85 protein-coding genes, 11 tRNA genes, 1 rRNA gene, 1 pseudogene and 2 riboswitches are annotated in these 103602 nt (G+C 48.6%); of the genes and pseudogenes, 84 read left to right on the forward strand and 14 right to left on the reverse strand.

Going from position 1 to position 103602, the window contains the following annotated elements; all coding sequences use genetic code 11:
• The 20 genes from ACIFO6_RS01710 to yajC all read left to right on the forward strand — a co-directional run.
• Positions 1 to 102, forward strand: a 23S ribosomal RNA gene (locus tag ACIFO6_RS01710); the annotation flags it as partial.
• A 68-nt stretch (positions 103 to 170) separates the two neighbouring features.
• Positions 171 to 246, forward strand: a tRNA-Asn gene (locus tag ACIFO6_RS01715).
• A 3-nt stretch (positions 247 to 249) separates the two neighbouring features.
• Positions 250 to 341: transfer RNA gene (locus tag ACIFO6_RS01720), tRNA-Ser, on the forward strand.
• 18 nt (positions 342 to 359) lie between these two features.
• Positions 360 to 431, forward strand: a tRNA-Glu gene (locus ACIFO6_RS01725).
• A gap of 6 nt (positions 432 to 437) precedes the next feature.
• Positions 438 to 513, forward strand: a tRNA-Val gene (locus tag ACIFO6_RS01730).
• Positions 514 to 544: 31 nt separating this feature from the next.
• Positions 545 to 618: transfer RNA gene (locus ACIFO6_RS01735), tRNA-Met, on the forward strand.
• Between the two features lie 25 nt (positions 619 to 643).
• Positions 644 to 720: transfer RNA gene (locus tag ACIFO6_RS01740), tRNA-Asp, on the forward strand.
• Positions 721 to 748: 28 nt separating this feature from the next.
• Positions 749 to 824: transfer RNA gene (locus ACIFO6_RS01745), tRNA-Lys, on the forward strand.
• A gap of 35 nt (positions 825 to 859) precedes the next feature.
• Positions 860 to 934: transfer RNA gene (locus tag ACIFO6_RS01750), tRNA-Gly, on the forward strand.
• A gap of 5 nt (positions 935 to 939) precedes the next feature.
• Positions 940 to 1016 (forward strand) — tRNA-Arg (locus ACIFO6_RS01755).
• 13 nt (positions 1017 to 1029) lie between these two features.
• Positions 1030 to 1109 (forward strand) — tRNA-Leu (locus ACIFO6_RS01760).
• 7 nt (positions 1110 to 1116) lie between these two features.
• A tRNA-Pro gene (locus tag ACIFO6_RS01765) sits at positions 1117 to 1190 on the forward strand.
• 118 nt (positions 1191 to 1308) lie between these two features.
• Positions 1309 to 2013, forward strand: a complete 705-nt coding sequence (locus ACIFO6_RS01770; protein WP_430037421.1) for a BofC C-terminal domain-containing protein — start codon at positions 1309 to 1311, stop codon at positions 2011 to 2013.
• Between the two features lie 234 nt (positions 2014 to 2247).
• On the forward strand, positions 2248 to 2751 hold the full coding sequence (gene ruvC / locus ACIFO6_RS01775) for a crossover junction endodeoxyribonuclease RuvC (RefSeq protein ID WP_430037424.1): 504 nt from the start codon (positions 2248 to 2250) through the stop codon (positions 2749 to 2751).
• Entirely contained in the window at positions 2748 to 3356 is a 609-nt protein-coding gene (ruvA, locus tag ACIFO6_RS01780) for a Holliday junction branch migration protein RuvA (protein WP_430037428.1), read from the forward strand. Before ruvC ends, ruvA begins: the two co-directional genes overlap by 4 nt.
• Positions 3357 to 3406: 50 nt before the next feature.
• On the forward strand, positions 3407 to 4414 hold the full coding sequence (gene ruvB, locus ACIFO6_RS01785; RefSeq protein WP_025681892.1) for a Holliday junction branch migration DNA helicase RuvB: 1008 nt from the start codon (positions 3407 to 3409) through the stop codon (positions 4412 to 4414).
• Positions 4415 to 4691: 277 nt separating this feature from the next.
• Entirely contained in the window at positions 4692 to 6785 is a 2094-nt protein-coding gene (locus ACIFO6_RS01790) for a SpoIID/LytB domain-containing protein (RefSeq protein WP_430037432.1), read from the forward strand.
• A 7-nt stretch (positions 6786 to 6792) separates the two neighbouring features.
• The gene (queA, locus tag ACIFO6_RS01795) at positions 6793 to 7821 is read left to right on the forward strand and encodes a tRNA preQ1(34) S-adenosylmethionine ribosyltransferase-isomerase QueA (protein ID WP_430037434.1); all 1029 of its coding nucleotides are present in this window, start codon (positions 6793 to 6795) and stop codon (positions 7819 to 7821) included.
• Positions 7822 to 7841: 20 nt separating this feature from the next.
• Positions 7842 to 8981, forward strand: a complete 1140-nt coding sequence (gene tgt, locus ACIFO6_RS01800) for a tRNA guanosine(34) transglycosylase Tgt (protein ID WP_430037436.1) — start codon at positions 7842 to 7844, stop codon at positions 8979 to 8981.
• Between the two features lie 35 nt (positions 8982 to 9016).
• Positions 9017 to 9352 carry a preprotein translocase subunit YajC gene (gene yajC, locus ACIFO6_RS01805; RefSeq protein ID WP_430037439.1) on the forward strand — a complete coding sequence of 112 codons (336 nt, stop codon included), beginning with the start codon at positions 9017 to 9019 and terminating at the stop codon, positions 9350 to 9352.
• Between the two features lie 78 nt (positions 9353 to 9430).
• On the opposite strand, the gene ACIFO6_RS01810 is transcribed toward yajC, so the two are convergent.
• Positions 9431 to 9820, reverse strand: a complete 390-nt coding sequence (locus tag ACIFO6_RS01810; protein ID WP_025681897.1) for a TIGR04086 family membrane protein — start codon at positions 9818 to 9820, stop codon at positions 9431 to 9433.
• A gap of 203 nt (positions 9821 to 10023) precedes the next feature.
• Between ACIFO6_RS01810 and ACIFO6_RS01815 the strand changes: the two genes are divergently transcribed.
• Positions 10024 to 10803, forward strand: coding sequence for a YetF domain-containing protein (locus ACIFO6_RS01815; protein WP_430037603.1), 780 nt, complete (start codon positions 10024 to 10026; stop codon positions 10801 to 10803).
• Positions 10804 to 10808: 5 nt separating this feature from the next.
• Here ACIFO6_RS01815 and spoVB read toward each other — a convergent pair whose 3' ends face one another.
• Positions 10809 to 12380 carry a stage V sporulation protein B gene (gene spoVB, locus ACIFO6_RS01820; protein WP_430037441.1) on the reverse strand — a complete coding sequence of 524 codons (1572 nt, stop codon included), beginning with the start codon at positions 12378 to 12380 and terminating at the stop codon, positions 10809 to 10811.
• 306 nt (positions 12381 to 12686) lie between these two features.
• Here spoVB and ACIFO6_RS01825 point away from each other — a divergent pair, with 306 nt between their 5' ends.
• The 9 genes from ACIFO6_RS01825 to ACIFO6_RS01865 all read left to right on the forward strand — a co-directional run bounded on the left by ACIFO6_RS01825 (position 12687) and on the right by ACIFO6_RS01865 (position 21329).
• Positions 12687 to 12944 carry a post-transcriptional regulator gene (locus ACIFO6_RS01825; protein ID WP_013311570.1) on the forward strand — a complete coding sequence of 86 codons (258 nt, stop codon included), beginning with the start codon at positions 12687 to 12689 and terminating at the stop codon, positions 12942 to 12944.
• 90 nt (positions 12945 to 13034) lie between these two features.
• A complete protein-coding gene (gene secD / locus ACIFO6_RS01830; protein WP_430037444.1) occupies positions 13035 to 14291 on the forward strand; it encodes a protein translocase subunit SecD in 1257 nt (418 codons plus the stop codon).
• Positions 14281 to 15198: a protein translocase subunit SecF gene (secF, locus tag ACIFO6_RS01835; protein WP_430037447.1), complete on the forward strand. Its 918-nt coding sequence runs from the start codon at positions 14281 to 14283 to the stop codon at positions 15196 to 15198. The genes secD and secF overlap by 11 nt, the downstream gene beginning before the upstream one ends.
• 134 nt (positions 15199 to 15332) lie before the next feature.
• Complete coding sequence (locus ACIFO6_RS01840) at positions 15333 to 16289, forward strand: cation diffusion facilitator family transporter (protein ID WP_430037450.1); 957 nt, start codon at positions 15333 to 15335, stop codon at positions 16287 to 16289.
• A 34-nt stretch (positions 16290 to 16323) separates the two neighbouring features.
• A complete protein-coding gene (gene recJ, locus ACIFO6_RS01845) occupies positions 16324 to 18720 on the forward strand; it encodes a single-stranded-DNA-specific exonuclease RecJ (protein WP_430037453.1) in 2397 nt (798 codons plus the stop codon).
• A gap of 69 nt (positions 18721 to 18789) precedes the next feature.
• Positions 18790 to 19302 (forward strand): adenine phosphoribosyltransferase, encoded by a 513-nt coding sequence (locus ACIFO6_RS01850; protein ID WP_283652975.1) that lies wholly within the window; start codon positions 18790 to 18792, stop codon positions 19300 to 19302.
• A 190-nt stretch (positions 19303 to 19492) separates the two neighbouring features.
• Positions 19493 to 20332, forward strand: a complete 840-nt coding sequence (locus ACIFO6_RS01855) for a PDC sensor domain-containing protein (protein WP_430037456.1) — start codon at positions 19493 to 19495, stop codon at positions 20330 to 20332.
• An 18-nt stretch (positions 20333 to 20350) separates the two neighbouring features.
• Positions 20351 to 21166 (forward strand): methyl-accepting chemotaxis protein, encoded by an 816-nt coding sequence (locus tag ACIFO6_RS01860; protein ID WP_430037459.1) that lies wholly within the window; start codon positions 20351 to 20353, stop codon positions 21164 to 21166.
• On the forward strand, positions 21129 to 21329 hold the full coding sequence (locus ACIFO6_RS01865) for a hypothetical protein (RefSeq protein WP_430037462.1): 201 nt from the start codon (positions 21129 to 21131) through the stop codon (positions 21327 to 21329). Before ACIFO6_RS01860 ends, ACIFO6_RS01865 begins: the two co-directional genes overlap by 38 nt.
• A 140-nt stretch (positions 21330 to 21469) precedes the next feature.
• Here the strand turns inward: ACIFO6_RS01865 and uraA are convergent, their stop codons facing one another.
• Positions 21470 to 22780, reverse strand: coding sequence for a uracil permease (gene uraA, locus ACIFO6_RS01870; protein ID WP_430037464.1), 1311 nt, complete (start codon positions 22778 to 22780; stop codon positions 21470 to 21472).
• Between the two features lie 269 nt (positions 22781 to 23049).
• Here uraA and ACIFO6_RS01875 point away from each other — a divergent pair, with 269 nt between their 5' ends.
• The 14 genes and pseudogenes from ACIFO6_RS01875 to crcB (ACIFO6_RS01940) all read left to right on the forward strand — a co-directional run bounded on the left by ACIFO6_RS01875 (position 23050) and on the right by crcB (ACIFO6_RS01940) (position 39703).
• A complete protein-coding gene (locus ACIFO6_RS01875) occupies positions 23050 to 25227 on the forward strand; it encodes a RelA/SpoT family protein (protein WP_430037467.1) in 2178 nt (725 codons plus the stop codon).
• Positions 25228 to 25365: 138 nt separating this feature from the next.
• A complete protein-coding gene (dtd, locus tag ACIFO6_RS01880; RefSeq protein WP_430037470.1) occupies positions 25366 to 25812 on the forward strand; it encodes a D-aminoacyl-tRNA deacylase in 447 nt (148 codons plus the stop codon).
• A 101-nt stretch (positions 25813 to 25913) separates the two neighbouring features.
• Positions 25914 to 26075, forward strand: a complete 162-nt coding sequence (locus ACIFO6_RS01885; protein WP_430037473.1) for a hypothetical protein — start codon at positions 25914 to 25916, stop codon at positions 26073 to 26075.
• Between the two features lie 80 nt (positions 26076 to 26155).
• Positions 26156 to 26251, forward strand: a pseudogene (locus ACIFO6_RS01890) (protease); the annotation flags it as partial.
• A gap of 50 nt (positions 26252 to 26301) precedes the next feature.
• A complete protein-coding gene (locus ACIFO6_RS01895) occupies positions 26302 to 26760 on the forward strand; it encodes a hypothetical protein (protein WP_430037476.1) in 459 nt (152 codons plus the stop codon).
• A 661-nt stretch (positions 26761 to 27421) separates the two neighbouring features.
• Complete coding sequence (gene hisS, locus ACIFO6_RS01900) at positions 27422 to 28666, forward strand: histidine--tRNA ligase (protein ID WP_430037479.1); 1245 nt, start codon at positions 27422 to 27424, stop codon at positions 28664 to 28666.
• A gap of 85 nt (positions 28667 to 28751) precedes the next feature.
• Positions 28752 to 30530 carry an aspartate--tRNA ligase gene (gene aspS / locus ACIFO6_RS01905; RefSeq protein ID WP_430037481.1) on the forward strand — a complete coding sequence of 593 codons (1779 nt, stop codon included), beginning with the start codon at positions 28752 to 28754 and terminating at the stop codon, positions 30528 to 30530.
• Positions 30531 to 30685: 155 nt separating this feature from the next.
• Positions 30686 to 31435 carry a tRNA threonylcarbamoyladenosine dehydratase gene (locus ACIFO6_RS01910; RefSeq protein WP_014282962.1) on the forward strand — a complete coding sequence of 250 codons (750 nt, stop codon included), beginning with the start codon at positions 30686 to 30688 and terminating at the stop codon, positions 31433 to 31435.
• A gap of 49 nt (positions 31436 to 31484) precedes the next feature.
• Positions 31485 to 32783, forward strand: coding sequence for an NCS2 family permease (locus tag ACIFO6_RS01915; RefSeq protein WP_430037485.1), 1299 nt, complete (start codon positions 31485 to 31487; stop codon positions 32781 to 32783).
• A 130-nt stretch (positions 32784 to 32913) separates the two neighbouring features.
• Positions 32914 to 34665: an ABC transporter ATP-binding protein gene (locus tag ACIFO6_RS01920; RefSeq protein ID WP_430037606.1), complete on the forward strand. Its 1752-nt coding sequence runs from the start codon at positions 32914 to 32916 to the stop codon at positions 34663 to 34665.
• Positions 34666 to 35114: 449 nt separating this feature from the next.
• Positions 35115 to 37256, forward strand: coding sequence for a HelD family protein (locus ACIFO6_RS01925; RefSeq protein WP_430037488.1), 2142 nt, complete (start codon positions 35115 to 35117; stop codon positions 37254 to 37256).
• A 279-nt stretch (positions 37257 to 37535) separates the two neighbouring features.
• Positions 37536 to 38846 carry a replication-associated recombination protein A gene (locus tag ACIFO6_RS01930; protein WP_430037491.1) on the forward strand — a complete coding sequence of 437 codons (1311 nt, stop codon included), beginning with the start codon at positions 37536 to 37538 and terminating at the stop codon, positions 38844 to 38846.
• A gap of 101 nt (positions 38847 to 38947) precedes the next feature.
• The gene (gene crcB / locus ACIFO6_RS01935; protein WP_430037493.1) at positions 38948 to 39343 is read left to right on the forward strand and encodes a fluoride efflux transporter CrcB; all 396 of its coding nucleotides are present in this window, start codon (positions 38948 to 38950) and stop codon (positions 39341 to 39343) included.
• A 3-nt stretch (positions 39344 to 39346) separates the two neighbouring features.
• Positions 39347 to 39703 carry a fluoride efflux transporter CrcB gene (crcB, locus tag ACIFO6_RS01940; RefSeq protein WP_430037496.1) on the forward strand — a complete coding sequence of 119 codons (357 nt, stop codon included), beginning with the start codon at positions 39347 to 39349 and terminating at the stop codon, positions 39701 to 39703.
• Positions 39704 to 39815: 112 nt separating this feature from the next.
• On the opposite strand, the gene ACIFO6_RS01945 is transcribed toward crcB (ACIFO6_RS01940), so the two are convergent.
• Positions 39816 to 40646 carry a PPK2 family polyphosphate kinase gene (locus ACIFO6_RS01945; RefSeq protein WP_430037499.1) on the reverse strand — a complete coding sequence of 277 codons (831 nt, stop codon included), beginning with the start codon at positions 40644 to 40646 and terminating at the stop codon, positions 39816 to 39818.
• A 156-nt stretch (positions 40647 to 40802) separates the two neighbouring features.
• Positions 40803 to 41930, reverse strand: a complete 1128-nt coding sequence (mnmA, locus tag ACIFO6_RS01950; protein ID WP_430037501.1) for a tRNA 2-thiouridine(34) synthase MnmA — start codon at positions 41928 to 41930, stop codon at positions 40803 to 40805.
• A 298-nt stretch (positions 41931 to 42228) separates the two neighbouring features.
• On the opposite strand from mnmA, the gene cymR reads away from it, so the two are divergent.
• The 4 genes from cymR to ACIFO6_RS01970 all read left to right on the forward strand — a co-directional run bounded on the left by cymR (position 42229) and on the right by ACIFO6_RS01970 (position 44688).
• On the forward strand, positions 42229 to 42648 hold the full coding sequence (gene cymR / locus ACIFO6_RS01955; RefSeq protein ID WP_014282941.1) for a cysteine metabolism transcriptional regulator CymR: 420 nt from the start codon (positions 42229 to 42231) through the stop codon (positions 42646 to 42648).
• Between the two features lie 11 nt (positions 42649 to 42659).
• Positions 42660 to 43811: a cysteine desulfurase family protein gene (locus ACIFO6_RS01960; RefSeq protein WP_430037504.1), complete on the forward strand. Its 1152-nt coding sequence runs from the start codon at positions 42660 to 42662 to the stop codon at positions 43809 to 43811.
• Between the two features lie 132 nt (positions 43812 to 43943).
• A complete protein-coding gene (locus ACIFO6_RS01965; RefSeq protein WP_430037507.1) occupies positions 43944 to 44465 on the forward strand; it encodes a PRC-barrel domain-containing protein in 522 nt (173 codons plus the stop codon).
• 10 nt (positions 44466 to 44475) lie between these two features.
• Entirely contained in the window at positions 44476 to 44688 is a 213-nt protein-coding gene (locus ACIFO6_RS01970; protein WP_013311529.1) for a hypothetical protein, read from the forward strand.
• A 170-nt stretch (positions 44689 to 44858) separates the two neighbouring features.
• Here the strand turns inward: ACIFO6_RS01970 and ACIFO6_RS01975 are convergent, their stop codons facing one another.
• Positions 44859 to 46832, reverse strand: coding sequence for a methyl-accepting chemotaxis protein (locus ACIFO6_RS01975; RefSeq protein ID WP_430037509.1), 1974 nt, complete (start codon positions 46830 to 46832; stop codon positions 44859 to 44861).
• A 209-nt stretch (positions 46833 to 47041) separates the two neighbouring features.
• Here ACIFO6_RS01975 and ACIFO6_RS01980 point away from each other — a divergent pair, with 209 nt between their 5' ends.
• The 12 genes from ACIFO6_RS01980 (at position 47042) to ACIFO6_RS02035 (ending at position 60864) form a co-directional block, all read left to right on the forward strand.
• The gene (locus tag ACIFO6_RS01980; protein ID WP_430037511.1) at positions 47042 to 48109 is read left to right on the forward strand and encodes an AI-2E family transporter; all 1068 of its coding nucleotides are present in this window, start codon (positions 47042 to 47044) and stop codon (positions 48107 to 48109) included.
• Positions 48110 to 48453: 344 nt separating this feature from the next.
• A complete protein-coding gene (gene alaS, locus ACIFO6_RS01985; RefSeq protein ID WP_430037514.1) occupies positions 48454 to 51087 on the forward strand; it encodes an alanine--tRNA ligase in 2634 nt (877 codons plus the stop codon).
• A 136-nt stretch (positions 51088 to 51223) separates the two neighbouring features.
• The gene (locus tag ACIFO6_RS01990) at positions 51224 to 51484 is read left to right on the forward strand and encodes an IreB family regulatory phosphoprotein (RefSeq protein ID WP_007431624.1); all 261 of its coding nucleotides are present in this window, start codon (positions 51224 to 51226) and stop codon (positions 51482 to 51484) included.
• Between the two features lie 9 nt (positions 51485 to 51493).
• Entirely contained in the window at positions 51494 to 51910 is a 417-nt protein-coding gene (ruvX, locus tag ACIFO6_RS01995) for a Holliday junction resolvase RuvX (protein WP_430037516.1), read from the forward strand.
• Positions 51911 to 51923: 13 nt separating this feature from the next.
• Positions 51924 to 52226 carry a DUF1292 domain-containing protein gene (locus ACIFO6_RS02000; protein ID WP_430037519.1) on the forward strand — a complete coding sequence of 101 codons (303 nt, stop codon included), beginning with the start codon at positions 51924 to 51926 and terminating at the stop codon, positions 52224 to 52226.
• A complete protein-coding gene (locus tag ACIFO6_RS02005; RefSeq protein WP_430037521.1) occupies positions 52223 to 52528 on the forward strand; it encodes a DUF1292 domain-containing protein in 306 nt (101 codons plus the stop codon). The genes ACIFO6_RS02000 and ACIFO6_RS02005 overlap by 4 nt, the downstream gene beginning before the upstream one ends.
• 95 nt (positions 52529 to 52623) lie before the next feature.
• On the forward strand, positions 52624 to 53652 hold the full coding sequence (gene mltG / locus ACIFO6_RS02010) for an endolytic transglycosylase MltG (RefSeq protein ID WP_430037609.1): 1029 nt from the start codon (positions 52624 to 52626) through the stop codon (positions 53650 to 53652).
• Positions 53653 to 53663: 11 nt separating this feature from the next.
• Positions 53664 to 54593 carry a peptidase U32 family protein gene (locus tag ACIFO6_RS02015; protein WP_430037524.1) on the forward strand — a complete coding sequence of 310 codons (930 nt, stop codon included), beginning with the start codon at positions 53664 to 53666 and terminating at the stop codon, positions 54591 to 54593.
• Positions 54594 to 54626: 33 nt separating this feature from the next.
• A complete protein-coding gene (locus ACIFO6_RS02020; RefSeq protein ID WP_430037526.1) occupies positions 54627 to 55958 on the forward strand; it encodes a peptidase U32 family protein in 1332 nt (443 codons plus the stop codon).
• A gap of 223 nt (positions 55959 to 56181) precedes the next feature.
• The gene (locus tag ACIFO6_RS02025) at positions 56182 to 58431 is read left to right on the forward strand and encodes a methyl-accepting chemotaxis protein (protein ID WP_430037528.1); all 2250 of its coding nucleotides are present in this window, start codon (positions 56182 to 56184) and stop codon (positions 58429 to 58431) included.
• A gap of 369 nt (positions 58432 to 58800) precedes the next feature.
• Positions 58801 to 58902 (forward strand): sporulation protein YjcZ, encoded by a 102-nt coding sequence (locus ACIFO6_RS02030; protein WP_137064002.1) that lies wholly within the window; start codon positions 58801 to 58803, stop codon positions 58900 to 58902.
• Positions 58903 to 59055: 153 nt separating this feature from the next.
• The gene (locus tag ACIFO6_RS02035; protein WP_430037531.1) at positions 59056 to 60864 is read left to right on the forward strand and encodes a peptidoglycan D,D-transpeptidase FtsI family protein; all 1809 of its coding nucleotides are present in this window, start codon (positions 59056 to 59058) and stop codon (positions 60862 to 60864) included.
• Here ACIFO6_RS02035 and ACIFO6_RS02040 read toward each other — a convergent pair.
• On the reverse strand, positions 60819 to 61973 hold the full coding sequence (locus ACIFO6_RS02040; RefSeq protein ID WP_430037534.1) for an AI-2E family transporter: 1155 nt from the start codon (positions 61971 to 61973) through the stop codon (positions 60819 to 60821). The two genes, ACIFO6_RS02035 and ACIFO6_RS02040, sit on opposite strands and share 46 nt — an antisense overlap.
• A gap of 202 nt (positions 61974 to 62175) precedes the next feature.
• Between ACIFO6_RS02040 and ACIFO6_RS02045 the strand changes: the two genes are divergently transcribed.
• The gene (locus ACIFO6_RS02045) at positions 62176 to 63573 is read left to right on the forward strand and encodes a polysaccharide deacetylase family protein (protein ID WP_430037536.1); all 1398 of its coding nucleotides are present in this window, start codon (positions 62176 to 62178) and stop codon (positions 63571 to 63573) included.
• Positions 63574 to 63661: 88 nt separating this feature from the next.
• Here the strand turns inward: ACIFO6_RS02045 and ilvD are convergent, their stop codons facing one another.
• The 3 genes from ilvD to ACIFO6_RS02060 all read right to left on the reverse strand — a co-directional run bounded on the left by ilvD (position 63662) and on the right by ACIFO6_RS02060 (position 67046).
• Positions 63662 to 65350, reverse strand: a complete 1689-nt coding sequence (gene ilvD, locus ACIFO6_RS02050) for a dihydroxy-acid dehydratase (RefSeq protein ID WP_044648168.1) — start codon at positions 65348 to 65350, stop codon at positions 63662 to 63664.
• A 237-nt stretch (positions 65351 to 65587) separates the two neighbouring features.
• Complete coding sequence (locus ACIFO6_RS02055; protein ID WP_014282920.1) at positions 65588 to 65836, reverse strand: KGG domain-containing protein; 249 nt, start codon at positions 65834 to 65836, stop codon at positions 65588 to 65590.
• 175 nt (positions 65837 to 66011) lie between these two features.
• The gene (locus ACIFO6_RS02060) at positions 66012 to 67046 is read right to left on the reverse strand and encodes an acyltransferase family protein (RefSeq protein WP_430037539.1); all 1035 of its coding nucleotides are present in this window, start codon (positions 67044 to 67046) and stop codon (positions 66012 to 66014) included.
• A gap of 317 nt (positions 67047 to 67363) precedes the next feature.
• Here ACIFO6_RS02060 and ACIFO6_RS02065 point away from each other — a divergent pair, with 317 nt between their 5' ends.
• The 4 genes from ACIFO6_RS02065 (at position 67364) to mgrA (ending at position 70799) form a co-directional block, all read left to right on the forward strand.
• Positions 67364 to 68170: an alpha/beta fold hydrolase gene (locus tag ACIFO6_RS02065; RefSeq protein ID WP_430037542.1), complete on the forward strand. Its 807-nt coding sequence runs from the start codon at positions 67364 to 67366 to the stop codon at positions 68168 to 68170.
• A 15-nt stretch (positions 68171 to 68185) separates the two neighbouring features.
• A complete protein-coding gene (locus tag ACIFO6_RS02070) occupies positions 68186 to 68965 on the forward strand; it encodes an HAD family hydrolase (protein WP_430037545.1) in 780 nt (259 codons plus the stop codon).
• Complete coding sequence (locus ACIFO6_RS02075) at positions 68953 to 69696, forward strand: NAD-dependent protein deacylase (protein WP_430037547.1); 744 nt, start codon at positions 68953 to 68955, stop codon at positions 69694 to 69696. Before ACIFO6_RS02070 ends, ACIFO6_RS02075 begins: the two co-directional genes overlap by 13 nt.
• 83 nt (positions 69697 to 69779) lie before the next feature.
• Positions 69780 to 70799, forward strand: coding sequence for an L-glyceraldehyde 3-phosphate reductase (gene mgrA, locus ACIFO6_RS02080; RefSeq protein ID WP_430037549.1), 1020 nt, complete (start codon positions 69780 to 69782; stop codon positions 70797 to 70799).
• A gap of 149 nt (positions 70800 to 70948) precedes the next feature.
• Here mgrA and ACIFO6_RS02085 read toward each other — a convergent pair whose 3' ends face one another.
• On the reverse strand, positions 70949 to 71830 hold the full coding sequence (locus tag ACIFO6_RS02085) for a helix-turn-helix domain-containing protein (RefSeq protein ID WP_430037552.1): 882 nt from the start codon (positions 71828 to 71830) through the stop codon (positions 70949 to 70951).
• 218 nt (positions 71831 to 72048) lie between these two features.
• Between ACIFO6_RS02085 and ACIFO6_RS02090 the strand changes: the two genes are divergently transcribed.
• From ACIFO6_RS02090 to ptsP, 10 genes are all read left to right on the forward strand, one after another.
• The gene (locus ACIFO6_RS02090) at positions 72049 to 73227 is read left to right on the forward strand and encodes a galactokinase (protein ID WP_430037554.1); all 1179 of its coding nucleotides are present in this window, start codon (positions 72049 to 72051) and stop codon (positions 73225 to 73227) included.
• Between the two features lies 1 nt (position 73228).
• Positions 73229 to 74218 carry a UDP-glucose 4-epimerase GalE gene (gene galE, locus ACIFO6_RS02095; RefSeq protein WP_137063992.1) on the forward strand — a complete coding sequence of 330 codons (990 nt, stop codon included), beginning with the start codon at positions 73229 to 73231 and terminating at the stop codon, positions 74216 to 74218.
• Positions 74219 to 74236: 18 nt separating this feature from the next.
• Positions 74237 to 75880, forward strand: coding sequence for a UDP-glucose--hexose-1-phosphate uridylyltransferase (locus ACIFO6_RS02100; RefSeq protein WP_430037612.1), 1644 nt, complete (start codon positions 74237 to 74239; stop codon positions 75878 to 75880).
• Positions 75881 to 76067: 187 nt separating this feature from the next.
• Entirely contained in the window at positions 76068 to 77231 is a 1164-nt protein-coding gene (locus ACIFO6_RS02105) for an iron-containing alcohol dehydrogenase (RefSeq protein ID WP_430037556.1), read from the forward strand.
• 182 nt (positions 77232 to 77413) lie between these two features.
• Positions 77414 to 77929 (forward strand): protease, encoded by a 516-nt coding sequence (locus tag ACIFO6_RS02110; RefSeq protein WP_430037558.1) that lies wholly within the window; start codon positions 77414 to 77416, stop codon positions 77927 to 77929.
• Positions 77930 to 77977: 48 nt separating this feature from the next.
• Complete coding sequence (locus ACIFO6_RS02115) at positions 77978 to 79513, forward strand: SPFH domain-containing protein (protein WP_430037615.1); 1536 nt, start codon at positions 77978 to 77980, stop codon at positions 79511 to 79513.
• 193 nt (positions 79514 to 79706) lie between these two features.
• Positions 79707 to 80564, forward strand: coding sequence for a glucose PTS transporter transcription antiterminator GlcT (gene glcT / locus ACIFO6_RS02120; protein ID WP_430037561.1), 858 nt, complete (start codon positions 79707 to 79709; stop codon positions 80562 to 80564).
• A 255-nt stretch (positions 80565 to 80819) separates the two neighbouring features.
• Positions 80820 to 82865 (forward strand): glucose-specific PTS transporter subunit IIBC, encoded by a 2046-nt coding sequence (gene ptsG / locus ACIFO6_RS02125; protein WP_430037563.1) that lies wholly within the window; start codon positions 80820 to 80822, stop codon positions 82863 to 82865.
• A gap of 120 nt (positions 82866 to 82985) precedes the next feature.
• Positions 82986 to 83261: an HPr family phosphocarrier protein gene (locus tag ACIFO6_RS02130; protein WP_430037565.1), complete on the forward strand. Its 276-nt coding sequence runs from the start codon at positions 82986 to 82988 to the stop codon at positions 83259 to 83261.
• Entirely contained in the window at positions 83254 to 84966 is a 1713-nt protein-coding gene (ptsP, locus tag ACIFO6_RS02135; protein WP_430037567.1) for a phosphoenolpyruvate--protein phosphotransferase, read from the forward strand. Before ACIFO6_RS02130 ends, ptsP begins: the two co-directional genes overlap by 8 nt.
• Positions 84967 to 85083: 117 nt before the next feature.
• On the opposite strand, the gene gcvPB is transcribed toward ptsP, so the two are convergent.
• The 3 genes from gcvPB to gcvT form a co-directional block, all read right to left on the reverse strand.
• The gene (gene gcvPB / locus ACIFO6_RS02140; protein WP_430037569.1) at positions 85084 to 86553 is read right to left on the reverse strand and encodes an aminomethyl-transferring glycine dehydrogenase subunit GcvPB; all 1470 of its coding nucleotides are present in this window, start codon (positions 86551 to 86553) and stop codon (positions 85084 to 85086) included.
• On the reverse strand, positions 86550 to 87905 hold the full coding sequence (gcvPA, locus tag ACIFO6_RS02145) for an aminomethyl-transferring glycine dehydrogenase subunit GcvPA (protein ID WP_430037571.1): 1356 nt from the start codon (positions 87903 to 87905) through the stop codon (positions 86550 to 86552). Before gcvPA ends, gcvPB begins: the two co-directional genes overlap by 4 nt.
• Positions 87906 to 88024: 119 nt before the next feature.
• Positions 88025 to 89125: a glycine cleavage system aminomethyltransferase GcvT gene (gene gcvT, locus ACIFO6_RS02150; RefSeq protein ID WP_430037573.1), complete on the reverse strand. Its 1101-nt coding sequence runs from the start codon at positions 89123 to 89125 to the stop codon at positions 88025 to 88027.
• A gap of 80 nt (positions 89126 to 89205) precedes the next feature.
• A riboswitch (glycine riboswitch) is annotated at positions 89206 to 89302 on the reverse strand.
• Positions 89303 to 89490, reverse strand: a riboswitch (glycine riboswitch).
• A gap of 300 nt (positions 89491 to 89790) precedes the next feature.
• Here gcvT and gcvH point away from each other — a divergent pair.
• The 9 genes from gcvH to ACIFO6_RS02195 all read left to right on the forward strand — a co-directional run bounded on the left by gcvH (position 89791) and on the right by ACIFO6_RS02195 (position 103479).
• Positions 89791 to 90186: a glycine cleavage system protein GcvH gene (gene gcvH / locus ACIFO6_RS02155; RefSeq protein WP_430037576.1), complete on the forward strand. Its 396-nt coding sequence runs from the start codon at positions 89791 to 89793 to the stop codon at positions 90184 to 90186.
• Between the two features lie 394 nt (positions 90187 to 90580).
• The gene (locus tag ACIFO6_RS02160; RefSeq protein WP_430037579.1) at positions 90581 to 92059 is read left to right on the forward strand and encodes a PTS mannitol transporter subunit IICB; all 1479 of its coding nucleotides are present in this window, start codon (positions 90581 to 90583) and stop codon (positions 92057 to 92059) included.
• A gap of 82 nt (positions 92060 to 92141) precedes the next feature.
• The gene (locus ACIFO6_RS02165; RefSeq protein WP_430037582.1) at positions 92142 to 94226 is read left to right on the forward strand and encodes a BglG family transcription antiterminator; all 2085 of its coding nucleotides are present in this window, start codon (positions 92142 to 92144) and stop codon (positions 94224 to 94226) included.
• Positions 94223 to 94657 (forward strand): PTS sugar transporter subunit IIA, encoded by a 435-nt coding sequence (locus ACIFO6_RS02170; RefSeq protein WP_430037585.1) that lies wholly within the window; start codon positions 94223 to 94225, stop codon positions 94655 to 94657. The genes ACIFO6_RS02165 and ACIFO6_RS02170 overlap by 4 nt, the downstream gene beginning before the upstream one ends.
• On the forward strand, positions 94654 to 95799 hold the full coding sequence (locus ACIFO6_RS02175; RefSeq protein WP_430037588.1) for a mannitol-1-phosphate 5-dehydrogenase: 1146 nt from the start codon (positions 94654 to 94656) through the stop codon (positions 95797 to 95799). The genes ACIFO6_RS02170 and ACIFO6_RS02175 overlap by 4 nt, the downstream gene beginning before the upstream one ends.
• Positions 95800 to 96016: 217 nt before the next feature.
• Positions 96017 to 98182: a DUF454 family protein gene (locus ACIFO6_RS02180; RefSeq protein ID WP_430037591.1), complete on the forward strand. Its 2166-nt coding sequence runs from the start codon at positions 96017 to 96019 to the stop codon at positions 98180 to 98182.
• Positions 98175 to 99830 (forward strand): amino acid ABC transporter ATP-binding/permease protein, encoded by a 1656-nt coding sequence (locus ACIFO6_RS02185; protein ID WP_430037594.1) that lies wholly within the window; start codon positions 98175 to 98177, stop codon positions 99828 to 99830. Before ACIFO6_RS02180 ends, ACIFO6_RS02185 begins: the two co-directional genes overlap by 8 nt.
• Before the next feature lie 291 nt (positions 99831 to 100121).
• Positions 100122 to 102626, forward strand: coding sequence for a type I pullulanase (pulA, locus tag ACIFO6_RS02190; protein WP_430037597.1), 2505 nt, complete (start codon positions 100122 to 100124; stop codon positions 102624 to 102626).
• Positions 102627 to 102840: 214 nt separating this feature from the next.
• Positions 102841 to 103479, forward strand: a complete 639-nt coding sequence (locus ACIFO6_RS02195; protein ID WP_430037600.1) for a 50S ribosomal protein L25 — start codon at positions 102841 to 102843, stop codon at positions 103477 to 103479.
• Positions 103480 to 103602: the final 123 nt, after the last annotated feature.

Consider the following 103602-nt stretch of genomic DNA (forward strand, 5'->3'; position numbering starts at 1 on the left):
AAATAGTAAGACCCCTTGAAGACGACGAGGTAGATAGGTTGGGGGTGGAAGTGCAGTAATGCATGGAGCTGACCAATACTAATCGGTCGAGGGCTTATCCTAAAGATAGAACGCAATGAAGTTTCGGATCCAGTTTTCAGGGTGTAACCTTGAATGAATGATTATGTTATTCCCTGATAGCTCAGTTGGTAGAGCACTCGACTGTTAATCGAGTTGTCACAGGTTCGAGTCCTGTTCGGGGAGCCATATGGAGAGGTGTCCGAGTTGGCCGAAGGAGCACGATTGGAAATCGTGTAGGCGCCAAAAGCGTCTCGAGGGTTCGAATCCCTCTCTCTCCGCCAGATATTATTTATTGTTAAGGCCCGTTGGTCAAGCGGTTAAGACACCTCCCTTTCACGGAGGTAACAGGGGTTCGATTCCCCTACGGGTCATAATATGGAGGCTTAGCTCAGCTGGGAGAGCATCTGCCTTACAAGCAGAGGGTCGGGGGTTCGAGCCCCTCAGCCTCCACCATTTATCATTATATAGAATTCCCTAATATTATCGCGGGGTGGAGCAGTTCGGTAGCTCGTCGGGCTCATAACCCGAAGGTCACAGGTTCAAATCCTGTCCCCGCAATTCATTTCCCTAAGGAAATCCTTTTGGAACTGTGGTGTAGAGGCCTAACATGCCTGCCTGTCACGCAGGAGATCGCGGGTTCGAATCCCGTCAGTTCCGCCATTTTTACAAATTTATATTACCCTGTTGGGAGCCATTAGCTCAGTTGGTAGAGCACCTGACTTTTAATCAGGGTGTCGAAGGTTCGAGCCCTTCATGGCTCACCATTCATGAATTTATATGTCATGGATATCATTGTATTGCGGACGTGGCTCAGCGGTAGAGCATCGCCTTGCCAAGGCGAGGGTCGCGGGTTCGATTCCCGTCGTCCGCTCCATATTTGCGCCCTTAGCTCAGCTGGATAGAGCGTTTGACTACGAATCAAAAGGCCGGGAGTTCGAATCTCTCAGGGCGCGCCATTTAACTTCATAAGCCGGTGTGGCGGAATTGGCAGACGCGCGCGACTCAAAATCGTGAGGGAAACCGTGGAGGTTCGAGTCCTCTTACCGGCATATATTTCGGGATGTAGCTCAGCTTGGTAGAGCACCTGGTTTGGGACCAGGGGGTCGCATGTTCAAATCGTGTCATCCCGATTCAAAAGGAAAGTCGCTTGAAGAAGCGGCTTTTTTTGTTATATTTTTTGTCTTTTTTTGTATAAATCAGTAATCGTCAGGTCACACTAACACAAAAAGTGGGACGGAAGGGATTACTGTGAAGCGATTAAGCTGGAAAAAACAAATTAAACGACGCTGGAAGCAGTGGAGAAGAACGGTGTGGGCCTGTACTATTTTTGGATCGGCTTGTTTGCTGGCAGGTTTAGGTATCCTGTTTTCACGTTATATGCAGACTATGATGTCACAGTCCCTTGCTACTACCGTTATGGCGGACGTTGATACGGAGGAGCCTTCACACACGAGTCCGGCTGAAGTGCATTCCTCGCAGGTGCAGGTATTGCAAAGTATCCGTGCTTCTGGCATCAGCAGAAAGACTCATTTGTTAACTACCTATGTGTGTGGCACAGAGACACTTTCTTTGGGAACGTTAAGTTCTCAGCAGTTAGAGAGTTTGCTGAAGCAGCATCCCGATTGGAAGGGACGGTTAAATTCCAGGGGCGAGGTGTGGCTGGAGCGTAAAGTGGAGGATTTGTCGGAGTTATGCAAACAGCACGCCTACATGGGTATGAGTATGGATGGACAGCTTACTTTGTTTGAAGGACCGCCTAAAAAAGAAAAAGTAATTCGGACTTTCTTTCAGCTGGATGTGGGATCAATGGAGACGGCTCTGCCCGAGGGAGTGTATGAGCAGCTCCAGCAGGGAATCCGTGTGCAGGATATGAACGAATACAACAGCGTGATCTCCACTTTTGGTGATTTTGCGGTGGAACGAACACAGCGGGTATTGAAGCAGCAATATTGATTACATGCAAGTGGGAGGCGTGTGGCTTTGCCCGGGGGGTGAGGCGTACAACGTCTCTTTTTTTGTGATGAACTTAGAGTTAAACTTTTTACTCTATTAGATGCAAAGTTTTGTTATAATGAAATGAACGACACATATGTTCGCTTTGTTTAGTATTTGGCAATGATTATGGTTTTGATATTGATCGTTGATGGCTAGTTAACGCCGTATTTTGGCGATAGGGGAGAGATTTTTTTGCGTTTTCTAGGAATTGATCCGGGTATTGCAATTGTGGGCTTTGGATTTGTAGACAAGATTGGCAGTAAGGTGGTTCCTGTTCAATACGGTTGCATCCAGACGGAGGCCCATACACCGGAAGAAGAGCGGTTGCTTTATGTGTATGAGGGCATGCTGCAATTGATTGATAAATATAAGCCTGATGCGGTAGCGCTGGAGAAGCTTTTTTTTAATCGTAACGTAACAACCGCAATGTCTGTGAGTCAGGCGCGCGGTGTGCTGGTGCTGGCTGCGAAACAACGTGGTCTGCCTATAGGGGAATATACGCCTATGCAGGTGAAACAGGCTATTGTAGGGTATGGAAAGGCTGAGAAGAAGCAGGTACAGGAAATGGTTAGAATGTTTCTGAAGCTTCAAGTTGTGCCCAAACCGGATGATGTGGCGGATGCTTTGGCAGTGGCTATTTGTCATGCGCATTCATATGGACTAAATTCAAAGTTAAATGAGGTATTGCGAAAATGATAGATTTCTTGCGTGGTTCTGTGGCTCACTTGGAAAATGAATATGTCGTTTTGGATGTGCAGGGTGTCGGGTACCGGGTGTTTTGTCCGAATCCTTATGCCTTTGTTAAAACAGATAAGCCTGTTGTCATTTATATTCACCATCATGTAAGGGAAGATGCTATTTTATTGTTCGGTTTTGCGACCCGTGAGGAGCAGCAGTTGTTCCGTAAGCTCATTGATGTATCTGGAATTGGGCCGCGTGTGGCGCTTGGTATTTTGGGAGGCGGTACACCTACTCATGTGGTAACGGCAATCTATCAGGAGAACATCGCGTTTCTCACCAAGCTGCCGGGTATCGGTAAAAAGACAGCACAGCGCATGATTCTGGATTTGAAGGACAAGCTGGACGGCATCGGCTCAGTCAGCATTGCGACCGGATTGTTTGCGGAGCCTGTCGTGGAAGAGGGTTCCTATTGGAGCGAGGCACGAGAAGCGCTCAAGGCGTTGGGCTACACAGATGCGGAGCTGGATATGGTATGGAGCAGAATGAAGAAAGACGCGAAACCTGATGAATCTGCCGATATTTTGATGAAACGGGCTTTGCAACTGTTGTTTGCCGGATAGGACGATGATGTCCGTTAAAGAAGTCTGATGAAAAGGAGGAGCGATGGAATATGGATGACCGGATTATTTCCGCCAATTTGATGATGGAAGACCAGACGGCGGAGCTAAGCCTTCGCCCCCGTTATCTGAATGAATATATCGGGCAAAATCAGGTGAAAGAAAATTTGAAAATATATATTGAAGCGGCCAAAATGCGTAAAGAGGCGCTGGATCATGTGCTGCTGTACGGCCCGCCTGGACTGGGCAAAACGACGCTCGCCAATATTATCGCCAACGAGCTTGGTGTTAATTTACGCACGACCTCAGGCCCGGCAATTGAAAGACCTGGGGACCTGGCGGCGTTGCTGACTAATCTTCAAGAGGGCGATGTTTTGTTCATTGACGAGATACATCGCCTGCACCGTACGGTGGAAGAAGTCATGTATCCGGCAATGGAGGATTTTGCTCTGGACATTATGATTGGTAAAGGCCCGAGTGCGCGTTCGGTTCGTCTGGATTTGCCGCCCTTTACGCTTATAGGGGCTACTACGCGCGCTGGGCTGCTTTCTGCGCCGTTGCGTGACCGATTTGGTGTCATTAGTCGGTTGGAGTTCTATACGACAGACGAGCTGGCCTACATCGTATCAAGGAACGCAGATATTATGGAGATTGAGATTGTCGGGGATGCGGCCGAGGAAATTGCATTGCGTTCACGGGGGACACCACGGATTGCGAATCGGCTGTTAAAAAGGGTACGTGATTTTGCCCAAGTTGCAGGAGACGGTATTATTCATTCGGAGCTGGCCGCAGAGGCGTTGAAGAGATTGCAAATTGATCCGCGCGGACTGGATGAAATTGACCATAAAATGCTTAAGGCGATGATTCATTCATTCCGTGGCGGACCTGTGGGATTGGATACAATTGCAGCGACCATTGGTGAAGAAAGTCAGACGATCGAGGATGTGTATGAGCCATATTTATTGCAAATCGGCCTTCTGCAAAGAACGCCGCGGGGACGGATGGTGACTCCGGCGGCCTATGCTCACCTCGGAATTCCCATGCCAACGGATTCACGGTGAGCAGGGAATGTGTACTTTTATCACATGGAACAGGCAGTATCGCCTCATACACAGAAAAATGTAGCTGAAATTAGTTCTTAACGTGATTACACGGCTATGTACTCGTATGATATTGTGAGACGAATGGTATGGAAAAGAGAGTGCGTTTAATTAAGATTTGAGCGGGTTCAAGTTTAGGCGTATTTCGCCGATGTATTAAAAGGGACAGGTATGAGTTAAGTCCCCGCCAAATCATGCAGTATGCGTGCTATGACAGCCAGAAATGGGGGAGCCAGAAATGAGTGAAAAGGCGTTAAATCAAAACACAATTTTCGGCACATGGGCGTGTCGGGCCAAACGGGCAACAGCGGCTATCGTATTAGCTGTAGTTTGCTTGCCTTGGTCTTCGACTGTTCACGCCGCTGCCACCCAAGAGGATATTCGTGTAGTGATCTTTGCGGATCTGGGCAGCAAATATAAAGCGACTACACCCGCTGTTACCTTGAAATCATCAGGGGCTTTGAGTGTCGGACAAAACAGTGGGGGCAGCTTTCAGGCCTGGACGGGACTTCCGGACAGCACAGCACGCTTTAGTGTAGACAGCTATCGGGTGAAGGTACTGGAAGGAAATGAAGCGGCTGCCATAAAAGCGGCTCAAGTGTTGCAGAAGACCAATGATAAACCGACGGTTTTTATTGGCTCGAAAAACGGTAGCTCTGTCTATCAGGTGTATGCGGGAATATATGCGAGTGAACAGGCGGCACAGGCCGCTGTACAGCGCATTTCTACTGCAACCGGAGCACAGGTGGAAGTTACGGGGAACAAGCATTGGTCTACAGGGAACTATGGTAGTGAGCAAGAGGCCAATCTCGTCCGAACGACGATTGCTGCCGCAGGTTTTGATGCTTTTACCGTAGTTCAATCGAGAGGTCAATATGCTGTGTGGATCGGTGAAGAGAGTAATGACAGCAAGTTGTCCGCTTTGAAAACAGAACTGGAAAGCAAGCAACCGCGACTCACCCTCTCTAAAGTCAACGCTACTCAAACTGGACTGATTGTGAGACAGGAAGCAGGAGTAACGACAGGCTCTCAGGTGATGACTCATTACGTGCTGAGTGGTTCTGATAATAGCAAGGTTATTGTCAACGGAGACAACGATGGAATTCAAGTGGTTGAGAGATCACAGCGTACATATCGTGGAGACATGGAGATTGGCATGACGTCAGGACAGCTAGCGCTAGTAAACGAAGTGCCGTTGGAGCAGTATTTGTATTCCGTGGTAGGAGCTGAGGTCTATTCCTCATGGCCGGGTGAAGCACTCAAGGCACAAGCGGTAGCGGCTCGCAGCTATGCGCTTGCCCAAGGCAATCGTTTTCAGATCGGGAACGTGGTGGATGGAACGTTAAGCCAGGCTTATAACGGCAAAGGCTCAGAGCATGCGAATGTTAGCGAGGCTGTAGATGCAACTGCTGGTGAAGTGATTAAAAGTGGTGGCAAGGTGGTCGAAGCTGTATTTTCATCCAATGCGGGTGGCGTTACAGCGGATGCTTCCGAGGTGTGGAATAGTGGCGGCGAAGCGTTTGCCAGCGTAGATAGCTCTGGAGATACTTCGGCGCAAAAAGGAGCACAAGAGTGGTATCATGTGCTTCTCTCGAGTGGAAAGACAGGCTATATCCGAGCAGATAACGTTAAGGAGTTGGAGGGAGTCACAGAGGCGGGGCTAGACAAGGTCACCGTGACTGCTGAAAATACCAATGTACGTCCCATTCCTCAAATTCAATCAAACGTGTCAGCAGTAGCCAAGGTACAACCGGGCGAAGAAATGATTGTATTGGAAAAGGTGCCTCAATCTGGAGACTACGCATGGGTGCGGGGACCCTTTACGGCTGCTCAGCTTGTAAAATCCTTGCAAGGGAAAGTAACGGGCACAGTACCGTCCTCTATTGACCATCTCGATGTCACCAAACGCGGTCCGAGTGGACGAGTGCTGGAGGTTGAAGCGAACGGATCGCCTTTAAAGGTGAAGTATCCTGATATGTTTCGTTCAGCGATGGGAGGATTGCCGAGCACGCTGTTTGATATTGCGAGTACTGGCAGTTATACTGTATTAGGCGCTGATGGGGCTACTACTCATGTAAATGGTGCACAGGGAACTTCAATCCTGTCGGCATCAGGGAGCAGCACTTCCAATGGTAATGGGGTGATTGTCATGAATGAAGATCGTCATGCGCGAGTCATCGACAAAACGCAAAGCTTTATTTTTACAGGCAAAGGGAATGGTCACGGTTTGGGCTTGTCACAATGGGGAGCCAACGGTTTGGCTGATCAGGGGTATGATTACAAGAAAATTTTGCAACACTATTACAAAAATGTGGATATAGTTAAGGACTGACCAATATATGAACGTAAACGATTATGATTTTGAATTACCTGAAACATTAATTGCACAGACGCCTTTGCTTGAACGTAGTGCTTCCAGACTGCTGACGTTGAATAAGGGTAGCGGTGAAGTGGGTCATCATACATTTTCAGATATTGTGCAGTATCTCCAACCGGGCGATACGCTGGTGCTAAATGATACGCGAGTGATTCCTGCACGCTTGTTTGGTATCAAGGAAGACACGGGAGCTAAGGCCGAGGTGTTACTGCTCAAGCCACTGGAGGGTGACCGATGGGAAGCATTGGTCAAACCCGGCAAGAAGTTGAAAAAGGGCGCGGTCATCGTTTTCGGTGATGAGTTGAAGGCGGTCATTGAGGAAGAAGGCGATATGGGCGGAAGAGTGCTCTCATTCTCATATGAAGGTATTTTTCAGGAGATATTGGATCGTCTTGGGAAAATGCCGCTTCCACCGTATATCAAGGAGCAACTGGATGACCGTGAGCGTTATCAGACGGTTTATGCCCGGCACGAAGGCTCAGCCGCGGCTCCAACCGCAGGTTTACATTTTACAGAGGAATTGCTGGACCGAATTAGAGAAAAGGGTGTTTCCATTGCTTTTGTCACCCTTCACGTCGGTTTAGGAACGTTCAGACCCATGTCTGTGGATACGATTGAAGAGCATGTGATGCATGAAGAATATTATTCATTGTCACAGGAAACGGCAGATGTGCTGAATGAAACCAAAGCGCGTGGCGGAAGAGTCGTAGCGGTGGGGACAACCAGTTGTCGGACGCTGGAGACGGTGGGCAATACATTCGGTGACGAACTATTACAGGCCAGCAGCGGCTGGACGCAGATTTTTATTTATCCAGGTTATGAATTCCGTGTGGTAGATGCGATGATTACGAATTTTCATTTGCCTAAATCCACATTGGTTATGCTGGTCAGCGCACTGGCGGGCAGGGAGAATATTATGCATGCTTACCAGGAGGCGATTGACCAGGAATATCGGTTTTTCAGCTTTGGGGACGCAATGTTCATTTATTAATTAAGGATGGTAGAGAAAATATGGCACCAGCAATAAGATACGAACATATTAAAACCTGCAAACAATCGGGTGCTCGTCTCGGTCGTGTGCATACACCTCACGGGGTTATTGAGACACCAACCTTTATGCCTGTAGGGACACAAGCTACAGTTAAAACGATGAGTCCTGAGGAACTGAAAGAAATGGATGCTCATATTATTTTGAGTAATACGTATCATCTGTTTCTTCGACCTGGTCACGATATTATTCGTGAAGCAGGCGGGCTGCACAAGTTTATGAACTGGGATCGTCCTATTTTAACGGACAGCGGCGGGTTTCAAGTGTTTTCATTGAGTGAAATGCGTAAAATTACGGAGGAGGGCGTTCATTTTCGCTCCCACTTGAATGGAGATAAGAAGTTTCTTTCGCCAGAAGTGGCCATGGAAATTCAAAACTCGCTCGGCTCGGATATTATGATGGCCTTTGATGAATGTCCTCCTTTTCCGGCTGAATATGAGTATGTGAAAAAGTCGTTGGAACGCACCAGCCGTTGGGCTGAGCGCTGTTTGGAGGCGCATGCGCGTCCTCTTGATCAAGGGTTGTTTGCCATTGTTCAGGGAGGGATGCATGAAGATCTGCGAAAGCAGAGCGCGGCGGATTTGACTTCCATGGATTTCCCGGGGTATGCTATTGGTGGACTGAGCGTAGGTGAACCGAAGCATTTGATGTATGAAGTGCTGGATTATACGCTTCCTCTGCTTCCCACTAACAAGCCACGCTACTTGATGGGCGTAGGTTCTCCGGATGCCTTAATTGAAGGCGCTATCCGTGGTGTGGATATGTTTGATTGCGTACTTCCAACACGAATTGCTCGCAACGGGACGACGATGACCAGCCAAGGCCGTCTTGTCGTTCGCAATGCCCAATATGCAAGAGATTTCGGTCCGCTTGATCCGGCTTGTGATTGCTATACCTGTCGTAATTATTCACGTGCTTACTTACGACACTTGATTAAAGCGGATGAAACCTTCGGGCTCCGACTGACAACGTATCATAATTTGCATTTCTTAATTCAATTGATGCGCAATGTCAGACAAGCGATTATGGATGACAGACTGCTTGATTTCCGCGATGAATTTTTTGAGCAGTATGGTCTTCATGATAATGATAAAGGTTTTTAAGTTTTAGGGGAGAGTATACGAAAGGGGGATTTAATATGTTTCAATTTGCTACAGCTGCAGCTGCACCTGGTGGAGCTGGGGGGCTTTTTCAAATGATTTGGCCACTGGCTCTGATGTTTGTAATCTTCTATTTCTTGCTGATTCGTCCGAATCAGAAAAAACAGAAGCAGCGTCAAACGATGCTTCAAGCCTTGAAAAAGGGTGATAAAGTGATTACAATCGGAGGTCTTCACGGTACAATTTTGGAGATTACGGATGATGTGGTCGTTTTGCGTGTCAATGATGTTACGAAGCTAACCTTTGATCGCAGCGCAATCAGCAATGCGATTGCAAAAGATTCTGCTTCCGAGGAAGTTGTTTCCAAATCATAGAATATTAGCATAACATGCAAAAACCGAGCCTTGGAGTAGGGCTCGGTTTTTTGTGTTGTTTCGCCACATACATTTTGATTATTTGCTCAGGTTAATCCCAAACATACCGCCCCCGGCTCCAATGATAAAGGCAATTCCCAGGTGCAAAAGATCCTTGGCGTTCATGCCTGCATCCAGTGCCAGAAAACCGACCAGCAGCACGATTAGCCCATACAGGATGCCTGTAATACCGCCTTGATACCAGCCTTTGTTCGTAGATCTTTTACCGGCGACGAAGCCGCCAGATACCATGGCGAATGCATGAACGATGTACGTATACAACGATAAATCCTGTTCCTGCATCTGTGTCAGCCACAAGAGTAGCGAAAGGATAAATGCGCCCAGAAGCATCCATGCAAAAGCATAAAACAAGCCGGATAAAATGGGATGGGCCAGACGAAACGAACACCAGCGGCGAATGAGCTCCATTGATAATTCCTCCTGTACCAAGGTTTGAACTATTATAATTCTATGGCCAAGCCTCCCGGCTTAGTACCAAGTCGTAAGCAGTCTTTGTCTTTATTTGAATAATTTAACCTTTTGATTTTTGTATGGTTGATATGAGAAACGGTCAGAATACGTGTACAATGAACGGCGAATGTCTTGTCGCAAGTACAGGAGGAGGCGACATGTTGGGGCACGATATTTTTGCACATGTATTTCGAACGTTGCTCATGTATTTTATTGTATTTCTGGTTATGCGCTTAATGGGTAAACGGGAGATCGGAAAATTATCTGTTTTTGACCTCGTGATATCCATTATGATTGCGGAAATCGCTGTATTTAGTTTGGAAGATGTAAAACGTCCGTTGTATGAAGGTCTGATTCCTTTGGGCGTGCTTCTGATTTTGCAGATCGGCATTTCGTATTTCAGTCTTAAAAGTCGGCGTCTACGGCTGCTGTTTGATGGTAAGCCCAGTGTATTGTTCTCCAATGGACAAATAAACAGAGGAGAAATGCTGAAGCAACGCTACAATTTAGATGATCTGCTGTTACAACTTCGGGAACAAAATATCGAAGGCTTGGACGATGTAGAATATGTTATTTTGGAAACGACAGGCAAGCTCACGGTCATACGTAAAGATGATGAAGTTGGAAATAGTGAATCTGAAAAGCAGACACCAAATTTAGAACAAACGAATTTGATAAACAATGATCAACAGGAGAATAAAGTCCATCCTTCGCCTCAAATCGGCGGGAAGTTTAGATATGAGGGTCTTCCCATTCCGTTGATTATGGATGGCAAGGTGCTGGATCGAAATTTGGAGCGCATGGATATGAACCGTTTTTGGCTTAAAAATCAGATTCAAGCTCAAGGACATAAGGATTTTAAGGATGTTTTCTTGTGCTCGGTTAACCATAAAGGCGATGTATATATTACGCCGCCTGCCTTTGGGGAATCCTCTAATTAAGCCTGCTATGCTTTAAACCATCTTCTCAGGACGGGGATACGGTTGAGGTTGCCCCAGTCAATCATTTTGGTCAGAGTCATCAGAAAAAGGTACAGAATAATGCCCAAGCCTGCGGCGAAAAGAAATTGCAGCCACATTTGACTGAAAAACGCTAGATGTCTGTAAGTATATAAGACGGCAGCCGCCATGATAATCATGCCGACTCCGGTTTTCCAGAAATCAAGCAGCCGCACTCTAAACCGAAGTAGTCTGCTTACACTGAAGCCATGCAAAAGAGTGACTATGGAACTGTTGATACAAATGGCAATGACAGCTCCATAAATACCGTATTGAGGCTGGGAAGCAAGCCAGACGATAAGCACGATTTTGAAAACGGCTCCGACAAAGGTATTGAATAAGGCGCTTCCGGGACGATCCAGAGCCTGAAGTGCTGCCTGAAGCGGGGCCTGAATGTACATAAAAAGAGCAAAAGGAGCCATGAGCTTAAGCATGCCCGCAATGTCGCCATTGTTGTAGAGGAGTAGGCACAGAGGCTCTGCCAATACGTACATAATGACAGCAAAAGGGGCTCCTGCAACTAAAGCAAGCCGAAGGGATTGATGCAATCGCTTATGAATGGCTGTCAATTGTCCCTTGGCAGCAGCTTCGGATAAAGAAGGTACAAGGGAAACAGCCAGTGAACTGGTGAGGACACCAGGCAGTAATAACACTGGAATGATCATACCCTGCATGGCTCCGTATTGGGCGGTTGCCACTCCGGTGGCAATACCTGCTACGGCCAGGCTACGCATACATAGAATAGATTCGAGCAAATAGGACAACGATCCTACAAGTCTTCCGGCTGTTACGGGAACCGATATAGACAGAAGCCGTGACAACACAGACGGTTGTTCGGAATGAGCACCTGAAGATGGAGAAACTTCTGGTTGGGGTATATGAACTTTTTGCTGGTTCCACTTGTATTGCCACAGAAGAACAATCATGCCAATGAGTTCACCCGCCAGCGCACCGAGCATCGCGCCCGCAGCAGCATAGGCCATGCCATACGGAAGGAGCAGATAAGCAAACCAGATGACGCAAAAAATGCGCATGACAGTCTCCGCAATGGAGGAGCTTGCGGACGGAATCATATTTTGTTTTCCCTGAAAATAGCCTCTGTAGGCAGAGGAAACAGCAACAATAACAATCATCGGACTCATGCTGACAAATGTATAATAAACACGGCTGTCTGTCAGCAGGTGGCTTGTAATCCAGGGGGCAAAGAGAAGACAGAGCACCATGGCCAGCAGGCTAAGTGTAACGGTGAAACGCAGACTTGTGTGCAAAATACGCCGTGATATTTCAGGCTGACCAGCCGTTTCAGATTCGGCTACAAGCTTGGCTACGGCAAGTGGTATCCCTCCGGTAATAAGGGTTACCAACACGATAAAAAAGGGATACCCCTGTTGGTACAAGCCGACTCCTTCGGGACCGATAATACGCGGGAGCGCGATTCGCGGAATAAAACCCAGCAGCCGATTGATAATTCCAGCCGCTAATAAAATAATTGCTCCATGGATGAATGTCTGCTTTTTCAATCGCAACTCCCTCTTCCCCAAAATGAATTCCGCGTCTATGTGTTACTTTAAAAGATATGCCAGACCTGTCCATGTTCATGACAAGCTTTTCCGAATGAAAGCAGAGGGATCAGGATAACCAGAGGGGGAGTGGTGAATTCTGCTATTGACGATCGAAATGAATGCATATATTGTTGGTTTACGGCTATTTTCGACGAAAAAGAAGGGTTTTCCAGGATCAGGGCAGAAATGTTCTATAAAGCAGTCAATAACCCCGCTAATTGCTGATCTGCGGAACCGGAGTCGCTGGGAGGAGGAACGGCCATCGTGGGTATGGAAGAGCTGGATGAGCAGGATTGGGATGACGCAATTGAGATGCTGTGTCAAAGCAAGGCGGACGAGTTGATTCTCGTAGGCTATGAGCATGTCACAAGCAAGGACGTGTGGAATTGCGTAAGCCATAAATATGAAAAGGAGGGTATTCCTCCGCTGCACAAGCTCGTTAACGATATACTTTCCCTTAAAGCGACGAGCTTTATGAACTATTTGACAATGTCCGCATTACGGGGCTCCACTTTCGAATAGAAGGGGGTCTTTTTTTGCGTTCAAATTGACTGCTTTTTGAGGGGTAGCTATAATAGGAATATTGAGAATGAAAGGGGAACATGGGACGGAATGAAGAGAATTCTAAGTTTCATCGTGGTCGTGCTCATAACCACTGGTGTTATGGTTGGGACAAGCCCGGGCCTGCTGAACAGTTTAAAACTAGGCCTCGATTTAAAGGGAGGCTTTGAAATTTTATATGAAGCCCAGCCTTTGGAAGCCGGGCAGAGTGTAACCAGACAGTCTCTCATACAAACAGCTCAAAGTCTGGAGAGACGGATTAATGCGCTCGGTACGACTGAGCCGGAAGTAACAACAGAGGGCACCAACCGTATTCGTGTGCGGCTTGCTGGTGTCTCCAATGAGGCAGAAGTCCGCTCCATGCTGAAAAAGCCTGCCGAGCTAACGTTCCGCAGTGCGACGGCAGCGGATGCTAAAAAGCCGGGCCAATACAGCAAAGTTGAGCTTCGTGGTAATGATTTTGTGGAGAATGGCGCTGTTGTTGGCTTTGACCAGCTGAACCAACCTGAAATTAGTATCAAAGTGAAAGACAAAGCCAAGTTTGCAGAGATCACAAAGCGACTTCTTAACAAAGAGTTGGCTATTTTTCTGGATCAGGAATTACTTTCTGCACCTACGGTACGTGGAGAACTGACGGATGGCAGTGCGTCGATCACAGGTAACTATACTCGTGATGAAGCGAACAAGCTGGCCGATACGATTAACCTGGGAGCACTTCCGCTCAAACTGACGGAAAAATATTCCCAGAGTGTAGGCGCTACACTGGGCCAATTGTCACTGGATCAGACGATCCGTGCCGGTTTGATTGGTTCGATCATTATTCTGGTATTCATGATTTTGATGTTCCGTGTACCGGGACTGGTTGCCAGCTTCTGTCTCATCGTTCATACCTGGCTGGTGCTTGCCATCTTCTACTTGGGCGGGTTTGTACTCACGCTTCCGGGTATTGCAGCGTTCGTGCTGGGGATCGGGATGGCAGTCGATGCCAATATCATTACGTATGAGCGGATTAAAGAAGAAATCAAGACAGGTAAGACGATTCGTTCTTCTGTCATCGCAGGCGGTAAAGCCTCATTCCGTACCGTTATGGACGCCAATATTACAACCATTATAGCGGCTGCTGTTATGTTCGGTCTGGGAACAGGCTCGGTTAGAGGTTTCGCTCTGGTGCTCATCGTTGATATTGTCACCAGTATTTTGACGAATATCTTCTTCTCCCGTTTCTTGCTCAATCTGCTGGTTAAAGCGGATGTTGTGAAGAAGCCCAAGTATTTTGGTGTGAAGGAGAGTGATATCAGTGCGCTTTAATTGGGACTATAAATATGTCAAGATGAGCAAATGGTTTTACACATTCTCAATTATTCTTACGCTGCTAGGCATTTTGAGTTTGTCCATATTTGGTTTGAATTACGGTGTTGACTTTCGTTCCGGTTCCAACGTGGATGTCAATTTGACTAAAGCAGTTACACAAGAACAGATTCAAACTTTGCTGGACAAGAAGGGTATCGGCAAAGAGGTGGATTATACGCCGGGTAAAGAACGCTTTGGTATTCGCTTTTCGCAGGTACTGACGGATCAGCAAGTGAATGATTTTAAAACATCTTTTAATAAAGAGCTTGATCCAAAGGCTTCCTTTGAGGTTAATACGGTGGATACGGAAATGGCGCAAGAGCTGGAGCGAAATGCAATATGGGCAATTTTGCTGGCCTGTGTAGCCATCGCTGCCTATATCTCGATCCGGTTTGAATGGCGGTTCGCCATTGCAGCCATCGTTTCGCTATTGCATGATGCGTTTCTCGTTATCAGTATTTTCTCCATCTTCCGACTTGAGGTGAATTTGACCTTTATTACGGCAATTCTGACGATTGTCGGCTTCTCCATTAATGACACCGTCGTTATTTTTGACCGTATTCGGGAAAATTTACGATTTGCCAAGAAGAAGTCCAGGGACGACTTGGAACAGGTGGTCGATCACAGTATTGCACAGACAATGACTCGTTCACTTGCAACGGTGTTTACTGTGTTTATTGCCTCCGTGTGCTTGTTCATTTTTGGCGGAGAGTCAATTCGGATGTTCTCGCTTGCGATGGTTATTGGTTTGTTGTTCGGTGCTTATTCTTCCATCTTCATTGCCAGCCCGTTGTGGGTAGCTTTGAAAGGAAAACAGAAGCCTTCGGCAACTGGCGGCAGTGTGGCCAAGATTGAAAAGTCTTAAATTACGCTTAATTTCACAACAGTATGAATGAAAGAGAAAGCCGCGTCTGCATGGGCGCGGTTTTCTAAGGTTTGGAGAATTTGACATAGAGCATTACCGGGGAATTGTCAGTTCAGGATTGAGGAGGAGACGTTGTGAATAGCGAACGCAGCCGATCATTGGAAACTGCGGCGTGGAGCGGGATTGTGGGTAATCTTGCACTGGCTGTTCTAAAGGGAACCGTTGGTTATACGGCAAACAGCAAGGCGTTGATGGGGGATGCGCTGCACACGGCTGCGGATAGTGCTTCCCGTTTGAAGGAGCTTTTGTTTTCCAAAGGTGCAGCAGAGCATGGTATACTGGCATGGTTGCGAAACGGTGAAAAAGTCCGGACTGTCATATCGGTGGTACTGGCTATATTGGTTCTAATGAGTGGTCTTCAGTTGGGCATATCGGCTGTTCGTTCTTTAAGCAGTCCAGACCCGCAGGCTCCAGGTCTGTATGCACTAATTGCTGCTTTCACTGCTTTGGTACTGAGAGAGTCACTGTTTCAGTTTCAATACCGCTACTCCATTAAACATGGTCATAAGACTGAAGCAGATTTGTACGCTAATCATGAACGGTATTCGCTGTATGCGTCGCTGATTGCTTTGATCGGCATGATTGGGGCAATGACAGGCGAAGCGATGGAATGGCCAGCATTATTATATCTTGACCCGACCGCTGCGTTGCTGGTAGCTTGTCTAGTGTTGCGTAAAGGATATCTGATGGTACTGAATACCGCCTATCCGGCTCCTGCACAACCTCTGCGTGAGGAAGACTCACAACGCTTTATGGAGACGATACAGCGGGTGCATGGTATCGTAACAGTTGAGCATCTGCATGCACAGGAAGCAGGTCATTTTATAACTGTGGATGTAACCATTAGCGTGAATCCCCGGATTACCGTGCAAGAAGCGCAGGAAATTGCTGATCGGGCAAAAAATCTGCTACTGGCACGTTTTCCGCAGGTGACCCATGTACAGATGCAGTTCGTTTCTTATCAAGCCGGGTATCCTTACAAGTCTAATCATGAGCTACCGGATAATGATGTGTCGTCCTTGCTGCAATAATAGCAGGGCGACTATGAAAGAAAGGTGAATAGGATTGCTTCATTCGCAGTACCGATGGAAGACCCCAGAGGTTAACCTGGAAGCGGCTCAGTCGTTGACGGAAGAGCTGGGGATTTCACCATTGTTGTCTCGGCTGCTAGTGAATCGGGGTGTCACTACGGCCGGGGAAGCAAACCGCTTTTTGTACGGAAGTGTAGACGACATACACGACCCTTTTCTGCTACTGGGCATGCAAGAGGCAGTGCCAAGGATCAGTAGGGCGTTAGAACGTGGCGAACACATATTAATTTATGGTGATTATGATGCGGACGGGGTATCCAGTACGTCATTGATGATTCAGCTTATGCGCTTCCTGAAAGCTTCGTATGATATTTATATTCCGCACCGCTCCAATGAGGGATATGGACTGCACAATCATGCCCTTGATTGGGCTAACCAGCAGGGGATTACGCTCGTCATTACAGTGGATACGGGAATTAGTGCAGTAGAGCAAATCGCTTATGCGGCAACCTTGGGTATGGATGTTATTGTTACAGACCATCACGAGCCTCCTGCTGTACTTCCTGAAGCGTATGCTCTGATCAATCCTAAGCTACCCGGATGTCCCTATCCATTCAAGGGTCTTGCTGGTGTAGGTGTCGCTCTAAAGCTGGCACAGGCGCTGCTGGGTGAAGTACCCGAGGAATGGTTTGAAATTGCTGCTATCGGTACGGTAGCTGATCTGATGCCGTTACATGGTGAGAACCGAACGATGGTACGCAGAGGGATTCAGTCGATGAGAAGCTCTGCGTTTCCGGGTATTCGGGCGTTGCTTGGTGTAGCGGGAGTGGATATGTCTACAGTGACCTCTGTCAACATTGCATTTGCCTTGGCTCCCCGGATTAATGCCAGTGGACGTCTGGATCATGCAGGACGGGCGGTCTCCCTTTTGACGACAGAGCAGGAGGGAGAAGCGGATCAGCTCGCGCATGCGCTGGATCTGCTCAATCGGGAGCGTCAGCAAGTGGTTGAACGTATTGTAGAGCAAGCCGAGCAGCAGCTGGCAGCCAAGCTGAATGGAAGCACGCTGCCGTCTGTCATCGTATTGGCAGGTGAAGGCTGGAACGTGGGTGTCGTGGGGATTGTGGCATCCAAGTTGCTGGATCGCTATTATCGTCCAACCATTATTCTGGGCATAGATACAGAGACAGGAATGTGCAAAGGGTCTGCCCGTTCTATTCCGGCCTTGGATATTTATAGTGCTCTGACAGACAGTCATGACCTGATGGAGCACTTTGGCGGTCATCCTTCGGCTGCGGGTATGACGCTGTCTCGCGACAATCTGGCATTATTTGAGGAACGGTTAAATCGCTATGCCGCTTCCATTTTGACGCTAGACAATCTCGTTCCTGTAGCCGAGGCAGACATGGTCTGTCGTTTGGACGAGGTATCTTTACAGGTGGTTGAAGAACTGGAGTTACTACAGCCCTTTGGTATGGGGAATCCTTCTCCACGTTTCGTGTTACAGGGTCTTCAATTGCGTGAGGCCCGTAAAATGGGGCGTGAGAAAAATCATGTCAAGCTGTTGCTGGAGCAGAACGGATTATCGCTGGATGCGGTTGCCTTTCGACGTGGTGATCTGGCCGATTTTTTGCAGCAGCAAACTGAGCTTGATCTGATGGGCGAGCTTTCTATTAATGAGTGGAACGGCAAACGCTCCCTCCAGCTGATGATGCAGGATATCCGTGTACAGGCTCCGCAAATTTTTGATTATCGGGGAGTATCGGACCCTTTTGCCGAGCTGGAGCGGGGGCTTAAGATTTTTCATCCTCGTATAGAAGCACGAAAAAATGACGTTGCTGTTGTGATGCATCCATCGTCCAGGCTCCGTCCGTCTCGTCCAGTGAACGTCGAATCCATATGGGTATATGATAAGGAGGGCGGCGTTACTCCCAGTCATGATCGAAGGGATACGCAGCACTCTGTAAAGTCACTGTTCGTGCTGGAGCCACCAGATACGCCAGAGCAGTTGCAGGCATTGTGGTCTACGTTTGAAGATGTGGAGAATGTGTTTCTTCTTCATTCGGTCAGTGAACGAGGCGGTCGGCTCGTCAGCCCGGACAGGGAGCTGTTTAAGCGTATTTACGTTGTGCTTTCCCAAGTAGGGACGCAGCCTGTGGACGAAAAAGCCATGCTGCCTGCTCTTAGCCGCCAATGCTCCTGTTCAGTACGAATGCTATCTAAAGTGCTGGACATTTTCGAGGAGCTTGAGTTTATAACGCGTACAAAAGGGCGATTCTGTTTTGTTTCCAATCCACCCAAGCGAGATTTAACGGCTTCTCCACGTTATCAGGAATTGCATGATATGGCTGAAATGGAGCGTTATTTACTGGATGCGGATACAACCCAGATGACAAGCTGGATTATGTCGCTTATGAAGGGCGCGTCTTGAGGCATACCCTCAAAGTCAATGATGTAGGCTGGACATACTAATTAGAAGTTTACAGTAGGAGGAACTAAGTTGGACTACAAAGAATATATTCGGGTGATTCCCGATTTTCCACAACCAGGGATTAGTTTTAAGGATATTACGACCCTGATGAAAAATGGAGAACTGTACCGCAAGGCAATCAATGATATGAAGGAACTGGTATCGGATTTGAAAATTGATCTGATTGCAGGTCCCGAAGCACGTGGATTCGTTGTAGGTGCGCCTCTGGCTTATGCGCTTGGAGTTGGTTTTATTCCCATCCGTAAAAGTGGCAAGCTGCCTGGTGATACTATCGAGGAAGCATACGGCTTGGAATACGGCAAGGACATGCTGGCTATGCATAAGGATGCAATTGAGCCGGGACAAAATGTTTTGATTGCGGATGATCTGCTTGCTACAGGCGGAACCATCGCTACATCAGTGAATTTGGTACGTCAGCTTGGTGGAAATGTGGTAGGGACTGCTTTTCTTATTGAGCTGTCTGATCTGAATGGACGAGCGAAATTGCCTGACGTAGATGTATTTACGTTGATTACGTACTAAGCGCTTTAAAGCCTGGGGGTTTCCCGGGAAATATTTGAGCATGAATAACCTAAATAGCTCGATGGAACCTCTCTTTTCTTAAAGAGTTGCTCCATCGGGCTATTTTTGTTTAGAATTCATTCACGAAAATCGTTATAAAAAAAATGAACGAATTGTCGATAAACAATAAAAAGGGGCAGGGGTGGTCATATTGCGTACATTTCAATTTAAAAGCTTACAAGCACGAACATTCTCTACCTTGGTTCCCCTTGTGCTTCTGACTCTGATTTTAATCAGTTTTTTGTCTTACTTTTTCGCTAAGCAAAAGTTGGACGCGGAAATTAGCCAGAATGCTACCCATTCTCTGTCGGGAGTTAAAGCAGATATTGCAGCTAATGTGGATCGGCATGCTTTACTTGTCTCCATGCTGGCCAAGAGTGCAGAACAGCTGGGGACAGGAACGAAAATTGAAAATTATGGTCATTTGTATGAACAAGAGTTGGCATTGAATGATATGACCTATGGTCTGGGTGTTTTTTTCGCCAAGGATGCGTATGAGCCTGATACGACATATCGATCCAATTATGTGTATAGAGATGGTAAACAAATGAAGCAAACGACTGAATATGATGATCCCCAATATAACTATTTAACAAAGTTGTGGTATACAGGGGCTGTTGAGCGAGGTAAAGAAATAAACTTTACGGAGCCCTTTTACGATTCCAAAATGAAAGTAAATATGATTACTGCCGGAAAAGCATTTTATGACCGAACAGGTAAGCTGATGGGTGTCATTACGGGTGACTTAAGTATGGCGAGTATTCAAGCCTATATCGAACGGATGAAATTCGGTGCCCAAGGAAGCGCGGTTTTGATGGACAAGAATGGAGCGATCCTGTCATCGGGACTCCAATCCATAAAAGCAGGTGAACCACTGGCGAAAGTGTTGGGTATGGAGGAGGCAGAAGCTATCCAAAATGGTGCTTCCGGGCAGTTGTCCGCGTCCATCGGGAATGAGGATTATCAGATATTGTATGATACAATACCGTAAACCGGTTGGAAAATTGGGGTGCTGCTGCCGGATTCGGAGCTGAATCGTCCTGCGAACGAAATGCTTAAACTGCTCCTTATCGTTAGTGCTATCGGAATCCTGCTGATCATGGGGGCCTTGCTGGTTAGCAATTTGGGGATGGTCAGAGAGATTAAAAAAATAATGCAGATGACGAATCGCATGGCCGTTGGAGATTATACAGTTGAAGTATCTCATCATCGTAAAGATGAGTTTGGTCAAATGGCAGAGGGAATTAATGAGGTGATTGCTGCTACAAGAGGGATGGCAAGTCGCTTGAGCGAAGAATCCAGCGTGATTACGACGGTATCCTTAACTATTTCCCAGGATATTTCTGGCGCATCTAAGGATGCGAAGCACAATGCTGACGAGCTGGCTCAGGTCAAAAAAGGCGCAGAACTACAGTTGGCTGCTGCGGCAGAGAGTGCGACTGCGATGGAGGAAATGGCTGTTGGCGTTCAACGTATTGCCGAATCCATACAGCAGGTATCTGAAGCTACCACAGGCATTGAACATAAGGCTCATCAAGGAAATGAACGTTTGACTGAGGTCACCCGAGGAATGCACAAAGCGAAGGTATCTATGGATGAAGCAGGTAAGGTAGTAGGTTCGTTGAATGAACGGTCGGCCCAGATCGGCAGTATTATCGGGATCATTCAGGAAATTAGCGGGCAGACCAAGCTGCTGTCGCTGAATGCTTCCATTGAGGCCGCACGTGCGGGGGAGCATGGCCGAGGGTTCGCTGTTGTGGCTTCAGAGATCGGCAAGCTTGCCGTAAATGTCAGCAGGCTCAGAGGAAGTTGCGGCATCTATTAGTTACCTTGCCGATATTGCAAAAGCTTCTGCTGAACATGCTGGGCAAGCCTCCGAACGATCTGAACGGCAACTGAAAGCGTTGGAAAGTCTGGATAGCTCAGCGAAGTCGCTTACAGGTGTTTCTGACACGCTCAATCAGGTGGTATCCCATTTTCGTGTGTGATGTTATTTGAAAATACAGGCGCTGCAATAAAAAAATCGCCGTTCTCCATGGGCTGTGGCTCAACACGCCTTGCCGTTTTGGCAGGTGGTGTTCATTCGCAGCACATGGAGTCGGCGATTTTTAATGTGATGGGACAGGCATCAATCCGGTGTTTTTTCTATCAAGGGTTCCTGAGTTTTATCATTGGACCAGCCGAGTACGTCAATCAGCTTGAAGAACAAGCTAAGGATAATCCCGATGATTGTAGCCAATGCCATACCTTTGAGGGTAACAGCGCCCCAAGTGAGTGTAGCACCACTGATTCCGACGACCAGTACGACCGTAGCAAGCAGCATGTTAGTCGGCTTGGCGAAATCAACTTTTTGCTCCACGAAGATTCTTAGACCGGAAGCAGCGATGACACCGAACAACAGCAAGGATACACCACCCATGACCGGAGCCGGGATATTGGAAACAATCGCCGAGAAGGTGCCTGAGAAGGACAATAGGATGGCAATAACAGCGGCCCCACCAATGACCCATACAGAGTACACTTTCGTTAATGCCATGACACCGATATTTTCACCATAGGTTGTATTGGGCGTCGAGCCAACAAAACCAGAAAAGATAGTGGAGATACCGTTACCCAGCAGCGAACGATGAAGGCCGGGATCTTTCGACAGCTCGCGTCCGACAATATTGCTAGTCACAAGCAAATGCCCGATATGCTCCACGATAACGACCAGGGCGACTGGAAGAATCGTCAGCATAGCCGAGGTGTTAAATACTGGAGTGGTAATTGCAGGATGTCCGAAAAAAGGTGCATCCGCAATTGCTTGCGTGTTTACCATACCCATAAAATAAGCGAGCATGTACCCCACCACGATACCAATCAGAATATGAATGATTTTGGCAAACCCGCGAAACAGCACGGCTCCCAGAACAGTGACACCGAGTGTAATAAGGGAAAGGGTAATGGTTTTGGGATCCGGGGTCCAGGCTTTGGTTGGATCGGCATTGATAATGCCTGCCATGCCTGCTGCAACCGGAACCAGCTCCAGACCAATCAGAGCTACAATGGAGCCCATGACAGCTGGTGGGAATACAACGTCCAGCCACCGGGTTCCGGCATATTTGATTACCAGCGCAACAAGGCAGAAAATAATACCTGTAACAATGAAAGCGCCGAGGGCCATGGCATAACCATTGCCACCAGGGTTGTTTTTAAGCACGAGACTAACTGGAGCGATAAAAGCGAAGCTGGAGCCGAGATAGGCGGGAATTTTGCCACGGCAGATCCAGATGTACAGTAATGTGCCAATTCCATTCATTAGCAAAATCATGCCGGGATCGACACCGAAGATATTCGGTACCAGCACGGTACTGCCAAACATGGCAAACAAATGCTGTACGCTGAGCAGGAACCCGGGTCCTGCCGGAAGCTTTTCATTAACTTGAATTTCGCGTTGCAACGCAGTTCACTCCTTAGTTCTTTCAATTATTCTTATATACATTAATTACTTTTCGTATTTTTTTCAATATAATTCGTTTCATTTCGCCAACAATCCTGATTTCATTGACCTATATGTGTCGGAATGACATGACAATGCCAAACCTGTAACAGTTGACGTGTGACGTGGTAACCGTCATAATTGTAGGAAATCACTTTTAAAAGGGAACCTTTGTGCGACATTGATCGGCGGGTTCCATTTTGCATAGAAAGGACACGGAATAGAGCAGAATGGGGATAGAGCAATTACTTAAAAAGGCCGGGGCCTATACCAGAGAAGCAGATCTTATCCGCATCAGGGAAGCCTACGATTTTGCCGAGCAGGCCCATTCAGGCCAGACTCGCAAGTCCGGTGAACCTTATATTCTGCATCCGCTTGCGGTTGCTGATATCGTCGTTAATATGCAGATGGATACCATCTCCATTATTGCCGCTCTTTTACATGACGTTGTGGAGGATACGACGGTGTCTTTGGCGCAGATTCGCGAGCATTTTGGCGATACATGTGCGATGCTTGTCGATGGTCTGACGAAGCTGGAGCGTATCCAGTTCCGTTCCAAGGAAGAACAACAGAACGAAAATTATCGAAAAATGTTTATTGCCATGGCACAGGACATTCGCGTCATTGTCATCAAGTTGGCGGATCGTCTGCATAACATGCGCACCTTGAAATACCAGTCCGAGGAAAGCCAGCGCCGGATCGCTTATGAAACGTTGGAAATTTTCTGTCCGGTTGCGAACCGACTGGGTATTTCAGCAATTAAATGGGAAATGGAAGATATTGCTCTGCGCTATCTGAATCCTCAGCAATATTATCGTATCGCCAATTTGATGCATAAGAAGCGGGCAGAGCGGGAGCAGTTTATTGATAACGTTATAGAACGCATTGCTGAGAAGCTGGAAGAGATGGGCATTCAGGCCGATTTATCCGGGCGTCCCAAGCATATTTACAGTGTGTTTAAAAAAATGACCACGAAAAACAAGCAATTCAATGAAATATATGATTTGCTGGCGATTCGGATCATTGTGGATAATATTAAGGACTGCTATGCCACACTGGGCATTATCCATACATTGTGGAAGCCGATGCCGGGGCGGTTTAAAGATTATATCGCTATGCCTAAGGCCAACATGTATCAGTCCCTTCATACGACAGTAGTCGGTCCGAATGGCGAACCAACCGAGGTACAGATTCGCACGGTGGATATGCACCGTACTGCTGAGTTCGGGATCGCAGCTCACTGGGCCTACAAAGAAGGAAATGGATCGAATAACACCAATTTTGAGGATAAAATTACCTTTTTTCGCGAAATTCTGGAGCTGCAAAATGAGGCGAAGGACGCGTCGGAATTTGTGGAATCGCTCAAAATGGACTTTTTCTCCGACCTTGTTTTTGTATTTACGCCAAAAGGAGAGGTTATTGAGCTGCCAGCCGGATCGGTTCCGCTGGATTTTGCTTTCCGGATCCATACCGAAGTCGGGAACCGCACAATTGGCTCCAAGGTAAATGGAAGAATTGTGCCGCTGGACTATCGGCTTAAAACCGGCGATATCGTCGAAATTATGACGTCCAAGCATTCTTATGGACCTAGTCAGGACTGGCTCAAAATTGCTCAGTCCTCTCACGCGCGCAGTAAAATCAAGCAGTGGTTCAAGAAGGAAAAGCGTGAGGAGAATGTCGAAAAAGGCCGTGAGAACCTGGAACGCGAGCTGAGAAAACGCGATATAGAGCCTTCGGTGTGGATGAGCGACGACAAGCTTCTGGAGGTTGCACAGAAGTTTTCTTTTAACGATATCGAGGATATGCTGTCTGCCATCGGCTTCGGTGGAATTACAGCAGCGCAGGTCTGTACACGTTTGACAGAGAAGCTGCGACGAGAGCAAGAAGAGGCACGTCTGATTGAGCTGACGACCGAGGTCAAGGAATATAAGCCGCAGGGCGAACGGAAAAAAACACCGACCAATGGTGTCAGCGTCAGAGGCGTAGACAATTTGCTCGTTCGTTTTGCACGATGCTGTAACCCTGTGCCGGGAGACGACATTATCGGTTATGTAACACGTGGACGCGGGGTATCTGTTCACCGCACGGATTGTCCTAATATCCCTTCGGGTACGGGCGAAGATCAGGCGCGTGTGATCGAGGTTGAGTGGGAAGAAGCTGCAGAAGTGAATTACAGCGTCGATATTGAGATTACAGGACATGATCGTAACGGCTTGTTGAACGAGGTGCTTCAGGCTATTTCAGAAAATAAAACCAGCTTCTCAGCTGTTACAGGCCGTACGGACAAAAATAAAATGGCGATGATTCACATTACGATTCTCATCCGCAATACGGATCATTTGCACTCTGTTGTTGAGCGAATCAAACGGGTGAAAGATGTGTACACTGTTCACCGGATTATGCAATAGCCCTTGTGGGTGTGTAAATAGGTTTACAGCCTTTGTAACGCAATTTGGTATAAGAGACACGTTATGTTGCTAAAAGAGACGTGGCTTGCCTGTAGGAGGCTCTTAAAGGGCAGGGATAAAGGAGACAGCGGACAGGCGATGAAGATTATTATTCAACGCTGTAAAGACGCTCAGGTAGCGGTTAATCAAAAGGTGGTTGGCAAGATCGGAACCGGATTGATGCTGCTGGTTGGTATTGGTCAGGGAGATACGGCGGCCGATGCCGTTTATTTGGCGGACAAAACAGCGGGATTACGTATATTTGAGGATACTGAAGGCAAAATGAACAACAGTGTGCTGGATGTTGGCGGAGCTATTTTGTCCGTCTCTCAGTTTACGCTCTATGGTGACTGCCGCAAGGGTAGAAGACCGAATTTCATGGGCGCTGCCAAGCCGGAGGAAGCAGAGAAGCTGTACGATTTTTTCAACAGTCAGCTTCGTGCGAAGGGCTTGGAGGTCGAGACAGGAATTTTCGGGGCCATGATGGATGTGTCATTGACCAACTGGGGTCCGGTAACGCTGATTCTGGATAGCGAACGTTCGTAACGTAGAGCAGTATAAAATGACCGTTCAAGGGGACGATAATGTCATCTCCGCTGGTGTTTAGCCAGATGGATAGCCTTAAGGGTGACAGGAGAGACGAAGCCATGCGTCAAACCCCGAAAATGGACGGTTATCGAACTGCTGCACTTCTTTTTCCCGGTAGCATTCAGGAGGCAACCAGCCTCACTCGTGAGAGTGATACGTTATTGCAGCATGTTGCAGCAGCTACGGACAAGCCGAGGCGTGATGCTTTGCCGCGCAGGTAGGAAAGGGGCCGAGAGGCTCCTTTTTCTTTTTAACTGCTTCAAATTGTTATAAAAATAGATTAAGCGGGTAATAACAAAGCGAGGATCGCGAGGCGGTTGTGGACAGAAACTTTATTACGTCTCGTACATCTAAAGATAAGCCCGCTTATGTGCGTGAGCTGTTGAAGGTACTGTAAATTCCACTGGAATTCATGCTTGTACAATCCCATCCTGAGGAGGATTTGATATGGCAAAGCAAATTCAGGCGTATTTTCGCACGGAGGATGAAGCTGAGGGCGCCAGATCTTCGCTGCAAGCCTATAGCACGGAGCATTTGGAGGTAGGTACGCTGGATGATGCGCTCGGCAGGGACACGCGGGTATTAATCCCAATGTTACCCTATAACAACACTGGCACTGCTGGCGCGGCGATACCTGTCGCGGGGGCTTATAGTGAGAACATTATTCCAGAGGAGGAGAATAGCGAGGCTGACCGTGGCACTGCACGCAGGGATTTGAACGAAGACCGCAGCGGAACGACGGATCACGACACAAGCCTACTTCATGCGACAGACGTCTATATTAACGGTGATCAGGATGAATTACGGTATGTGTTATCTGCGAAGGTGAACGATGCTGACTACGATGAGGTTGTTTATAAGCTTCGTTCCAATCGCGGTTATGTAGCACATTTGGATTTAAGCTGAAAAAACTGTCACCGGTTTGTCGATAAATTGAGGAATTCAGATGTTATAGAAATGGCTGTAATACAAATGTAATATTCGAAACATCATTCCTTAATATTCGTTGTTTATAATAACAGCATGACCCCCTTTTGATATATCTTTTGAACCTGCGGACCGTTTCCGCAGGTTATTTTCTTTTTATAGGACTTATTTGTCTTATTGTGAAGGGAATGTCTTGACTTTGTCGAAGCGGTTCATTAAAATCATAAAATAATGAAAAATGATTTGATGACGGGACCAAGTACTCCGAACCCACAAGCGCAGAGAGGAATTTCCAGGCTGTAAAAATTCCCTTGATGAGCGGACGAATGACTTCCCCGAGAACAGACGGCGAACAATTGAGGAATATACGCTTAGAGTACATGGTAATTGTACCAAATAGCCGATATCCTGCATAATAGCCGTACTGCGCGTTACGGGCGTTATACGTATGAGCGGAGTCAGCGCAATGCTGACGGGCACTGAGCGTTTTTTACGCTGGTTGTCCGGCTAAACTCCGGAATGTGGGTGGTACCACGGGTGATTCGTAAACGACAATCTCTCGTCCCTGTTAATTTAACAGGGACGAGAGATTTTTTGTTTTATATTGAAACAAGAAATACACAGACGGGGGGATATGTTAATGGCCTTTCAAAAACCGACGGGAACGCAGGATTTGCTGCCGGGCAATGTAGAAAGATGGCAAGTGGTCGAGGAAAAAGCCCGCGAAATTAGCCGCCGCTTTAATTATCGTGAAATCCGTACACCAATGTTCGAGCAAACGAATTTGTTCGTTCGGGGTGTGGGTGAAACAACGGATGTGGTGGAAAAGGAAATGTACACCTTTGAGGATAAGGGAAAACGCAGTATGACACTGCGTCCGGAAGGGACAGCAGGCGTGGTCCGCTCCTACGTGGAGAACAAGCTGTACGGGGAGCCGGATGTAACGAAGCTGTATTATATCGGTCCAATGTTCCGCTATGAGCGTCCACAGGCTGGACGTCAGCGCCAGTTCCACCAGTTCGGTATTGAAGCCTTAGGTGCAGTAGATCCTGCACTGGACGCAGAGGTTATCGCTTTCGGGTATCAGTTCTGCCGTGAGCTGGGCTTGAAAGGGGTAAAGGTAGAGATTAACTCAGTCGGCAATGCTGCCAGTCGTGCAGCTTACCGTCAGCATCTGGTGGATTTCCTGTTGCCGATCAAGGATACGTTGACCAAGGAGAGCCAGTCGCGCATTGAGCGTAACCCGTTGCGAGTGCTGGATAGCAAGGATGACCAGGACAAATTTGGCGGTGCGCCTTCCATTTTGGATAGCTTGGACGAGGAATCCAGCACGCATTTTGAGAAGGTAAAGCAAAGTTTGGATGCCATGGGTGTGGAATATACAGTCAACCCGCGCTTGGTACGGGGGCTGGATTACTATACGCTGACCGCGTTCGAATTCAAAGCCGAAGGAATTGGAGCCATTGACACCATCGGTGGAGGCGGACGCTACAACGGATTGGTTGGCGATCTAGGCGGACCGGATCAGCCGGGTATAGGCTTCGGCATCGGACTGGAGCGGATTCAGCTAATCTTGGAGCATCAGGGTGTCGAACTGAATGAAGCCCAGCCGCTGGATGTCTATATGGTGGCGTTGGGTGAAGCGGCAGAAACGGAAGTAACCAGACAACTGTTCAAGCTGCGCCAAGCCGGATTTTCCGCAGAGCGAGATTATCTGGGTCGCAAAATGAAGGCACAGATGAAATCAGCAGATCGTTTTAAAGCACGGTATACTGCGATTTTGGGCGAGGATGAGCTGGTACGCGGTGAAATCGCACTGAAAAACATGGAGACTGGCGAGCAGCGTACCGTCAAGCTGGATCAACTGGTGGAAGAGCTAGGTTAATCCAGAGTAACATTCAGTCGGGTGGAACTTCCTTCGGCTGGTCAGAAAGCATCAACCCCTAAAACAATAAACAGGAGTGTGTATTATGAAAAGGAGTCATCAATGCGGCGCATTAACCCATGCGCACATCGGAGAAACAGTTACATTGAACGGTTGGGTACAAACCCGTCGTGACCTGGGAGGCGTACTTTTTATCGACCTGCGTGACCGCAGCGGGATTGTACAAATCGTGTTTAACCCGGCATATTCCGGTGACGCGCTGCAAATCGCGGACCGAGTTCGTAGTGAATACGTGCTGGAGGTTACGGGTACAGTGGTCAAGCGTGATGCAGAAACCATTAACGCGAACCTGCCTACTGGTGAAATTGAAGTGCGTATTACAGAAATTGAAGTATTGAATGCAGCCAAAACACCTCCATTCTTTATTGAGGATGGCGTGGAAGTAGACGAGTCGTTGCGTTTGAAATACCGTTATCTGGACCTGCGTCGTCCGGAAATGCACCAAACGTTGAAACTGCGTTCCAAAGCAGCAAAAGTATTCCGTGACTTCCTGGACGGTGAAGATTTCATCGAGGTGGAAACACCGATTTTGACGAAAAGCTCGCCGGAGGGTGCACGTGACTATTTGGTGCCAAGCCGTGTACATGAGGGTGAGTTTTTCGCCTTGCCGCAATCGCCACAACTTTACAAGCAATTGTTGATGGTGGGTGGCGTAGAGCGCTACTACCAAATTGCACGTTGCTTCCGCGATGAAGACCTGCGTGCCGACCGCCAGCCTGAATTTACACAGGTCGACATTGAGACCTCCTTTATGCAACAGGATGACTTGCTGCCCATGATGGAGCAACTGATGGTGAAGCTGTTTAGAGAGACGGTTGGTGTTGAACTGGAAACGCCGTTCCAACGGATTACACATGCCGATGCAATGGACAAGTACGGCTCTGACAAGCCAGATCTGCGTTTTGGTCTTGAACTGATTCATGTCAATGATATCGTGTCAAGCAGCGGCGTGAAGGTATTTGCTTCTGTAATTGAAAAAGGCGGCGAGGTTAAAGTTCTCAATGCTAAGGGCTGTGGCACATGGAGCCGCAAGGAAATTGACGATCTGGGTCCTTATGCTGCACGTTACGGTGCCAAGGGTCTGGCTTGGATTCAAGTAAAAGAAGGCGAATTCAAGGGGCCTATCGTTAAATTCTTTACACCGGAAGAAATCGAAGCTCTGAGAGAGCGTACGGGAGCCGAAGAAGGCGACTTGCTGCTCTTCTCTGCGGATAACAAAAAAGTAGTCGCTGATGTATTGGGCGCGCTTCGTCTGAAAATTGGCCGTCAACTAGGTCTGATCGACGACAACGTATACAAATTTGCATGGGTTGTAGACTTCCCGTTGCTCGGCTACGATGAAGAACAAAAACGTTATGTAGCAGAGCACCATCCGTTCACACGTCCGAAGGACGAAGACCTTGCCCTCTTGGACACAGACCCAGGTCAAGTTCGTGCCCAAGCCTACGATATCGTGCTGAATGGCTACGAAGTGGGCGGCGGCTCGATGCGGATTTACAAACGCGATGTTCAGGAGAAAATGTTCAATGCTCTCGGCCTGTCGCCAGAAGTAGCTAAAGAAAAATTTGGCTACCTGTTGGATGCGTTCGAATATGGTACGCCTCCACATGGTGGTATTGCCTTCGGCTTTGACCGTCTGGTGATGTTGCTTGCGGGTCGTACAAACCTGCGTGAAACCATTGCATTCCCGAAAACAGCCAATGCAACGGATTTGCTGATGGACGCACCGTCCGAAGTGGATCAAGGTCAATTGGAGCAGCTTCATATCCGTCTTGCTCCAAAGCCAGTTGCTCCTAAAGCTTAAGGCATACATTTGATTCTATAAGTGCCTTACTTGGGCCTGTGAATAGCGAAAAAAATGTCATGAACCCGTTACCCTCTTATGGATAATGGGTTCGTGGTTTGTATGCATGAAATTCAAGCATAGTGTCTAAATCAGTGAGGGAGGATATATACCATATGCTGCATCAATTTTCACGAACAGAGCTGGCCATCGGAACTGAGGGGCTGGAGGTTATGAAGAATAGCACGGTAGCCGTGTTAGGTATCGGTGGTGTCGGCTCCATTGCAGTGGAAGCGCTGGCGCGTACGGGTGTTGGACGCATCATTTTGATTGATAAGGACGTCGTGGATATTACTAATATTAACCGCCAAATTCATGCGCTGACGACAACGGTAGGCCAAAAAAAGGCTGATCTGATGGTAGAGCGCGTGAAGCTGATTAATCCTGAATGTGAAGCGATTGCACTGAACATGTTTTATACGGAAGAAACGTATGAGGAGCTGTTCAAGTACGATCTGGATTATGTGCTGGATGCCTCGGATACGATTATTTACAAAATCCATTTGATCAAGGAATGTCTGAAACGGGGGATTCCGATGATCTCCAGTATGGGCGCGGCCAATAAAATGGACCCTAGCCGTTTTCAGGTGGCGGATATCTCCCAAACGAAAATGGACCCGATTGCCCGTGTAATCCGCACCAAGCTGCGTAAGGAAGGCATTACAAAAGGCGTCAAGGTCGTATTTTCGGATGAGGAGCCGATGAAGCCGCGTGAAGAGATTACGAAAAAAATCGTACCTGCGAACGCACCCGAAATCCGGAAGGCGAAGCAGCCGCCTGCGAGTAATGCTTTTGTACCTCCCGTGGCAGGATTGATCATGGTCAGTGTGGCAGTCAAGGATTTGTTAAACAACGCTGGCGTGTAAGTCTGAAAATAGTAACTACAGATCGAACAACTTGCTGGAGGGTTTTGGTATGAAGGGTGGACTATGGTCCAGAAGTCTTGGTTACAAACCCGAGCATCATTGGAAAAAGGAAGTGGCCGCTGGTGCCATTTCCTATTTTTCCGTTGTATATATTGTCATGGTCAATGCGACCATTTTGGCAGATGCCGGGATTCCGTTACAAGGAGCTATGCTGGGTACGCTGCTCACGTCGATTATTGGCTGCTTGCTTATGGCCTTTGGCGGAAAGTCCCCAATGGTTGTGGTACCAGGTATGGGGATTAATGCCTTTTTCACTTATACGCTCGTACACTCTATGAAGCTGAGCTGGCAGGAAGCATTGATGGTGGTCACCATTACAGGCATTTTATTCGCCATTGTTGCATTTACGTCCTTGTACAAGCTGATTAGTCAGGCGATTCCCCATAATTTGCAGCACGGAATTACGGTAGGAATTGGTTTGTTTTTGACCTTTATCGGATTGCAAAAAAGTGGCATCGTGATTGCTCACCAAACGACTTTTGTCGCTATCGGCCATTTTAATGATCCAAAGGTAATCACGGCTTGTGTAACCTTGCTGCTCGCTATTGTGCTGTTTGTGCGCAACGTGCAGGGAGGACTGCTGATTAGTATTTTGGCAGGAACGGGGCTTGCTTACGTGCTGGGAGCTGTAGAACCGACAAGCGAGGTGCGAACCTCTGAAACAGTGCGGCAGTATGGGCAATTGTTTGGTGAGCTATCCTTTTCAGGCATCGTTTCGGTAGCCTTCTGGATTGCTGTTTTTTTGTTGCTGCTTATTGTTCTGTTCGAAAACATTGGGATGATTGCAGCCCAGACCAACATGATCGGAAGACCGGACACGTTCAAGAACAGCCTGCGAGTGTTAGCGGTAACCAATATTTTTGCCGGAATTTTAGGGAGCAGTCCGGCGGTAGCGGCGGCGGAATCCACGGCGGGTATTGCAGCAGGAGGCCGCTCAGGGGCTACGCCGCTGGTCACTGCCATTTTATTCGGGGCAACCTTCTTTTTCATTCCGTTACTTGCTTACATTCCGGATAGTGCCATTGCGCCCGTGCTCATCATCATTGGCGGTCTGATGGTACAAAATGTCCGTGAGATGGATTTTAGTGATTTTACCGAGGCGTTTCCTGCATTTCTGGTCATGGTGATGATGCCCTTTACTTATAGCATTGTAGACGGAATGGCATTTGGCTTTATTGCATATCCCGTAGCCAAGCTTGCAGCAGGGCGCGGCAAGGAAGTGCCTGTCGCATTGTATATTATTTCCGTGCTATTTGTGGCTAACTTTGTGCTTCATTCTCTGGTGTAGTAAACTCAAATTTAGGCTGTACTATTCATACCCGCGCACAGCGCGGGTGTTGTTGTTTGGAGAAGAATGGTCAGACAAGAAGCGAGGTACATGGTTTATGGAAAAGGAACATCATCTACAGCAGAATCGAATGAAGGAAAAGCCGGATAAAAAACCCGATAAGGCTGGCATGGGTCGATTTGTCAAATTGATTGCAAGCGCACATCCTCCCAAGGCCATTCTCGTGATCGCCCTGATTCTGACCTTGATTCAGACGACTGCCGGCTTAATTGTACCGCTGATGACCAAGGGACTGATCGACGGTTTAACCTTTTCTTCACTGAACCGTATGGTCATTTTTGGCCTGCTGGGGGCCTTTGTGCTTCAGGCTGTAGCTTCAGCGGTTTCCATTTATATGCTGAACTATGCCGGACATAAAATTGTAGCTAATTTACGCAAACGCTTATGGCATAAGATTTTGTCTCTTCCCATTCCGTATTTTGATCGGAATCGCTCCGGGGATACGATGAGTCGTGTCACCAATGATACAAGCCTGATTATGAACCTGATTACGGAGTATCTTGTGAATCTGATTTCTAACGTAATTGCCATTATTGGTGGTATTGCCTTGTTGTTTTATCTGGATTGGGTCATGACGCTCATCATTATGGCTATCGTTCCATTAACAGCGCTGATTTTATTTCCCGTGGGCAGGAAAATGTACCGTATATCCAAAAAACAGCAGGATGAGATGGCTGATCTGACCTCGGTACTGAGTCAGGTTATCGGAGAAATCAGGCTGGTAAAGGCGTACGGAACCGAAAGCAGGGAAGCACAGGCTGGAGAGGATCGGATTTACCGGATGTTCCGTTTTGGCTTGCAGGAATCCCGTATTTTGGCGTTGGTAGGTCCCATTTCTACGTTCTTGCTGACCGCCGTCCTGGTCATTATTTTGGGTGTTGGTGGTGTTCGCGTCGCATCAGGCGTGCTGACTGCCGGGGATTTGGTAGCTTTTATTTTGCTACTGTTTCAGGTCATTACACCAATGGCCCAGTTCACGACCTTATATTCACGTCTGCAAAAGGTGGTAGGTGCCACGGAACGAATTCAGACGATTTTGGATCATGAAGAGGAGCCGCTGGAATTGAAGCAGGAAGCAACAAAAGAAAGCAGGGATATCGTGCTGCGTGATGTTGCCTTTTCCTATTCTGAGGGTGAAGAGGTTCTTCATCATGCCAGCTTGGTCATTCCGGCTAACCGAACAACGGCATTTGTTGGACCGAGTGGAAGCGGCAAGTCCACGTTATTTTCGTTGCTGGAGCGTTTTTATGTACCGGATACGGGAGAGATTCGTTATGGAGATGAACCGATATCGTTGTATACATTATCCTCCTGGCGCTCCAAAATTGGCTATGTGTCCCAGGAAAGCTCGATGATGACCGGAACGGTCAGAGATAATATAACGTACGGCTTGGGACGGGAAGCTGATCTGGAGGAAGTGAGACAGGCAGCCACGATGGCGTACGCGGATGCGTTTATTATGGATTTACCGCAAGACTATGAGACTGAGGTGGGTGAGCGGGGGATGAAGCTCTCCGGTGGGCAACGTCAACGGATTGCCATTGCGCGTGCGCTTCTGCGTAGCCCGGATATTCTTATGCTGGACGAGGCTACATCCAGTCTGGACAGCTCTTCCGAGCATGAGGTGCAGAAAGCGCTGGCGAATCTGATGGAAGGTCGTACGACCATTGTTATCGCTCACCGTTTGTCTACTGTGGTTCATTCCGATCAGATTATTGTGTTAGACAAGGGGAAGGTGACCGGTGCAGGAACTCATGCGGAGCTGATTGAGTCCCATGAAGTGTACCGAGAGCTGGCTCAGAAGCAGTTTGTGGAAGTATGAGGGAGAGGAGCATGGAGCGTTAGAGGCCGCTTCGCGGGTGCCGCAAGGGTCCATACTTTATGTGAAGGGCAGGGGAAGTTCAAGGGCTAAGAACAAGAGCATAAGAGCAAGAGCATAAGAACAGATGTATGAGTGGAAGAAGTGGTTTGAAGTGAATTTTGTGGATTTGGTTAGAAGCGGTGTGGTTATATTACTGGGCGTGTTCGTATGTGAAAATGGAGGGGCTGTCTTGAAATGAGAGCAGGACGGTTTTTTTGAATGATATAAAGTGTGTTTTGGCTTCTTTGAAGGATACAAGGAGGTCTTTTTTGTACATGGAAATGGGTGTGTTAGGAAATAAGGTTGGATTTTTTGGGGTTAATGTGTTACGCTTACTTTCCTTTTTTTGTGTCGGAGCAAGTGAATGGGATGCAGAAATCGAGACTTGATATTCTTAGGAGGTAACTGAAATGGAGAACGGGTTTCAAAGTGCCTATCAAGAAGAACAGCACAGGCTGTCGCTTGCTATGGAGGAAATTGATCGCAGATTGGAACGGCTTCGCAATACGCCGGTGTACACGGGGCATGATTTTACGGAGCAGGTGCTGGAATCCGGGCGGGAGGAAAAACGTCAGGCTTTGGCAAAAAGTGTGCAGGAGCCTTATTTTGGACGCATGGATTTTGACGAACGTGGCAGAGGACAGCGTAAGCCCCTCTACATCGGCAAAATCGGAGTGGAGCGCGAGGAAGCGTCTGCGTATCCGCTTGTGATTGATTGGCGCGCGCCGATTGCCAGCTTGTTTTATTCTTTTACAGGCGGTGAAGAAACCGTGTCCTACGAGGCTCCCGAGGGAACGATTGAGGGCTTGGTGTATCTAAAGCGCAACGTTGTCATTCGTAAAAGAATACTGGAACGGGTAGCCGATACGTATAATCGTGAAAGCGACGAGCCTGCGGTTTCCGATGAATTTCTTGTCTATCGCCTGGGAGAGAACAAGGATAACCGATTGCGGGATATCGTATCTACGATTCAGGCCGAGCAGGATCAAATCATTCGTGCCGCTAAAAATACAGCCCTCGTCATTCAAGGGGTAGCGGGTAGTGGCAAGACGACGGTAGCGCTGCATCGTCTCGCATTTTTACTGTATCAATACAAGGAGCAGGTATCGGCGGACAAGATGGTTATTTTTGCACCGAATCATATGTTTCTCGATTATATTTCAGATGTACTTCCAGAGCTGGGGGTCGGAAATATTCAGCAAAGTACATTTGCGGACTGGGCGCTTAACCTGTTGGGTCTGGATTTACCTATAGCTGATCCTGCTGAAACGTTAGCTTATTGGTTTGAGAGCGGTAGCCTGAGAACGGAATCAATGGATGAGGCGCCAGGACGATTCAAAGGTTCGATTCACTTCATGAAGCTGCTTCAAGCTTTTGTGGATCGGCTGGAGCCTGTTTCGGTGCCGGAGGGTGATTTTTCACCATGGGATGGGGCGGTGCTTTCGCGAGCGGAGATTTTGAACTGGTTCAATGAGGAATACAAGCCCTATCCGCTCGCGAAGCGAAAAGAACGTGTGCTTGCAAGAGTCCATCGCTGGATTGAAATGGAGCTGAAAAAGTCGCCCTCGGCGGCTGCACTCAAGGAACGTAAGAAAAAAGCGGGACCCCGGGAAAAGGCATATGCTAAAAAATGGCCCCAATATGACGCACTGACGCTTTACAAGCAGCTTTTTCAGGCAGCAAAAGGATTACCCGCAGACACGGCTGCGGAGTTGAAGGCTTCTTTGCCTGCTGCTATTTTTAAGACCACACAGTCGGACCTGCGTAAACAGGTTATCCGCGAAGAGGATCTTACTGCCTTGGTATATCTTCATGTGCTGATTCATGAGGTAGAATCGTCTCAACGTTTTGACCATGTAGTCATTGATGAAGCGCAGGATTTCTCACCTTTTCATATCGCACTATTGGATTTGTTCGTTAAAGGGCATTCCTTCACGATATTGGGTGATCTGTCGCAGGGTATTCACGAATACCGTGGCGTACATGCCTGGGAAGAAATGAGTTCTCTTTTTGCGCCGGAACATACGGGGTATTTTGCACTTACCCGAAGCTACAGATCTACGCTGGAGATTATTGAGTTTGCAAATACGATTTTGGAGCAGGGGGTTCGCGGCGGCATTACGGCCGTTCCGGTATTCCGTAGCGGCGATCCGGTGCGTACACTGCCATACGGTACATCAGGGCGTGAACAGAGTTTGCTGACCGCTCTGCAAGAGCTTTCTTCCAAGGAATATCGCACTGTATCTGTGCTGACACGTACCTTGAAGGAGGCAGTGGAGCTGCATGAGGCTTTTACAAATGCAGGATTAGATGTGAATCTGATCGACGGTGGTAAAAAGCAATACGAAGGTGGATTGTCCATTCTACCTGTGTACCTGTCCAAAGGGCTGGAGTTCGACGCAGTCATTGTAGCGGATGCCGACCGAGAACATTATGGAGAGCTGGCATGGGATGCCAAGCTGCTGTATGTGGGCTGTACCCGTGCGCTGCATGAGCTGTGGCTGTTACATGAGGGTGCACTTCCGAATTATGTACAGGAGCAGGCGAAATAAGGGAAATCTACCAGCATAAGAACAGCCACGAAATTTATCTTTCGTTCGGCTGTTATTTTTTTGCTTGCTAGGTTGCAGGTATGTAAATATATAGTTATGCCATGACCATGCTATCTGCAACTTGTCTGTGGGTATGGTAGAATAAAAGGCGGTTCAACCCGTTTTTAGGATCATAGATCGCTTGAAATTTCAAGGTTTCAACCGCATGAGCGAACGCCATGTATATGGACCCCGCAGGGGTAGAGTGTTCCCTCATATCACCATAAGGAAGTGAATGAAATGGACTTATTTTCATATTCCCAGGAGTCGACGCCAAGCAATCGGTTGCTTGCTGACCGGCTGCGTCCGACTTCGCTGGATGAATATATTGGACAGGAGCATGTCGTCGGTCCGGGCAAGCTGCTGCGAAGAGCTATAGAGGCAGATCAGGTTTCTTCCATCCTCCTGTATGGGCCGCCGGGATGTGGCAAGACGACGCTGGCGCATATCATTTCACAACACACGCAAGGCGAATTTGTCCGCCTGAATGCAGTGGAAGCGTCAGTGAAGGACGTGAGGGAAGTCATTGACCGCGCACAAACGAATAAATCGATGTACGGCAAAAAAACGATCCTGTTTCTCGATGAGGTACATCGTTTCAACAGCTCGCGTCAGGATGCACTGCTGCCTGCGGTGGAAAAGGGTACAATCGTATTTATCGGCGCCACCACCGAAAACCCCTTTCACTACGTAAACGGCGCCTTGCTGAGCCGTTCTACATTGTTTCAGCTCGAATCGCTAACGCGGGAGCATTCGCTGGCAGCCATGCGCCGCGCCTTGGGCGATGCGGACAAGGGGCTTGGCTATATGCAGCTTCAGGTGGACGAAGCTGCGCTGGATCACATCGCGTCCATGGCGAACGGCGATATCCGCCGCGCCTTGAACGCGATGGAATTGGCGGCGCTCACGACGCCTCCGCTGGCAGACGGCACGATTCACGTGACGTTAGAGGTCGCGGAGGAATCCATTCGCCGCCCGATTGTCAAGGCAGACGAGTCCACGCAGTATGACGTGCTGTCCGCCTTTCACAAAAGCATTCGCGGCTCCAGCGACGCGGCGCTGTTCTGGTTTCTCTACGCCGTAGAGAAGCTCGGCATGGACCCGATGACCTTTCTCCGCCGCCTCATCGCAGCGAGCAGTGAGGACATTGGTCTGGCGAACCCGCAGGCGATGGTGCAGGCAGTGAGTGCGCTTGAAGCCTATCGCAATAACGGCTGGCCCGAGGCCAAGCTGAACATCGCGCAGGCTATTTTGTTCGCCGTAGAGAGTCCAAAATCCAATGCCGTATATACGGCGATTTCACGGGCCATGTCGTCTATGGACGATATCAAATCCGCTGAGGTTCCGCTGCATTTGCGTGATGCGCATTACAAAGGCTCGGAGAAGCTGGGGCATGTCGGCTATCAGTATCCGCACAATTATCCGAACCATTATGTGAAACAGCAATATTTGCCTGATTCGATAGCAGACCGGACCTTTTACCAGGCTACAGAGCAGGGGAATGAGTCGAAAATCAGACAAAATCAACAGTGGCGGGATTCACAGTCGTAAAATAAATGTAGCAAATGGGTATACGTAGTGTGTAAGATCAGGTTTAGCCACTGTTATGGTTACACCATGAATACTGCAAGAGTGAAGAAGGGGACGTAAAGATGAAAGACGTGCTATTTGTCGGGGCAGGTGGAGCGCTCGGAACCTCTGCCCGTTATGGCGTACAAACATTGCTGCCTGCGTCAGGGGCCGATTTTCCACTTGGCGTACTGTTAATCAATTGGATCGGCTGTCTGTTTCTCGGCTGGTTCTTTACAGTAACTTTGCGGTCGTGGCGGATTAAGCCTCGCTGGCGACTTGCCATCGGAACAGGCTTTACTGGGGCCTTTACAACCTTTTCCACCTTTGCAATGGATGCTGTACGTCTGACGGTTCATGATCATGCGCTTGCGGCTGTGTTGTATCTGCTACTGAGTGTATGTGGAGGTCTGTTTTTGACTTGGACTGGTATTCGTATGGGCACGAAAATGACGCAAGCTGCTTCCCAGGAGGTATAGCTTATGATCTGGTGGGCGGCGGCAGGTGGAATGGTCGGTACATTGGCGAGATACGGGCTTGGCATGTGGGTTGGAAAAAGGTTTGGCACCGCATTTCCGTGGGGAACGTGGATCATTAACATCAGTGGTTCATTGCTGCTCGGTTGGCTGTACGGCGAATTTACGCAGCACAATCTGTCTCCTGCACTCTGGATGCTGCTGGGAACAGGCTTTTGTGGTGGCTATACCACCTTTTCAACATTCGGGTATGAATCTGTCCAACTGATGGAGCGTAGAGAATATCGGCGTACGGCTGTGTATGTGCTTTCTTCGGTGGTGGTAGGAGTTGTAGCTGCGGCTGTTGGGTATGGGGTTAGTTGACGCAATAAAGCCTCCAAAATCTCTACCCTGGCATTTTCAGCCTTGAGTAAGGTTTCGGAAGCTTTTTTTGATGTGTTAACGAACATAGGATAGAGTACTTGCGCCTGCGCAGCTATTTTTTATCCCGTTCTTTATACAGCTCAGGCAAAAGGGATTCCAGTTCCGGTCTTGGTTCAGGATCGGACAGCTTCATATCCTCCAGCGTTTGGACGGCAATGCGCAGCACGGTATAATCCCTGTACCAACGGTTATCCGAAGGAACGACATACCACGGAGCTTGTTTGGTTGCGCTTAGCTCCAGCACGTCCTCATAATATTGGGTATATTGCTTCCAAAATTTACGTTCCTGCAAATCACTCGGATCAAGCTTCCAGTTTTTATGCGGCTTTTCAATACGGTCGATCAGCTTCTCCAACTGGAATTGCTTTGAAATATGTAAAAAGATTTTGACGACCTTAACATTGCTATCCAGCAGCAATTGTTCAAAATGTTTGATGTGTTTAATATTTCGTTTGGCCTGCTTGTCGGATACCTGACTGTGAACACGTGTAATCAGTACATCCTCATAATAAGAGCGGTTGAATGCCGCGATATATCCACGTCCCGGGGCTACGCTGTGGGCACGCCACAGGAAATCGTGACTTAATTCTTCGGCTGTAGGCGATTTAAAGCTGTGGACTGTCACTCCCGCCGGGTTGAGATTGGAAAATACCTGCTTGATGACGCCATCTTTTCCGCTGCAATCCATACCTTGAAATACAAACAAAACGGCTTGTTTTTTCTCCGTAAATAATTTGCTTTGTAATTCCGCGAAGCGTTCCTTCAATTGATCTGTTTCCTGCTGAATTTCTTCTTTATTTTTGATATCCTGAGTATCCTTGGGGTTCCACTCTTTTAAAGAAACTTTTTTACCCGGTGTCAGCATTCCTAATGAATCAGACATAAAAGGCACGCTCCCTTTCAATTGAAGTAAGATATCTTGTCTACATCATATACCCAAATGGAGAAAAGAGCATCTTTTCATAAAAAAAGCGTCCCTCCATAGATAGAAGGGACACCACCTGTTTAAACATTTATGCCAACATCAACGGGGATTATTTTAAACCGTTTCAGGCTGGAGCTTTTCAACCTTGTCGATGGTTCCGCCGCCCAGACACCGTTCACCATCGTAAAATACGACGGCTTGTCCAGGGGTAATGGCTTTTTGATGTACGTCGAATGCGACGTGTACGGTTCCATCCTCAAGCCATTGCAAAGTCACTTGCTGATCAGGCTGGCGATAACGGAACTTGGCTGCACAACGGAATTCGCCGGACGGACGCGTATCCGCGCCTTCAATCCAGTTCACGTCGGTTGCAATTAGACTGGTGGAATACAAGCTGTGGTGACGATCGCCCTGTACCACATACAAAATGTTCTTTTCCAAATCCTTGTCGGCTACGAACCACGGTTCGCCTGAACCGGAGCCGCCTATGCCCAAGCCTTGCCGTTGGCCGAGTGTATAGTACATCAGGCCATCATGGCGTCCTTTGACTTCACCTGTAGCGATATCCACCATGTCTCCGCCTTTAGCAGGCAGATACCCGCTCAAAAACTCCTTGAAATTACGCTCGCCGATGAAGCATACGCCAGTGCTGTCCTTCTTCTTGGCCGTATACAATCCTGCGGCTTCCGCAATTTTGCGGACTTCCGGTTTCGGCAAATGACCGATAGGGAACATAGTCCGAGACAACTGCTTTTGGCTCAATGCATTCAGGAAGTAGGTCTGATCCTTGTTGCTGTCCACGCCCCGCAGCAAGGTAAAACGGCCGTTTTCTTCCACAACCCGGGCGTAATGTCCTGTAGCAACATAATCCGCGCCCAAATCCAGCGCTTTATTGAGAAATTCGCCAAATTTAATTTCACGGTTGCACATGACATCCGGGTTTGGAGTACGTCCAGCCTTATATTCATCAAGAAAATACGAGAATACTTTATCGAAGTATTCTTTTTCAAAATTGACGGTATAGTAAGGAATGTCGATCTGCTCACAGACACGGCGTACATCCTCCGCATCCTCCTCAGCCGTACAACGGCCAAATTCATCCGTGTCATCCCAGTTTTTCATGAAGATGCCGATTACGTCATAGCCCTGCTCCTTTAGCAGCAGCGCGGTAACGGATGAGTCGACGCCCCCGGACATGCCGACGACGACACGGGTTTCATGATTGGCTTTAGCCATGGTCATCACCCAATTCTCTTAATATTGTTGTAGAACCCTCCTACTATAACATAAACGATAATAAGTTACGATGGCTGTGCGATCCAACGACACGGAGAACGATGGGGGAAAGTTCTATAAAATGGGCCAAAGCCGTTCCAAATGGTCCGAAAACAACTTTTTTTAAGATTGTTACCGTAATATTTCCCTTTACCTGCCCTAATATGTTAACATAAGCTGAGGGTTAAGATCGGAATAGAGAGGTTTATAACACCAGTTATTCCGCGTGTTTAACGGAATTGTTACTATAAGTGAGGTGGCACAATTGAAAATATCAACAAAAGGCCGCTACGGTCTGACGATTATGATGGAACTTGCAGCCAGGTTTGGCGAAGGTCCGACGTCTTTGAAAAGTATAGCCGAGAAGAATCAGCTCTCCGAGCATTATCTGGAGCAGCTTATTGCGCCTTTGCGCAATGCAGGTTTGGTAAAAAGTATCCGTGGTGCTTACGGCGGTTATATTCTGGCGGGTGAACCGGCAGGGGTAACGGCAGGAGACATTATTCGTGTATTGGAGGGTCCGATTTCTCCGGTAGATTTCACTGAAGAGGACGATCCGGCGAAGCGCCAGCTATGGCTACGGATTCGTGACAGTATTGCAGAAGTACTGGATTCCACTACGCTCAAGGACTTGATCACATACCAGGAACATGATGAATTGGATAACTATATGTTCTACATTTGAGGTGGATTAACATGAACAGAATTTATCTGGATCATGCCGCATCGACTCCTATGCATCCTGAGGTTGCGCAGACTATAATGGACATCATGACCGGCCAATTCGGTAACGCTTCAAGCGTTCATGCCTTCGGCCGGGATGCCAAGCGCACCGTCAGCGCAGCGCGGGATGCCGTTGCGGCCTCTTTGGGCTGCAAGCCCGAAGAGATCATATTTACAAGCGGAGGGACAGAAAGCGATAATCTGGCCCTGTTCGGGATGGCTACGGCAGATGGCCGCACTTCCGGCCATATCATTACGACAACCATTGAGCATCATGCGGTGCTTCATGCTTGCGCTGAACTCGAAAAAGCGGGTTATGAAGTGACCTATGTGCCAGTCAACAGCTTTGGGCGCGTCAATCCAGCCGACATAGAGGCTGCGATCCGGCCGGACACTTTTTTGATCAGCATGATGCATGCCAACAATGAGGTAGGCGTAATTCAGCCGATCCAAGAAGTGGGACAGATTGCGGGAGAACATGCTATTGTATTCCATGTAGATGCGGTTCAAGCTTACGGTCATATACAGATAGACCTCCATATTCTTTCGGTTGATTTACTTAGTGTATCCGGTCATAAAATTAACGGCCCGCAAGGCGTTGGAGCTTTGTATATCCGTCAGGGTACACGTATCCAGCCTTTGATGCACGGGGGACTTCAGGAGAAAAAACGTCGTGCTGGTACAGAAAACGTTGCCGGGATTGCAGGCTTAGCTAAAGCAGCAACTCTGGCTAACACCTCTATAGAGGAACGTTGGGCGTACGATATGACTCTTCGTCAAACTCTGCTGAAAGCACTGGAAAACACTTTGGGGAAAGACGCTTTTGTAATCAACGGCGACCCTAAGCATTTTTTACCGAATGTGCTAAATCTTAGCTTTCCGGATATCGGTACGGAGACGATGCTGATGAATCTGGATATGGAAGGAATTGCAGCGGCCAGCGGTTCAGCTTGTACTTCCGGGTCTTTGGAATTGTCGCATGTGTTGCAGGCGATGGATCTTCCTAAAGATGTTTTGAATTCAGCGATTCGCTTTAGCTTCGGTTTGGGTAATACTATGGAGGAAATGGAATACACGGCCAAGAAAATTGAAACCATATGGAAGCGGCTACGTACTAGGTACTAGGGATTTCTCCGCACTTTAATAAGAAGGGAGGGCGGTTTTCCATTTCATGGCATGAACGGAACCAAGGTCTGACACGCATGAAGGAAAGGACCGCACCTCCGTTCGAATTGCAGAATGAGGAGGTACCCTATTATGAAGCTTCAGGATATGATCGGACTTGCCGTTTTCGATGTAGAGGACGGGAAGCAGATTGGTAAAATACACGATTTTATGGTGACGGCTGATTGGAAAATTACAGGGATCGAGTTGGAGGGCAAAGGCCTTTTTTCATCTCAAGTGAAAATGGTGGCTTGGGATGACATCGTTGCTTATGGCGAAGATGCGATTATGATTCGCAATCAGCAAGCTGTCCGTAAAACGGAGGCCAATGATATACAACATACGTATTTGCTTGGACCCGGTAAATTGAAGGATTTATCCGTGCTTACAGAGGAAGGACTTATGCTCGGACACATTTCGGATGTTTATTTTGACCAGGGAATGGGCAATAACATAATAGGCTTGGAAATCAGCGATGGTTTTGTATCGGATATTATTGAAGGGCGGAAATGGCTGCCCTGCACCGAAGAAATGTCCATCGGGGAGAATGCCGTTATGGTGCCCCCGTTAAGCGAGCAGCGTTTGGAAAAAGCCATATATTCTGTTAATGGATAGGGTGAGTTTATTGAGATGTCCGAATTGTAATTCCAAAGATATCGGCAAAATCGGCTCCCATCAATTTTATTGCTGGGGATGCTTCATCGAACTTCAGGTGAATGGTGAAAAAATGTCCGTCTACCAAGTGGAAGAGGACGGTACGCTCAGTTCGCTGGACGACCTGTTCTTTGGAGATGAAATGGCACAACAGGACCTGCCGCAGATCCACGCTTCTTCCTAAATTAAGCGGGGACAGGCTGTCCATCTATATGAGGTGTGACTATATCGTTCAACATAGGGACAGATCATAGATTGGACCATGCTTGATGAATAACGAAGAGGGTGATTCCCGTTGGCTGCAATAGCCTGGGAGTCACCCTCTTTTTCATGTAGATTCCTGTCTGGATGGATTTACAGCTTAAAGCGTTTAACCTCTTCCAGTAGCAGGTCTGCGTGCGAGTCAAGCTTGGCGGAAAGCTGGGCAATATTGCTCATGGAATGCCCTTGCTCCTGCACGGAGGAAGCCACTTCCTCCGTGGAAGCTGCGCTTTGCTCAGAAACGGCGACCACGCTGGAAATGACATCGGAAATATGTCCGGCGTTTGTACGGAGATGGTCAGCCGCAGCGGATACGTCCTCAATCTGGGTAAGCATATGCTGAGAAGCTCCCCGTATGGACTCGAACGCCAGTCTCGTAGCGGTAGCCGCATGCTCCTGTTCTACTGTTACAGCGAGAGCCTTCTTCATTTCCTCTGCGCTCCGTAGTCCCGCAACCTTGATTTCCTCCAGCTTGTGCATAATGCTGTCACTGGAGCTTCCTGCTTGTTCAGCCAGCTTGCGTACTTCCCCGGCAACGACGGCAAAGCCGCGTCCGTGTTCCCCGGCACGGGCTGCTTCAATGGAAGCATTCAGCGCCAGTAGATTGGTTTGGGCTGCGATATCATGAATGGCCCCGGCCAGCCGTTCAATATCCTGTGTTTTCAACGTGAGCGAGTCTACAGCTTCACCTACAGCGGTTGTTGTTTGTCTGGACTCGGCTGCAAGCTTCGCTTGACGCTCGGCTGTTTCATACCCGGCTAGCACGGCAGCGTCTGTTTCCAGCACGGCGGTTTGGGTTCGCTTGACGCTTTGGCCAATTTGGTCGATGGAGCCCGTCATATGCGATAGCTTTTCAGAGCCAGAATATACAGCCTCGGCCTGATCACTTGCTCCTTGGGCAAGCTCCTGAACGGCACTGGAGATTTGTGATGCGATGGTCCCGGTATCCTTGGCGTGCTGGTGCATGTCATGAGAAGCAGAGCTGACCTCGCCAGCCGTATCAGCCACTTTGCGCAGTAAGTGAGAAAGATGTTCCGACATGATATTAAAATCCGTACCCAAGCTGGCAATTTCATCTTTGCCCTTAATATCCACACGTGCTGTCATATCCCCTTCAGCAATCCGCTTGACGTTCGCTTGAAGCCTCCGAATCGGCTTGATAAAGCTGTTCGCCGCCCAGACCGCCAAAAGCATGGCAACAACAAAAATAATAGCTACAGTAATCAACAGTTGGTTACGAGTAGAGTAGTACTCCTGAAAAGCAATTTCTTTTGAGATAGACAAGCCTACGATCCAGCCTGTGCTGGGCATTTTCTTAAAATAAAGCTGGCGATCACTGCCATTGTAGTTGTAGTCGGCTTTTCCCGAAGGGGCGCTGAGCAGGGCCGCCGTTGATGAACCCAACTCGGGCGTATCCTTGAGATTTTTACCAGCCAGCTTGCTGTCTGGATGCGCGACGACGACTCCATTCTGGTCAATCAGAAATGCGTAGCCTAATCCGTTCAGGTTTATGTTTTTAATGATTTTTGTCATGTCGTTTAACATAATATCTTCACTGATCACCCCAGTGATAGAGCCATTGGAGTCCTTGAGAGGCTTTGCAATGGAAATGGTGAAGTCCTGGCTTCCTGCATCAATGTACGGTGAGGAATAATACAATTCCCCCTTGGTTTTGGCATCCTTGTACCACGGACGTGTGCGAGGATCGTAGCCCGCATCAGACCAGCCGGAGCCATCCCAGTAGGTTCCATCCTCAAATCCTGCATAAATGTTAGCGATACTTTGATTCTTATAGTTTTGAAAGGCGGCCATCAGGGAAGCTACTTTTGCATCCGAAGGGATATCACCGGATTGTAATCCCGCAGCCAGTGTTTCAATAATTTTGGCGTTTCCGCGTGTCCATCCGTCGAGTTGGTTGACGGTCTCGGAGGCTTTGCTGTTCATAAGCTCTTGGATATCACGGTTGGCCTGATTTTTAATGCTTGTCATGCTAATGACGGACAAAGGCCCAGCTGCAACGATAACAATACAGGTGAAAAAGAGAATAAGTTTCATTTTTAAGTTCATGTAACGACCCCCGATGATTCAGAAATGTGAAAGCTCAAATAGTTCTTTGTACTTATATCGTCAGATAGAATGACTTTGTTAATCAATTTCAATTGTTTTCATTCTTTCTTCATAAACATTATTTAAGGCGCCTCCACAGTTAGGTGAAGGATTAAAGTAAAGGTACAGGCATATACTTAAAAGAGGCTAGTCCGGTAAGGGGGCACGGTATGGAGCAATTAACGAAAAGCAGGCTGTTCCGATACGGAATATGGACGCTGCTGGGACTTGTCATTCTATATTTTATCTGGCTGCTGCGGCCTTTGTTTTTGCATCTGTATGATTTTCTAAAAACGATTATTGCGCCATTTGCGGTGGCGATGATTATTTCCTATGTGCTTAATCCTGTGGTCAATATGCTGGGCGGACGCAAGGTACCTCGAAGCATAGCCGTCCTGCTCATTTATGCTGTATTTTTGGGCAGCCTTGTCGTTATTCTGATGCACCTGATTCCGATGTTTATGGATCAACTGGATGAACTGAATGAGCATCTGCCAGAGCTGACCATGCATGCCCAGGGACTAATGACGAATATGGACGGAAGTATTTTACCCCAAGGGGTACGCTCGGGTATGAATCAGTGGTTTTTTCAACTCGAAAATCGGATGGCTACAGGCATTGCTGCTTTTATGGACAACATCGGCGGGATGATCAATATGTTGTTCAATGTGTTCATTGTGCCGTTTCTCATTTTTTATATTTTAAAGGATTTCGATGTGTTCGAACGGGCTATTGTGTCTTATCTGCCTCGATCCCGCCGCAAGGCTATTGTAACGGTGCTCAAGGAAATTGATCAGGCGCTCGGTAACTATGTGCGCGGACAACTGTTGGTGTGCGTCATTATCGGGGTGATGGCCTATATCGGATATATGCTGATTGGGATGCCTTATGCGCTGCTGCTGGCAGGAGTGGTGGCTGTATTCAATATTGTGCCGTATTTAGGCCCGTTTTTGGGGGCAGCTCCAGCGGTCGTTATGGCTTCTACAGTTTCCTTTAAAATGGTACTGCTGGTCATAGTCGTCAACACCTGTATTCAAGTGCTGGAAAGTAACGTCATTTCTCCCCAGGTAGTTGGACGAACCTTGCATTTGCATCCGATTGCTATCATTTTCGCACTGCTGGTGGGCGGGGAAATAGCGGGAATAACCGGGTTAATTTTGGCGGTTCCGGTGATGGCGGTTTTGAAGGTGGCGCTTCAGCATTTTTTTGCTTATTATGTGAAGCGTAAAACGATCTGATTTCGTCCATATCCCCGTCTGAAATCGCGTTGACACGGCTAAATGACACGGATATACTGAATTGAGTATGTTTAAATGTGTTTATCCAGTAGGGAAAGCTCATTTCGGAGTGCGGGCTGAACCCGCCGGGATGCTCCCGTTACCAGTGAAAACAAGGCGATCGCTCGTCCGTTAAGCAGATGTTGGGTGTGCAGCTTGCACATGTAGCATTTCGTACAGAGGGGGCGGCGATAACCAGGGTGGTACCGCGATACAATCGTCCCTGATCCGTTCAGGGGCGTTTTTCTGTTTTTTTATGGCCTGTGCCAAGTACAAGTGACACCATAATTAGGAGGCTACTTAATATGAAAGCTAGTGAAATCCGCTCCAAATGGCTGGAGTTTTTTGAAAGCAAGGGACATGTGATTGAACCAAGCGCACCGCTTGTTCCGCATAAAGATCCTTCCCTGCTGTGGATTAATGCGGGGATGGCACCGCTTAAGCCTTATTTTGACGGACGTGTGAAGCCTGAGAATCCGCGTATCGCTAATTCGCAAAAATGTATTCGCACCAATGACATTGAAAATGTCGGCAAAACGCGCCGTCACCACACTTTTTTCGAAATGCTCGGTAATTTTTCGATTGGCGACTATTTTAAGGAAGAAGTCATTGTGTGGGCATGGGAGTTTCTGACTGATACGAAGTGGATCGGCTTTGACCCGGAGCGTCTGGCTGTAACCGTATATCCTGAGGATGAAGAGGCGTACAAGCTGTGGAACGAAAAGGTAGGGCTTCCTGCTGAACGTATTATCAAACTGGAAGATAACTTCTGGGATATCGGTGAAGGCCCTTGTGGACCTTGTACGGAAATTTTTTATGATCGCGGCGAAGCTTACGGCAGCGACATGACGGACCCTGAAATGTATCCGGGCGGGGAAAACGAGCGTTATCTGGAAGTATGGAACCTCGTATTTTCACAATTCAACCATAACAAGGATGGCAGCTACACGCCGCTTCCGAACAAAAATATTGATACAGGCGCCGGATTGGAGCGTTTTGCATCCATTTTGCAAAATGTGGATTCCAACTTCGATACGGATATTTTCCAACCTATTATTCAGAAAACAGCCGCTATGGCAGGAGTCAAATATAACGAAAATGTGGACAGCGATGTGGCTCTAAAAGTGATTGCTGACCATGTCCGCACCGTAGCTTTTGCGATTGGTGACGGTGTGCTGCCTTCCAACGAAGGCCGTGGTTATGTTATCCGTCGTTTGCTGCGCCGTGCTGTGCGTTACGGAAAAATGCTGGGTATGAACCGTCCATTTATGTTTGAACTGGTGGAAACGGTGGGGGATGTCATGGGCGTGTACTACCCTGAGGTGGTGGACAAGCGTGATTTCATCATCAAGGTGATCAAAACAGAAGAGGAACGCTTCCACGAGACATTGACAGACGGATTGGCTATTTTGGCTGATATCAGTGCTCAGGCGAAAGCGAAAGGTCGCAATGTCATCAGTGGAGCAGACGCATTCAAACTGTATGATACGTATGGTTTCCCATTCGATCTCACCGAGGATTATGCGGACGAGCAAGGCTTAAAAGTAGACCGTGAAGGCTTTGATGAAGCGATGCAGGAGCAACGGCAACGTGCGCGTGACGCTCATCAGGACAATGCCAGCATGAAGATTCAGGGTGGAGCCTTGTCTGACCTGGCGGTTAAAAGCGATTTTGTTGGATATAATGACCTCGTAACCGAATCCAAAATTGTGGCTATTGTATATGAAGATGTGTTGGTGGACAGTGTTAGTGAGGGACAGACTTGTCAGGTTGTGCTGGACGTGACTCCTTTTTATGCTGAAAGCGGCGGACAGGTCAGTGACCATGGCTTGCTGCGTGGAGGTACAGTAACGGCGAAGGTCGAAGGGCTGTTCAAGGCACCTCAAGGCCAGCATGTGCATCAGGTTGTCGTGGAAGCCGGTGAGCTGAACGTTGGCGATACGGTGAAAGCAGAAGTGGATCAGGCATCCCGTGGTGAAATCGAAAAAAATCATACGGCTACGCATTTGCTTCACAAAGCGCTTAAAGAAGTGCTGGGCGACCATGTGAATCAGGCAGGTTCCCTGGTGGAGCCTGGGCGTCTGCGTTTTGACTTTTCCCATTTTGGCAGCATTACGTCGGAAGAGCTGGCGGACATTGAGTTACGGGTAAATCGCGCCATTTGGAGCCAGCTGGATGTAAATGTTGAACTGAAACCGATTGATGAAGCCAAGGCACTCGGAGCGATGGCTCTGTTCGGTGAAAAATATGGAGATATCGTACGGGTTGTCAAGGTAGGCGATTATAGCATTGAGCTGTGCGGCGGCTGTCATGTGAGCAACACCTCACAAATCGGACTGTTCAAGCTTGTCAGCGAGAGCGGCATCGGATCGGGAGTTCGCCGGATTGAAGCGGTGACCGGACGCTTTGGCTTTGAATATATGGAAGGCCAGTTGGAGCTGCTAAAAGTATCGGCAGGTCTGGTAAAATCCAAGCTGTCCGAGGTGCCAAAACGCATCGAATCCTTGCAACAGCAAATTAAGGACCTCAGTCGTGAAAATGAATCGCTGCAAAGCAAGCTGAGCGTTATTGAAGCGGGTCAGTTGACCGATCAGGTCGTGCAAGCTGGCGGAGTACAGCTGTTGGCTGCACGTGTACAGGCTTCCAGTATGGATGCACTGCGTGCAATTGCCGATGAGCTGAAAGGCAAGCTTCCAGCTGCTGTGCTGGTACTGGGGGCTGCAATGGATGACAAAGTTAATTTTGTCGTAGCTGTACCGGCAGAGCACACCAAGGCCGGGCTTCATGCAGGCAAGCTTGTGAAGGAAATTGCTGCGGTATGCGGCGGCGGTGGTGGTGGCCGTCCGGATATGGCGCAAGCCGGAGGCAAGGATGCCAGCAAGCTGGACGAAGCGCTCGTATGTGCCCGTGAATTGGTAGTGGCGGCTACTCAAGGATAAAGTTCGATAATTTTTGCGGGATTTTGGAAAAAACCGAACTTAGACATTTCCTTGAAGGGCTCTGCTTATGGTATGATGTATAAGAATAAGCTGGCATAAACATGTACACATGTTTTGTGGAAGCGAGGTGTCAACAGTGGATTCCATGGACAAAACGGTCAAATTTAATGTCAAGGCGGATGAGAAGGAAGCTTCTGCTCAGGAGATTTTGTTGACCGTATATGATGCTTTGGTGGAAAAAGAATACAATCCGATCAATCAGATTGTCGGGTATTTGTTGTCAGGTGATCCGGCTTATGTGCCACGGCATAATAATGCCAGAAGCCTGGTACGCAAAAAAGAACGCGATGAATTGATTGAAGAGTTGGTTCGTTTTTATCTGGCCAAGCACCGTTAGGAGACAGGCATGAAAGTAATGGGATTGGATTACGGGGACCGCCGAATCGGGGTCGCTGTAAGTGATGCCTTCGGCTGGACCGCCCAAGGATTGGAAGTCATAGAACGACGCGGTAACGACAGCGAGTTTGGTAAGATTGCAAATCTGGTCCGTGACAATGAGGTCGGCGAGGTTGTAGTAGGCTTGCCGAAAAACATGAACGGTACCGTGGGTCCACGCGGTGAAATTTGCATTGAGTTTGCGAACCGACTCAAGGAGTTACTGGGTTTACCCGTTCACCTTTGGGATGAACGGCTGACGACGCGTTCGGCAGAGCGTACGCTCCTGGAGGCCGACGTCAGCCGAAAAAAACGCAAGCAGGTGGTAGACAAACTGGCCGCAAGCCTGATCTTGCAAAACTATTTGGACGCACACAGTACAAGGTGAGGGGGATTTCGTAATGGCTGAAAATCAAGTGGGTATGGAAGAAGAGCCGGAAATTATTTACATTACCGATGACGAGGGCAACGAGGAAGAGTTCGAGGTCATTATGAAGTTTGAGGTAGACGGTTCCGAAGCGAAGTACATGATGGTTGCGCCAGTGGACCCTGAAGCCGACGAGTCCGATGTGTACGCCTTCCGTTACGAGGAAGAGGGCGATGATATTAAATTGTTTGTGATCCAAGACGATGCCGAATGGGAAATCGTTGAAGAGACCTTTAATACATTTGTGGAAGAAGAGGACGAGGAAGACGGGAAATGACGAACTATTCACGTGAAGACCTGAGCTGGACCTCTGATTTGAAGGAAGCGTTCGGCGGCGATGTAGAGCTACAGGATGAACAGGGCCGTGCAGTACGCATGGAACTGGAAGCAGAGTTCAAGGTAGGAGAGCAACGGTACGCCGTATTGCGCAAGCCCGGAACTGCTGAAGGCGAGCATGAGCTGTATCATGTGAGCCCATCCCCGGAAGGCGATATTTCCATCACCACGATTGAGGATGACGATGAGTGGGAAGATATTTCCGAGCTGTATGATGAATGCACGCTGCCGGAAGAGCTGTAAGGTCTGGATAACGAGGAGATCAAACCTGAAAGGGCGGACCAGTCCGCCCTTTTTGGCTGTGAAGGAGTTGGGTGGAAGTGAAGCGAAGGATGACGTTGGTTACGTTGCTTCTGATGATTGTGATCATAGCAGGCGGAGCAACTCTCTATATTTGGAATGCCATGCAGCCTGTTCAGGCGAAAACGCAGCCGGTTGTATTTACAGTAGTGAAGGGAACGGGCACGTCCGCTATAGCAGATACACTGGAGCAAAAGGGACTCATACGTAATGCGCTCGTGTTTAAGGCTTACCTTAAATTCAAACAGCAAGGCAGCGCGTTTATGGCTGGAAAATATGAGGCTCAGCCCGGTGCTACCTTCGATCAGTTGATTGCCAAGCTCTCAGCAGGGGACGTTGTGAAAGAGGAAATGATCCGTTTTACGATACCGGAAGGATTTACGATCAGACAGATGGCTGATAAGCTGCAAAAGGAAGGACTGGCGGACCAGAAGCAATTTTTGCAGCTGGCCAACGATCCGTCCGCTTTTGACGTCGCGCTGGTGCGGGACATTCCAAAGCAGGCGGGGCTTCGCTATGCGCTGGAAGGCTATCTTTTCCCGGAAACCTATGAGCTGAAAAAGGGCAGTACGACCAAAGATATTATACAGGCGATGCTGGAACAGATGCAAAAACGTCTGGAGACCGTTCCCGATATGGACGCCATGCTGAAACAGCGGGGGGAAACGCTACATCAACTGCTGACGGTTGCTTCTCTGGTGGAGCGTGAGGTCGTTGTGGATGAGGAACGGCCTGTCGTAGCTAGTGTCATTTATAACCGGCTCAAGCAGGATAAGAAGCTGGAAATTGATGCTACCGTTCAATATATGCTGGACAAGCAAAAGGAACGGCTGTACTACAAGGATTTGGCTGTAGAAAGCCCATATAATACGTATTTGCATCAGGGACTTCCACCGGGGCCGATTGCAAGCCCCAGCCTGAAATCAGTGGTGGCAGCTTTGCAGCCAGATGCTACGGATTATTTATTTTATGTGACCAAAAAAGACGGAACGCAAGGACATTTGTTTGCCAAGACATATAAAGAACATTTGCATAATATTCAGGTAAGCAACCGTAAGACAAATTAGGAGGTGAGCCTATGGCTTACAAACCCGAACTATTGGTAACTGCCAGCTCTCCGGAGGATGCCCGTCAAATGCTGGAGGCTGGAGCGAGTGCATTGCTTATTGGAGATGACCGCTTTGGGATGCGATTACCGGGACATTTTTCACCGGACCAAATCCGTGAGGTTGTGGAAGAAGCTCGAAAGCATACGGCCCAGGTATATGTATCCATGACCAACTTGATGACGAACGAGCTATTGCCATTCCTTCCCGAATACGTGCAGTCGCTTGCCGGATGCGGTGTAGATGCCATTGAGTTTAATGATCCGGCCGTATTGATGGCGGTAAAGGAATATGCTCCTCATGTGAAGTTGTTCTGGAACGGTGAAATGATTTCCACCAACTTCGCAACCGCCAACTATTGGGGAGAGAAGGGCGCTTCGCGCGTCATTTTGGCCCGTGAGCTGAGTATGGACGAAATTACGGAAATGGTGCCAAGGCTGAACATGGAGGCGCAGGTTCAGGTGCATGGCATGACTAATATTTATCATTCCAAGCGCAAGCTTGTACAAAGCTATATGCTGCATCAGGGACGCCCGGTGGAAGGTGATCTGGGCAGAGAGCGCGGCTTGTTTTTGATTGAAGCAGAGCGGCAGGAAGAGAAGTTTCCGATTTATGAGGATATCAACGGAACGCATATTATGAGTTCGGATGATTTTTGCATTATGGAGGACCTGCATATTTTGATGGAGGCAGGTGTGCATAGCTTTAAGATTGAGGGCATGTTGAAGCCTACGGCTTATAACGCGGCGGTCGTTCGTGCTTATCGCATAGCGTTGGATACCTTTACAGCCGATCCTGACGCTTATGTTTATGATGAAAGCTGGCTGGATGAGGTTCGCCGTCTTCAAGATCCTGAACGGGAACTGTCCTTCGGATTTTTCTATAAAGAACAGGTTTATTAATTCTAAAAATGAGTACACAGAGGGGGGAACGTCATGGGAACGATGACCACTACGAGAAAATATACGGGTAAGCGGAATCGTCTGGATAAGCCGGAGCTGCTGGCTCCTGCCGGAAATCTGGAAAAGCTGAAGTTTGCTATTCACTATGGTGCGGATGCCGTGTATATTGGTGGACAGAAATACGGTCTGCGCTCCAATGCCGATAATTTCAGCTTTGAGGAAATGCGGGAAGGCGTAGAGTTTGCGAAAAAATATGGCGCCAAAGTTATTGTTGCTACCAATATTTATGCGCACAATGAGGATATTGCAGGGATTGAAGAATACCTGCGTAATTTGCACAAGGCGGGTATTCATGCTGTCATCGTTGCTGATCCTGCGATTGTATCTGTGGCATTGCGTACGGTGCCGGAGCTGGAAGTGCATTTGAGCACCCAGCAATCGACGCTGAACTGGCAGGCGGTAAAGTTCTGGAAGAATGAAGGTTTACCGCGTGTGGTACTGGGCCGTGAGACCAGCTTGGAGGAAATTGAAGAAATTAAAAAGCATGTGGACATCGAAATCGAAGCCTTTGTTCATGGTGCGATGTGCTCTTCATTTTCCGGTCGCTGCGTGCTGTCTAATCACTTTACGGACCGGGATTCCAATCGTGGGGGCTGCTGTCAGTCCTGCCGCTGGAAATACGATTTGTTTGAGGATGCCCGTCAAGACGAGGTGTGGATATCAGAGGAAGAGGCGCAGGATAGCAATGTGCTGAAGCAATTCCAGCTTGGTGTTAATCAGCTTCCACTGTTTGAGGAAAATGATAATGCTTTTTCTATGGGCTCTAAGGATCTGTGCATGATTGAAAATGTCCCTGATCTGATTGATGTCGGTGTGGATAGCTTCAAGGTAGAGGGACGTATGAAGTCCATTCACTATGTGGCTACGGTTGTAAATGTCTACCGTCAAGCGATTGACTCGTATATGGCTGATCCTGAAAATTATGTGCTCAAGCCGGAATGGATTGATGAAATAAACAAGGCGGCTAATCGTCCGCTGAACACTGGCTTTTTCTACGATACACCGGATCACGAAGATCATATTTATGAGCCGGAAGAAAAGGCTGCACCTTATGATTTTGCCGGACTGGTTATGGACTATGATGCGGCGAATGGTATAGCTACCATTCAACAGCGTAACCATTTTAAACCGGGATATGAAATTGAATTTTTTGGTCCGAACGGAACGTTCTTTAAACAAACGGTTGGAACAATCTGGGATGAAGAAGGCAACGAACTGGATGCTGCCCGTCACCCGCTGCAACGGATCAAAATGAAGGTAGATCAGCCTGTATCTTATTTTGACATGATGCGTAAAAAGAAGTAATTAAGTCTTAAGTCTCGGATAAAAAGATTCAAAAGCCTCTCCTATCGGTTGGAGGGGCTTTTTTTTGAATACTTTTCTAGGAAAAAAGTTTCACAAAATTTAGTGGTTGTTGAAAGGAAAGCTACATTCCTTGTCGAATAGTTCCGATAGATATGATATAGATAATAGATACATAACGGATACGTGGATCAGGAAACTAATTATAGGGTGGTAGGTGAGAGAAATGGTTTTTTGGAAAAAAGAGGGGAATACAACGAAGAAGCAGCCAAAAAAAACGTCTCTAATTAAAGGATTGAAGGGCAGCAAGGCGACAACGGCTAAAGGAGACAAAACAGTGGGGGGGTCTTCGAAGGTCGCTCCCTGGTTGTCTAAGGCTACTCGTGTAGGCGCATACAATTTAAAGCGCTTACTCAAGCCGGAAAAATACAGTAAGGATTTTATGCATTTGGTTAAAAATTATAATCCGGTCCGTTCCGTTGGCATGAAGCTGTTTTTGATCTTTTTTGCAGCGATTATGCTGTTTGTGATCAGTCTGGGAATGATTTCATACTTTAAAGCAAAAAATACAATTGAGCAAAATGCCGCTACGGCTTATCAGCAAACGGTTCAACAAACCGCAGAGAAGCTGGATCTCATTTTGGAACGCTTTCAGGATACGTCGACACAGGTATTCTTCGATACTGAATTAAGTGATCAGCTACAAAAGGCGGCAAAGCAGGAGAAAAATTCGTTTGATTCCTTTGTTGCTATGGGGGAAGTAAACAAGAAGTTAACGAACATTGCATTTACAAATAAGGAAATTGATTCTCTTTATCTGTATCCGGAACAAACAAATCTGGCTGCTATGGGCACAGGAACACAAAAAGATGTGCGGCAGGAAGCATGGTTCAAGGATATTTTGAAAAATAAAGGGATTGTCTGGTTGCCTACACAGGTAAATGAAAACGGCAGTAAGACGTTTCGTCTGGCTCGTTCCATGAACAGCATGTCGGGCTTGGGCGGGACTTACGTCTTGGTCATGGATTTGAAGTCCAGTGCTGTGGATGATCAGTTGAAAAGTATTGATTTGGGCGCGGGCAGCATGATTAGCCTGATTACACAGGATGGCGTTTTTATAGGCTCCAACATTGATGCTCTGGCAGGAGGGAAACAAAAGCTGGATTACGTTTCACAGCTCCAGGGTGTTGAAGGAAATCAAATTTTGGAGCAGTCCGCAAACGGGAAAGTCCAAAATGTGCTGGCGGTGCATAATACACTGGGCACCTCGAAGTGGATTCTCCTGGGTGTCGTACCTGTATCCGTGCTTGTTAAAGATGCCGAAGGGATTTTAACGGCGACCTGGATTTTTGCTGCGGTGGCGGCACTGATCGCGTTGTTCATCGGTTTGTGGATAGTGCGCCTTGTAGCTCTCCCTTTAACGCATTTAAAGGATCTGATGCTGGAAGGAGCCAAAGGCAATCTGCAGGTTCGTACCAACTACAACGCGCAGGATGAAATCGGACAGTTGTCTGTAAGCTTTGATACGATGATGGAGCAGATTACTTTGCTGGTAGAGCAGACGAATGTTTCAGCTCAAGAAGTGCTGGATACAGCGACGGAACTCAGCAATGCCTCGAAGAAAACAGCTATCTCAGCTAAGGAAATTGCAGCGGCTACTGAGGAGATTGCTCACGGATCTGCCAGTTTGGCGACAGAGGCTGAACGTGGCAGCGGACTGACTGGAAACATATCACAGCAAATGGATACGGTCGTAGCTTCCAACCAAGAAATGAGCAAGGTTGCACACGAAGTCGAGCAATCCAGTGAACGAGGAACGGTCCAGTTGAAAAACCTTCTGGGTAAGACCAAGGTTACGGAGGAAACAACACATGCGCTTGTGGGCAAAGTAGACAAGTTGAAGGAGACGACTTCCGATGTCTTCAAGGTGTTGGGCGTGCTACAAGATATTGCGAAGCAAACGAATATTTTATCATTGAATGCTACGATTGAAGCGGCAAGGGCCGGAACGGCAGGACGTGGATTTATGGTGGTGGCCAATGAGGTTCGGCAACTGGCTGAACAATCACGTCAAGCCATTCGCACGGCGACGGGAATTATTAATAACATCGTCGGTGAGATGAATGAGACGGTTCAGGCGTTATCGGAGGTGTACCCACTGTTCCGACAGCAGATGGGAGCGGTACAGGAGACGACGGACATTTTCCAATCGGTACAGCAGCAAATGGGAGAATTTGCACTTCGCTTGGGTACGGTTACCTCATCCATTCAGGAGCTGAGTGAATCACAGGCGATCTTGTCGGAGGCGATGACCAATGTGAGTGCGGTAGCCGAGCAGTCCTCCGCCACTTCGCAGGAAGTCGCTTCTCTCAGCACCGAGCAGGCGAATATCGGGAATCAACTGGTAGGATTGTCTGATAAGCTGGAAGGGGTATCGGTCAATTTGAAGGAGCAGCTTTCACGGTTTACAGTGTAAGGGTGTAAGTATCCTTAAATTGTTGAGCTTGCTGGTGTTTGAGAATTATTGTGTTATATGAATTTATTGTTTACCCAGAAGCCCTTTCCTTAGCCAATGCTTTGCATAGCCTATACAGTACGCTAAAAACAAAGGAGGCGTTCTTATGGGAGAAATGGAAAGAGGCTTCGGAGGAGTGTGGACATCAATAGCCGCTATCCTGACACTGTTTATTTTGCTAGTGATCATCTTGAAAACATTTCTCTTATAACATTGTGGGCTCTACTGCATCGTACTGGTAGAGCCTTATTTGTTTGCCTGAATGCCCTGCCCTTGATTAATCTCCTACATATGCTGAAGTGTACTACACATCAAAGGAGGGATCGAGCCATGGGGGGATTTGAAGGTGGTTGCGGCGTGTGGACTTCTACGGGTGCAATTTTGGTACTCTTTATTCTGTTGGTTATCATCACTAAAGCCTGTTGGGTTTAATTTGTAAATAATCGTGAAGGCAATGTTCAATAACTAACCACTCGGCTTCTCAAGCTGGGTGGTTTTGCTTTTCAATAAAACGATATGCCATATAGCATACAGATTGGAAAAAACATTTACAGGACATACTACTGGAAAAAAGATGAAAGGAGGATGCATGTGCCGAGGCGTGGCAGCAGTTTTATTCGAAAATGTCGCATTGCATATATGGCTGTGGGCATTACGGCTTTGCTACTCATTTTGCTGTTGCGGCTGGCCTGGATACAGGGGACGGCGGGTATCCACATGTCCGCTTACGGAGGTCATTCGCTCAAGGAAATGTCTGTACGCCAGCGGCAGGAGGGCATTGCAATCGACTCGGGGCGGGGGCAATTTACGGATCGGTACGGACGTTCGTTAACTGGGGGCGTGGTATGGGCGCCAGTGCTTTTTCCTGATGTAGACGGTAAAACAGCCCTGCACGGAGAACAGCTTTCCAAGCTGCTGCGGACAGACAAGAAAAAGCTGCTGTCTCAATGGAAGGGGCTGCAATCCCCGCTGTTATGGCGAGATGGTCGTGGAGAACCCCTGCAAATCAAGCCGGATGAAGCGGACCAGCTGCTTAGCCTTGCACCTTCTCTGGTAGAGCTTGTACCGTATTCGAAACGCTACAACAAAGTACCCAATGGCAAGCAATGGCTCGGATTTCTGTACGAACGACCAGATCGACCGGGGCAATTACCAATCGGGGCAGCCGGGCTGGAAAGAACGCTGGAGCCACTCCTGAGTGGTGTGGGTGAAACCTTCGTTTCTCGATTTGTCGATGCGCAGCGCCGTCCGCTGACTCATGTGCCGTTACGTGTAAGTGCCCCATCCAATGGCCACTATCCTCTACAGGTCCAGACGACCATTGATCTCCCCTTACAGCAGCAGCTTGAAAAGCTGACGGAAACGAATCATCTGGCAGAAGGGGCGGTGGTTGTGCTGGATGCGGGGAACGCCGATGTGCTGGCGATGGTGTCTCGTCCTTTTTATAACCCTGGTCGCGTCGATCCACACCAGACCACAGGTTGGGCTAACCGTGCGCTCAAGGCAGTGACACCCGGTTCAATTTTTAAGCTGGTTACGGCGGCGGCTGCGCTTGAATCAGGGGCAGTCCAACCGAAGGAGCAATTCCATTGTCATGGGACCTATGGGAAGTATGGTTTGGCTTGCTGGAAAAAAGAAGGACACGGTAGCCTGAACCTGGAGGAGGGGCTCGCCGTATCCTGTAATATCGTGTTCGCTCATCTGGGTGAACGGCTGAGCCCTGCCCAAATTCAGGCGACAGCCTCTGCGCTCGGCTTGAGCCGGACCGTCGGCTGGCAGGAGCGGAATCTTGCGGGCATAGCCCAGTTCAGTCCGTTGGATCACGAAGAAAAGGGAGCCGTATTCGGCTCCCATACAGATGCGATTGATCCGGGTGTGCGTGTCCAGACAGCTATCGGTCAGCGAGACGTACGGGTCACGCCCCTCCAAGCCGCCAATCTTATCGTGACATTGCTGCATGATGGTCAGGTGCATGCTCCACGGCTGGTGAAGCACATCGGCTACGCAGACGGAGGCACATTGCTGGATCTGCCAGCTCACGCTTCTCCATCCCCCGAAGGAAGCCGTCCGATTCACGCTTCCACGGCCCGCACGCTTCGCGAAGCGATGGAGAAGGTTGTAGCCCACGGCACAGGTGCATCCTTGCGTGGCAAGTCTTGGAATCTGGCTGGAAAATCGGGCACAGCCCAAGCTCTAAAGGACGGGCAACCCGTGAATCACCAATGGTTTATCGGTTATGGACCGGTGGAGCATCCTCGTTATGCCGTTGCTGTCTTGGTACAAAATGCGCCCCAGCATTCTGCAAATCAGGCAACAGCACTGTTCAGTCAAGTAATGGATCTGTTGGCTCAATTTTCCTCGGTTCCACTAGGAGCTACACGATCTTCCTCCTGAATTTTGACAATAAAGGGAGGCTCCTCGAATTCTTCTGTCGGAAATCGGATCCATTGCTGCAAATAGCCTTGCTGCCATAATTCCTTCAGTAAAATGATCAGGATTGGAGACAGGATCAAACCTGCCAATCCGAAGATCGACAGTGAGATGATGGCAAAGGAAAGCATCAGATAAGCGGATGAAACACCGATGGAATTACCAGTGATTTTAGGCTCTGCCAGCTGGCGGACAATTACCGTAACAGCCATGACAATAAGCAGTCCTACAGCCAGGCTGGAGTTGCCTGTGATGAACAAATAGACGGCCCACGGAATAAAAATAACAGGTACACCCAGTAAGGGCAAAATATCGAACAAAGCCGCCACAAGAGCCAACGACAGAGCATTATCCACTTGCAAAATGAGTAAACCTATAAATACGAGAACAAAGGTAATGCTTACCAGCATAGCTTGTGCCTTTAAAAAGGCCGAAATGGCTTTGAGTACATGATTTTTCAGAAAAAGATAAGCGGTTTTAAGCGTTTTGGGTGTTTTACTACGGGCAATGCCTTTCCAAAGATTGATCTCCATACTTAAAAAGAAAGCTAAAATAATGGCAACTGCAAAGTTGCCCATAAAGACAGTGAAGGAGCTGAGAAGCTGTATAAAAAAGGATAGCCCCAGTTGCGCCCATTTGGTGGCAATAGCAGTCGCAGTTTCAAAATAATCGTTAACACGTTCAGTAATCCCCGGCGGCAAAGCGGCAATTTTATCTTGGGAAAGATGAAGATACCGTGTGAATTCCGTTTGGATAATCTGGGTATACTGTGGGAGATTTTGCGCCACTTTCGTAAATTGCGTAACCAGAATCAGACCTAATCCAAAAAAAATAGCGAGTAAAAGGATGATAAACAGCAAAACAGAGAGTGCGGAAGCGAAGGGCTTCTTCATACCTTTACGGTGGAAATAACGGGCCACAGGTTCAATGCACCAAAACACAACGAACGACAGGAATACAGGGGCCGCGAGCTGATACAGCTTACTGGATACGAACATAATTAAATACACAGTTAATACAATCAGGCCGATATCAAAAACGGTCCGCCAATATTTTTTGTACAATGGAAGCATATGTATACAACGACTCCTTTAAGTTTTTCACCTATTGTACACTAAATTCGATCTCGATGCTGCTTACACAGTGCTAAAATACAGAATCAAAACCAGCAGCAAAATCTCGGTACGCTTACGTCTTTGTGATAACATATAAGTAAGTGAGTTTTCCTCAGAAAGCCTGCTTGGTAGTCCAGAAATAGAAAAGTGGGGATAAAACGTGCAGACTTTACTGTTATGGATGTTTTACATTTCAACTTTTTATGCTTTTATTCCGGCACTGTTCAGTCGAATGTTTGGATTTCGGGTGTTTAGGCGTGGCAAAAGTGAGCAAGAGTATGCGCTCACCTTCGATGATGGTCCTGATCCAGTGTATACGCCGCAATTGCTTGATTTGCTGAAGCGTTTTGAGGCCAAGGCTACTTTTTTTGTCGTAGGCATACATGCGGAAAAACACCCGGAGCTTTTGAAACGCATGCATGACGAAGGTCACTTGATCGGTATTCATAATTATGTGCACAAATCGAATTGGCTTATGCGGCCCGTCACGGTCAGAAGACAAATTGCCCGGACAGAGGCTGTTATTCGCCGGGTAACCGGGGAAGGAACGACCTTTTATCGCCCACCATGGGGCATTGTAAATTTCTTTGATATTTCCAACTCGAATGGTCGCCGAATCGTATTATGGTCCTCCATGTTTGGGGATTGGAAGGCAAGCATCGGAGCAAAACAGTTGTCTGAGCGGATGCTCAAAAAGCTGAGGGGTGGCGAGGTGATGCTGCTCCATGACTGCGGTACAACGCTGGGGGCAGACGCAGGCGCTCCGCAAAACATGCTGATTGCGCTGGAGAAGCTGTTGGTGGTTGCCCAAGAACGGAAGCTGCGCAGCATACGTGTCGATACCTTATTTTGTCGTGAGTCCCCCAGCAGACCTACTACTACCGAAACATCCAATACGAGTTGGTTTAAAAGAACATTAGTATTCGGATGGTTGCTGTATGAGCAGCTATTTCACGTTCTGTTCCGTCTACGTCCAGTGCGTGAGGAGGACACGATCTTTTATTACAAGCGTAGTACCTATCACGGGCCAAATGTGAACATGGAAAACGGCAGGTGGCTGGAAAAAGGGGACGCCGTGGTTGAGCTGCATTTTGATAATAAAATGCTGTTTCAGTTAGGCACAACCGCCAAGTCTATGGTGCATTTGGCCATTCAACTGATTCGGATTGTAAAACGACAGCTTCCTGATCTCGCCTATCGAATTGCGGATGACCCCAAAATGAACGGCATTAAGGCCATCTATGCAGTGAGTATGATTAATCGGGGACCGGAGAAGCTGGGTTTTCAGATACGAGAGCTTCCCAAGGGACTGTTTAGGATAGCATCAACCTTATATTTAAAGCTGTTATTTAGTGTTATCCATCCTTCCGGCCCAGAGCGGTTGAATGAAAAAAGGGACGAGATGGTGCCGAAGATGATTGTGATGCCGATTGATACTCTGTTTGACCGCTTCTGGCTGGGGGATTCATACCCTACAGATCAAGGTCAAAGCAAAACAGATCCTATTCAGGAAACAGTTAGAGCCTCGCAAGCAGCAGATACAAGATCAAGTAGTTGAATTTACGCTAAAAAAGCCTCCCAACCCCTGTGATCAGGGTGTTCGGGAGGCTTTTGTTTATTCATTTTTAAACACATCATGATAGGGATTAGATTTTCATAATACCGCCGTTGCTTGCATTGGTCACCAGCTTGGAGTAACGTGCCAGGTAACCTGTTTTAACCTTCGGCTCGAAGCCTTTCCAGTTTGCGCGACGACGTTCAAATTCTTCATCACTAATTTGCAGTTCAATCGTACGATTGTTCAGATCCAGCTCGATAATATCGCCGTCCTCAACAAAAGCGATAGGGCCGCCTTCTGCTGCTTCGGGGGAAATGTGACCGATGGAGATACCACGGGATGCGCCTGAGAAGCGTCCGTCTGTAATCAGGCCGACCTTGGCACCAAGTCCCATACCGACGATTTGCGAAGTTGGAGCGAGCATTTCAGGCATACCCGGTCCACCCTTAGGACCTTCATAACGGATAACAACAACGTGGCCTTCTGCGATTTTACCATTGGCAATACCAGCCAGCGCATCTTCCTGTGAATCAAAGCAGATGGCAGGGCCTTTGTGATAACCACCAACAGACGGATCAACTGCACCGACTTTAATGATGGAGCCTTGCGGTGCCAGATTACCGAATAATACAGCCAAACCGCCGCGTTCGGAATAAGGGTTGTCCAGCTTATGGATAACGTTGGTATCCAGAATTTCCTGACCCTCTACGTTTTCACGGATCGTTTTTCCGGTTACGGTAATACAATCACCATGCAGTGCGCCCGGCTTCTTCAACAATTCATTCAGCACTGCGCTTACGCCGCCTGCATTATGAACATCCTCGATATGATAGTCGGAAGCAGGTGCCAATTTGGACAAATGAGGTACGCGGTTCGCCACTTCATTGATCCGTTCGATAGGGTAGTCTACTTCAGCTTCATGAGCCAGTGCCAATGTGTGCAATACCGTATTGGTGGAACCACCCATGGCCATATCCAGCGCAAATGCGTTATCAATAGCTTCTTTAGTCACGATATCACGTGGTTTCAGGTCCAGCTTGATCAATTCCATCAATTGACGTGCAGATTGTTTGACAAATTCTTTACGTTCTTCCGCTACTGCGAGAATGGTGCCGTTACCAGGCATAGCCAGACCCATTGCTTCAGCGAGACAGTTCATGGAGTTCGCTGTGAACATACCTGAGCAAGAGCCACAAGTGGGACAGCCGTATTGTTCTAATTCCAGCAGGCTTTGATCATCGATTTTACCAGCCTGATATGCACCTACGCCTTCGAAGACGGAGGTCAGGGAGATGGAGCGCCCGTTCTTGTCTTTACCAGCTTTCATGGGGCCACCGCTGACGAAAATAGTCGGGATGTTCACGCGCAATGCGCCCATCATCATGCCGGGTGTGATTTTATCACAGTTTGGAATGCAGACCATGCCGTCAAACCAGTGAGCGGAAACGACAGTTTCCAGGGAGTCGGCAATAATTTCGCGACTTGGCAGAGAATAACGCATACCAATGTGTCCCATGGCAATGCCGTCGTCTACACCAATGGTGTTAAACTCAAAAGGTACGCCGCCTGCCTCACGAATGGCTTGCTTGACAATTTTGCCGAATTCCTGCAAATGGACGTGGCCCGGTACGATGTCGATATACGAGTTACACACCGCAATAAATGGTTTGTCAAAATCTTCTTCTTTAACGCCCGCTGCGCGCAGCAAGCTGCGGTGAGGAGCGCGGTCAAAGCCTTTTTTAATCATATCGGAACGCATTTTCGTCTTAGCTGTCATGATGCTGGTTTCCCCCCAAAGTAAAAAAATAGTATGGCGTTCGAATGACGCCGAATTAGCGCAGATGTTTTCTAAAGAGTCTATCATACCTGTGCGCATATTTCTACATATATAGAAAGTAATCGTTTGGATTTTTGTGATGTTGGTAAAATATGAAAAAGCCCACTCCGCAATAAAGCGGGATGGGCTTGAGCTTGCTTTTATAGTTACGAAGGGTGTTTTATGTGGTACTGCACATTAATTTCTGCCGCCTTTGCGTCCAATGTCCCTGTAGAAATCTTTGTCATGGGACTCAGCCGTAGCATCGCCGCCACGTTTACCAATTTCCTGATAAAATTCTTTATCGTGGGAGTTAGCGGTAGCTTGCCCGCCTTTTTTACCAATCTCCTGATAAAATTCCTTGTTGTGCTTCTTGGATGTAGCTTCTCCACCCATACGACCTGCCTCTTCGCGACTCATTTTGCCTTGATCCTGATTACGTGCCATTACAAATCACTCCTTTATGAAAAGTTGTTTTTTGTTGCGCGCATCCATTACTTACCACATCACTCCTTGATGAAACAGGCCCCTTGCTAAGTAAAGAGGGTCAGGGTCCGCCTGATTTTTCTTCTGATAGCGGATTGTCGCGTGCAGATACTTGAATCAGAATGGACATAAAAAGTTATGCTGATCGTTTAAAAAGATACGGAGACGGTTTAAGCATCCAGTCAACCCGTGGCTCGATGAAAGGATGTGTTGCATTCCGCACCCAAGGCAGAGTCAGCAGACAGCACAGACCCGCAGCACACGCTACAATCAGCATCACTTCCACCGGAGTGTCTATATAATTGTAAATCCCCTTGGCAGCAGCGGTACGGACAATCAGACCATGGAGCAAAAAGACGTATAATGTCCGCCGCCCCATTTCAGTTATACGTCCAGTGACGGCTGGAACAAAGCTCAGAAACGCGGTAGCCGCTATGAACTGCACTCCGTAAATGCCAATGCGGTAAATCCCCGCATACCATTCGGTATGGCCCAGCTCACCATAAGTTAGGCTGCCATACAGCCAGCCCGCAGGAATGCCGTAATACGACGTTCCCGCCAGTACCATAAGCAGAAGGGACACTACGCCTGCGATCACACGAACTGGAGTCGTGAAGAAGCGGCGAACATCTGCATAATGCAAATGATACCCTGCTATAAAAAAGGGCAAATAAACAAAGGTTCTGCTTATGCTGAGCCAGACGCCATCCACCGGGAGATACCCCACAAGGATACCCAGCAGCACGGAGATACCTAGTTGGACAACTGGCGGCATTCCCTGGAAAGCAAGCATCAGCAGTCTCCAGCAGATATGGCTGGCGAGGAACCAGAGCAGCAGATAAGGTGCAAAAAAAGAATGATGAATATGGGAAACATGGAAGAGTGCAGCATCCAATATCGAATAGAGGGTCTGGAAAATAAGATATTGCATACCGATCTGAAGCAAGACTTTCCGGCCCGCGTACCCAGCTAACGATGTTTTGGCAAAGTACCCTGTAACGAGCACGAACAACGGCATATGAAACATGAATATCCAGCTAAACCATTGTTGGGCGATGTGAAGCGAGCCGACCAAGGGCTCCAGAGCATTGCCTGCAAATACGCATATGATCAACATAAAGCGTAAATTGAGAAAGAAGCTTTCTCCTTGTATGTCATGGCTTGTCGTCATGTAATTCCCTCCGAACGGCACTTAGCCGAGTAAACTCTGTATAAAATAATCCTTACAAGGAACAAGGTACGATACTCTGAGCTTTACCATTGTGATTTTATTCACAATGGTAAGCGCTATCATGTCCTTATAATGTGGCGGAAGCTTGAACAGGGGGAAAAGACCGGGCTAATGTCTGGAAATGTCTTCTTATTTGACCCTGTGTGCGCAACGATGGTACCCTAACTAGGCTATAGATAAGCTGATTTGCGCAGCAAAAAGATTTCATACACCAATCATGAATCATGAGGTACGAATTACGAAAGGAACCTTTAATAATGAGAAGAAGAACGAGAAGATCATACAGCTCATATGGAACACGCGGTCCCTGGAAAATATGGAAAATCCTTTTGGGAATCCTGATCGTCATTGTGCTTATCGCAGGCTGGGGAGCATGGAAGGTATTTACGCCCTATCAGCCTGACAGCACAGCTACTGCCGCATTAACAGAAGTAGCCGATGCTGTGAAGGTGAACGAACAACAGCATTGGGTTGGTTTTGAGCCTGTAAAAAGAAATGGTATCGGAGTTATTTTGTACCCGGGTGCGTTGGTGAAGCCCGAAAGCTACGCTCCTTTGGCCCGCCGTCTGGCGGAAAAGGGTCATCATGTGATCATTGCAAAAATGCCGCTGAACCTTGCATTGACTTCCCCGGATTTGGCGGGTGAGGTGTTGAAGGCATATCCGAAAGAAACTTTTGTGATTGGAGGCCATTCGTTAGGTGGTGTTATAGCTGCCCGCTATGCGGCTGCACATCCCGATCAGGTCAAGGGCGTATTTTTCCTTGCTTCCTACCCGGACAGTAAGGGGAATTTGAAGGATAAAAATCTGCCGGTCATTTCCCTGCTTGGAAGTGATGATGGAGTTATTAAAATGGATAGTGTTCAAAGTGGAAGGGCTTATCTACCAGCCAATACGCTGTATTTTACAGTTGAGGGCGGCAATCATGCCCAATTTGGCAGCTACGGAGCCCAAAAGGGAGATAACCCTGCTAAAATTAGCCCGGCCGAGCAATGGAATCAAACGGTTTCAGCTTTGCAGGACTGGATGAAAGAGAGTGTAGATTCAGCTCCAAAAAACCAGTAAAAGGAGGCGGGCTGCATGTCTGAGTTAGTCGTGCAGGGACAGCGGTTTCCATGCCGTGGCATTTTATTGGACAAGGATGGCACACTGCTGGATTTTATTCAGTTGTGGGGTCCCTGGGCCCGTTCTATACTGGATATGCTGGAACAGCATCTTGCCGTGGCAGGTACAGATTTTACGGTGGAAAAAGGCAGCATTCTGGGTACCATCCACGACCCTGAGGGGCGCGTGATCGGCTATGATCCTTCCGGCCCGCTGGCGATGGGGACAGTGGATGAAAGTACGGGCGTACTGGCTTGGCAGCTTTATACTGCCGGTGTACCATGGAATGAAGCAGTGAGGCTGGTTCGGGATTTTAACAAAACGGCGATGGCTGATGTGCGGCGACATCGGGCCGCGAAGGTGTTTCCGGGCTTACGGACGCTACTGGAGCAAAGCCGCCGTGCCGGATTGAAGCTGGCGGTCGTGACCTCTGACAGTACAGAGGCTGCGCAGGAGCATCTGGAGTGGATGGGGCTGACGTCCTATTTTGACGAGGTCATCGGACACGACAGAGTTACATACGGCAAGCCGGACCCGGAAATGGCTGAAAAAGCCTGCGATTTGCTAGGACTGTCGCCAGCGGATGTAGCTGTCATCGGAGACAGCAACGGGGATATGCAGATGGGCAAGCGTGCCGGGGTGCGGCTGGCCATCGGATTTGCGCCAGAGCCGGAACGTTCCGGTCATTTGCTGGATGCGGACATCATCGTCCGCGGATATGAAGAGCTGGAGGTGCGTGAAACATGGACAAAGTAAAAACGTTGGCTGAATGGATACAGCAATCACAAAATATTGTTTTTTTCGGCGGGGCGGGTACGTCGACGGAGAGCGGTATCCCGGATTTTCGTTCGGCGGCTGGTCTGTATCAGAGTGAGGAAAAATTGCCTTATCCTCCGGAGGTTATGCTTAGCCGTTCTTTTTTTGTAAAGCATCCTGAAGTGTTTTTTGGCTTCTATCGCAGCAAAATGCTGCATCCGGATGCGGAGCCGAATGGCTGCCATCGTTTCCTTGCAGCACTGGAACAGCAAGGGCGACTCAAAGCGGTCGTGACGCAAAACATTGACAGCCTGCATCAGGCCGCAGGCAGTGTGAATGTGCTTGAGCTTCACGGCTCGGTGCATCGCAACCATTGTATGGAATGCGGGCGCTTTTACAGTCTGAACGAAGTGATAGACAGCACCGAGGTGGTGCCCAAATGTCCAGTAGACGGGGGAATTATCAAACCGGATGTCGTTTTATACGAGGAAGAGCTGGATCAGGATACGCTTGTCCGATCCATTCAGGCTATCTCGCAGGCCGATCTGCTATTAATTGGAGGAACCTCACTGACGGTGCATCCTGCGGCGGGGCTGATTACTTATTTTCATGGTAAACATACGGTACTGCTTAATACAGACCCCACTTCATATGATCACAAGGCGGATCTCCTGATTACCAATCCCATCGGCAGGGTTATGGGAGAACTCGGCAGCCAATTGAGTTTGTAATCGTTTTCTTGTCAACGGCTGGATAAAAGCGCTATGATGTTGTTGAATGGACATAACAATGTTTCGAGAGAGGCTGGGATAGCATGGTTTATTTGGCTAGCGATGATCGTTATGAAAATATGAAATACAACCGCACAGGGAGATCAGGCCTTAAGCTTCCTGCCATTTCACTGGGCTTGTGGCACAATTTTGGCGGGATCAATAATGCGGAGAACGGCCGTAACATGGTTACTCGTTCCTTTGATCTGGGGATTACGCATTTTGATCTAGCTAATAACTATGGTCCTCCAGCGGGTTCAGCAGAGGAATTTTTCGGACAAGTGTTGGCTAGTGATTTGAAGCCATACCGGGATGAGATGGTCATTTCGACCAAGGCGGGCTACTATATGTGGCCAGGACCTTATGGTGATTGGGGCTCACGCAAGTATCTGATATCCAGTCTGGATCAGAGCTTGAAGCGGTTGGGACTGGATTACGTCGACATATTTTACTCCCACCGTTTTGATCCTGATACGCCGCTGGAAGAAACAATGCAGGCTCTGGATCATATCGTACGTTCCGGCAAAGCGTTATATGTGGGCGTGTCTAATTATAGTGCGGAGCAAACGGTAGAAGCCGCTCGTATTTTGAAGGAGCTGGGAACACCGCTGCTGATTCATCAGCCCAAATATTCTCTGCTCGACCGCTGGATTGAAAACGGGTTGCAGGATGTACTGGACGAAAACGGGATCGGCAGCATTGCCTTTTGCCCCTTGGCTCAGGGACTGTTGACCAACAAATATTTGAACGGAATTCCCGAGGATTCACGTGCGGCGAGTGCATCTGTCTTCTTGAATGAGAACAATGTGACACCTGAAACACTTCGTAAGGTGCGTGCTCTGAATCAGATGGCGGCTGCACGTGGACAAAGCTTGGCTCAATTCTCGTTGGCTTGGGCTCTGCGTGGTGAACGTCTGACCTCCGTCTTGATTGGCGCCAGCCGTGTGAGCCAAATTGAAGAAAACGTTGCTGCCTTGTCCAATCTGGACTTTTCACAGGAAGAGCTGGATCGGATTGATTCGATTCTGAATGCCGGGAACTTACAGGACGGTGGTACAGCCTAAAGCCCAAAAGCTATTCCATCATCATCGGTATAACGTGCAATTTCTCATACCCAGTATACACGCGACAGCCCGCATCGTTGAAGGATGCGGGTTGTTTGCCGTTTTCCAAACTATACCAGATTGGTCGCTGCTCATGCTGGAACTGAGGATCAATCATCAGACGAAACAGGATGCGGATATTGCTGAATCTTGCTTCGATACTGGGTTGGCGACTGACCGCAGAAGCGCTTGAATTGACGCGAGAAATACAAAGCGTCTGTCAATCCCACCGAAGCGGCCACCTGCTCCACCGAAAGCTCGGGACGCTCGCGTAGCAGTTGACGAGACTTGTCAATTCGCAGCTTGAGCAGATAGGTAACAGGAGAGACGCCCGTTTCCTTCTTGAATATACGTGACAAATACGCACGGTTATAACCAAGTCCTTCGGACATTTGTTCAATAGAAACGGGATGCGCATATTGAGTGGACATATATTGGACCATCTGCTTGACCGTCCGCCGAATTTGCGAATCCGCCCCGGTCGGGTCAGACCAGTCGCTTAAATGATTACCCGCTTCCCCCATGATCAGATACAGGTAGCCGAGGGCTGCAAGATGAGAGCTGGATTTTCGGCTGTAAAAGGCCAACTGCATCTGCTCCAAATAGCCGGGGATCAGGCTTTCACTGGAAGCGTGGAAAACAGGCTGGTGCACGCGCAGTCCTGCTTCCTGCACCATGGTTTCGGTATGCTGTCCTGTAAACGCTGACCAGCGATACCGCCACGGCTCCTCCTCATCGGAGGTATAGCTTACGAGCTGACCGGGATGGATCAGGAAAAAATCGTTTTTTTCAAGCTGATATGAGTGCTGCTCTGTTCGGAAGATACCTTTTCCAGATTCTACAAAATGAAGTAGATAGTAATCATAGAGCTTCGGCCCGACGGCATGACCGGATTTGGTTTGGCTCTCGCCGGCAAAAAGCACGTGCAGCGGGCTATTTTCATAAAACACCGGATTGGAGGTCACAGCATAGCTATATGAATGCGTTTGCAAACAGGGTCATCCTTCCTAGATTTGTGAATGGTTTATTAGATACGATATACTTACATTGTACATATCCAAGTCACATTTATCCATAGCTTTAACACATGGATGCATTACATTATTTAACGCTTTCATTTATACTGAGATCATAAGAAGCGCCAGCCTGATTAAGTTTGTAACAGGGAAGTCAGGGGGCCTTAACTAACGGTGATGAGGTGGATGTGGATATGAACACTACTGAAATAAAGAAACGTTTTATCGACAAATATGGTGAAAGCAGCCATGAACTGCGAATATTTCATGCTCCTGGGCGTGTTAACCTGATTGGGGAGCATATCGACTACAACGGTGGTTATGTACTCCCGGCTGCACTGGAATTCGGTACGACGCTGATTCTTCGTGCGCGTAATGATGATGAAATTCATTTTGCTTCGACAAACCTTTCGTATGAAGTATCTATCCCACGCGGAGAAATAGGTAAAAGTAAAACGGATGAGTGGGTGGACTATCCAGTCGGTGTGCTGGTGGAGCTGGCTGAAAAGGGAGTTTATCCGTCTAGCGGATACGACCTGCTCTATCATGGAGAAATACCGAACGGTGCCGGATTATCCTCCTCTGCCTCGATTGAGGTTGTAACGGGATACGCGTTCCTCACTACCGAAAAACAGGAAACGAATACAGTCGAAATTGCTTTATTGTCCCAGCGGGCAGAAAACAATTACGTTGGTGTCAATTGCGGTATTATGGATCAGTTCGCTGTAGCGAACGGTGCGGCTGATCATGCCATTCTGCTGATGTGTGATACGCTGGAATACCGTAAGGTGTCATTCCGTACCGGTGCCTATAAGCTGGTGATCGGCAACACGAATAAGCGCCGCGGGCTGGTGGATTCAGCCTATAACGAGCGCCGTAGCCAATGTGCCGAAGCACTGTCCATTTTGCAGCAGCAGGAGCCGACGCTGGAATACCTCGCTCAGCTGGATGAGGCCCGTTTCGGTGAGCTCCAGCATTATATTGCGGATGAAACGGTACGTAGCCGGGCACAGCATGTGGTAGAGGAAAACGCTCGTGTGCTGGCCTCTGTCGATGCTCTTGCTGCGAATGATCTCGAAGCTTTTGGGCAATTGATGAACGCTTCGCATGATTCATTGCGTGATTTGTATGAGGTTAGCTGCACGGAGCTGGATGTGATGGTCGAGGAAGCACGGCGCATTCCTGGCACGCTGGGTGCGCGTATGACGGGAGCCGGATTTGGGGGCTGTACGGTTTCACTTGTCCATGAGGACGATGTGGAACGGTTTGTGAAGGAAGTCGGCGAAGCTTATCAGACCCGGACAGGGCTGGAAGCCAGCTTTTATGTATGTAAGGCGGGAGACGGAGTTAAAGAACAGAAGGAGGACGAATAACATGGCTATTTTAGTAACAGGCGGAGCTGGATATATTGGTTCACATACGGTAGCAGAGCTGTTGGATCGGGGAGAAGAAGTTGTGGTGCTGGACAATTTGCAGACCGGGCACAAGGCAGCACTGCTCGGAGGCAAGCTGTATGAAGGTGATCTGAGGGATAAAGAACTGCTGTCCAGACTGTTTTCCGAAAACAGTATCGACGCAGTTATCCATTTTGCAGCCAACTCGCTGGTCGGGGAAAGTATGCAAAATCCGGGTAAATATTATGACAACAACGTATTCGGCACGCTGAGCTTACTGGAGGCCATGAAGGATGCCGGTGTACGCAGGATCGTATTTTCCTCCACTGCGGCTACCTATGGTGAACCGGAAAAGGTGCCGATTGAAGAGGGCGACCGTACGGAGCCAACAAATGTGTATGGTGAAACAAAGCTGATGATGGAGCGTATGATGTCGTGGTTTGATAAAGTATTGGGCATCAAATATGTGTCCCTGCGGTACTTTAATGCGGCCGGTGCGCATGAGAGCGGTAAAATCGGTGAGGATCATCGTCCGGAAAGCCATCTGATTCCGCTGGTACTCCAGACTGCACTGAAACAGCGCCCGCACATTGCGGTGTTTGGTGAGGACTACGCTACACCTGACGGAACGTGCATCCGGGATTACATTCATGTGAGCGATCTGGCAGATGCTCATGTGCGTGCAGTGAATTATTTGCGCGAAGGCCATGATAGCAACGTGTTTAATCTGGGCAACGGACAGGGCTTCTCGGTGAAGGAAGTGATCGAGACGGCACGCAAGGTCACTGGACTCGACATTCCGGTCGTTACAGAGCCGCGGCGCTCGGGTGATCCGGCAGTATTGGTTGCCTCTTCTGAAAAGGCACGTTCGGTGCTGGGCTGGAGTCCGGCGCGTACCCAACTGGAGGACATTATTAGCGGAGCTTGGGGCTGGCATCAGTCGCACCCTCAGGGCTACGGCGACGAATAGACGGGAGACGATGACATGATGAGTAAGAGTCAATCCGCAGATAGAGGTCAAGGCCGGGAGCATTCCGGGGATGAGTCCCATGACATCAATGAAACTGTACAGCAAGCCGCTCTGTATGCGATTGAGCAGCTGGTTGCATTCGCACAAAACCGGGGATTGATCGGTCTGCAAGATACAGATTACAGCCGTAATCTGCTGCTGGAGCAGTTCGGGTTTTCGGAGCCTTATTCCGGGGAGGAGGCAGGGGGCATCACAGCCCCCGAGATTCTCCAGCCTGTGCTTAATGTATTGATTGATTATGGGTATGCGATTGGACTTATATCGGAAAACACAGATACGTACCGTGATTTGCTGGATTCCAAAATCATGGGCCTGCTAATGGCAAGACCGTCTGAAGTCATCCGTGACTTTCGCCAAACAGAGGCCGAACAAGGCATTGAGGCAGCGACAGATGCTTTTTATCAACTGTCCATCGACTCGAATTACATCCGAATGGACCGCATTGCCAGCAATGTGTACTGGAATCAACCGACACCTTACGGAGATATGGAAATCACAATTAATCTGTCCAAGCCTGAGAAAAGTCCGAAGGAAATCGCAATGGCGAAGCTTCTTCCGCCGCCAGTTTATCCCAAATGTCAATTATGCCGTGAAAACGTTGGATATGCCGGAAGGGTGAATCATCCGTCTCGCCAAAACCTGCGCATCATTCCGTTGGAATTGAACGGGGAACCATGGTTTTTTCAATATTCGCCCTATGTGTACTACAACGAGCATTGTATTGTGTTCCATCACGATCATGTGCCAATGAAGCTTACCAAGGATACGCTGCGGCGGCTGCTGGCATTTACGAAAGCATTCCCGCACTATTTTATCGGTTCCAATGCTGATCTGCCGATTGTCGGAGGATCTATTCTGACTCACGATCATTTTCAAGGTGGACGTCATACGTTCCCGATTGAAAAAGCGGGTGTGGACTTCTTGTACCGCAATGAAGTCTTTCCGCAGGTCACAGCAGGGATTGTGGACTGGCCAATGTCGGTGATTCGCTTTACATCAACGGATGCCGAAGCGTTGCTGGAGGCGGGGAATGCCGTTTTTGAAGCCTGGAAGGCTTACAGCGATCCCGCAGCCGATGTTCTCTCTCATACGGAGCAGGACGGAGAAGCAGTGCCGCATAATACGGTGACACCGATTGTTCGCCGGGATGCGGAAGGAAGGTACCAGATGGATCTGGTGCTGCGCAACAACCGGACGAGTGATGAGTTCCCGGAAGGTATTTTTCATCCTCATCGCGAGATGCATCATATCAAGAAGGAAAATATCGGTCTGATCGAGGTTATGGGACTTGCGATTTTGCCGGGGCGGCTTAAGGATGAACTGGATGGTATTGCAGATATTTTATGCGGTAACGACGAGTTGGCTGTAGCTATGCAGCAGGAAGGGCATCCGCTATACAAGCATGCGAGCTGGATTTACCAGTTGAACACCCGATTCGGTCGCCTGTCTGACAAGGAGATGGCTGTTCGCACGGTACAAAATGAAGTTGGACTGAAGTTCAGTGAAATTTTGGAGCATGCAGGAGTGTACAAGCGTGATTCGGAAGGTCAGCAAGCGTTTGGACGTTTTATAAAGCAACTGGGTTATACAACAGGGGAATAAAATAAATGTAGACAGCGCATAATACTATGCGAGAACCCTCCCAAGATATGACATGGAACCATGCTCTTTAAGGAGCGTGGTTTTTTTTCTGAAAAGAAGCAAATTTGTTTCCTGTAACTGAGAAGGTTATAATAGAGTAGTTTCTTAACCATAAATTTTAAAAAAATATTGGAGGCGAACGTTTGCGATGAAAGCATTTGAATTTTATAATCCTACTCAATTGATCTTCGGTAAAGGGCAATTAGAGGCTCTCAAGCGTGAAGTTCCTAAATACGGTAAACGTGTACTGCTTGTATATGGAGGCGGCAGTATTAAGCGCAGCGGCTTGTATGATAATGTAATCAGTCTGCTTCAAGAGATTGGAGCAGAGGTAACGGAACTGGCTGGTGTAGAACCCAATCCTCGCTTGTCCACCGTACATAAGGGCGTGGAATTGTGTAAAACACATCAAATCGACCTCGTACTGGCTGTTGGCGGCGGTAGTGTGCTGGATTGCTCCAAAGCGATTGCTGTCGGGGCGAAATATGATGGCGACATGTGGGATTTTGCAGAGCGTAAAGCGGCTCCACAGGGAGCATTGCCTTTAGGTACAGTTCTGACAATGGCAGCTACCGGTTCGGAAATGAACGCAGGTTCTGTCATTACGAACGAAGAAACACAGGAAAAACTGGGCTGGGGCAGCGTATTTGCGTTCCCTGCGTTTTCCATTCTTGATCCGGTGAACACGTATTCTCTGCCACAAAATCAAACGGTGTACGGAATCGTGGATATGATGTCACATACGCTGGAGCATTACTTCCATCTGGAATCTAACACTCCGGTTCAGCTTGGCTGGTGTGAAACGATTTTGCGTACAGTTATGGATGCGGCTCCGGGCCTGGTCAACGATCTGGAAAACTACGAGCTGCGTGAAACGATGATGTACTGTGGTACGATGGCGCTGAACGGCTTCCTGAACATGGGGCTGACAGGTGACTGGGCAACTCATAATATTGAGCACGCGGTGTCTGCTGTTTATGATATTCCACATGGCGGAGGACTGGCGATTTTGTTCCCGAACTGGATGAAGCATAATCTGCATGTGAAGCCTGAACGCTTCAAGCAGCTGGCTGTGAATGTGTTCCATGTAAACCCGGAAGGCAAGAGTGATGAAGAAGTAGCGCTGGAAGGTATTCAGGCGTTGCGTGATTTCTGGAACTCGATTGGTGCGCCAAGCCGTCTGGCTGATTACGACATTGATGATTCCAAAATCGACGTTATGGCAGATAAAGCTGTGAAATTCGGTTCTTTTGGTGGCTTTAACAAGCTGAATCGCGAAGATGTATTGGAAATTTACAAAGTATCTCTGTAATCCAGTCATGTAGTCCTTGGATAATTGCAAGCACGTTTGTGCGTCATTAGACGTATGGACGTGCTTTTTTGGGCTTGATTTGGAATTTTAGAGGAAAATTTTGAAACTTTTTAAGGTTGAATACGTAAACATAGTTATAGGCTGGAAACCAGACTGAACAGGGACATGGAAGGAGGAGCCGCATGGAAACTATATTTTGGTGGTTATTGGCAGGGGGAGCTATCTTTACCGTGGTCAGTGTGTTGATCGGGGATGTACTCGGGGGTTGGCTGGATGGATTGGAGATGCCTAGCCTTGATTGGTTCAGACCCGTCGTTTTACTTGGAGCGATGACCGCTTTTGGCGGGGCGGGTGTGTTGCTGACGAAATATACCGGGTTGAGCATGAGCCGGGTTGTTCTGCTTGCCCTTGCGATTGCGTTTGTGGTTGGAGTGCTCGTGTTTTTCGCGTTTATCAAGCCAGTAGCGAACTCTGAGGTATCCAGCGGCTTCTCGATGCGTGAGCTGACTGGCAAAATCGGTGAGGTCACCGTTCCGGTACCTGAGGTTGGTTACGGGGAGGTTATGATCCGCTTGGGTGCAGGCAACACCATACATACAGCATCGAGCTTTGATCACAAACCGCTGGCTGCGGGAACCCGTATCGTCGTGGTTGAGGTCGCAGAGGGCGTCGTCCACGTAGCGTATCTGGACACATAGACGACGCATTCGCTAAACTTGAAGGGAGCGTGAACGGGAGTGTCAAGTTTGCAGGATATTGTGTTGGTTCCGGGGATTGTCGTCATCGTTATCGTCATATTAGGGATCGCTTTTTGGGCCCGTTACAAAACGGTAGGACCGGATGAAGGGATGATCGTGACGGGTTCATTTTTGGGAAATAAAAATATTTCCGAGGATGATTCCGGTCGCAAAATCAAAATTGTGCGCGGCGGTGGCGCCTTTATATGGCCTATTTTTCAGCAGTCCGAATTTATTTCTTTATTGTCCCACAAGCTGGATGTAACAACACCGGAAGTGTATACGGAGCAAGGAGTTCCCGTGATAGCGGACGGTGTGGCAATCATCAAGGTAGGCAGCTCCATTGAGGATATAGCAACAGCAGCGGAGCAGTTCATCGGGAAGCCGCTGGAGGCCCTTAGGGGAGAGGCTCAGGAAGTGCTGGAGGGCCATTTGCGTGCGATCCTCGGCTCGATGACGGTGGAGGAAGTATACCGTAATCGGGATCGGTTTGCACAGGAAGTACAGGGCGTGGCGGCTCGCGATCTGAAAAAGATGGGGCTGCAAATTGTCTCGTTCACGATTAAAGATGTGCGTGATAAGCACGGATATCTGGATGCGCTCGGTAAGCCGAGAATTGCCGCTGTGAAACGGGATGCAGAAATTGCCGAAGCTGAGGCGGTAAGGGATGCCCGGATTCAAAAGGCGCGTGCGGAACAGGAGGGACAGAAGGCTGAACTTTTGCGTGATACAAACATTGCCGAGGCAGCCAAGGAGAAGGAACTGAAAGTGGCTTCGTTTAAAAAGGAGCAGGATACAGCCAAGGCGGAAGCCGATCAGGCTTATCACATTCAGGAGGCTCGTGCCAAGCAGACTGCTGTCGAAGAGCAGATGAAGGTCGAACTGGTGCGCAAGGAGCGGGAAATTGATCTTCAAACCAAGGAAATTCAGGTGCGTGAAAAGCAATATGATGCGGAAGTAAAGAAGAAGGCAGAAGCGGATCGGTATGCGGTAGAGCAAGCCGCGGAGGCGGATAAATCGCGTAAAATGCGTGAGGCAGAATCACTGCAATACTCGATTGAGACACAGGCTAAAGCGTCAGCTGAACAAAAACGGCTGAATGGGCAAGCGGAAGCGGATGCGGAACGCGCAAAAGGTACGGCGGATGCTGATGTCATCCGTTTACGTGGTCTGGCGGAGGCCGAGGCCAAGGAAAAGCTGGCGGAGGCGTTCCAGAAATTTGGCGAGGCAGCCGTACTCGATATTATCGTGAAAATGCTGCCTGAGCTGGCCGGAAGGATAGCCGAGCCGATTGCGTCCATTGATAAATTAACGGTTGTGGATACAGGCAAGGGAGAAGGAGCAGCGCGTGTCAGTAATTATGTCACAGAGCTAATGGCTACGGCTCCAGAGATGCTCAAGAGTGTGTCCGGTATTGATGTGGAGCAGTTAATTAAGGGGCTGACCACGGGGAAAAAGGGCCTTCATTCCGTACCGTCCTCCGGTGAAACGGATAGGCTGCACATTCATGCCCCGGTTGAGGCTGCGCCGCGGGATAAAGAATAGCCGCAGGGCTTTCAGGAGCAGATACCCCTTAACAGAAAGAACGCTTTTCATCACAGCTTTTCCCGTCTATTGTGATGAAAAGCGTTTTCTTTTTATTGACCTTTAGCGGAATATTTGGTACTTTAACGTGGATTCCTCTGAGCTTCATGCTCTAATTCTTAGGATCAAGGTTCAGATAAAAAGAGGTGCGGATGTGAGCAGCCTACAAGTGGCGAAAGCGCTGAATAACAATGTGATTATCGGGATGCATCCCGAGCATGACGAGGTTGTTGTGATTGGAAAAGGAATCGGTTTCAATCGCAAAAACGGCGATCTTATACCGTTGGATTCAGTTGAAAAATTATTTATATTAAAAAGCCATGAGGAGCAGGAGCAGTACAAGCGATTGCTTCCCGAGCTGGATGAAAAGCTTATTGAGGTCATTGGTGAGGTGCTTCACCATGTTCAGCTTCAAGCGAAGAAGCCTCTGAATGAGCACATATTGATTGCTTTAACCGATCACATCGCCTTTTCCATTAATCGTCATAAACAGGGCATTACGATCCATAATCCGTTTTTGTATGAAACGAGAGAAATTTACCCTCAGGAATACAAGATGGCTGAACAGGCAGTCTCTTTGATCAAGGACAAGATGGGTGTGGATCTGGGAGAAGATGAAATCGGATTCGTAGCTTTGCATATTTACAGTGCGATGACGAATCAGCATATTTCCGAGGTCAGGAAGGATTCCCGATTGATTGCTGATATGGTACAGGTCGTAGAGACTACGCTGGATTATCGCATTCCTCTCCAATCCCTGGATTACTCACGTTTGCTGACTCATCTGAGGTTTGCGATTGAACGTGTACGTCGGGGGGAAATTGTGCAGGAGATTTACCGATTGGACAAGCTTTTGAATGAAGAGTATCCGGAAATGTATATGTTAGCCTGGAAGCTCACGAAGATTATGGAGAAAAGGCTTCGCAAATCCGTATATCCGGCTGAGGTTAGCTATTTGACGATGCATTTACAGCGGTTGTCCCAACGTAAAGAGCAGGGAGAGCAACGTTAGAACAGCTAGAATCGAAAAAAGTATTGCCTCACTTTTGGCAGAATGCTATAATAAATTTCGTAATGAGCAAGACAACAATTGAATATCTAACGTGTTACTGATTCGATCAGGCATGAGTTGTTTTAAGTTATGATTGTTTACAGCCTACCGGGGTAAGCTATATCCCAAGGTTGTATTCAAACATACTTATTCGGCTCATGCCTTTTTTGTTGTTTTGCCTCTGTATTCTAATTTTCAGAGAAGGAAGTGGAACGTATGTTTAAAAAGCTTTTCGGCGTTTTACAGCGTGTCGGCAAAGCTTTAATGCTTCCTGTAGCCATTTTGCCGGCTGCGGGACTATTATTGGGAATCGGCAACATGCTAGTCAATCCCGATTTTCTCCAGTACATTCCGGCATTGAATGCGGGCTGGGTTCAATCGGTAGCGACGATCATGATGAATGCCGGACAAATTGTTTTCGATAATCTGGCACTGTTGTTTGCAGTCGGCGTAGCCGTCGGTCTGGCAGGCGGTGAAGGCGTAGCGGGTTTGGCTGCTATCATCGGTTATCTCGTTATGAATATAACTTTGGGTACAGCTGTAGGTGTTACACCGGGTCTGATTGCTCAAAAAATACCGGGCTATGCGAACGTGTTGGGAATTCCAACGCTGCAAACCGGGGTGTTCGGTGGGATTATCATCGGTATACTGGCCGCAGCCATGTACAATCGATTTTTCAAAATCGAGCTTCCTTCGTATCTGGGCTTTTTCGCGGGTAAGCGCTTCGTTCCGATTGTAACAGCAGTATCTTCGTTGTTGATTGGACTATTGCTGGTTATTGTATGGCCTCCCGTACAATCTGGATTGAACGTCGTGTCTCACTTCATGGTTGATTCCAATCCGACACTGGCCGCTTTCATTTTTGGAGTCATTGAACGCTCACTTATTCCTTTCGGCTTGCATCACATTTGGTATTCACCGTTCTGGTTTGAGTTCGGCGAGTATGTGAACAAGGCAGGTCAAACGATTCATGGTGACCAGCAAATCTTCTTTAACCAGCTTCGTGATGGAGTTACATTGACAGCAAGTACATTCCAAGTGGGTAAATTCCCGTTCATGATGTTCGGTTTGCCAGCCGCAGCGCTCGCAATGTATCATGAAGCAAGACCGGAACACAAAAAATATGTAGCAGGTATTATGGGTTCAGCAGCTTTGACCTCGTTCTTGACAGGGATCACGGAGCCACTGGAATTTTCCTTCCTGTTCGTAGCTCCACTGCTGTTCGCGGTGCATGCTGTGTTTGCAGGGCTGTCGTTTATGACCATGCAAATTTTGAATGTTAAAATAGGTATGACCTTCTCCGGTGGATTTATCGACTTCCTGATCTTCGGGATTATTCCGAATCGTACGTCTTGGTGGTACGTCATCATCGTCGGTCTGATTTTGGCGGTTATTTACTACTTCGGATTCCGATTCATCATACGGAAGTTTAACCTGAAAACACCAGGGCGTGAAGAAGCCACAGAAAATGTTGAAGGAGCCGCAGTCGGTACCACAGACGAGCTTCCAGGCAATATTTTGGCAGCTTTCGGCGGGGCGTCCAATATCAAGCATTTGGATGCTTGTATCACACGTCTTCGTATTGAAGTTAACGAGAAGTCCAACGTTGACAAGGCTCGCCTCAAACAGCTTGGCGCAGCGGGTGTACTCGAAGTCGGCAACAACGTACAAGCCATTTTCGGTACACGTTCCGACACGATTAAAACGCAAATGGCTGATATTATGGCGGGACGCACACTTGTTCCGGACCCGGCTCAACCTGCTCCGCAAGAAGAGAAGGAAGCTGGTGAAGAAAAACAGACCATCATTGTTGAAGATATCGTGATGCCTGTTAACGGAGAATTGGTTGATATTTCGACTGTTCCCGATCAGGTATTTGCAGAACGTATGACAGGAGACGGCTTTGCTGTCGTGCCAAATGATGGAACGATTGTGTCACCTGTATATGGTAAAGTATTCAATGTATTCCCAAGCAAGCATGCCATTGGTATCCAATCTGATGGCGGTAAGGAAGTGCTTGTTCATATCGGGGTAAACACAGTAAAGCTTAAAGGTCAAGGATTTGACGTTTTGGTGAACGAAGGCGATCTTGTGTCAGCCGGTCAGCCTATTATGAAAGTAGACCTGGAATACGTGAAGCTTAATGCAAAATCCATCATCTCACCCGTCATTTTTACCAACCTCCCAGAAGGCTCTTCGGTAACTTTAAACAAAACTGGAGTATTGAAGGCTGGCGAAGATGGTATAATTACGATAAAATAAACTCTATGTGTTTCGGAATCGTGATGAGGCGGCTCAGGTCGCCTCACATCGACCCGGTTTCACTACACGTATACTGCGTGTAAATAAATATTATCCATTAGGAAAGTGGGAGGAACAATTATGCAAACAACTTTTAGAATTACAGATGAAGACGGTATCCATGCACGTCCTGCAACTGCGCTGGTAAATACAGCTAACAAATTCAGCGGTGCTGAATCTTTTGCCGAAGCTAACGGTAAAAAAGTAACTCTGAAATCCATTCTGGGTGTATTGTCTCTTGGTCTGGAACAAGGTGATACCCTCAACATTATCTGTGAAGGCGCTGAAGCTGCTGACGCACTGAAAGCTCTTGAAAATGTAATCGTTAACGAAGGGCTGGGCGAAGTTCATGCTTAAAATTTCCGGGATTGCCGCTTCGGCAGGCATCGCTATTGCCCGGGCGTTTATCTTGGAGCATCCGAATTACGCTGTAGAGAGACGCGCGGTTGGTGATGCTGAAGCTGAAATTGCAAGATTGAATGCGGCTTTAGTAGAATCTCAAAGCGAATTGGAAGCGATTAAGGAAAAAACTTTACAGGAACTGGGCGAGAAAAAAGCAGAAATTTTTGCTTCTCACCTGTTGATTCTGAATGATCCTGAACTGATCGATCCAGTTAAAGCCAAGATCAGAGACGAGCAGCTTAATGCTGACTATGCTCTGAACGAAGTAGCTTCACAGTTTATTTCCATGTTCGAAAACATGAAAAGTGCTTATTTACAAGAACGCGCATCGGACATGCGGGATGTAACCAAGCGGATCCTGAATCACCTGCTTGGTGTTCATTTTGTCAGTCCTGCAGAAATTGCCGAAGAAACGATTGTACTTGCAGAGGATTTGACACCTTCCGACACGGCTCAGCTGAATCGCGAATTTGTTAAAGGCTTTGCAACCAACATCGGCGGACGTACTTCGCACTCGGCTATTATGGCTCGTTCACTTGAAATTCCTGCGGTTGTAGGAACGAAAAATATATTGTCCCAAGCTAAAAGCGGCGATTTGATTATCGTCGACGGTCTGGACGGTCACGTATTTGTGAACCCTTCCGAAGAGATCGTTGCGGAATACCAAGCAAAACAGGTGGCATACGACAAGCAACGCGAAGAGTGGCGCAAGCTGCGCGGCGAAGCTACGGTTTCCGTCGATGGTGTGCACGTCGAGCTGGCAGCTAATATCGGTACGCCTAACGATGTAGCTGGTGTACTGGATAATGGTGGCGAAGGAGTCGGCTTGTATCGTACTGAATTCTTGTACATGGGACGCGATAAGCTTCCATCCGAAGAAGTACAGTACACAGCATACAAAACCGTTCTGGAAAGAATGGAAGGCAAACCGGTTGTAGTCCGCACGTTGGACATCGGTGGCGACAAAGAGCTTCCTTATCTGGATCTGCCGAAAGAAATGAATCCGTTCCTCGGATTCCGTGCTATTCGTCTGTGTCTGGATCGTCAGGATATTTTCCGTACTCAATTGCGTGCTTTGCTGCGGGCAAGTGTACATGGTAACCTGCGGATCATGTTCCCGATGATTGCTACGCTGAATGAATTCCGTGAATCCAAAGCTGTGTTGCTGGAGGAAAAGGAAAAGCTGGTAGCCGAGGGTGTAGCCGTATCTGAAGAAATTCAGTTGGGCATCATGGTAGAAATTCCTTCTACAGCGGTATTGGCTGACCAATTCGCAAAAGAAGTTGATTTCTTCAGTATCGGTACGAACGATCTGATTCAGTACACGATGGCAGCGGATCGCATGAACGAACGGGTATCTTATTTGTATCAACCATATAACCCATCCATTCTGCGTCTAGTGAAAATGGTTATTGATGCCGCTCACCGTGAAGGACGCTGGGTTGGTATGTGCGGTGAAATGGCAGGGGATACAACAGCAATTCCATTGCTGTTGGGTCTGGGACTCGATGAGTTCAGCATGAGTGCCACTTCCATTCTGCCAGCACGCAGTCAAATTTCGAAATTGTCCCGCGCGGACATGGAGAAACTGGCTGCAAAAGCTTTGGACATGCAAACAGCCGAGCAGGTTGTTGAATTGGTTCAAAGCATTGAAGGCTAAGGAAGGGTATCACCTTTTCAAGGTATATCTTTTTCCAACAAAAATGGCTGTCTACATACAGCGGCCGGTATCTAACAGATACCGGCTTTTTTGTATGCCCAAAATTGGAGTTTGCTTTTAGCTGCATGAGCAATTCAATATTGGCTTGCGAGCTGCAGTTGCTTCGTCCAGTCGCGTGACTGGAGTGGTATATGGAGCATTCAGCACCAATTCAGGCGTTTCCTCCGCTTCCCGCGCAATTTGGATCATGGTGTCAATGAAGGCATCAAGCGTCTCCTTGCTTTCCGTTTCTGTCGGCTCGATCATGATACATTCCTCTACATTCAGCGGGAAATAAATCGTAGGCGGATGGTAGCCGAAATCGAGCAATCGCTTGGCAACATCAAGTGTACGCACTCCGAATTTCTTTAAGGCGCGCCCGGACATCACAAATTCGTGCTTGCAATATCCCGGATAAGGGATGTCAAAATACGGAGCCAGCCGATGCATCATATAATTGGCATTAAGTACGGCACATTCGGATACCCGCTTCAAGCCGTCAGGACCATAGCTGCGGATATAGGCATAGGCACGGACGAGAATGCCGAAATTGCCGTAAAAGGCTTTGACCCGTCCGATAGAATCTCCCTGTTCTAGGTCCCAATGGTACATTCCCTGTGGATCACGCACAACAAGCGGCTTGGGCAAATACGGAATGAGCCGCTGCTTTACCCCGACAGGTCCCGCGCCAGGCCCGCCTCCGCCATGTGGGGTACTCATCGTTTTGTGCAAATTGAGATGCACCACGTCAAAGCCCATATCCCCGGGGCGGGTGATCCCCATAATGGCGTTGGAGTTCGCGCCGTCATAGTAGAGCAGGCCACCCGCTTCATGCACAATCGCGGCAATGTCAGCGATTTGCTTCTCGAACAGCCCGAGCGTGTTCGGGTTGGTCAGCATAAGCGCAGCGGTGTCGTTGCCTACGGCTTGACGCAGCGCGTCCAGATCCACCAGCCCCTGCGGTGTGGAGGGGAGGGTGACCGTTTCGAAGCCTGCCACAGTGGCGCTGGCGGGGTTCGTTCCGTGCGAGGAATCCGGCACGAGCACCTTGGTACGCCGCTCACCACGCGCTTCGTGGTAGGAGCGGATCATCATTAGCCCGGTCCATTCGCCATGGGCGCCCGCGGCGGGCTGAAGGGTGACGGCATCCATGCCGGTTAACGCGGCCAGATCGTTTTGAAGCGTATGGAGCAGCGCCATGGCGCCCTGGATGCTGTCCTCCGGCTGGTACGGATGGATTTTGGCGAAGCCTGCATAACGGGCGACATCCTCGTTCACCTTGGGGTTGTATTTCATCGTACAGGAGCCGAGGGGATAAAATCCGTTGTCCACGCCAAAATTACGCCGTGACAGTGCTGTATAATGTCGAATAACGTCTACTTCGTATACCTCGGGCAATGCCGCAGGCTCGCTGCGCTGCGCATAATCCGGCAAAAGCTCTGCCACCGGACGCCGGGGAACATCGCATTCAGGCAGTGAATAGGCGATACGGCCGGGTCTGCTCAATTCCAAAATGAGCGCCTGATCTTGTCCTGTAGTATGCGTCATAGCAATCCCCCCAAGATGTGTACGAATTGATCGATCTCTTCCTTTGTTCGTTGCTCTGTCACGGCAATCAGGATGTGACCCGCATATTCCTCATAATTCTGGCCCAAATCGTAGCCGCCGATAAATCCGGCGGCAAGCAATTCGGCTTGCAGTTTATTTATATCCGTACTCTCAGGTAACCGCAGGGCAAACTCGTTAAAGGTGGGTGCGGTAAAGGAGGCGGTTATGCCCTTCAATCCAAGTAATTGCTCCAATGCGTAGCGGCTTTTGTGCAGGTTTAGCGCGGCTACTTCCGCGATGCCCTGTCTACCCATGACGGACAAATACACTGAGGCAGATAAAGCGAGCAGTGCCTGATTGGAGCATATATTAGAGGTGGCCTTTTCCCGGCGGATATGCTGTTCCCGTGCCTGCAAGGTCAGCACGAAGCCACGTTTGCCGTTACGGTCTGTGGTCTGGCCCACAATACGGCCGGGGATACGGCGCATATGAGCCTGAGAAACGGCAAAGTAGCCGCAGGTCGGGCCGCCGAGGGAGGAGGAGATGCCAAGCGGCTGCGCGTCTCCTACGACAATATCCGCACCCTGCTTGTCGGGTGCTTCCAGCAGGCCTAACGCCAGCGGATTGGCGCTGACGACCATAAGACCCTTGTGCGCATGGATCAGGTCAGCCATCGGCTTCAGATTTTCTACGGCCCCGAAAAAATTAGGGCTTTGGACCAAAACAGCCGCCGTCTGTTCCGATATGGCTGTCGCTAATGCTTTCATGTCGGTTACACCATCTGCACAGCCGATTTCCACGATATCCAAATCCAGCCCGCGCGCATAGGCGGCTAGCACCTGGCGTGCCTCTGGATGGACGGTCCGCGATACGATGAGCTGCTTGCGGCGGGTGGCAGCGGCGGCCAATGAGCCTGCTTCTGCCAGCGCAGTCGCTCCATCATACATACTGGCATTGGCTACAGCCATGCCTGTTAATTCGCATATATACGATTGGAATTCGAAGATGGCTTGCAGCTCGCCCTGGCTTACCTCCGGTTGATAGGGAGTGTAGGCCGTATAAAATTCCGAGCGTGAAGTGATATGCTGGATAACGGATGGAATATGATGATCGTAAATCCCTGCGCCGAGAAAGCTGGCGTGCGTGTCTGTATTGGCATTTTGCCCGGCCAGTCCTGATAAGTGGCGGGTTAAGGCTCTTTCGTCTAACCGAGAAGACAGGGGCAGCTCCCCCTTATACCGGATCGCCTCAGGAATATCGCTGAATAAATCGTCGATAGACGATGCGCCGACCGCGCGTAGCATTTCGGCTTGATCCTGTTCAGTCATGGGAAGATAGCGATGCTGTTTCATTGGGTCTGGCTCCTTTCAACCAACAAAATCGTAAAAACGTAGAACGATTAACAAATGATTAATAAACGATTGCGAACGGGGCAGCGTTAGTAATGGATCACGATAGTTATAGTATTAAATCAGCGTGGACGTTTATAAAAGGGCGCTGCTACCACCTCGGCGCGCAGGCGCTTGCCACGAATCTCGACCTCCAACGGTGTGGATAGGGAACTGAAACGACTGTCCACTAGAGCCAAACCCAGATTACGCTTTAAGGTGGGCGACTGGGTTCCCGTTGTGACCTCGCCAATGTGCTGTCCTTCCGCAAAAACGGGATAATGGGCACGTGGGATGCCGCGGTCGAGCATTTCCAGTCCGATCAGCTTGCGTGGAATACCTTGTTCTTTCTGACGTTGCAGGGCCTCTCTCCCGATAAAATCCCCCTTATTCAGCTTGACGAAGAAGCCTAAACCAGCTTCCAGTGGGGAAATGGTAGCGGACAACTCCTGTCCGTACAGCGGCAGCCGTGCCTCGAAGCGCAGCGTATCCCTGGCCCCAAGTCCGGCGGGAACCAGACCATGCGGCTCACCGATGCGAAGCAATCCGTCCCACACTGCCGGTGCATCCACAGCGGGCACATAAAATTCAAAACCGTCTTCACCCGTGTACCCGGTGCGGGAGACGAGCGCTTTTGCCCCGAACAATTGCACATCCTCACGGAATCGGAAGGATGCCAGATTCGTAATGTCCACGTCTGTCACGGCTGCGGTAATACGAGCAGCTTCAGGTCCTTGCAACGCCAGCAGTGCTAACGCATCTGATACGTTTTCCAGATGAACGGATGCAGGAGCATGGCGAAGCAGCCAATCCCAATCCTTGTCGATATTGGAGGCATTCACAACGAGCATGTAACGCTCCGACCCTTTACAGTAAACAAGCAGGTCGTCTACTACACCTCCATCCGGGTAACACAGGAGAGAGTATTGGGCCTGACCTGGCTCCAACTGACTGACATCGTTCGTCGTCACCTGTTGCAGAAATGCTTCGGCTTCCTGGCCTTCGACCAAGAATTCACCCATATGCGATACATCGAACATTCCCGCACGTTGTCGGACGGCCTCATGCTCCTTTTGAATGCCACTGAACTGTACAGGCAGCTCCCAGCCGCCAAAATCAATGCAACGAACCCCCGGCAGCGTGCCGTAGGAGGAATACAGCGGCGTTTTTCGCAAGTTAGTCATTTTTTCACTCCTATCCAGTGTGATCAGCTAAACAAAAAAGACAGGCCGAAAAAAACGTATGGACCGCAGTCCACACACTTTTTTTCAGCTCTGTCCTTGATACCTGAGAGTTACCCCGGTGCGTACCAGGTTTCCCCTTGGGTGATCCGCCTGTATGGCGAATGCTCTCCAGAGATGCGTCCGGCAGAGGTCCTTTTGCCTGAGAGATTCACCTGCGGTGCAGGTTTACTCCTTCGGCGCTGCCCTTGGATCAGCTAAACGTCATCCGGCCCTGCCGGTAACAGCTTGATTCCACTCGCTGGCTACCTTGTTTTCACAGGCGGCAACAGCTAGCGAGTTTTGGCAGTCTCTCCCTCCACGTTCATCCGCGTTTACAGTTATCGGGTATTTCCAAAAGCACTTGTTATAACCCATTAATACGCAAATTTATTCGAAATGTCAACAAAAATGTCATGAAAAACATTATTAAAAACATTTTATTCATAAATAAGGTTATGTAAGCGTTTGTTATATCCTGTCGTATTTTTAGTTAGAACGATATATGGAGAAATGTGAAATATTTTTGTTAGTATTATTGACATGAGAGTTCTTGTTGTCATAATCTTAACCTGTCACAGACGGGTAGGCGAAACGATGTAATCCATATGGAAGCGAGGCGGAGCAGGATGAGTGAAGTGAAGCAGCAATTGTGGTACACAGAGGAACACGAGTGGGTTCAGCGCACAGAGGATGGAACGGTACGAATCGGTATTACGGACTTTGCACAGCATCAACTGGGGGATATCGTTTTTGTGGAGCTGCCTGGGGAGGGAGCAACGATTGAGCAGGGGGCAGAGATTGGTACTATTGAATCGGTAAAGACAGTATCCGACCTGTTCGCTCCGGTGACGGGAACGGTGTTGAAGGTGAATGAAGCGCTGGAAAGCACGCCTGAGCTGGTGAACGAGTCTCCCTATGAAAAAGGCTGGATGATCGAAGTGGAGCTTGGAGAAGATGTAGAGAAAGCACTAAGCAAGCTGCTGTCTGCGGATCAGTACGAGCAATTGACTGCCAATGAGTAATAATGGGGCAAATTAGGTTGGATAACTGAATAAGAGTGGCGTTTGTCCGCTCTGTTTTGTATAAAAATAGTCGCGATGATTGGGCATAGCGGCTATTTTTTGCTGTCTTTTTTGGAAAGCGTAATTACGTTCTTTTATCTTTTTTAGAGGATAGATCTCATACATAAATTGTACTGATGACAGGATGGTTTTTCGACTAAACACTCATGTTACAGGCCATATTAAGAGGAATTATGCAGAAGGATTTCGCGCCTGTTTACCTTAAATTTAAATGTTGTCATCAATGTTCATGACGAAAGTACGTTTTCATTTCGTTGATGAAGATAGCGTTGTCATTTAGTATGAATTTTAAGAAAAGGTAGTGATGCTTTTTACCTATAAGGAGGATATGAATATGAGCACAGTGGACGCAAAGTCCAATTCAAACGGAGGCGCGCGCGTTGCCGTACAGCGTTTTGGCCGTTTTCTCAGTGGTATGGTTATGCCCAATATGGGGGCCTTTATCGCGTGGGGATTGATCACGGCACTCTTTATTCCGACCGGATGGTTTCCGAATGAGGGTTTTGCACAACTGGTTGATCCGATGAAAAATTATTTGCTGCCACTGCTGATCGGTTATACGGGTGGCACCATGATTCACGGACAGCGCGGAGGTGTGATCGGGGCCATTATGACGATGGGTGTCATTGTCGGGGCGGACATTCCGATGTTCCTCGGCGCGATGGTAGCGGGTCCGCTGGCTGCATGGATATTGAAGAAATTCGACAAAGCGATTGACGGCAAAGTTAAATCAGGGTTTGAAATGCTGGTCAATAACTTCTCAGCAGGGATTATCGGGGCGATTTTAGCGTTGCTTGCCCATGTGGCAATCGGACCGTTTGTACAAATTATCAGTCAAGTGTTGTCAGCAGGGGTACAGTTCCTCGTGAACGCAGGGCTTTTGCCGCTCGTCAACCTCATTATTGAGCCCGGAAAAGTGTTATTTCTAAACAACGCACTGAACCACGGAGTATTGAGTCCGATTGCGCTGGAGGAGGCTTCAAGAACAGGCAAATCCGTTTTGTTCATGCTTGAATCCAACCCTGGACCGGGGCTCGGTATTTTGCTGGCCTATTGCCTGTTTGGTAAAGGTTCTGCGAAGTCGTCGGCTCCCGGCGCGGTCATCATTCACTTTTTCGGCGGGATTCATGAAATTTATTTCCCTTATATTTTGATGAAGCCGATTCTGATTCTTGCTGCTATAGCAGGGGGCATGGTGGGAACGTTCTGTTTCATGCTGACAGGTGCCGGACTGGTTGCAGCTCCTTCACCGGGTAGTATCATCGCTTATTTCCTGATGACGCCAAAAGGCGGATATTTGCCAATGCTGAGCGGTGTGATTGCTGCTGCGGTCGTATCGTTTGCTGTGGCTGCGGTATTACTCAAGACAGGTAAGCAAAAAGGAGAGGGGCTTGAGGAAGCGGCATCCCGTATGAAGGATATGAAGACTCAAAGCAAAGGTGCAAGCGAAAACGCCGCTGTAACGGAAGATAACCGCGAAGCTGATCTTGCTGCCAAGATTGCCGAAGTTCAAACGGTCAAGGATAAATCAGATGTCAACAAGATCGTCTTTTCCTGTGATGCAGGTATGGGCTCAAGCGCTATGGGCGCCTCGATTTTACGCAAAAAAATGAAGCAGGCGGGTGTGGATGTTACGGTAACAAACACGGCAATCAGTGAGATTCCGCAGGATACGGATATTGTCATTACGCAAAAAACGTTGACAGACCGGGCTAAAACGGTAGCTCCCAATGCTGAGCACATTTCTATTGACAATTTCCTGAAAAGTCCTGAATACGAAGCGCTGGTGGAACGTCTGAAATCCGATTCTTAATCCCCTGTAGTAGTCAGGCCGCCTGTGTGCAGTAGGTATGTTCTGCGGAAGGGATGAGCTTGGGAAGGAACGGTATGCGTTTATGAATATTACGAAACGACAACGTGACATCGTGGAATATCTTCTGGAGCAGTCCCAAGAGGTAACAGCCGGGGAAATTGCCACGAAGATTAATGTCAGCACAAGGACGGTTCACCGGGAGCTCAGTGCAGTCGAGCATTGGTTAGCGGCTCATGCGGTAAAGCTGGAGAAAAAATCAGGGATTGGTATCTATGTGGATGCCGACCCGGCTCAGCTTGTATGTCTGCGGGAGCAATTGATGCATACGAAGTCGGACGAATATTCGGCTGAGGAAAGAAAGATCGTGGTTCTCTGTATGCTGCTGGATACACAGGAGCCGATCAAGCTGCTGGCGCTGGCTGCTGATTTGAAGGTCGCAGTAACTACGGTCAGTCATGATCTGGACGAATTGCAAGGCTGGATCGTGGAACGGGGACTCGTGCTTGTGCGCAGACGCGGGTACGGCGTCGAGATTACAGGCCGGGAGACGGACAAAAGACGGGCGATTTCCGAGCTGGCTCTAGAGTATTTGGATGAATCGGATCTGTTTTCCAGCCGGGAGGAGCTTCGTCCTGTGACACGTGTCGCTGACAAGTTGCTGGAGATGATTGGCAGAGAGAACCTGCTGACCGTGGAAAATTCCCTCTGGCAGCCCCATGAGAAATGGCTGAAAAACAGGGTGGAAAGCAAATATATGGAGCTGTTGATTCAAATTTGCGTTTCGCTGGCACGTCTGCGGCTCGGATACGTTGTGGATCATCGTCTCTCGTATTCCAAAACAGATTCGGATGAGAATATCATGCTGCGCACAGCTATGGTGGAACGCATATGCACGGAATTGTCAGAGGCGCTGGATATTGATTTTCCAGAGCCGGAACGATCTTATTTCAGACTGCTGTTCCGTGATGCCGAGGATCATTCTACCCGGCTGCTGCCGCTGGATGATCTCGTACTGCTGGAGTCGGTTCATGAGTTGATTCGTCGTGTAGAGGAAGAGACAGACACGCCATTGGCAGAGGATCGTGTTCTGCGTGAAGGACTGATTGCCCATATGGCTCCGGTACTCAAACGTTTGAAGGAAGGCAGATCCATCCGTAATCCCCTGCTCCAGCAAATCCGCAAGGATTACGGCAGCTTGTTCGACTCGGTGAAGAAGGCTGCGGCGGACATGACAGAAATGGAAGTGCCGGATGAAGAGATCGGATTTCTCGTCATGCATTTCGGCGCTTCGCTGGAGCGGCTGCGACAATTGCGGCGGGAGGTGCGGGCCATCGTCGTCTGCACGAGCGGCATTGGATCATCCAGGCTGCTGGCAACAAGGCTCGCCAAGGAGCTGCCACAGATCAAAATCGTGGATAGGGCCTCATGGTACGAGGCGGCGCGGATTCCTAAAGAGGATTATGATCTGATCATTTCGACGGTGGAGCTACCGCTGGAACCAGATCGCTATCTCAAGATCAGCCCGCTGCTGACGCAGGAGGAGAGTGACCGTCTGCGACATTTTATCCAGCATATTACACTCAAGGATCCCAATGATCAGCAGCAGGAGCAGGCCGTCCAGCCCGGTCAGGGCATGGAGTGGCTCACCGGGCTGCGAAAAAGTCTCGAGGAAATTGTACACATTGTACAGCAATTTCAAGTGTATACGCTGGAAAATCAGGGGATGGATATGCAGGCTACCGTACAGGCTATCTGCATGCTGGAGGCGGGACAGGGGAACGTTACAGAGCCTTCTGCCATTGCTGCACAGCTCATGGAAAGAGAACGCCAGGGGAGTCAGGTTATTCCTGATACCTCCATTGCTTTGTTTCATACGCGTAGCCACTATATTCGCCAGCCTTCGCCTTCGCTTACGCTGTATAAGCTGGCAGAGCCGCTGCTGGCGGATGCAGGCGAACAGGTAGATTGCGTGCTGCTTATGTTGGGACCTCGCGAGCTGCTGAGAGAAAGCTTGGAGGTATTGAGCGAGATTAGTGCATTACTACTTCGGGAAGACATGGTTACGCTACTGAAACACGGTAGCCGTGAGCATATCGCCAATTATATATCGAGTGAACTGGCTGAATTTTTTCACAGTAAATTAGGGACAGGGAGGAACCTACCGTGAGCATTATGACGATAGACAAAGTAAAAATGAACACAACCGCCAAAGACAAATACGAGGCGATTCGCATGGCCGGACAAATCCTGCTGGATGCCGGACATATTACAGGTGAGTACATTGACAAGATGCTGGAACGCGAGGAGATCGTGTCTACCTATATCGGGAACGGGTTGGCTATTCCACACGGCACGAAGGAATCCAAGACGTTCATTCAATCGACTGGCATCTCGATCATTCAGTTCCCGCAAGGTGTGGATTTTGGGGAAGAAAAAGCATACATGGTGATCGGCATCGCAGCACAAGGCGGCGATCATATGGAGATTTTGACGAGTATCGCTGTGGTGTGTGCCGAGGAAGAAAACATGGATAAACTTCGCAACGCGGTGACCCCTCAGGAAATTATCGATTTGTTTGAAAGTGAGATGGAGCTATGAGAGCCGTCCACTTTGGAGCAGGAAATATCGGTCGTGGCTTTATCGGATTGATTCTGTCGCGGGCAGGTTATGAGGTTGTCTTTTCGGATGTTAACGACACTCTTGTATCCGAGTTACGCCGGCGCAAGCAATACACTGTAGAGTTGGCGAATGATACCAAGGATATGGAGATGGTCACGAATGTAACCGCGATTGACGGCAAAGATGCAGGGGCTGTAGCGGATGCGGTAGACCAAGCTGATTTGGTAACGACCGCAGTGGGTGTCAGCATCCTCAAGCATATTGCAGCAGGCATTGCCGAGGGAATTAAGCGGCGGGTAGAACGCGGGGCAGCGCCGCTACATGTGATTGCCTGCGAAAATGCAATTGGAGGCAGCGCCCAACTGAAAGAGCATGTTTTTGCGCTATTGGATGAGGCGACTCGTGCCAAGGCGGAGGCTTCGGTTTATTTTCCGAATGCTGCGGTAGACCGGATTGTGCCGATCCAGCATCATGAGGACCCGTTGCATGTGCAGGTAGAGCCTTTTTACGAGTGGGTGGTGGATCGTTCGCAAATGGCTTCTGACCATAAAGAGATCGAAGGCATCCTTTACGTGCAGGAGCTGGAGCCTTACATTGAACGCAAGCTGTTCACGGTGAATACGGGGCATTGTGTGGCGGCCTATATTGGTTATAACGCGGGTTATGCTACCATTCAGGAAGCCATGAAGGATCACAAGGTGGTGGATTCGATACAAGGGGCACTGGAGGAAACAGGGGCAGTGCTTGTGAAGCGCTTCGGTTTGGATCAGGGGGAGCATAAGAAGTACATCTCCAAAATTTTGGATCGCTTCCGCAACCCTAATCTGACAGACGAGGTCACTCGGGTCGGACGTTCACCGTTGCGGAAGCTGTCTCCCAATGACCGTCTTGTACGTCCGGCACTGCAAGCGGAGGAGTATGGCATCTTAACGGATCATCTGGCGCTAGGAATGGCTGCTGCCTGTAAATTTGATATTGCGGAGGACCCTGAGGCAGTCGAGCTTCAGCAGGTGATCCGCAGCGAAGGACTGGGTGTGGCGCTGACACGCTATACATCCATACCCGCACACCACCCGCTACATCGGCAGGTATTGGAGCAATATGATATTATAAATTCATAAAACAACGTAATATCGCGCATTATTTTCCATAATCCTCTTGAAGCCAATACATCTACACCAACACCCACAAAAGCGTGTTCTGTAGAGATGTGCTTCAAGAGGATTTTGTCATGCGTGATTTACATCACATAACAACCTGTCTAAATTGTTTATATTGATAATGATTATCATTATCCATCAAATGGGTCATCATCATATCTTTTTAGGGAGGATTACAGTGAAACCGATCTATATTACCTTAGGGTTTCTATTTTTGGCGCTTGGAGTCATTGGCGTGGTGGTACCGTTGCTGCCGACTACGCCGTTTTTGCTGTTAGCAGCCTTTTTCTTTATGCGGGGGTCTGAACGGATTCACCAATGGTTTTCGAATACCCCTTTGTACCATAAGCATCTGGAAAGCTTTGTCCAAACGAGATCGTTGAAGCTGTCCACGAAAATCACGACTCTGGGATTGGCGTCAGCCATGCTCATTACCGGCTTTATTTTAACCCCACCTGTGTGGGCCAAGGTGATTATCGGGTTAGTCATCCTCTTCAAATATTATTACTTTATATTCAGGATCGGAACGGTGAGAGGCACTACAGCGGAAACTCCATCCCCAACTCCATCTGTAGCTGCACTTGCTGATACCACGAAGAAAAGGTCTAAAATGGTCGACAGCCGTCTGCTTGGTCTGGTGGAGCATTCCCGAAAGTATATCGTTCTGGGTGTGCTTGTGCAGTGGATCGGTCTTTTAGGCAGTATAGCCGCTGTTTTGTCCATGTCCTATGTTTTGCAGCAGGCATGGACGGGACAAGTTACCCGTAAGCTGATTCTATCTGTGACGGCCATTGTCATTGCTGCGATTGCAGTCCGATGCTTGTGCAATTATGCAGCCAGTATGCTGTCCTATCGGGCCTCCGTGAATGCCAAAAAAACGCTGCGCTCGCAAATTTACGGCAAGCTGCTGAAGCTGGGGCCAGCGTATACGGATCATACCTCCACGTCGGGGGTTATTCAGGTTGCTGTAGAAGGAGTGGAGCAGCTTGAAACCTATTTTGGCAGATACATGCCCCAGTTATTTTACAGTCTGCTTGCACCCGTAACGTTGTTCATCACCTTATCCTTTGTCAGCTTCAAGGCTGCCATTATTCTGTTGATCTGCGTTCCGCTGATTCCGGTGTCGATTATAGTCATTATGAGAATGGCTAAAAAGCTGTTTCGCAAATATTGGGGCAGCTATGTTAATCTGGGTCACAGCTTTTTGGAAAATGTACAGGGCCTGACCACGCTTAAAATATACGGGACAGACCAGGAGAAGCATCAGGAAATGAACACGGCGGCCGAGGATTTTCGCAAAATGACAATGAAAGTACTGACCATGCAGCTTAACTCGGTGGCAGTCATGGACCTTATTGCATTTGGCGGTGCCGCTGCGGGCGTTCTGGTCGCAGTGAGCGAATATTCCGCTGGTCATATCGGCTTGGCGGGAGCGCTGATCATTGTGCTGCTGTCGGCGGAGTTCTTCATTCCGCTGCGCCTGCTGGGCTCTTACTTTCATATCGCCATGAACGGGATGGCAGCGAGTGACAAAATATTTCAAATTCTGAGTACAGAGGAGCTAGTACAAGGAAAAAAAAGCATCGAGACTACCGATATTCGACTGGATCAGGTGAACTTTGCCTATGACGAAAGGGACACTCTACGAGATATATCTATGGATATTCCTCAGGGCAGCTTTGTTTCCATTGTCGGGGAATCAGGCTCTGGTAAAAGCACGGTAGCCGGATTAATCGTTGGACATCACGAGGGTTATCGGGGAAGCTTGATCGTTGGAGGAACCGAGCTTGCCGCCATTTCGGAAGAAAGCCGTATGCGTCATATGACCTGGATCGGCTTCAACAGCTATATTTTCAAGGGCACGGTCGAAGCTAATTTGAAAATGGGCAATGAGCATGCGAATGAGGAACAGATGCTGGAAGCGTTGCGGCAGGTAAAGCTGTATGACTTCATTCTCTCACAGGGAGGACTGGAAGTAGAGCTGGAGGAGCAGGGAACGAACCTGTCAGGGGGACAACGCCAACGGCTAGCGCTGGCAAGAGCGCTGCTGCATGATAGTGGCGTGTACATTTTTGACGAGGCTACCTCTAACATAGATAGTGAGAGCGAGGCAGGCATTATGGAGGTTATACATGCGCTGGCAGGCCACAAAACCGTTATTCTCATCTCACATAGACTGGAAAATGTTGTACAATCTGACCGCGTCTATGTGCTGCGAAACGGCCAAGTGGCAGAGTCTGGTACACATGCTGAGCTGTTAAGCCAGCAAGGGCATTATGCAGAGATGTATCTCAGTCAAAACCGGGTAGAGCAGTTTGTAAAAGGAGGTGCTGTATATGCGTAGACACGGAATGCGGATTATGGCCCGATTAATGGCGCTGGCGGGGCCTCTGTTACCCGTTCTGCTCATAACGATTGTTACGGGAGTGCTTGGATTTGCTTGTGCTATTGGCATTATTGTCTATGGAGCCCTTGCCCTGCTTACAGCAACGGGCATCACGACGGGCTACAGTATGACGTTCCTGCTCACGCTCATCGTGGTTTGTGCTGTATTGCGCGGCGTGTTCCGTTATGGTGAGCAAATGAGTGGTCATTACCTCGCCTTCAAGCTGCTGGCTGTACTGCGTGACAAGGTGCTTCAAGCCCTGCGCAGACTGGCGCCAGCTAAGCTCGAAGGCAAGGACAAAGGGAATCTGATCTCGCTGATTACGAGTGATATCGAGCTGCTGGAAGTGTTTTATGCACATACGATAGCGCCTATTATGATCGGCATCATCACTTCACTGCTAATGGTATTCTTTATCGGTTCATATGAGCCTCTATTAGGCTGGCTCGCTGCACTTGCTTACATCACAGTCGGTCTGTTCATTCCCTTGTTAACGTCGCGTATGGGCAGACGTCAGGGTATGGAATACCGGAGCAGCTTCGGCAAGCTGAGCAGTTATTTCCTGGACAGCCTGCGGGGTATGAAGGAAATTGTGCAATACGGGCGCGGAGAACAACGACTGGCGGAGATTAACCGTCGCACGGATCAATTGGATGCCAAGCAGAAGAGCTTGAAGCATCATGAAGGCATCACAAGAGCGATAACGGATGCTGCGGTCGTGGGTTTTTCATTTCTGATGCTGCTGGCTGGATTGTATGGCATGTCCAAGGGGCAAGTCAGCTTTACAGGGATGCTTATTTCCGTTATTGCCCTGTTTAGCTCGTTTGGCCCGGTAGTTGCGCTTAGCAATTTGTCCAACAATCTGCTGCAAACGCTGGCGAGCGGGGAACGTGTGCTGAGTCTGCTGGAGGAAACCCCGGAGGTCGAGGAAAATATCGAGGGAATGAGGGTTGCTTTTTCCGGGGCGAAGGTGGACAGGGTTACTTTTGCATATGAGGGTCAGACGGTGTTGGATGATGTAAGTCTCACGATACCGCACAAGCGGATTACAGGTATTCAGGGTAAAAGCGGCTCTGGCAAGTCCACCTTGCTCAAGCTGCTGATGCGGTTCAGGGACCCACAGCAGGGCGAGATATTGCTATCTGGACATGATTTAAAAGAAATCGGAACGAAGCATTTGAGAGGTCTGCAAAGTTATGTGGATCAGGATACGTTCCTGTTTGATGATACGATTGCAGCCAATATTAAAATTGGAAAACCTGATGCTACGCATAAGCAGGTTGTGGAAGCAGCCCGCAGGGCGTCGGTGCATGATTTTATTATGACCTTGCCTCAAGGATATGACAGCCGTGTTGGAGAATTGGGGGACAGGCTATCCGGTGGTGAACGTCAGCGGCTCGGGCTGGCCAGAGCCTTTGTTCATGATGCTCCGCTCCTGCTGCTCGATGAGCCTACCAGCAATTTGGACAGCCTGAACGAAGCGATCATTTTAAAATCGTTAAAGGAACAGCAGCAGGATAAAACGATTGTCCTTGTTTCCCACCGAAGCTCTACCATGCGGATTGTGGACGATATGTTTCAGATGGATAACCGCAGGATGTCCTGATTTTTTGGCGTTTTTAGCGTGTATGTGAAGGGATGAAGGGAATTATTTATGGTGCTTGAAGGGCTGCTGCTGTAGCCTGTTCATGGTTTTGTCATAAAATGGAGTGTGCGTGTGAAATGAAAGCAGCATCCGTATTTGAAATCATCCAACTTTTCAAGCTTGTCTTATTTTGATAGCCTAGTAGGTGAGGATTTTGCAAAATCCTGAGGTATACTGACAAGTCGAATACATCATAAATGATGGATGAACAGAGGCTAAAAGCCGATGTACAGAAATGGGTGGTGAACAGGAATGTCTGATTTCAATCAACTCAAGGAGCTTGAGTACACAACATATCCCACATATGAAGGCCATGATTTGGGTCTTACTTATACGCCTGCCGGCAGCATGTTTAAAGTATGGGCACCGACTGCGAAGCAGGTCCATGTAGCGCTGTATGACAACACTGGATTGTATGACCAGGAAGGTAACGTTCAGGACCATAGCGGTGGCTGGGAATTTCCGATGAGCCGTGATGAGTGTGGTGTATGGTCCGTAGAGCTGGAAGGCGACTGGAACAAGTATTATTACATGTACAGGCTGGAATGGGCAGATCGCACACTTCATTATGCAGCCGACCCTTATGCTACAGCGGTATCAGCCAATGGACAGCGCACGGCAATCGTTGATTTGGCTCAAACCCATCCGGACGGATGGAAAGAGGATGCTGGACCCACACTTGCCCGGGCTACGGATGCCATTATATATGAGCTTCATGTGCGTGATTTTTCAATGGATACACATTTTAATACTGGAGAAAAAGGCTTATCTGCCGCACAAGGACGGTTTGCAGCCTTTACGTATACGGGACTAAAAGATTTGGTGGGCAACAGTATCGGACTGGATCATTTGCTGGAGCTGGGCATTACACATGTTCATCTGCTTCCAGTAGCTGATTTCCATACGGTAAATGATTTTGCAGAACAGGGCACGGAATATAACTGGGGTTATGATCCCCAGCACTATAATGTGCCGGAGGGCTCTTATTCTTCCAATCCGGCTGACCCGGAGGCACGTATACGGGAGTTGAAGCTGCTGGTGCAATCCCTGCATGCTGCTGGCATCGGTGTCATTATGGACGTCGTGTACAACCATACTTTCTCGGTGGAAAAAGGGCCGTTCGAGCCTGTTGTACCGGGTTACTATTACCGTACGGATGAGCATGGACAGCCTTCCAACGGCTCGGGTGTGGGTAATGAGGTGGCAAGCGAACGCCCGATGGTTCGCAAGTATATCAAGGATTCGCTGCGCTATTGGGCAGAGGAATATCATATAGATGGCTTCCGCTTTGATCTGATGGGACTGATAGATACGCCGACTGTGGAGCAGCTTACACAGGAGCTTCGCTCTGAGGTTCGTCCCGATCTGCTTATCTATGGAGAGCCTTGGACGGGGGGAGAATCCCCGCAGCCTCTGCTGACGTTAAAAGGAACGCAAAGGGACAAAGGCTTTGCCGTCTTCAATGACAACTATCGTTCTGCTATTAAGGGTGACAGTGATGGTACCGCAAGTGGCTTTGCCACGGGGGCATGGGATCAGGAGGAACTGGTGCTTAAAGGTGTTTTTGGAGCTATTCATGATTTTACAGCCCAACCTTCGGAAACGGTCAATTATGTCACGGCTCACGATAATCTCAATCTGTGGGATAAAATTTTGACGGTGCGGCATTTGCGGGAACACTGCGGTTTTCCTCAATGGAAGCAGGGTCAGCCGCAGGATGGGAGAGCGGCCGAACAAGCCATGGCGGAAGCAGACCCGTACCGGGAAGTGAATGAGCATGACTTGCTGGAGAATGAAACCGTACGGAAATCCTTGCTGGCAAACGGCATGGTGCTGACCTCCCAGGGCATTCCCTTTATCCATGCAGGTGATGAACTGTTGCGCTCCAAATATGGAGACCATAATAGCTACCGTAGTGTGGATGTGGTGAATGCTATTCGCTGGGAGAACAAGGCGAGATTTCGTCCCGTATTTGATTACTATCAGGGGTTAATCGCTTTACGGCGCAGTCACCCGGCATTCCGAATGGATCACCGGGAGCTGGTGGAGCAGCATATGGAGGTGCTGCACAGCAGCGGGCATGTGGTGGCTTTTGCATTGAGACACCATGCAAACGGCGACGCCTGGAATCAGATTGTGGTGATTTATAACGGCTCGGATACGGAGCAGACCATACTGCTGCCTGCGGAATCGGATCGCTGGCATGTCGTTGTGGATGCTCACGGGGCTGGAAATGAGATACGGTATGAAGTAGCAGGCTATCGTGTGACCGTTTCACGCTGGTCGATGATGGTACTGTATGATCAGGAGGAACCCGCTAAGCCATCCTTTTTGACCGGACAGGATCAGACTAACGAGCTGCTGGCGGAGAACGGATTGGAAGGCTCGGATGAGGGAACAGACCAGGAAATCGCAGGTCACTACGAAGAAGCGGCATTGTATCGCACCGTTGAGTTGATTTACGAGCGTGCGGATCGACAATATTCCGGTTGGAATGTGTGGGTATGGGGCACCGGATGCCGGGACGGACATGTTGAATTGAGTGAATTGGATGACGGTCGCGCAGTAGCGCGTATTCAAGTGGCTTCTCATGTGCAGCGTATCGGCTACATCGTCCGCCTCAATCAGTGGGATGCCAAGGATATTGAGGCTGATCGGTATATTGATGTAGACCTGAACCGTTCTGTGATGCAGGTATTGATTCATAGTGGCAGAGAAGAATATTTGCTGCTGGTCAACGACAATCGAGCGGGATAGCTTTATTTTCAGAAATAGCATGTTTCGATTATTTCGAAAGATGCTATTTTTTTATGCAAACGTGTGTCAGTTTCAGAAAAAAGGGGTAATATAGAATTATGGACTTGTTTAGTTTTGCCAGCTTGCTGGCTTATACCTTGTAGTGCGACTGGTGAACAGGCAAGATTCTTGAGGAATAATCATTTGTAAGGTAACCTGAAGGAGGTTGTATATCATGAGTTCTAATGGAGGAAGTATTCAACTGACCGCCCAGCCGAGAACAGAGAAGAAGGGTTCGGCACTTCGTGGATTGAGGTTAAAAGGACGGATTCCAGCTGTGGTTTACGGCTCTGAGCTTGAAGGAACCCCTGTACATGTCGATGCCAAAGAATTTAATAAAGTAGTCAGAACCGGACGTTCGGAGGTGTTCAACCTCACAGTAGAGGGTGGAGAAACCATTCCGGTCATCATTAAGGATTATCAGCAGCGTGACAATCAGTGGGTGCATGCCGATTTTTTGAAAATCTCCAAAAACAAGCCGCTTCGCGTGCGTGTTTCTATTGATTATCAGGGTACACCTGTAGGTACAAAAACGGGCGGTATTCTGCAAATTCAAGAAACCGAAGTCGAAGTCGAGGGTCTTCCTGCTGACCTGCCATCTACCCTTGAGGTGGATGTATCCGCACTGGATGTCGGTGACAAGCTGAGCGCGAGCGACCTGAAACTTCCTAAAGGAGTAACGTTGCACGTTCCTGAGGAAGAGTTGCTTGCTTCCATTATCGTTCCGCGCGCGGTTGAGGTGGAAAATGCTGCTGTAGCAGGTGATGCAGCTGCAACAGAAGGTACTGTGGCTTCCGAAAACAAGGAATCCTGATGCTATAGGTCATCGGATAGATAAGTGCTTTCCTGCTGAAGACGGCTATTCAAACATAAATCTAAAATCGCTCCCTGATCAGGGGGGGGGCGATTTTTTGCGTGTGCGCCCGGCATGGGCGAT

This window comes from Paenibacillus sp. NRS-1781 (genome assembly GCF_050467745.1).
GTDB lineage: Bacteria > Bacillota > Bacilli > Paenibacillales > Paenibacillaceae > Paenibacillus > Paenibacillus terrae_A.

Coding starts and splice junctions, on each gene's coding strand:
- ACIFO6_RS02030 (WP_137064002.1), top strand. CDS start 58,801: ATGGGGGGATTTGAAGGTGGTTGCGGCGTGTGGACTTCTACGGGTGCA.
- gcvT (WP_430037573.1), bottom strand. CDS start 89,125: ATGACTAACTTGCGAAAAACGCCGCTGTATTCCTCCTACGGCACGCTG.
- ACIFO6_RS01865 (WP_430037462.1), top strand. CDS start 21,129: ATGTCAGCAGGCTCAGAGGAAGTTGCGGCATCTATTAGTTACCTTGCC.
- ACIFO6_RS01965 (WP_430037507.1), top strand. CDS start 43,944: ATGAAGCTTCAGGATATGATCGGACTTGCCGTTTTCGATGTAGAGGAC.
- ACIFO6_RS01925 (WP_430037488.1), top strand. CDS start 35,115: ATGGAGAACGGGTTTCAAAGTGCCTATCAAGAAGAACAGCACAGGCTG.
- ruvA (WP_430037428.1), top strand. CDS start 2,748: ATGATAGATTTCTTGCGTGGTTCTGTGGCTCACTTGGAAAATGAATAT.
- ACIFO6_RS02020 (WP_430037526.1), top strand. CDS start 54,627: ATGGGAACGATGACCACTACGAGAAAATATACGGGTAAGCGGAATCGT.
- ACIFO6_RS01920 (WP_430037606.1), top strand. CDS start 32,914: ATGAAGGAAAAGCCGGATAAAAAACCCGATAAGGCTGGCATGGGTCGA.
- ACIFO6_RS02015 (WP_430037524.1), top strand. CDS start 53,664: ATGGCTTACAAACCCGAACTATTGGTAACTGCCAGCTCTCCGGAGGAT.
- ACIFO6_RS01790 (WP_430037432.1), top strand. CDS start 4,692: ATGAGTGAAAAGGCGTTAAATCAAAACACAATTTTCGGCACATGGGCG.
- ACIFO6_RS01975 (WP_430037509.1), bottom strand. CDS start 46,832: ATGAACTTAAAAATGAAACTTATTCTCTTTTTCACCTGTATTGTTATC.
- hisS (WP_430037479.1), top strand. CDS start 27,422: ATGGCCTTTCAAAAACCGACGGGAACGCAGGATTTGCTGCCGGGCAAT.
- pulA (WP_430037597.1), top strand. CDS start 100,122: ATGTCTGATTTCAATCAACTCAAGGAGCTTGAGTACACAACATATCCC.
- queA (WP_430037434.1), top strand. CDS start 6,793: ATGAACGTAAACGATTATGATTTTGAATTACCTGAAACATTAATTGCA.
- ACIFO6_RS02025 (WP_430037528.1), top strand. CDS start 56,182: ATGGTTTTTTGGAAAAAAGAGGGGAATACAACGAAGAAGCAGCCAAAA.
- dtd (WP_430037470.1), top strand. CDS start 25,366: ATGAAGATTATTATTCAACGCTGTAAAGACGCTCAGGTAGCGGTTAAT.
- yajC (WP_430037439.1), top strand. CDS start 9,017: ATGTTTCAATTTGCTACAGCTGCAGCTGCACCTGGTGGAGCTGGGGGG.
- ACIFO6_RS01930 (WP_430037491.1), top strand. CDS start 37,536: ATGGACTTATTTTCATATTCCCAGGAGTCGACGCCAAGCAATCGGTTG.
- tgt (WP_430037436.1), top strand. CDS start 7,842: ATGGCACCAGCAATAAGATACGAACATATTAAAACCTGCAAACAATCG.
- ACIFO6_RS02000 (WP_430037519.1), top strand. CDS start 51,924: ATGGCTGAAAATCAAGTGGGTATGGAAGAAGAGCCGGAAATTATTTAC.
- ACIFO6_RS01875 (WP_430037467.1), top strand. CDS start 23,050: ATGGGGATAGAGCAATTACTTAAAAAGGCCGGGGCCTATACCAGAGAA.
- ACIFO6_RS02100 (WP_430037612.1), top strand. CDS start 74,237: ATGAGTAAGAGTCAATCCGCAGATAGAGGTCAAGGCCGGGAGCATTCC.
- aspS (WP_430037481.1), top strand. CDS start 28,752: ATGAAAAGGAGTCATCAATGCGGCGCATTAACCCATGCGCACATCGGA.
- ruvB (WP_025681892.1), top strand. CDS start 3,407: ATGGATGACCGGATTATTTCCGCCAATTTGATGATGGAAGACCAGACG.
- ACIFO6_RS01910 (WP_014282962.1), top strand. CDS start 30,686: ATGCTGCATCAATTTTCACGAACAGAGCTGGCCATCGGAACTGAGGGG.
- ACIFO6_RS02065 (WP_430037542.1), top strand. CDS start 67,364: ATGAGAAGAAGAACGAGAAGATCATACAGCTCATATGGAACACGCGGT.
- ACIFO6_RS01810 (WP_025681897.1), bottom strand. CDS start 9,820: ATGGAGCTCATTCGCCGCTGGTGTTCGTTTCGTCTGGCCCATCCCATT.
- galE (WP_137063992.1), top strand. CDS start 73,229: ATGGCTATTTTAGTAACAGGCGGAGCTGGATATATTGGTTCACATACG.
- ACIFO6_RS02035 (WP_430037531.1), top strand. CDS start 59,056: ATGCATGTGCCGAGGCGTGGCAGCAGTTTTATTCGAAAATGTCGCATT.
- ACIFO6_RS02175 (WP_430037588.1), top strand. CDS start 94,654: ATGAGAGCCGTCCACTTTGGAGCAGGAAATATCGGTCGTGGCTTTATC.
- mgrA (WP_430037549.1), top strand. CDS start 69,780: ATGGTTTATTTGGCTAGCGATGATCGTTATGAAAATATGAAATACAAC.
- ACIFO6_RS01915 (WP_430037485.1), top strand. CDS start 31,485: ATGAAGGGTGGACTATGGTCCAGAAGTCTTGGTTACAAACCCGAGCAT.
- secD (WP_430037444.1), top strand. CDS start 13,035: ATGAAGAGAATTCTAAGTTTCATCGTGGTCGTGCTCATAACCACTGGT.
- gcvH (WP_430037576.1), top strand. CDS start 89,791: ATGAGTGAAGTGAAGCAGCAATTGTGGTACACAGAGGAACACGAGTGG.
- ilvD (WP_044648168.1), bottom strand. CDS start 65,350: ATGACAGCTAAGACGAAAATGCGTTCCGATATGATTAAAAAAGGCTTT.
- ACIFO6_RS01960 (WP_430037504.1), top strand. CDS start 42,660: ATGAACAGAATTTATCTGGATCATGCCGCATCGACTCCTATGCATCCT.
- ACIFO6_RS01980 (WP_430037511.1), top strand. CDS start 47,042: ATGGAGCAATTAACGAAAAGCAGGCTGTTCCGATACGGAATATGGACG.
- ACIFO6_RS02165 (WP_430037582.1), top strand. CDS start 92,142: ATGAATATTACGAAACGACAACGTGACATCGTGGAATATCTTCTGGAG.
- ACIFO6_RS02195 (WP_430037600.1), top strand. CDS start 102,841: ATGAGTTCTAATGGAGGAAGTATTCAACTGACCGCCCAGCCGAGAACA.
- ACIFO6_RS02110 (WP_430037558.1), top strand. CDS start 77,414: ATGGAAACTATATTTTGGTGGTTATTGGCAGGGGGAGCTATCTTTACC.
- ACIFO6_RS02055 (WP_014282920.1), bottom strand. CDS start 65,836: ATGGCACGTAATCAGGATCAAGGCAAAATGAGTCGCGAAGAGGCAGGT.
- crcB (WP_430037493.1), top strand. CDS start 38,948: ATGAAAGACGTGCTATTTGTCGGGGCAGGTGGAGCGCTCGGAACCTCT.
- crcB (WP_430037496.1), top strand. CDS start 39,347: ATGATCTGGTGGGCGGCGGCAGGTGGAATGGTCGGTACATTGGCGAGA.
- ACIFO6_RS02160 (WP_430037579.1), top strand. CDS start 90,581: ATGAGCACAGTGGACGCAAAGTCCAATTCAAACGGAGGCGCGCGCGTT.
- alaS (WP_430037514.1), top strand. CDS start 48,454: ATGAAAGCTAGTGAAATCCGCTCCAAATGGCTGGAGTTTTTTGAAAGC.
- ACIFO6_RS02075 (WP_430037547.1), top strand. CDS start 68,953: ATGGACAAAGTAAAAACGTTGGCTGAATGGATACAGCAATCACAAAAT.
- ACIFO6_RS02005 (WP_430037521.1), top strand. CDS start 52,223: ATGACGAACTATTCACGTGAAGACCTGAGCTGGACCTCTGATTTGAAG.
- ACIFO6_RS02040 (WP_430037534.1), bottom strand. CDS start 61,973: ATGCTTCCATTGTACAAAAAATATTGGCGGACCGTTTTTGATATCGGC.
- ptsP (WP_430037567.1), top strand. CDS start 83,254: ATGCTTAAAATTTCCGGGATTGCCGCTTCGGCAGGCATCGCTATTGCC.
- gcvPB (WP_430037569.1), bottom strand. CDS start 86,553: ATGACGCATACTACAGGACAAGATCAGGCGCTCATTTTGGAATTGAGC.
- ruvX (WP_430037516.1), top strand. CDS start 51,494: ATGAAAGTAATGGGATTGGATTACGGGGACCGCCGAATCGGGGTCGCT.
- ACIFO6_RS01895 (WP_430037476.1), top strand. CDS start 26,302: ATGGCAAAGCAAATTCAGGCGTATTTTCGCACGGAGGATGAAGCTGAG.
- ACIFO6_RS02105 (WP_430037556.1), top strand. CDS start 76,068: ATGAAAGCATTTGAATTTTATAATCCTACTCAATTGATCTTCGGTAAA.
- ACIFO6_RS02090 (WP_430037554.1), top strand. CDS start 72,049: ATGAACACTACTGAAATAAAGAAACGTTTTATCGACAAATATGGTGAA.
- gcvPA (WP_430037571.1), bottom strand. CDS start 87,905: ATGAAACAGCATCGCTATCTTCCCATGACTGAACAGGATCAAGCCGAA.
- ACIFO6_RS02130 (WP_430037565.1), top strand. CDS start 82,986: ATGCAAACAACTTTTAGAATTACAGATGAAGACGGTATCCATGCACGT.
- ACIFO6_RS01945 (WP_430037499.1), bottom strand. CDS start 40,646: ATGTCTGATTCATTAGGAATGCTGACACCGGGTAAAAAAGTTTCTTTA.
- ACIFO6_RS02070 (WP_430037545.1), top strand. CDS start 68,186: ATGTCTGAGTTAGTCGTGCAGGGACAGCGGTTTCCATGCCGTGGCATT.
- ACIFO6_RS01885 (WP_430037473.1), top strand. CDS start 25,914: ATGCGTCAAACCCCGAAAATGGACGGTTATCGAACTGCTGCACTTCTT.
- mnmA (WP_430037501.1), bottom strand. CDS start 41,930: ATGACCATGGCTAAAGCCAATCATGAAACCCGTGTCGTCGTCGGCATG.
- ACIFO6_RS02185 (WP_430037594.1), top strand. CDS start 98,175: ATGCGTAGACACGGAATGCGGATTATGGCCCGATTAATGGCGCTGGCG.
- ptsG (WP_430037563.1), top strand. CDS start 80,820: ATGTTTAAAAAGCTTTTCGGCGTTTTACAGCGTGTCGGCAAAGCTTTA.
- ACIFO6_RS02060 (WP_430037539.1), bottom strand. CDS start 67,046: ATGACGACAAGCCATGACATACAAGGAGAAAGCTTCTTTCTCAATTTA.